This window comes from Klebsiella sp. GL120222-02 (genome assembly GCF_003097195.1).
Classification (GTDB): Bacteria; Pseudomonadota; Gammaproteobacteria; order Enterobacterales; family Enterobacteriaceae; genus Klebsiella; species Klebsiella variicola.
In genome coordinates, this window is the sequence record NZ_QEQO01000005.1 from 1 (window position 1) to 91,189 (window position 91,189).

Sequence of the window (91,189 nt, forward strand, 5' to 3'; positions counted from 1 at the left end):
GGTATGTCTCCCCGGTGGCGCTGCGCTTACCGGGGCTACGGATTCGCACCCGCCCTGCACGACCTGTAGCCCGGACAAGGTGCGCAGCACCGCCTCCGGGGAAACATCCGGCCCGACCGCCTGGTTCGTTAACATCAGCAATACCTATCACATTAATAGGTTATCCTGGAATTGTCCTTATTAATTATATGGATTATCTTCCCTGCGTGATGAATCAACGCATCATCTCTCCCAAGGGAGAAAAATAGAAAGCAACTCGCTTATTTCTCATCCTGTTAACTGGTTATAAAGTCAATGAAAAAACCGCTAATTGGGATTCTGGCTTTCGCTTATGGACTAAGCTTACCTCTGTTTGCTGCTGATACCGCCACATTAACGCTCTCCGGGCGGGTGGTTTCAGAAACCTGCAGTACCGATATCGTCAATAAACAACCTCAGCAGCGTTGCGGAAAGAATACCTATCTTATTGCTTCGCAAAATAGCATGACGAATGCTCGCGGCGTGATCACGCGGACGGTGAATTTACCGGATGATGCAAGTCGGAAAATAATTATTAGTAGTTACGATTAATATGATCTCTCTATTTCAGCGCCATTTTATTGTGCCTCGGTAAAATAATGGCGCTGCCTCTTCCTCCCGCAAAATAACGCACTTACGATTCAGAAAAAATATTTCCGTGACTGAATACTTCGCTCCCGGATGTATTGTGCCAAACAGTATGCTTCTTCCCTGTTTTTGTCTTAATGAGCTACATCATTAACACTTTGTTAACTTGATCTGGTTTATATGGCGGAAAATTTGTTATACAAAGAGGGATGATTGCCTGTATGGATGCTGCCCGAAATACCTTGCGAGACATATGCAGGTTATCGGCTGGCAATATGAGAATAGAAATGAAAATCCTGCTTAACTGGTCGCCACTGCGCCAGCTCTTCACTTACATTCAGGAGCGCTTTACCTTTCTGGTGCTGCTCTGCTGGCCAGCGATTATCTGGCTGTTCTGCCGGGTCGGCGTATGGCTTATGGATAACGTTTATGAACTGCTGGGGAAATCACCCGCCCAGTCCTTCACCGTTTATCTGCAGCCGTTTATGACCCCCGGCACGCTGCTGCGCATCTCCATCAGCTGGATTGTCTTATTGTTTATCCTGTTTAGTATGGCGATGGCCTTCACCTGGGGTTTACGTCGCTTTATGAACCGCCACAAATAAATCCCTGGGCCGCCGTAAGTCGACGGCCCTTCTTAAGCCCTTACGCCATCTCGCCAATAGTCTTACGAAAACGCAGCAACGCGATAGTAAAGAACACCCCGCCGATAGCCAGCAAGGTTAAGAACTGCGGCCAGACGATGGCAAAGCTGGCGCCACGGTACAGTATCGCCTGCGCCAGACTGACGAAGTGGGTGGTCGGCATGGTCAACATAATATCCTGTACCAGCTGCGGCATACTTTCCCGCGGCGTGGATCCGCCGGAAAGCATCTGTAGCGGCAGCAGCACCAGAATCATCAGCAGCCCCAGCTGCGGCATCGAGCGGGCGAGGGTGCCCATAAAAATGCCGATTGAGGTCGTGGCGAACAGGCTGAGCGCCACCCCCAGCATAAACAGTGGGATCGACCCCTCAATGGGCACCTGCAAAATCCCCTGCACCATCAGTATCAGCGACAACCCGGAGACCACCAGCACCACCAGGCCCATCGACCAGATCTTGGCCATCATGATTTCAAACGGCGTTACTGGCATCACCAACAAGTGCTCTATGGTGCCATGTTCCCGCTCGCGGATCAGCGCCGAACCGGTGAGGACGATCGCCAGCATGGTGATGTTATTGATGATCGCCATCACCGCGCCAAAGCGCTCCTGCTCAAGGTTAGGGTTAAAACGCATCCTTACCGCCAGCTCTACCGGCAGTACGCTGTTATCCCGATAGCGGGCGACAAAACTGTTGACTTCGCCACTGATAATATTCTGGATATAGCCGTTGCCGGTAAAGGCCTGGCTCATGCGCGTGGCGTCGACATTGACCTGGATTTCCGGCTGCCGACCGGCCAGCACATCGCGCTGGAAGTTAGGCGGGATGTTGATGGCGAAAGTGTAGCGCCCGGCATCCAGCCCGGCGTCCATCTCATCAGCGGTGATCAGCTCCGGCTCGAGAAACCAGGGACGGTAGAAAGCGTTAATAATGCGTGAAGAGAGCTGGGATTTATCCATATCAGCAACCGCGATCGGCGCCAGGTGCAGCGAACCAGGCATCACCGTGGCCGAGGAGTACACCGACACGGTAAAAGCAAACACGATCAGCGCCAGCATGGCTTTATCGCCGAGCAGGCTGCGCAGCTCTTTGACGCCAAGATTATAAATATTGCGTAATCCGCGCATCATCCCTCCTGTTTCTTCAGCAGCAGCACGCTCAGCCCGAGCACCAGCGGCACCGCAAGCAATAGCGGAATGAACGAGCCCCACAAATCGCTGAGATTCAGCGCCTTGGAGAAGGTGCCGCGAGCGATAGTCAGGAAGTGGCTGGTCGGATAAATTTGCCCGATCCAGCGCCCGGGCCCTTCCAGCGACGCCACCGGATCGATCATTCCGGAGAACTGGGTTGCCGGGATCAGCGTAATGATCGCGGTACCGAAGATGGCGGCGATTTGGCTCTTCATAAAGGTTGAGATCAGCAGCCCCAGACCGGTGGCGATGGTGACATACAGCAGCGCCGCCAGGGTCAGCGTCAGGAAGCTGCCCTTATGCGCGACGCCAAAGACAAAGACCGACAGCGCGCACAGCAGGAAGAAGTTAAACATCCCCAGTACGATGTAAGGCAACTGCTTGCCGAGCAGGAATTCGCTGCGGGTGGTTGGCGTCACGTACAAGTTGATAATCGATCCGAGCTCTTTCTCACGGACTACGCTCAGGGCGCTGAGCATCGCCGGGATCATCATCAACAGCAGCGGGATCACCGCCGGGACGATGGCCGGCAGGCTCTTCACGTCCGGATTATAGCGATAGCGGGTCTCGATGGAGATGAGCGAGGTATCGCGCTGTGGGCTGCTCTGGCGGCCGGCCATCTCCTGCAGCCAGGCGAGATGCATCGCCTGCACGTAACCGCGCACGGTTTCCGCGCGGTTGGGCATCGCGCCGTCCACCCAGACGCCGATTTGCACCGGTGTGCCGCGGGCGATATCGCGACCAAAGTTCGGCGGGATCTCTATTGCCACCGCCAGTTCGCCGTCACGCATCCGGCGGTCCAGTTCGTCATAGCTGTGCAGTGGCGCCTGCTCGATAAAGTAGCGTGAACCGGCTATGTTCTGCGACCAGCCCTGGCTGCTGAGGGTTTGGTCGCGGTCGAGGACGGCAAAGCGCAGATCCTCAACGTCCATGCTGATCCCATAACCCATGATAAACATCAGGATCACCGTCCCCAGCAGCGCCAGCGTCGATCGCACCGGATCGCGGCGCAGCTCCAGCGCCTCGCGGCGGCTGTAGCTAAACAGGCGGCGTAGACTGAAGGCCTGCCGTGGGGCCGTGTGTTCCGAATGCGATGTGACAGCAGACGTGGGTTCATCTGGTAGTGGAGAGGATGGTTGGGCCTCTTTAAGCCAGGCGATAAACGCCGCTTCGAGGCTGGCGGCTCCGCGCTGCTCGACCAGCGCCTGTGGCGTATCGCTGGCCAGCACCTTGCCGGCGTGCATGAGCGAGATGCGATCGCAGCGTTCCGCCTCATTCATAAAGTGGGTGGAGATGAAGATGGTGACCCGATCCTGTCGCGCGAGGTCAACCATTAGCTGCCAGAACATATCGCGCGCCACCGGGTCGACGCCGGAGGTCGGCTCATCGAGGATCAGCATCTCCGGGCGGTGGATGACCGCCACCGCTAACGACAGGCGCTGACGGATCCCCAGCGGCAGATCGGCGGGAAGCGCGTCTTCAACCTCGGTCAGCATAAAGCGCTCGCTCATCTCAGCGACCCGGTGGGCTATTTCGTCGTCCGGGATATGAAACAGGCGGGCGTGCAGCTCGAGGTTTTGCCGAACGCTCAGTTCGCTGTAAAGCGAGAAGGCCTGTGACATATAGCCCACCCGCTGTCGGGTGGCGATATTCTTCGGGTCGACCGGCTGGCCGAACAGCCAGGCTTCACCTTCGCTGGCGGGCAGCAGGCCGGTGAGCATCTTCATGGTGGTGGATTTGCCGCAGCCGTTAGATCCAAGGAAGCCAAAGATTTCGCCGCGGGCGATGCGAAAGTTAACGTGGTCGACGGCAACAAAGTTGCCGAAGCGCATGGTCAGGCCGCGTGCTTCGATGGCGATCTCTTCCTCGCGGCTGTCGCGCGGCGGGATAACTACCGTCTTATGCGCTTGACGTTGTGCTTCAGGTAGCAGGGCGATAAACGCCTGCTCCAGGGTCTGGCTGCCGGTCTGGGCTTTGAGCTCCGCGGCGCTGCCAGTCGCCAGCACCTCGCCGGCATTCATCGCCACCAGCCAGTCAAAGCGCTCGGCCTCTTCCATGTAGGCGGTAGCGACCAGCACGCTCATCTCCGGCTGGCGCTGGCGAATACTGTCGATAAGCTCCCAGAACTGCGCCCGGGAAAGCGGGTCGACGCCGGTGGTCGGTTCATCAAGGATCAGCAACTGCGGGTCGTGGATCAGCGCGCAGCACAGGCCGAGCTTTTGCTTCATCCCACCGGAGAGTTTACCGGCGGGGCGATCGCGAAACGGCGCCAGCCCGGTGCTCTGCAGCAGCTCGTTGATGCGCAGTTCGCGCTCGGCTTTATCGTGGCCGAACAGGCGGGCGAAGAAGTCGACGTTTTCATACACCGAGAGGGTGTGATAGAGGTTTTTCCCCAGTCCCTGTGGCATCCACGCGATTTTCGGGCACACGTCGCGGCGGTGATGCACATCACGCATATCGCCGCCAAGCACCATCACGTTACCCTGTTCAATGGCCCGCGCCCCGGCGATCAGCGAGAGCAGGCTCGATTTGCCGACGCCGTCCGGGCCAATCAGACCAACCATACGCCGTGCCGGGATCGCCAGGCTGATATCCCGCAGCGCGATGGTGGCGCCATACTGCTGGCCAACGTTTTCCAGCAGGGCGACGGGGGGCGAGGTATCCTGCGGCGTCAGTTTCATTGCGGCAACCTCACCGTTAGCGCCTCAGGCCAGGGTTGTTGTTTATCCACCCGCACGTAAGCCATGCCGGGCAGGCCGGTTTTGACATATTCCAGATGCTGCGCCAGCAGCTCCGGCGGGATGCGCGCTTTGACGCGGAACATCAGCTTAAGGCGCTCGTCGCTGGTTTCTACCGTTTTCGGCGTGAACTGGGCGACGCTGGCGACAAAGCTGATGTTGGCCGGGATCACCAGATCCGGCGCGGCATCAAGGATCAAGCGCGCTTCGCTGCCGAGCGCCAGCAGGCCAGCCTGTTCGGTTGGCAGAAAGAAGGTCATATAGACATCGGCGAGATCGACCATATTCAGCACCCGGCCACCGGCGGCCAGGACTTCGCCTGGCTCAGCGACGCGATACTGAATGCGGCCATCACGGGGTGCTTTCAGCTCGCTATCGTCAATATCGGCAAGGATCCGCCGTTCGGTCGCCTGGGCGGCTTCGACGCGGGTTTGCGCCTGAATAATGCTGGTGCGGGCAGCTTCGATGGCGGCGCGGGCGGCAGAGACCTGGGCTTTTGCCGATTCCAGCGCCGCGCGGGCGCTCTCTGCTGCCGCGCGGTCGTCATCCAGCTGCTGGGCGGAGACGGCGCCGCGCTGCGACAGGGCATTCGAGCGGACATGGCGTTTCGCCGAGGAATCCAGCTCCGCCTGGCGCTGCTTCACCACTGCTTCGCTGGCGCGCATTTCACTCTGCCGCTGATCGAGCAAGGCTCTGGCGGCGAGCACCGCGCTTTCCGCCTCCTTGATTTGTGCGGCGGCTTCAAGACGCTGCTCGTTTAGTACGCGGGTATCCATCCTCGCGAGGACTTCTCCCTGACGCACAAACTGGCCCTCTTTGACCAAAATCGTGTCGATACGCCCGGCGATTTTACTGGCAATATCGACTTCGGTGGCTTCGATTCGGCCGTTGCTACTGGCAAAACCGTCCGGGAGACCTGGCGGGCGCAGCAGCCACCATGCGGCGGCGGCGAGCACCACCAGTAAGCCGACAAGATACCCTGCCCAACGTTTCTTTATTTTGTCCATACGCGACTCGCTTGATTCCCTTTGCTGAGTGGTGCGCGTGTTTCCTCCGCCGAGCGGAGCGTCCTCCTTGCGAGGGACGAAAAGGTGGGGGTAAAGGCCGCTGACGCCGCGCTCTGCCGCGTCGATGCGCAGCCGATCGCTGTGCTACTTATGTGGTCATCATCAGCGATCCTGGCCTTAATGAAACACGCATAGTGAGAGCTACCGTCATCGCGATAGTAACATTCGTGGCGATGTTGTCCATACGAAGTGCATGGTCTTGTCGGTGCGTTAACAGAAATACCCACCGTCAGGATAAAACCGCGAAAACAGGGCGCCTGTTTTGTTATCTGGTTGCCCCCCGGTAACTACGATATGATTCCGCTCCTGGCATTGAGAAACATCCGACGAGTGCTTTAATTTCATGAATGAAGAAAGCCAAAAATATATCGCCGTGATTTTTAAGGAATGGCTACCGCTGTATGACAGCCTGACGCCGGACGTCCGTGCATTACTTAAAAAAATGGCCGATGAGCGATCGTCGATGTTAGCGACCCGCTTTTACGATTTTATTTTTCAGGATCCGGATATCGCCAGGCACCTCTCTTATGAGCTGGTTGAGGAACGTCTGAGCCGCTCTCTGGCGGGATGGGTACAGCAGATCCTGACCTGTGAAAAAGAGGATCTTCAGGCTCTTGCGGAGCGCCAGTATCAGATCGGCAGCATTCATTCGCGGATTGGCATCCCGGCAGAGGCGGTGCTGCGCGGCGCGCGGCAGATAAAATCCGGGCTGGTGGAGGCGATTCGTGACAGCCAGGTCGCGCGGGACACAGGGATAGCGGCTATCCATTACGCGATCATGGCGATGAATATGGCGGTGGAGATGATGTGTCACGCCTATACGCTGTCGCATTATCGGGCTACCAAAAATGAAGAAGCTTTTCGTCTGTACAGCCTGATGGATAACGTCCCGATGGAGTATGGCAAGCAGCAGGCATCGCTTTCGGGTTGGGAAAATAGTGCGATTTTTAATATCGTCAGTGAGAACAGGACGGACCTTAACGCAACGTTATTATCTGAATCCGAATTTGGTTTGTGGTTTCGCCATAAATGCGTTCGCTATTTTAACCACAATCCGCAGATGGGGGAGATTACTGAGTTGATCGGTCAGGTGGATGCGTTGATTACCGAATGGCGTACCGCGGAACAGGATGCTGGTTATAAAAATACTCAGAGCCTGCTGCAAAAGATCCATATCCATTGCCAGCACATCAGCAGCCAGCTGGGAGTGTTATTCAGTAGTCTGTCGCAGATGCAAAATGGCAAAGACGCACTGACCAACCTGCTTAACCGTCGCTATCTGCCGGTGGTGCTCAAGCATGAAGTCACCCTGGCGATTGAGTATGACCTGCCGCTGACGGTAGCGATTATCGATATTGATTTCTTTAAAGAGATCAATGACAAATGGGGCCATATGGTCGGCGACCGCGCCATTAAGCACGTAGCCGATCTGCTCAGCGATAATATTCGCTCCAGCGACTATCTCTTCCGCTACGGCGGCGAGGAGTTTCTGCTGGTGCTGGTGGAGACCCGTGCGGCAGAGGCTTCCCCTCTCCTTGAACGTCTGCGCAAAAAGATTGGCCAGCTGGCGTTTAACGTTGGCGGCGACACGCAGATCCCCATCACCGCCAGCATTGGCTTTGCCGCCCACACCGGTCACCCCGATTACAACCTGCTGCTGCGCGACGCCGATAACGCGCTGTATGCCGCCAAGCGCGAGGGGCGCAACTGCGTGAAGATGCACAAAGGCGGGGGATAAAACCGTAGCCCCGGTAAGCGTAGCGCGACCGGGGAAGGGCTCTGAAACTCAGAACAGCACCGGCAGCCCCAGCCCGCGCTTCACTTCATGCAGCGTCTGCTGCGTGAGCTGGTGGGCGCGTTCGCTGCCCTGGCGCAGCAGCTCAAGCAGCATCCCTTTATCCTGAATATAGGTAGCCCGGCGTTCGCGGATCGGCGCCAGTAGCGCCTGCAGGCAGGTTTCCAGTTCATTCTTACACTGGCGATCGCCCAGCCCGCCGCGCTGATAGTGGGCTTTCATCTCTGCCACCAGCGCCTTATCGCTATGGAAAGCGTCGAGATAGGTGAACACCACGTTGCCGTCGACATGTCCCGGATCGCTGACTCTCAGGTGCGTCGGGTCGGTATACATCGCGCTGACCGCGCGGTGGATCTCCTCTTCACTGGCCGATAACGTCAGCGTATTGCCCAGCGATTTCGACATTTTGGCATTACCGTCGACGCCCGGCAGGCGGCTCACTTCGCTGAGTAGCGCCTTGCAGTGGCGCAGCACCGGCTCGCCGGTGAGGCTATTCATCTTGTGGACGATCTCGTTGGTCTGCTCAATCATCGGTAGCTGATCGTCACCCACCGGCACCAGCTCGGCCTTGAAGGCGGTGATATCGGCCGCCTGGCTAATCGGATAGGCAAGAAAGCCCACTGGCAGCGAACGGGCGAATCCCTTTTGGGCAATCTCATTTTTGACCGTCGGATTACGTTCCACGCGGGCGACGGTGACGATATTCATATACAGCGCGCTGAGCTCCGCCAGCGCGGGAAGAGCGGACTGCAGGCAAATAGTGGTGAGCCTGGGGTCGATGCCGACGGCCAGATAATCGGCCATGACTTCGAGGATATGGTGGCTGATTTTTTGCGGGTTGCTGCCGTTATCGGTGAGCCCTTGCAGGTCGGCGATCAGGATAAACTGCTGGTGGTCGTGCTGCAGCGCGACGCGCTGGCGTAGCGAGCCGACGTAGTGGCCAAGGTGCAGCTGGCCGGTCGGGCGGTCGCCGGTGAGGATGGTTTGTGGATGGTTCATCAGGGACTCCTTATCAGACTGTTCAGCCGAAAGACGTCCTGAAAACACCAAAGCCGCCTTCCGGCGGCTTTGAAAATGGAAACGTGTATCGTGCCGCCTGTTATGCAGGCAGCCACCAACGACGGGGATAGGTAACGATAACGTTTCTGTTCATAGGGAGTATCCTGCCACGGAAGGGGCTGGAGGCGCAATCAAAAATCACATACTTTTCCTGATGTTATTTATGTGTTTGTTTTTCGGTAAATGACGAAGCGGGAAAAATATATTTTCTCTGCGACCCGATCATTATTCTGGAACAACAAACTATGTTGCATGTTTTTTGTGAAAAAGCTCACGTCACAGGATTATAGTATTATTATCCATATTTATAGCTGGATATTACCTGTCTGCTGTTACGGCTTGTGTTTATTCTCTTCTAAATTATTAACATTATTACAATTTATATCTCTTTTCCGCTTTGCGTCATACCCCTGTCTGACTACAACGTATTGAGGCTAATTATTATGCATAAACGTCTGGTCGTTAATATTTTTTCATCATTGCTGTTGGGGGCTGCGCTTATTTCCGCGCCGGTATATGCGGCGGAAAAAACCGTAGTCAATATTTCAAAAGTGGATGGCATGCCATGGTTTAACCGGATGGGTGAAGGGGTCGTCCAGGCCGGGAAAGAGTTTAACCTCAACGCCTCCCAGGTAGGGCCGTCCAGCACCGATGCGCCGCAGCAGGTGAAAATTATTGAGGACCTGATTGCACGTAAAGTGGATGCCATCACTATCGTGCCTAACGATGCCAACGTGCTGGAGCCGGTATTCAAAAAAGCCCGTGACGCCGGCATCGTCGTGCTGACCAACGAATCGCCCGGGCAGCCGAGCGCCAACTGGGATGTGGAGATCATCGATAACGAGAAGTTCGCCGCTGAATACGTGGAGCATATGGCCAAGCGGATGGGTGGCAAAGGCGGCTACGTTATCTATGTGGGTAGCCTTACGGTACCGCAGCACAACCTGTGGGCAGATCTGCTGGTGAAATACCAAAAAGAACATTACCCGGACATGCATGAAGTCACCCGCCGAATGCCGGTGGCGGAAAGTGTTGATGATTCCCGCCGTACCACGCTTGATCTAATGAAAACTTACCCGGATCTGAAAGCGGTGGTCTCTTTTGGTTCGAATGGCCCAATTGGCGCGGGGCGCGCGGTGAAAGAGAAGCGTGCGAAAAACAAAGTCGCGGTCTACGGGATGATGATCCCATCGCAGGCGGCTTCTCTTATTAAGAGCGGCGATATTACTGAAGGGATCACCTACGATCCGGCGACAGCCGGCTATGCCCTCGCGGCGGTCGCCAGCACCCTGCTGAACGGCAAAACCATTGAGCCGGGCTTCGAACTGAAAGAACTCGGTAAAGCGGATGTCGATAGCGACAAGCATATTATCCGCTTCCATAAAGTGCTGTTGGTGAATAAAGACAATATTGATTCGCTCTACTAATCCACCTTCCGGGGCGCCTGCCGCCCCGGCTTAACCAGCCAGGGGATGCTATGGAACCTTTCCTTTCCCTTCGTCACGTCAGCAAAACCTTCCACGCCAACCGCGCGCTCAATGATATCAGCCTCGACTTTATGCCCGGGGAAGTGCACTGCCTGGCCGGGCAGAACGGTTGCGGGAAGTCGACGTTGATCAAAATTATCTCTGGCGTCTATCGCCCGGATGAGGGCGCAGCGATGACGCTAGGCGGCAAGACGTGGCCCAAACTAACGCCAGCGGCCTCTGTCGCCCATGGGATCCAGGTGATTTATCAGGATCTGTCGCTGTTTCCCAATCTCAGCGTGTGGGAGAACATTGCCATTAACCACTATCATCGCGGCGTGCTGGTGAGGCGCAGCGAGCTGCGGCGCAGTGCGGAGCAGGCGATGCGCAGTATTAACGTCTCGCTGCCGCTGGATGCCGCTGTGGAGTCGCTCTCCATCGCCCGCTGTCAGCTGGTGGCTATCTGCCGCGCGCTGGCGCAGGATGCCCGGCTTATCATTATGGATGAACCCACGGCCTCATTGACCCATCAGGAAGTGGAAGGACTACTGCATGTGGTGCGCCAACTGCGTGAGAGGGGGATCTGCGTCGTCTTCGTTAGCCACCGTCTGGAAGAGGTCATGGCCGTATCGGACCGCATCAGCGTGCTGAAGGATGGCAATCTGGTTGGTACCTTGCCGGCGGCTGAGGTGACCACCCGACGGCTCGGTTTTCTGATGACGGGCCAGGAGTTTGACTATCAGGTGCGCGATCTGTGGCAGGGGAAGGGCAGCACGCCGGTGCTGGAGGTGCGCAATCTCTGTCGCAAAGGGGAATATCACAACGTCTCCCTGAAGGTCGAAGCCGGAGAAGTGGTGTCGATAGTCGGCCTGTTGGGCGCCGGGCGAACAGAGCTGTGCCTGAGCCTTTTTGGCATGACCCGCCCCGACAGCGGCGAGATCCTGATAAATGGCCAGCCGGTGCGGTTGCGCAGCAACCAGGATGCTATCCGCCACGGTATTGGCTATGTCTCTGAGGACCGTATGTCGCGCGGCCTGGTGATGAGCCAGTCGATTGAAAACAACATCATCAGCACGGTGTTTCATAAAGTGAAAGGCGCTTGTGGGCTATTGAGTGACAGTAAAGCTCAGCAACTGGTCGCAAGAATGGTCAACGCGTTGACCATCAAGGCGCCGGATACGCATCTGCCGGTGAATACCCTCTCCGGCGGCAATGCCCAGCGCGTCTCTATCGCCAAATGGCTGGCGATCTCGCCTAAGCTGCTGATCCTCGATAGCCCAACCGTGGGGGTGGATATCGCAAACAAAGCCGGGATCTATCATATCATCAGCGATTTGGCTGCCCATGGTATCGCTGTGCTGATGATTTGCGACGAGATCGAAGAGGCGTGGTACCAGAGTCATCGCATCCTGGTGATGAAGCAGGGCGAGCTAACCCATAACTTCCCGCCGGACAGCAGTACCCAGCAGCAGATAGCGGAGGTGGTCAATGGCTAATCTGTTGAAACAACATGAATTCTGGTTAGGTATGTTTATTATTGCGTTGTGCCTGCTGCTGGGCTGGCGCAGTGAGGAATTTTTCACTTTCGGCAATCTTTACGACCTCGCTAATAACTACGCGATGCTGACCATTCTCGCCTGTGGTCTGTTCGTGGTGCTGATCGCCGGCGGGATTGATATCTCCTTCCCGGCTATGACCATTATCGCCCAGTACGGCATGGTGGTGATGCTGCAAAAAGTAAGCGGCAACTTCGCGGTGGCTTTTGTGCTTGCCGGCGGCATCGGCGTGCTGCTGGGGCTGGTGAACGCGCTGTTGGTTAATCGTCTGCGGGTCCCCTCGATCATTATCACCATTTCTACGCTCAATATTTTCTACGGTTTGCTGCTGTGGTTAAGCAAAGGTGTCTGGCTCTACGACTTCCCCCCGTGGTTTGAAAAGGGGGTCATGCTGTTCAAATATACCGATGCCGATGGTTACGATTACGGCCTGGGGCTGCCGCTGCTGACGATGATCGCCGTGGTGCTGTTGACCGCGTTTATCATGAATTTCACCACCGTTGGCCGCAAGATCTATGCCATGGGGGGCAACCGGGAATCCGCCAGCCGCGTCGGCTTCAGCGTGCTCCGCCTGCAGCTGTTCGTTTATGGCTATATGGGGCTAATGTCGGGGGCCGCAGGTGTCGTGCAGGCGTGGACAGTGATGACCGTTGCGCCGGATTCACTGCTGGGCTATGAGCTGACGGTGCTGGCGGCGGTGGTGCTGGGCGGCACCAGCCTGATTGGCGGGCGCGGAACTCTCACCGGTACGCTGCTGGGGGTGATTTTACTGGCGGTGATGCAGAACGGCCTGAACCTGCTGGGGGTCTCCTCCTACTGGCAGACCCTGATCACCGGGGCGATCATCGTCGTCAGCATCAGCGTAACGGCATGGAGCCAGCATCAGAACCGGAGCTTGTTATGAAAAAATCGTGGCGCAACAACGTTGAGTTTTACCTGATCGGCCTGCTGCTGCTGACGGTTATCGCCTTTAGCATCGCCATGCCAAACATCTTCTGGTCTGTCAGCAATTTCCAGTCGATTGCCTCGCAAATGCCGGTGTTGGGGATCCTGGCGCTGGCGATGGCCATGACCATGCTTTGCGGCGGCATTAATCTGTCCATTATCGCGACGGCCAACGCCTGTTCGCTGGTGATGGCTTGGGTAGCGACGAGCTATCCGCCGGGTGGCGCCACCGCGCTGGCGACGCTGTTGGCCGGCGGAGGGGCGGCGATGATCATTGGTCTGTGCAACGGGATACTGATTGCCGGGATCCGCGTTTCGCCGATCCTGGCTACCCTTGGCATGATGACCCTGCTTAAGGGGATCAATATTCTGATCACCGGCGGCAGCGCTATCGCTAACTATCCGCAGTGGGTGCTGTGGCTGAATCACGCTCAGTGGTTCGGTATTCCGCTGCCAATGTGGCTTTTTGCGGTGGTGGCGTTTGGGCTGTGGGTGCTGCTGGAGAAAAGCCCGCTGGGTCGGGCGATCATGTTGATCGGATCCAACGAGCGGGCGACCCATTATTCCGGGATCAATACCCGACGGGTATTAATGTGGGTATATGTCATCTCGGCCCTGCTCTGCGCGGTGGCGGCGTTTCTGATGATGTCGAAGCTGAACTCAGCCAAAGCGTCTTATGGAGAATCGTATCTGCTGGTGTCGATCCTCGCGGCGGTGCTCGGCGGCGTGAATCCGGATGGCGGCAGCGGGCGCATCGTCGGGATGGTGCTCGCGCTGTTCCTGCTGCAGATCATTGAGAGTGGGTTCAATATCCTCGGGATCAGCCCCTATCTGACGATGGCGCTGTGGGGCGTATTGCTGCTGTGCTTTATCCAGGCGCGAGGCATGCTGGGACTGGAGAGAGCTGGGTAAATGACCCGTCCTCGGGGGGCGAAGACGGGGTAGTCAGTTATTCGCTACGCAGATGCACCGCCAGGCCGCTTTGCCCCGGCGCCAGCTCCGGGCGCAGCGTCAGCGACGGGATCAGATAATCGCCATGATTCTGCCGGCGGAATGGAATGGGCTCGGTTTGCCACAGCGTGTCCAGCCGCTCGGCCAGCGTGGCGCACTGGTCGGCGAATTGCCCGGCATCGGTTTTATCCGTGCGGTAGAACACCAGCGGCGGAAGCACCTCAAAGCCGGGATAGAACAGCATACCGTGCTGAATGGGGAACAGGATGTCGTCGATGGGGCCATTGATCCCGCGCGGTGAATAGTGTTCCGCCCAGCCGCCGGCGGTGACGATCAGCATCGCCCGCTTGCCGACGAAGGTGCCTTCCCCATAGCGATCGCCCCAGTGGCGGTCGCTGTGCTCGCCGACGCCATAGGCAAAGCCCCAGGCGTACACCCGGTCGATCCAGCCCTTCATGATGGCGGGCATTGAGAACCACCACAGCGGGAACTGGAAAATCACCGTATCGGCCCACAGCAGCTTTTCCTGCTCGGCTGCGATATCCGCACTTTGGGTGCCCTGGGCAAAGGCCTGTTTGGAATCGAGGGTCGGCCGCCAGAACTCGCCGACCGGCGGGGCGCCGCTGTCATCGGCGTCATACCCGGCCTTCCAGCGCATGGCGTAGAGATCGGAGACTTGCACTTCATGCCCGGCCTGCTGCAGATGGCGGACGGCAAAATTTTTCAGCGCGCCATTAAGCGAGCGCGGTTCCGGATGGGCGTAAATCAGCAGTACTTTCATAACATCACCTCTGGCGTATGGAGAGCTGCAGAGTAGGAAAGCTGACGCTATAGTAGAAATTAATTACTTAAATTCCAGGTATAGCTGTGATTAATTTACATCGTCTGGATCTTAATCTGCTGCGCACGCTTGATGTGCTGCTCAGTGAAAATAATGTCACCCGGGCGGCGCAGCGGCTGAATCTGTCGCAGCCCTCGGTGAGCATTCAGCTCGCCAGGCTGCGGGAGATTTTCGCCGACCCGCTGCTGATGCCGGGTCCGCGCGGCATGCAGCCCACCGCCCGCGCCGATGAACTTCGCCAGCCGCTGCGCGCAGCGCTAGCCGCACTGGAGCAGGCGGTGGCGCCGGTGGCGCCTTTTGATCCGGCGACGGCGGCGGAGACCTGGCGGGTGGCAGCGACGGACTATATGGCCTCGGCGATCCTCCTGCCGATGCTGGGCAGGCTACGGCTGGCCTCTCCCGGCAGTCGGCTGGCGGTGTTCGAGCTACAGCCGGCGCGGCTGGAGCAGCAGGCGGCCAGCGATACAGTAGATCTCTTCTTTCATACCCGCGAGGGCGCGCCGCCGGGGCTACATCAGCGCCTGCTGTTTCGCGAACGCTATGTGCTGGCAGGCCGGGCGGAGCATCCGGCGCTGCGGCCTGGGCTTAGCCTGGAAACGTTCTGTCAGCTGGAGCACGTGATCGTCTCCCCGGACGGGGGCGGCTTCAGCGCGGCGACCGATACCGCGCTGGCGAATCTTGGCCTGGCGCGGCGGGTTGTCCTTTCCGTGCCACATTTCCTGTTTATGCTGGAGACCCTGCGCAATAGCGATCTGGTGGCGGTCCTGCCGGAGCGGCTGGTGCGTGGGCAGAGCGGGCTGGAAGTCGTCGAGCCGCCACTGGCGGTCGCCGGCTTTGAGATGCTGATGCTGTGGCACGAGCGCTGGCACCGCGACCCGGCGCATCAATGGCTGCGTCAGTTCATTGTGAATTCACTGGAGGAACAGACATGCTGAGTGGACTGAATCATCTGACCCTGGCAGTCAGCCAACTGGCGCCGAGCGTGGCGTTTTATCAGCAACTGCTGGGCATGACGCTGCACGCCCGCTGGGACAGTGGCGCCTATCTCTCCTGCGGCGATCTGTGGCTGTGCCTGTCGCTGGATCCGCAGCGGCGCATCACCCCGCCGGAAGAGAGCGACTACACCCATTATGCGTTTAGCATTAGCGAGGCGGATTTCGCCAGCTTCGCCGCCCGCCTGGAGGTTGCCGGCGTGGCGGTCTGGAAGCTAAACCGCAGCGAAGGCGCCTCGCACTATTTCCTCGATCCCGATGGCCACAAGCTGGAGCTGCACGTCGGCAGTCTCGCCCAGCGGCTGGCCGCCTGCCGTGAGCAGCCGTATAAGGGAATGGTGTTTTTTGACCAGTGAAGCTGATTTGCGGACGCGGGGTAACCCGTAGCCCCGGTAAGCGCAGCGCCACCGGGGAGAACAGATTAAACTTCACTCCATCGCCACCTTCACCGCTTCTCCCAGCTTCACCATCACTGCTTTATGTTTCTCGGTCGGCGGCAGGGCGCAGTTGATCCTGACGCAGTTGCGATACTTGCCCGCTGCCGAAAACAGCGAGCCCGGCGCGACCTGGATCTTCAGCCGGCACAGCTGTTTGGCGACGCAGACCATATCCACCTGCTCCGGGAGCTCCACCCACAGCATAAAACCACCTTTTGGCCGGGTGACGCAGATCCCGCAGGGGAAAAATTCCCGCAGCCAGCAGGTGTAGATCTCCATATTACGCTGATAGATCTGCCGCATCCGCCGCACGTGACGGTGGTAGTGGCCTTCGCGAATAAAATTGCAAGCCGCCAGTTGGGTTGAAGGGACGTTAGTGCCGCTGGCGGCGTACTTCATCTGTAGCAGCTTGTCGTAGTAGCGCCCGGGCGCTATCCAACCGATGCGCAGGCCGGGGGCGATGGTTTTGGTAAAGGAGCTGCAGAGCATCACCCGGCCGTCGATATCCCAGGAGTGAATGGTGCGCGGGCGCGGGTACTCGGTGGCCAGCTCGCCGTAAATATCATCCTCGAAAATCACGATATCGTGGCGCTGGGCCAGGTTCAGCACCGCGCGCTTGCGAGCGTCCGGCATGATAAAGCCCAGCGGGTTATTGCAGTTTGGCACGAGGATCACCCCTTTGATCGGCCACTGATCCAGCGCCAGCTCCAGAGCCTCAATGCTGATCCCGGTTTCCGGATCGGTAGGGATCTCAATGGTCTTTAATCCCAGTCCGCGCAGCATCTGCATCGTGCCGTAGTAGCAGGGAGATTCCACCGCCACGATATCGCCAGGCTGGCATACCGACAGCAAGGCCAGAGACAGCGCGCTATGGCAGCCGCTGGTGAGCACCAGATCGTCAGCCGTCACTACCGAGCCGCCGTCAAGCATCAGACGGGCGATCTGCTCCCTCAGCTCGCGGCGCCCGGCCAGCTCGTCATAGTTCAGCACTTCGCTGAGGTTATGCTGGATCGCCCGGCTCAGTTCGCGCCAGATAGGCTTCAGGCTTGGCTGTGTGACATCCGGCGAGCCGCCGCCGAAGGGGATAATCGATTTATCGTAGCGGGCGTCGAGCATGGTCAGCACCTGATCCCACTGGGTGATCTCCACCGGGCGCTGTACCGGACGCGACATCGGCGGCACCGGCGGCTGGGCCTTGCGCGGGGCAACGAAATAGCCCGATCGCGGCTGCGGCACAATCATCTGCTGCTGCTCAAGCAACTGATAGGCCTGCTGGACGGTGCTGATGCTGACGCCGTGCTCCTGGCTCAGGCTGCGCACCGACGGCAGTTTTTCGCCGTGGCGATACAGGCCCTGTTCGATGCGTTCGGCCAGCAGCGTAGCGAGATGTTGGTAGCGGGTCATGCTGTATCCTTAATTGCAGCCATACAGATGGAATAACCAGTACAGATTGGCGTAAAAATTGGGCTCTGGTGTACGTTTTAGCTAATCTGTATGTTAAAGAAAAGCATTTTGTGAATCTGTATTCCTTGGCCCCAAATCCGTGAAGATAAAGCCTCTGGCAAGGTGAGGAGGTAGAGGATGGAATTTCACGAGAACAGGGCAAGACAGCCATTTATCGGTTTCGTACTGCTGGTGCGGTTTATCAAAAAATGGTGGCTTCAGGAGCAAACGCGCAGAGCTTTGCAGCGAATGAGCGACGAACAGCTGAAAGACATCGGCCTGCGTCGGGATCAGATCAATTAAAAAGTGCGGTTTTTTTCAGGCATCATTCCTTCTTTGCCCCGGTAAGCGCTAGCGACGCCGGGGAATACATTCACGAAATTTATCAATTGATGCGGCGCGATCGTCCGTTTCTTGATACTTACCCTGATAAGTATTATTTTCTTCTCAACGATGAGAGGAAAACCTGTGACCGAAGACGACCTGTTTGCCCGCCGCCCGTTGGGGATGAGAATGGCCATGGTGGTGCGCCAGTGGCGCGCCATTATTGACTCCGCTATCACCGATACCGGACTCACCCAGTCCAGCTGGACGGTGTTGATGCAACTGCATCAGCTGGGAGACAACGTCTCGGTCAGCGAACTGGCGGAGGTGCAGGGAATTGAACTGCCGCCGCTGATGCGCACCCTCTCGTTACTGGAAAAGCAGGGCTATCTGGTGCGTTCTACATCGCCATATGACAAACGCATTCGCCTGCTGACGCTGACCGCCGAGGGGCGGGCGATTCTGGAAAAACTGAGCTGCGTGATCGAGACCTATCAGGAACGCGTGACTCAGACCATCCCGGAGGCCGACCTCGCCACCTTCAGCGCCACATTAAATCAAATCGCCTGCCGTTTGCGGAATATCCGCGAAGAAGATAACAAGATCTAACGCACTATGATGACGCCTGAACAAAAATTTGCCCGCTGGGTACGGGTGAGTATTGCCGCTTTTCTGGGAATATTCGCCTGGTTTATCGTTGCCGATATCTGGATCCCGCTGACGCCGGACTCCACCGTCATGCGCGTGGTGACCCCGGTTTCGTCGCGGGTCTCCGGCTATGTCTCGCACGTTTACGTGCACAACAACAGCCAGGTGAAAAAGGGCGACCTGCTGTATGAGCTCGACCCAACGCCATTCATTAATAAAGTTGAAGCGGCGCAGATCGCCCTCGAGCAGGCGAAACTGAGCAACCAGCAACTGGATGCACAAATCGCCGCCGCCCGCGCCAACCTGCGCACCGCACAGTACACCGCCCGTAACGATAAGGTCACGCTCGATCGCTACCAGCGCCTGAGTACGATGCAGAACGTCTCGCAGTCCGACCTCGATAAGGTGCGGACCACCTGGCAGACCAGCGAGCAGTCGGTCTCGGCGCTGAACGCGCAGATCCAGAACCTGCTGATCCAGCGCGGCGAGCGCGACGATAAGCGCAACGTCACTCTGCAGAAATACCGTAATGCGCTGGAGGAGGCGCAGCTGAACCTGGCCTGGACCCAGGTGCGTGCCGAAACTGATGGTATGGTCAGCAACCTGCAGCTTAACCCGGGGATCTACGCCACCGCGGCGACGGCTGTGCTGGCGCTGGTCAACAACAACACTGACATCGTCGCCGACTTCCGTGAAAAGAGCCTGCGCCACACGGCGGTGAATACCGATGCAGCGGTGGTCTTTGATGCCCTGCCGGGGCAAGTCTTCCCGGCGCACGTCACCAGCAGCGATGCCGGGATTCTGGCGGGGCAGGAGGCGGTGAACGGCCAGCTGTCGCAGCCGGAGCAGTCCACCCGCTGGGTGCGCGACGCACAGCGCATGCGCATTCACGTCGCGCTGGATCAGCCGCTGGCGAAACCGCTGCCGACCGGCGCCCGCGCCACGGTGCAGCTGTACAATAGCGAGGGACCTTTCGCCCGCACCTTCGCCGGCCTGCAGATCCACCTGGTGAGCTGGTTGCACTATGTCTATTAATACCCTGGCGCACGTCTTTACGCCGCACGGCAATATCGTCTACACGGCGAATGATTTTCGCCAGACGGTGCGTATCGCCGTGGCCGGGACGATTGCGCTCAGTATCTCCACCTTCTACGACGTGCAGTACGGTGTGTTTTTCGTGGTTTATCCGCTGATGCTGATGTCGCTGGTGCCGGTGTTCAACCGCCATGTCGCCCGCCAGTTTGTGTTCAGCGCGGCGGTGAACTGCGTCGAAATGGTATTGATTGTCGGCTATCTGTCACAGTGGCCGGTGATCATGACCTTGGTAGTGTTTGCCCTGTACGTGATGCGTTTCCGCTTTATGAGCCAGGGGCCGCTGTTTCTGCTGGGGTCGATGGGGGTGGTGTGTCAGAGCACGATGCTCAACTTTATGAGCTATCCCACCAGCAACTGGCACACCCTGATGTTCTCCAATATGGAAGCCTGCGTGCTGGCGGTGGCGCTGAGCGCGCTGCTGCATTACCTGATCCCGGACGTCGAACCGCGCAAGCCGCCGCCGCGCATTGAAAAAGACGCCGCCCGCATTCGCCACGAGTCGCTGCTCTCCGGTACGGTCGCGACGATCATCTTTGTGGTGTTCCAGATCTGCGATCTCAGTGACTCGCTGTCGGCGCTGATGGCCGGGATCCTGATCCTGTTTCCGATGCACTATCGCGGGGCGGTGATCAGCTCGATCTGGCGCGTCGTCGGGGTGGTGCTGGCCTGTCTCTATATTCTGGTGGTGCAACTGATCATCTATGATTTCAGCAACCACATGATCCTGATGATGCCGCTGATTGGTCTCGGGCTGGCCTTCAGCGCCCGCCTGCACGTGATGGAGAAAGTGGGCGCCGGGGTGGGCTTCGCCAGCATCACCACCATCGGCATTATGTTCGGCCAGAATCTGCATCCCTATCAGGATCTGGTATTCAGCGACCTGTACCGCATCACCTCGGTGACGGTCTCGCTGGTGGTGACGCTGACTCTGGTCTTTCTCATGCACCGTCTTCTGAACTGCTTTGCGGCGACGCGCTTTGTGGTGAGCGAATAGGGTCACACCGTCATCGCCCGCTGCGCATCGCGAAAGGCGTTATGGAGTAAGCGCCACATATGGTGCGCGGCGGGGGGAAAGCGGCGGTTCGAGTTGCGTAATAAGTGGCATTGGGCGCTGCTGGCGATCGGATGGTCGATGGGGACCGCCTTTAGTATGCCGTGAGCGATTGCTTCCCGGGCGGCGAATTCGGTCATGAAAGAGATCCCCAGACCGGCCTGGCTCAGGCTCATGGCGGTGGAAAAGAGGTTGCAGCGATAGGCCGGATGAAACTGCCGCCCGGCGGTTTTAAACATGGCGTTCATATGGCGCTGTAGGCCAAAGCTTTCTGTCAGGGCGATCAGGCGATATTGCGTTAGCTCATCGATGGTCACCATTGACTGTCGCGCGATGGGATGCTGCGGAGAGACCACCGCGCAGATGGGCCCCCACTGGAAGCTGTGGCGTTTAAGCTCCGGATTGCCGATGGGGCCGAAGGCGACCGCCATATCCGCTTCACCGCTGGCGATATCGTTGAGCATCTCCTGCATATTGCCGACGCTAATATCAACGAATACGTTCGGCCACGACTGCGAAAACGTGCTCATCACCGACTCGATAAAGGTCGTCACCAACCCCCCGCCAATTCTCACAGAGATGGTGCCGCCACGCATATGGCGTAAATCCTTTAGATGACTCTCCAGCTTTTCCCGCCGCTGGCGGCTTTCGTGGTAATCCTCGGCCAGCAAACGTCCGGCTTCAGTGAGCGCCACATTGCGCCCCTGTCGCTCCAGCAGAGGGAGTTCCAGCGTTCGCTCCAGCTGCGCTATCTGGCGACTGATAACCGACGGATTAATCCCCAGAATATCAGCGGCCCGCCGAATGCCCCCCTGGATCCCCACTTCGTACAGATAGCTCATGGGACGTTCGTGTAACATCCTGTCTCCCTCCTTTGTTGACTTCAGGTCAACAATAACATCCTTTACCAGACATTTATCATCCCGGCTAGTTATAGATAATCGTGATTCAGGTACATAACAGACAAGGGGAGTCACGGAACGGATTAACTGCCATGGCAATAAACCAGTACCACCGGTGGTTGCCAATAATAAGATATCGATATGCCAGTAAAAAGATAAATAAGTGAGGTATATGCCTGTTGCCGGCTTTTCGGGAAAAGAGAGGCACCTTATTTATTGATGGGTGTTTTACGTCAAAATAATCAATGCCAAAACCAATACATTGAAAAGCGTCCAAATGGCAAAAGACCAATAAGATATTTCATAATGTGAGGACAGGGTATGAGTGAAAATAAAACGTTGGAACGTTCCTCCGACGACGCGACAAATGAGTGGCGGGTAGGACCTGGGGCATGGATCTCGCTGGTGGTGGTGTTATTAGTCTTCTCCGGGCTGCTGTTTAAAGTGGAAGGGATGGCCTGGCTGGGGGCTTTCGACTTTACCACCCTCGGCGGCGCATTTGGTACGATGAAGACCCCGGAAACTAACACTTTTATCGGCAGCGGCGGCATCAGCGCCAAGGCCGGTTTCTTGTTTGCGCTGTCGCTGGTCCCTACGGTGATGCTGGCGCTGGGGTTGCTGGAAATCTTTACCCATTATGGCGCGATACGTGCAGCGCATAAGCTGCTGACGCCGTTGTTACGCCCGTTACTGGGGATCCCGGGTTATACCGGTCTGGCGTTAATTACCGACCTCCAAAGCACCGATGCCGGGGCCGCGTTGACCAAAGAGCTGTATGACAGCAAAAAAATTAGTCGGAAAGATGTGGTGATTATGGGGGCATGGCAATATTCCGGCGCCGGTCTGATCAATAACTATTTCTCCATTGGCTCAGCGCTTTTCGCGTCGTTAACCATCCCTATTATTATTCCGCTGCTGTTAATGTTTGTGCTGAAATTCGTTGGCGCGGCAATCACCCGTCTGGTTTTGAATACGGCCTATAAAGGGGATTTTGATAATGAGTAATTCGGCAAAAGTGGCCAGTAATCCGTTTGATATTTTTGTTATCGGTGCACGTAAAGGATTTAATATCGCCATCAACAATCTGATGCCGAATGTATTAATGGCATATGTGATCGCCGAAATGCTTAATTTGCTCGGGGTGATGCAGTTGATAGGCCAGGTCTGCGCGCCGCTGATGGGCCTGTTTGGCTTACCGGGCGAAGCGATTACCGTGCTGCTCACCTCCTGGCTTTCCGCCTCGGCGGGGACGGGAGTGGCGGTGAGCCTGTTGAGTAAAGGCACCCTCAACGTGGCGGACGTCACCATCCTGATCCCGGCCATCTTCCTGATGGGTTCGCAACTACAGTATATGGGGCGGCTGCTTGGGGTGGCGGATGTACCGAAAAAATACTGGCCGCTGCTGATGGCGGTGAGCATTATCAACGCCGTCATCGCCATGCTGGTCATGCGCGTGATGGCATAATGAAAGGCAAGGAGTCAGTTGTGTCGCGAACGTTAGAGCATTTCAATTATCTGCACCAAATACCTGAGCTGGGCTTTGAGGAGTACAAAACCTCGGCTTACATCGGCGACGCCCTGGCGGCGGCAGGGTTCCGGGTTCACCGCAACGTTGGCGGGACTACCGGGATTGTCGCCGAAATCGATAGCGGGGAACCGGGGCCAGTGGTGGCGCTCCGGGCAGATATGGATGCGCTGGGCCATATTATCGATGGCCGCTTAGAGGCCCGTCATACCTGCGGTCATGATGGCCACTCTTCGGTGGTATTAACCGCCGCCGAAGAGATCCTCGCCGAGGGGCTGGTAAAGCGTGGGAAGTTAAAAGTGCTTTTTCAGCCTGCTGAAGAGCTGGGGACGGGCGCGATCGCTTTAACGGAGGCCGGGGTACTGGATGACGTAGAGATGCTGTTCGGCTTCCATCTCCGGCCGCTGGAAGAGTGTCCGATGGGCCAGGCGGTACCGGCAATGTACTATTCCGCTTCGGCGACGGTGATGGTGGATTTTCACGGCAAAGCCGCTCACGCCGCTCGTCCGCATCTGGGCATTAACGCGCTGGATGCCGCCTCGCATGCAGTACAGGCGGTGAACGGTATCCATCTGGCGCCGTCGCTCACCTGGAGCGCGAAAGCGACGCGCTTTCTTTGCGATGCGGGCGTCACCAATTCGGTGCCGGCGAAAGCGCACGTCTGTTGGGATCTGCGCTGCGAGGAAAATGACGGCATGGCGACACTAAAAGAACGCGTGGTCAGGGCTATCGAGAGTAGCTCAGCAGCATATGGCGCCAGCGTCGACATCCGGGTAGTCAAAGAGATGCCGGCGGCGATTATCGACGCAGAAGCCACGGCTATCATAAGCCAGGCAATATGCGAAACCTTTGGCGAGGCGGGCTTAACGGCCGCGAAGAGTACGCCGGGCAGCGAAGATTTTTTCCACTATTTGCGTCTGCGCCCGGCGGTGAAAGGTGGCTTCTGGGGACTGGGCTGCAACCTGCTGCCGGGCCTGCATCATCCGGAAATGCATTTCGATCGCACCGCGCTGGCGGATGGCGTGCGGGTATTCAAATCCTGCGTTCGCCAGCTGTTGGGCTGAGGCTAAGCTGCCAGCCCCCGGGTAGCGGCTTACGCCTTACCCGGGCTACGGTTGGGCATTTTGTCGGTAGCCCCGGTAAGCGTAAGCGCTACCGGGGAAGCGTCCCGGATGTCGGCTAACGCCTCATCCGGGCTACCGCGGTGCGCATAGGCAGCCGGGGAATAACGGCAAGATCGCATCGGATGGTAAACTCACGCCGGTCGCGGAAAGTTCGCCAACAGGTGATAGTCAGTTCCGGCGACGCGAAACAGGGCTGCCGTTTCGCCGGGTATAACCCATCGTTGCTCATCGCCAGGCATGCAGCTCAGGTAAATGCACAGCCCGCAGCCGCTGCGCAGCTGGCGCGGAATATCCTTCACCTCGAAGGTCATTCCCGCCGCCTGCAGGGCTTTGCGCATCCGCACCACCCCCACCGTGGAATGAAATAAAAACAGGAAGGTTGTCATCCGCGCCTCCGCTGGCGCTGGCCGATCAGCGCCGCGCCGATCGCCCCGGCAAACTGGGCGTCGGGATGGGTTGTCACCGCCATGCCGACATGGCTTTCCAGCATCCGGGCAAAGGTGGCGCAGTGGCTGACGCCGCCGGTAAACAGCAGTGGCCCCTGCGCCGATAAGCGGCCAATAAAGTTCGCGCTGCGCCGGGCCATGGCGTTAATCACCCCGGCCAGAATCGCCTCCGGCGCGACGCCGGCCGACCGCAGGCTAATGACCTCCGATTCGGCAAACACCGTGCACATGCTGGTAATCGCATGCGGCTCGACGTCTGCAGTGATGCTGTCGAGTTGTTCGACGCTGGCGCCAAGCGTCCGTGAAATGACGTCCAGAAAGCGGCCGGTGCCGGCGGCGCATTTATCATTCATCAGGAAGTCGCTGAGATTGCCCTCGGCGTCCAGCTGGATGACTTTGCTGTCCTGGCCGCCGATGTCAATCACCGTGCGGGTGTCCGGCGCCAGCAGGCGAGCGCCGAGGCCGTGACAAGAGATCTCCGTCACCTGCTTATCGGCAAAATCCACCAGCTGGCGACCATAGCCGGTGAGGGTTAAAAAAGGCGTCTCCGTGAGGCCAGCGCGTAGCGTTTCCCAGGCCTTATGGATGGCGTCGGCGGGGCGAAAGGGAGTGGGGCAGAGGAAGCGGCGTACAATGACGCCGTCCGCCAGCAGGATGCCTTTTGTGGCGGTGGAGCCGGAATCAATGCCAACCGTATAGTTCACGCGAGCTCCTTACAACATTTCGATAAAGGCGGCGACGCGGGTGCTGAGCTGGCCGAGGTCCGCCGTCGAATAGTCGGTTTCTATCGCCATATAAGGAAGGTCGTGCTGCTTGCGCAGATGGCGTTTAATCGCCAGCGATTCCACGGCATAGGTATGGCAGGCCTGCAAAATGACGTCGATCACCCCGTCGGCCTGATACTCCTCCACCATCTGGCTCAGCAGCTGCAGACGCTGGTCGTTGGGGGAGATACAGGAGCAGCCGATGGCGAGATATTTATCGGTTAAGGCGTCGTAGACGTCGCCCTCTTCCGCCACGCAGCGCTCGGTGGCTTTCGCGCCGGTGCAGTTTTCATAGCCGACCACCCAGCCGCCGTTTTCCTCGATGGCGCGGACCACTTTTTCCGCCGCGCCGCCGATCGGGCAGCCAGTGATCAGGATCCGCGGACGAGGTTCCAGCCGTTTACCCTGCCGCCACTCCTGATGGATGCGGTCCGCCATGGCATGTAATTCATCAATCAGGGCGGTTTTGTCGAAACGGAAGGTGGCGCCATACACCACTTTCAGGATGTCGCCGCCGCTGAGCGCCGGCGGATTGAGTTGCCCGAGACGATAAAAGTGGGCCAGCGCCCGGCGCTCGCGATTTTTCAACACGATGGCTTCGCGTAGCGCCGCCTCGCTAATCGGCGTGCCAAACCGGGTCTCAATCACCTGCTGCAGGCGCAGGATCTCCGTTTTCCACAGCGTGCGGGAAGCGGCGTCGCTGGCGCTGTTCGGCAACTGCATGACGTGGACCGCCTTGAACTCGGCCATGTACTCGTACATCTTCTTTTTACCGTCGCAGGTGGTTTCCCCAACCACCAGGTCAGAGAAATAGAAGTACGGGCATTTATCGGTTTTGCCGAAGCCATAGCTGCTTTTGATAAGCGGGCAGAGGTTGCGCGGCAGATCTTTTTCCGCTTCCTCGATGGTTTCATCGGAGGTGGAGCACAGTGAAACGACAATGGCGCCCGCCGCCATGGCGATCTCCTGAGGCATAAAGGTGCAGTAGGTGCCCACCAGCGGCACGTTCTGCTCTTTAAGATCCATGACGGTGAGAAAGCCCTTCTGGCGAGCTTCTGAGAACTGGTCAAAAATGGCGGGTAGATCGGTGATAAGCGACATGATTTTCCTTCCCCGTACACGGGAGATGCTGAAAGAGTCGCCATTATAGCCCTGTTGTTTGTGAGCTTTTATTGATCTCCTGCGTCTGCGCGCGGCGTTAATAGACCTTCTTCAAATCCATCTCTTCCTGGATCCGCTCGCTCCACGCCAGATGGGTGCGGATGGCCTCTTCGATACCGGCGTTGTAAAACAGCGGCCCCAGCTCTTTGGCGATAAAGTCGACAAAAAACTCGGCATCAAACTGCTCCAGCTCGAGGTTGAAGGTCTCTTCGCAGTACTTGCTGAGCTTATCGCGCAGCAGGTCGCGCTGTGCCGGGCTGAGTTCAATGTCGTTCATGATGGAGCTTTCTCCGTAAAAGGGCTCACGACTGCCGGGCTTCGATCACCGCTTGCCCACACTGGCGCTGATGGCGTAACAGTCCGGCCAGGCAGCAGGCGGCGACGATCCCGGCGGCCACCGCCAACAGGTGGAAGGGGAGTCTGCCGCCATGGAACCACAGCCAGCGCGCGCCTTCAATCGATAACGCGCTGACGCTGAGGATCACGATATTCAGCGAGGCGGAGACCGTGCCTTTCGGCAGGTCGTTGGAAAAGAGGGTAAAGCGAAACAGCGTCGGGAAAATCAGCCCGATGCCGAAGGCGTAGAAGCAGGTGCCGAGCACTGACCACAGCCAGACGTGCGGCCATATCAGATTCCCAACGATCAGGATGGCCAGGCCGAGCATCTGTATGGGGACCGCGCTGAGCACAAAGCGCGGGCGGGTGGGATCTTTTACCCAGCGCGCCACCGACAGATTAGCGATGATGACGGCGCTAAAGACTGGTACCTGGCTCCAGGCGAACTCGCTGGTGGTCAGCCCGCCGGCGTCCATTAAAATCACTGGCGATACCGCCACCCAGCTCATCAGCGGAATATAGCTCAGCGACAGCGTGGCGGCGCCGAGTAAAAAGATGCGGTTACGAAAGACGGCGCGGAAATCGCGCAGCACGCCGGGCAGGCTGAATGGCACATCGCCGCGGCGCACCGTCTCCGGCATGGTCAACAGCAGGCCGAGCCAGGCCACCAGCCCCATGGCGGCGATGATGCCGAACAGCGCTTTCCAGTGGATGAAATGCATCAGCGCCGCGCCGGAGAGCGGGCCGACGATCGGCGCCACCAGCACGACGGAGGTGATCACCGCCATCAGCCTGATCGATCTTTTTTCCTCAAAGGCCTCCTGTACGGTGACGTAGCCGACGGTGGCGATAAAGCAGATGCTGGTGCCCTGCACGAAGCGGGCAATCAGGAACTGGGTCATGGAGGTGGTGAACAGCGTCGCCAGGCACGCGAGGGTGAAAATCAACGCGCCGGTGAGCAGTACCGGACGCCGTCCGATCCGGTCAGAGAGCGGCCCCAACAGCCATTGCAGCGCCATGCCGCCGGCCATATACAGGCTCACCGAGGCAGGAGCCAGCGCCACATCGGCATTGAAATCCCGCACCACGTGGAGGATCCCCGGCTGGATCAGGTCGGTAGTAAGATAGGCTGAAAAATCATACAGAATGAGCGCCGCCGGGAAGAACAGCGCGGCGGCGTGGCGGGTCAGCCAGTGGGAAATCCGGTGCATCATTTCTCCCTCCCTGTGGAATATTTATCAGCGCTATTGTTCGGATAGTATCATTGCTAACCAATATGCAGATGCAGCAGCGAGGGGATCTGCGAGAACAGCCACAACATCAGGCCGATGGTCCCCCCCACCAGGGTGCCGTTGATGCGGATAAACTGCAGATCTTTACCGATATTGAGCTCGATCTGCCGCGACATATCGCGGGCGTCCCAGCTCTTCACCGTGTCGCTGATATGGCGGGTGAGGAAGGCGGCGAACTCCGGCGCCACCCGGTGCGCCGCCTGTTCCAGGTGTTCGTTAAGCGATTCGCGCAGGGCGTCGTCGCGGAGTAAGGTTTCACCGAACCACTGGCCAGCCTCGGCGATGCGCTGCTTAATACGTGAGTCATCGCTGCTGATATCGTTTTTTACCCAGCTGCGCAGGTCGCCCCACACTTCACCGAGATAGCGGTTAAAGGTCTCATCATTTTTCAGATATGCTTTGATGTTCTCGGCCTTCTGCGCCATGAGCGGGTCGGATTTCAGGTTGTCGATAAGCTTCTGCACCGCGTGGTCGAAGGCCTGGCGGATCTGGTGGGTACGGTCATGGCTCACCTCGTCCAGCAGGGTATTCACCGCATCGGTGACCATCTCGGCGCTGTGCTCGCCGAGCCACTCGGTGGGTAACAGTTTGGCCTTCAGCGGGTGCTCGGTCTCCAGCCAGCGCACGATGCCGCGGGCGATAAAGGCGCGGGAGTTGTCCCGCTGCAGCAGGGCGATAAGCTGGCTTATCAGCGAATCCAGCAGCTTCTGGTGGCGATTGTCGCGGGTCATTCCCTCCAGCATCATGGCGCTGGTCTGCGTCAGGTCGACTTTATCGATCGCCTTATGTACCGCGCGGCGCAGCAGGCGCTGAATGCGCGCGTCGTCGGTCAGTTCAAGAAAACCGCTCATCACCTGCAGCAGATGCTGGCCGACCCGCCGGGCATTCTCCGGCTGGCTGAACCAGTTGCCGAGCATCAGGGCTGGCTCATAGCGGCGGATCAACGCGACCAGCGACGGGGTATCGAGGAACTTCTCCTCGACAAAGCGGCCAAGATTATCGGCGATGCGGTCTTTGTTACGCGGGATAATCGCGGTATGTCGGGCGACAAAGGGCAGCGGAATACGACGAAACAACGCGACCACCGCAAACCAGTCGGCCAGCGCCCCGACCATCGCCGCTTCGGAAATGGCCTTTAGCGCGCTGACCCACGGCGTCGGCGGCAGCAGCAGGGTGGTGATAAATAGCGCGGCGGCGATCAGCAGCAGCGACAGCGCCAGCAGTTTGGCGCGTTTGAGTTCAGCGAGTTTTTCCATAAACTTAAGCATATAACCTGACGGCGAGGTCGTGCAAAAATCGCCAGATAATCCACAGACCGAAGATCATCAGGACCGCCCCTGCCGCCCGCTCGACTCGCCAGACGATGGCGCCCAGGCGGCGCTGTACCTGCGGCAGCGCAATCGCACTCACCAGCAGTAAATCCCAGAAGAACACCACGCTGACCATCCACAACCCGCTCACCGTTTGCTGCAGCAGGGTGACCGCCGGCCCGAGCAGGGAAGTCATCAGCGCCAGATAAAACAGAGCGTTTTTGGGGTTGAGCAGCGATGACCCCAGCCCGAGCAGCAGCTGCCTGCCGAACCCCGGACGCGATGCGCGAATGCTCTCCACCGCCAGCGTCGCGGGACGGCTGCGTATCAGCAGGCTGCCAACCCACAGTAAATAGCCCGCCCCCAACAGCTCAATGAGCAAAAACAGCAGCGGCGCCTGGCGCAGAAGCCCCCAGCCGACGATGGCGAGAACAATATACAGCGCATTGCCGGCGGCGATGCCGAGACACAATCCGATGCTGCCGCGGATCCGGTAGCGCACGGCGTAGCCGACCAGCAGAAAAAAATCAGGGCCCGGGCTGAGCAGAGCGACAAAGTGAGACAGGGCTAGCGCCGGGAAGGCGGCGGGAAAGAGCGTCGATAAGGTATGCATAGTGGCCTCGATAATGGTACTGAGGCCACCCTAAGCGAAGTGCCGTATTACTTATTGTCGGATATTGATCTGCTGTGCGCATATTGCCGCGGCGTGGCGGCGGTATAGCTGACAAAGGTTTTATGGAAATGGCTCTGATCGGCAAAGCCAGCCTGATAGCCGACATCGGCAATAGGGTCCCCGGCGCGTAAACGCGTTTTCGCATATTCGATGCGCGCCATGTTGATCAAACTGGCGGGTGTCAGGCCGGTATCCTGTTTCACGGCGCGGATAACGGTCTCTTTACGAAGCGCGCTGTCGTGGGCCAGCTTATCCAGCGACGGCGGCGCTGGCAGTTCTGTCGCCAGGCGCTGAAACAGCAGGGCGCTGGCGTGATGTGGCGCCTGCGGCGCGGCGGCGCACAGCGGCAGCGCGTGCAGGAGTTGCGCCAGCCGGGCGGGCAGTTGTTCAAGGCTCCCGCGGCTCATCAGGGCGACAACCTGCTGGAAACAGGCAAAGAGAGGGCTGTCGCGCAACAGTGGCTGCGGCGAGGCGATACTGGCGCCAGGGGGAATATCCGGGCGCTGCGCGTGGCACCATGCCGCCTCCAGGTACAGCATATGATAGCTGCGCGGCCTGTCATGCAGCGGATTACAGCTATGCGGCGCGTGCGGGGGGATCACGATCAGATCCCCGGGCTGCAGGAGATATTCCTCACCATTGCACAGGCAGCGCGTTTCCCCCTCGATAATCGCCCCCACCGAGAGCTGCGGGTGGCTGTGGCGTTTGTAGGCCTGGCGGCTGCGCCAGGTGCTGCGCAGCTCCAGCCACGGTAGACGATCGTCTCGCCAGAAGGTTTGGGGGATATCTCGGGTATGGTTCACCGCATCGACCTTTGCTGAGGAGGGAGAGGTCGTTTATAGCATGCTGCGCGGAGGCTGTCGCCCGCCTGGATTTGCGTACCGCCTCGAAAAAGGATGTCGCGCTTGCAGTCCGGAGAAATCTATTTTCGTGGCGGTGCGTAAAGGTTGTATTGCCCGGGTGTCAGAGACATTCCGAGCGCGTAGAGTCCCTGCAGGATAAGCAGGCAGGGATGAGCCGATGGCAAAGGGCACCACCTCGACGCCGCATGATGCGGTGTTTAAACAGTTTCTCACTCAGGCCGACACCGCGCGTGATTTCCTGGCGATCCACTTACCGCCTGCGCTGCGTCAGCGCTGCGACCTCGATACCTTACAGCTGGAATCGGCAAGCTTTATCGAGGAGAGCCTGCGGGCCTGGTACTCCGATGTGCTGTGGTCACTCAAAACCGCGTCTGGCGAGGGCTACATTTATGTGGTTATCGAACATCAGAGCTCGCCGGATGCGCAGATGGCCTTCCGCCTGATGCGCTACGCCATCGCCGCGATGCAGCGCCATCTTGATAGTGGTCATACCAGACTGCCGCTGGTGGTGCCGATGCTGTTCTACCACGGGGCGACCACGCCATACCCGTGGTCGCTCAACTGGCTGGACTGCTTTACCGATCCGCAACTGGCGAGGGAGCTTTATATCTCGCCCTTTCCGCTGGTGGATATCACGGTGATCCCCGACGATGAAATCGTTAGCCATCGGCGCGTGGCGCTACTTGAGCTGATACAGAAGCATATTCGCCAGCGCGATTTAATGAACATCGTTGGGCAACTGACGACGATTTTACTTAGCGGGGACGCTAATGACAGACAGCTAAAAACGCTGTTTAATTATCTGCTGCAGACTGGCAACGCGCGCCGCTTTGGCCGGTTTATCCACGAAGTGGCGCAACGGGTTCCTCAGCACAGGGAGAGATTGATGACCATCGCCGAAAGATTACAGGAAGTGGGCCGCAGAAAAGGCAAACGGGAAGGCCGGCAAGAAGGATGGCAACAAGGCAGACAAGAAGGACAGCATGCCGAGGCGCTGCGCATTGCACAGAGGATGCTGGACGACGGTATTGCCCGCGAGACGGTAGTGAAAATCACTGGCCTGGCCGCCGACGAGATCGCCACGCTGGAACATTGATAACGCCGGGGCGGCCTGAAGGTAGCCCCGGTTAGCCTCTTTATGGAATATTCCGGATATACCTAACTTTACCCGCATCGCCAGCCATCTCGACTACCCTTAATATCCTTGGCGGCATTTTTGACTGCCTTAATAGCGATAACAAGGAGACATGCGATATGGCCTATCAGACGGTGAATCCTGCGAATAATCAGCTTATTAAAACGTACCCGGCGCACAGCGACGCGGACGTGGAGGCGGCGCTGCAGCAGGCGGATGCGCTCTACCATTCAGCCTGGGCAAAAGGCGATATTGAACCGCGGCTGGCGGTACTGCATAAGCTGGCTGATCTGATCGACAGCCGGGCGGAGGAACTGGCAAAAATCGCCAGCCAGGAGATGGGGAAACTCATTAAGCAGAGCCGCGGCGAAGTGAAACTTTGCGCGCAGATCGCCCGCTATTATGCCGATAACGCCAAATCGTTGCTGGCGCCCGTGAAATATCCCTCCGAACTCGGCGACGCCTGGGTTGAGCATCATCCCATCGGCGTCTTAATGGCGGTGGAGCCGTGGAACTTCCCCTATTACCAGCTGATGCGCGTCCTGGCGCCAAACCTGGCGGCCGGCAACCCGGTTATCGCCAAACACGCCAGCATTGTGCCGCACTGCGCGGAGACCTTTGCCCATCTGGTGCGTGAGGCCGGCGCACCGGAGGGGGCGTGGACCAACCTGTTTATTTCCCAGGATCAGGTGGCGAAGATTATCGCCGACGATCGCGTGCAGGGCGCGGCGCTCACCGGGTCGGAGAAAGCCGGCAGCGTGGTGGCGGCGCAGGCGGCGAAGCATATTAAGAAATCGACGCTGGAACTGGGCGGTAACGATGTATTTGTGGTACTGGACGATGCCGACCTGGAACGCGCGGTGAAAATCGGCGTCCAGGCGCGGCTGAATAACGCCGGCCAGGTGTGTACCGCCGCCAAGCGCTTTATCCTGCACGAAAATATCGCTGAGTCGTTTCTGGCGAAATTTAGTGAGGCGTTTCGCCAGGTGAAAATCGGCGATCCGCTGGATGAAAGCACCACGCTGGGGCCGCTCTCTTCCAAAGATGCGCTGGACACCCTAAGCAAACAGGTGGACGAGGCGGTGAAAAATGGCGCTACGCTGCATCTGGGCGGCAAAGCGGTGGCACGAGAAGGCAATTTCTTTGAACCCACCATTTTGACCGGTATCACCCGTGACAACCCGGCGTACTTCGAAGAGTTCTTTGGCCCGGTGGCGCAGATCTACGTGGTGAAAAATGACGAGGAGGCAATCCAGCTGGCCAATGATTCCCACTATGGTCTGGGCGGCGCGGTCTTCAGTCAGGATATCGAACGCGCCAAACGGATGGCCTCCGCCATTGAAACCGGGATGGTTTATATCAACTGGCTTACCGATACCGCGCCGGAGCTGCCGTTTGGCGGCGTGAAGCGTTCCGGTTACGGACGGGAGCTCTCCGATCTCGGCATCAAAGAGTTTGTGAACCAGAAGCTGGTGGTGGTGCGCCGCTAAGCCCGGCCATAAAAAACCTGCCATTCGGCAGGTTTTTTTATAATAGATTCATTGCACTTCGACTTTATCCCAGCCGCTTTTGAACATACAGCTGTCGACTAAGGTCTCCCGCTGATATTCATTCGCGTCTTCTACCGTATAGCTTGTTTCAACATCCTGTTTCTTATGTTTTTTGTCCGTTTTTTCTGAACTGGACCCGGTCACCACGTTATCCGGAGGGAGATCGACCAGGGCCTGCGCTTCACATTCGGTGAGCTTTTTATGCATTTCGGCATCGCTTAAACCCGGCTTCACCCAGGTATACTGAGTGCAGCCGGTCAGCAGCAACGCCAGGCTCAGCGCAGAGAGCGCGGCGAGACGTGGTTTCATCAGAAGGTGACTCCGCCGCCCACGTAGGCGCCATCAATCAGGGTGTGGTTCGGGCGACCCTCTTTACCGTCAACGCTCACATGGCGGTAACCCACTTTCAACGTCACTGGACCAATCGGAGACCAGCTCACGCCGCCGTTCGCTTCGACATAGTTTTTTACGCTGTTGTTCAGGCCGTCCGGCGCGACATACCCTTCGCCAAACACGTGGATGCTGTCGGTCAGGGCCACGTTCACCCCGCCGCCGACCGGAAACGCGACGCCGTTATCGCCTTTTTTCGGCCCGAGGTAGATAGCTTTCGCGCCAGCGTTGAGCATAACCGGACCTACTTCCAGATTGTAACCCGCGCCAACGCCGCCGGTCTGGCTACCATCATCGGTATTCTTCAGCCAGTGGCTTTCGGCGTACAGGCCAGAAGAGGATTTACCCATTTCCATATTCAGATTGGTGAAGTTTTTACCTTGTTCAACGGTAAATCCCATCGCCATGGCGGAACCAGAGACCGCGGTCAGGGCAGCAACAATCAGGATGTTAAGCTTTTTCATGGTTTGCTCCTCGTCATTAAATTTGTCTGAGCGCACCTTAACAATCGATGTTTACCTCTGCAAATGTGACTTACGTCAATTTTTTATGCTGGGTTTGTCAGGGCGGTGTTTTGAAAATGTTGTAATGACGTTGGGTTACGGCGAGGTCAATCAGCAAATTTGGTCTGTTTAGCCGCGGTTTAATGGGTGGGCTAAACAGAAACTGAACAGGGCGGGCATTAATTATTAAGGATCCTATTCATTTAGTTTCTTATTATTTCCAAAAGTGTTTCTGCTGTTACTTATTAAAACGTTGCTTTACATTTTTCGACGCGCTGCCGACGTTTGGTCCCTGTTTTTGGCGAGGTGTCAGAGAGAGGATGGTGCCTGCGCCTTGGGGCGCAGGCGGGCAGGTTAGCGTCGTAACCCGGCAAATGCGGCGCGAATTTCCTCTTCCGGCAGCTGAATGCCGATAAATACCAGCGTGCTGTGCGGCGTTTCATCGCCCCACGGGCGATCCCAGTCGGCGCTGTAGAGGCGCTGCACGCCCTGAAACAGCAGGCGATTTGGCTCGCCGTCGATCCACAGCATGCCTTTATAGCGCATCAGTTGCTCGGCGAAGGAGAGCAACAGGTTTTCCATTACCCGTGAAACTTCACTGATATCCACCGGATAGTCGAGCTCGACCACAATCGACGAGACGTCGTTCTGCTTTTCTGCAACAAAATGAAAACGCGGTGTGGCGCTGACAACCTTTTCTTCCAGCATAAAGCCGCTGGTGTTAAACAGCTGGCTTAGATCGATATCGCCGTGAATGACGGTATAAACCGGCGCCCGCGCATTGATGCGCGCCAGCCGTTCGCGCAGCTTCTCGGTGTCGCCGGCAACATCGGTTTTGGTTAGCAAAATGCGGTCCGCATAGCCGACCTGCGACTGGGCGATGGTGAACTGATCCATCTGCTGGTCGGCATGGACGGCATCCACCAGGGCGATCACGCCGTCCAGCAGATAGCGCTCGCAGAGCACCTCATGGGAGAAAAAGGTCTGGATAATCGGCCCCGGGTCGGCCATGCCGGTGCACTCAATCACCAGCCGGTCAAACTCGATTTCGCCGCGATCGCGACTGTCGAGGAGATCGAGCAGGGCGTCTTCCAGTTCGTTGGAGCGCGTACAGCAGATACAGCCGTTGGTCAGGGTTTTGATCTGCGTGGCGCGGTCGCCGATCAGCTGATCGTCAACGGAGACTTCGCCAAATTCATTTTCAATCACGGCGATTTTGAAACCGTGCTGCTCATTCAGGATATGGCGCAGGAGGGTGGTTTTTCCTGCGCCGAGAAAACCGGTGAGTAGGGTGACTGCAATCGGTGCCATTATTGCCTCCATTAACAGCAGCGTACGCCGCCTTTGCCGTCTCCGCCGTAGCGGGCCTGCTGGCGTTCGCGGAAGAATTCTTCATAAGTCATGTACGGCTGATCCGGATGGTTGGTTTGCATATGCGTGACGTAGTTGTCGTAATCCGGAATGCCAATCAGCATTTTTGCCGCCTGACCGAGATATTTTTTTGCCTGACCTAAGTTACCAAACATTGTAAGTTCCAGATAACGAATAAAGCCGGATGGCGGCTAGCGCCTTATCCGGCCTACGTTGATGCACTTTTCTGTAGGCCGGATACGCGTAGCACTATCCGGCATCAGGGTTAATGATGTGACGAGGTCTTCACGCCGCCTTCCGGTACCGGCACGTACGGGGTCTCTTTGTCGGTACGCACCTTATTGTTGCGCACGTTGAGCCAGGTTTTGATGCCGTAGAAGATGATGCTGTACACCACCACCAGGAACAGGATACTCAGCCCGGCGTTGGTGTAGTTGTTGACCACGATATGATTCATGTTGGCAATCTGCTGCGCGGTCAGCTCGCCGCCGGCGGCAATCTTCTCTTTATACTGCTGAGCCATAAAGAAGAAGCCTTCCATCTGCGGATTGCTGCTGAACAGCTTCAGACCCAGCGCCCAGGTGGTGCACAGCAGCAGCCACGCTGCCGGGATAACGGTGACCCAGATATATTTGGTGCGCTGCATTTTGACCAGCACCACGGTGCCAAGCACCAGCGCCACGGCGGCCAGCATCTGGTTAGAGATACCGAACAGCGGCCACAGGCTCTTCACACCGCCCAGCGGGTCGACCACGCCCTGATACAGCAGGTAGCCCCACAGGCCGACGCAGCCCGCGGTACCGATAATCCCGGCGACCAGTGAGTCGGTTTTTTTCAGGAACGGCACGAAGTTACCCAGCAGATCCTGCAGCATAAAGCGGCCTGCGCGGGTACCGGCATCCAGCGCGGTGAGGATAAACAGCGCTTCAAACAGGATACCAAAGTGGTACCAGAAGCCCATATCCGCCATCGGGATGATTTTATGGAACACATGGGCGATACCGACGGCCAGCGTCGGCGCGCCGCCGGCGCGGTTCAGTACCGAAGGTTCGCCGATATCTTTCGCCGTCTGCAGGATCTGCTCAGGGGAGATCACGAAGCCCCAGGAGCTGACGGTCGCCGCCGCATGGACGGTCACTTCTTTCAGCTGCGCGGCGATCATCGCCGCGTTTTCACCGCCCATTTCATGCAGGTTCGGCATGACGATGCCAAGGCCCGCTGGCGGGGTGTTCATCGCGAAGTAGAGACCCGGTTCGATAATCGAGGCGGCGACCAGCGCCATGATGGCCACGAACGACTCCATCAGCATCGCACCGTAGCCGATAAAGCGGGCATCGGTTTCGTTGGCCAGCAGCTTCGGCGTGGTGCCGGAGGCGATCAGCGCGTGGAAGCCGGAGACCGCGCCGCAGGCGATGGTGATAAACAGGAACGGGAACAGCGCGCCTTTCCACAGCGGGCCGGTACCATCAATGTACTGGGTCACCGCCGGCATTTTCAGGTCCGGGTTGAGGATAACGATCCCCAGCGCCAGGCCGACGATCACGCCGATTTTCAGGAAGGTGGCCAGATAGTCACGCGGCGCCAGAATCAGCCATACCGGCAGCAGCGCGGAGATAAACGCGTAGCCAATCAGGGTAAAAGTGATGGTGGTGTCTTTAAAGGTCAGCGCCGGGCCCCAGTACGGGTCGTGGGCAATGATGCCGCCAAACCAGATGGACGCCACCAGCAGCACGATACCGATAACCGACACTTCACCGACGCGGCCTGGGCGCAGGAAGCGCATGTAGATCCCCATAAACAGGGCAATAGGTACCGTCGAGCAGACGGTAAAGACGCCCCACGGGCTTTCCGCCAGCGCTTTCACCACGATGAGCGCCAGCACCGCGAGGATGATGATCATAATCAGGAAGCAGCCGAACAGCGCGATAGAGCCCGGAACCGGCCCCATTTCCTGCTTGATCATCTCGCCCAGCGAGGCGCCGTTACGCCGTGAGGAGATAAACAGCACCATGAAGTCCTGTACCGCGCCCGCCAGCACCACGCCGGCCAGCAGCCACAGGGTGCCCGGCAGATAGCCCATCTGCGCGGCCAGTACCGGGCCAACCAGCGGGCCGGCGCCGGCAATGGCGGCGAAGTGGTGGCCAAACAGCACGTAGCGGTTGGTTGGCACGTAGTTCAGGCCATCGTTATTAATGACCGCCGGCGTCGAGCGCGTTGGGTCAAGCTTCATCACCTTCTGCGCGATGTACAGGCTGTAATAACGGTAGGCGACGAGGTACACAGAAACCGAGGCGACGACGATCCACAGGGCACTGACGTGCTCACCGCGGCGCAACGCGACGACTGAGAGGCAAAATGCCCCGATGATTCCGAGAATCACCCAGGGTATGTGCTTGAATAGTTTTTTGGTATCCATAGTAAAACCTGGCGTTAATTAGATGAATAATTGGCCGAAGCCGTCTGGTTTTAAGTAAGGGTTGATGGAGGTATTGATTAGCTAGGCTGCCTTCGATCTTGCCAGAACAGCGCGCGCGTAAAGTTGGGTAAATGGGTGAGTGGTTGTATAGGGGGTTAAGCGGTTACTGGAAGGGGTAAGCGGTTAGATATGAGTACGAGAGCGCGTAAATGTGTGATTAAGTTCACAATATTATTCTGCGCATCTCAAAGATATGCTTTCAAACTGAGGATAACGGTTTTTATCACCCGCAGATTACTATCTTTATTTCAAATAGAGGTATTTTGATATTATGCTGGCTTTGTCATGTCGTATGGATAGCGTTTAGCAAAGGGAATTCGTGTTATGAAATTTGTAAAGATAATGATCGTCGCCAGTGCTTTTTATTTAACATTTGCTCATGCAAGAGAGATACATCAGGCTGTTGATGAGCCGGCAGCCCCTTATAATTTGCGCTGGGGGATGAGTTACGATGAAGCCAGAAACACGCCTTTATATTCTCTTGAGGTATCAGATATCAATTATGCCGGAAAAGACCCGGATCTGATTATCTCAACGCTGACTCCCCAGGAAGTGGGGGCATTGAAATATCAGGAGATGAAGCTTTATTTCGATAAGAATAAAGGGCTGAAAAGTGTTTTTGTTAGTGCTGATGTTGATTCCAGTCAGCAGGCCTATAAAGTTGATGATGGCCGGGAAGCACTCGCCTTATATAATGAGGAAGTTAAGGTCCTTGATCGAGAATATGGGCCAGCGACAATCAAAGAAGAGTTCATTGCAGACAAAGGGAAATTCTATCAAAGTCTTTCCGCCTGCATTGCAAAACAGCAGGAGTGGTATAGTAAAAGATTAGATCTGAATAAAATAACAAATTGTTCTACCTGGCAACGTACTTATAAAAAAGGTCGGGTAACCGTTTTGCTATACATCGAACCGAGACAAGTTTCCAAACATTATATTTATAAATAAATTAAAGGACTTCACGGTGAGAATATATAAGATTTTTTTTAGAATTATTGCCATGGTCATTATGGTTATGCTCCTTTCTGATTGTCGTCAGTCGTATTATATTGCCAGAAATACGGGGCGCAATATAATGACCTTATCCGACCATCAGCGCGCTAAATCGGCGTTAAACGCTAACGATTTAAACGCAGCTCAGGGCTACCTGACGGGAGAAAAATACAATAATCGCTACAGGCCTGTTAGCGGTGAGGAATCCTGGGGAAGTTTACAATATCGGGCGGCGAAAATCGTCGCCAACGCCGCGGCGAACGGTCAAAAAGTGCGTGATGATGCGCTCTATCTCGCTTATATCTCTTTGTTTGAAGCAGAAGAGGGAGTGCCCGAACGTCCCGATATTATGTTGGGTTACATGCATAAAGCCATGGCGCTACTGTTAGCGAATTCGCAATTACTCGATAAAATCGATTCTAAAAATGTCAGTACTTTACCCAGCCAGTTTACCCTTGAGCGCTATGCTGTATGGCAATATTTATACGATGGCGGCGAGATTGACTGGACCAAAAAAGCGCCTGAAGGTGAAGGTTATACAATTGCTGGCGAAAGCTATCAGACCTGGAATATCAAGTTAAAAAAAGCTATCTGGAATCGGGGAGATGCCTTTTTAACAAATATAGGTAAACAACAATTTATTCATGACGCTATAGATTATTCTCAATTTCCGGTTATTGCCTGTACCGCCAGGCGAAAAGGCTGGCACTTAACATTACCTGCTGACTACCGGGAACAAAATTTCCGCGGCGGTGGACGTTTTGATTGGGCTTCATGTCGCGCTGTTGAATAAGGCTGGCGGGTGAGATGACGCATATTAAGCGCCAGGTTTACGCATCGGGCGATAAGTAAACCTGGGCGCGGATTTTAGACTGCCACTTCCATTTCCATCATCACCGGGTGGAAACGGCGTTTAAAGTAAATCAGGCCGTGCCCTTGCGGGCTCAGGGTAATATTGCGGATCTCCACCAGATACACCAGGTGGGTACCAATGGTTTGCACCTGGCTAATCTCGCCTTCGAGACTGGCCAGCGAACCCTTCAGTACCGGCTGCCCGAGCGCGCCCTGCTGCCAGCCGCTGAGGGCAAACCGCTCTTCCATCGTCACCCCGGTCATCCCGGCGAAATGACGGGCCATGATTTCCTGTTCGTGGTTCAGCACGTTGATGCACAACTTGCCGTTACCCTGAAACACCGGGTTCATCGCGCTGTTGGCGTTGATACAAACCATCACCGATGGCGGCGTATCCGTCACCGAGCACACCGCCGTGGCGGTAATGCCGCAGCGACCGGCTTCGCCTTCGGTGGTGACAACGTTAACCGCCGCCGACAGGCTGGCCATGGCATCGCGAAAACGCAGGCGTTGTTCATCTAATTGCATTATGACCTCCCGCTGTGAATTACTTCAGCAGCTTATCCAACATGTTGATATCAGCGTTATTGTGCAGATGCGGCACTGTCCAGCCGTTCTGGTCGTACTCGGACAGGCAGCGGTCGACCATCGCCATCATTTTGTCCATATTGCCGGAGCTCTGCGCCTGGCGCAGACACTGCAGGCGAATTTCATCCTGGCTACCGGAGTAGTTGATCTCATACAGTTCATGGCGGCCGCCGAATTCGCTGCCGATGGCGTCCCACATCAGTTTGAGGATCTTGATACGTTCAACGTGATCCATACCGTTGGAGCCGCGCACGTACTTCGCCAGATACTGGTCGATCTGCGGGTTGTTCAGATCGCGGGCGCTGGACGGCAGATAAATCAGGCCGCTGGTGACGTTACGCTCGATGATGTTCTTGATCTTGGCGTAGGCCATCGGCGCCATCACGCGATAGGTCTGCAGCGCGGCGTGATCCGGCAGCCATGCGCCGTTGACCCACGGCGTCGCTTCCGAGCACATGGAATCGCTTAACGCCCAGAACATGTTGCGCCACGCCACCACTTCGCCAAGGTCGGCCTGTACGCCGCGGAATTCGAGGGTGCCGGTACATTCCAGAGAGCGTTTCAGCAGGGCGGTGATAAAGTCCAGTTTTACCGCCAGGCGTACGCAGGCCTGCAGGGGATACATGCGGGCGAAACCGCCCTCCATGGTCCAGCGGCGGCAGCGGTCAAAGTCGCGGTAAATCAGCACGTTCTCCCAGGGGATCAGCACTTTATCCATTACCAGAATCGCGTCGTTCTCGTCGAAACGGCTGGAAAGCGGATAGTCGTACGGGGAGCCGGTCGCACCGGCGACCATCTCATAGGAGGCGCGGGAGATAAGCTTGACGCCTTCGGCATCCATCGGCGCGACGAACATCAGCGCGAAGTCCGGGTTCTCGCCCATCACCTGTGCGGAGCCGAAGCCGATCATGTTGTAGTGGGTCAGCGCTGAGTTGGTGGCGACCACTTTCGCGCCGCTGACGATGATCCCGGCATCGGTCTCTTTTTCCAGCTTGATGTAGACATCCTTCACTTCATCAGCCGGCTTGTGGCGGTCGATCGGCGGGTTGACGATCGCGTGGTTAAAGTACAGGCCGGTTTCCTGAATGCGGGTGTACCAGTTGCGGGCGTTCTGCTCGAACTGGCCGTAAAACGCCGGGTTGGCGCCCAGCGCGCAGCCGAAGGCGGCTTTGTAGTCCGGGGTGCGGCCCATCCAGCCGTAGCTTAAGCGCGACCACTCGGCGATGGCGTCGCGCTGCTGGCGCAGGTCGTCGGCGCTTTTCGCCACGCGGAAGAATTTATGGGTGTAGCCGCCGCTGCCGGTATCGGTGCCCCAGCACAGGGAATCCTGCATCTCCGGTTTGTGCAGCGCATCGTACAGCTGAGCGACAGAAGCCGCGGCGTTACGGAAGGCCGGGTGGGTGGTGACATCCTTCACGCGCTCGCCGTAGATATAAATTTCGCGGCCATCCTGCAGGCTTTTTAAATACTCTTCGCCAGTTAACGGGCGTTTCGCGTCGGCGCGGAAATCTTCAGGTTTCATAGGGGCCTCTTCAGTATTTATCGGAAAAATAATGTTAAATATATGTTTTGTTTTTGTTGTTTAATTGAAGCGGTTATTGCGCTTGCCGTGAAGGGACGTTTGCGACAACGGCGGGTACTTTTCAGGCGGGATTAAATTTTGTGATCTCGGCAGCTTTTGGCGGGTGGCGCGGCGCTGACCCGCCCTGTGGTCTGTAGCCCAGGCAAGCGCAGCGCCGCCGGGGTATTACGACACAGGTACTTTTTGCGCCCGGTAGCTGCTGGGCGAGCAGCCGACCTGGCGGCTAAAAAAGCGCGCAAAATAGGCAGGGTCTTTAAACCCCAGCTGCCAGGCAATCTCATTGACCGCGCTATCGGAAAACAGCAGCAGCCGCTTCGCCTCGCGCAGCTGGCGGTCGAATATCAGCCGCTTCGGCGAACGGTTGGCGAAGCGGCGGCAGATATCGGTCAGCCGCGATTCGGTCAGATGCAGCTCCCTGGCGTAATCCGGTACCGTCCAGTGCTGATGGTAGTGGCTGTCGATCATCTGGTTAAAGCGCTGGAATAGCTTCAGCTCGCCGCGCATCCCGCTGGCGGCATGATCGTCGAGCCTGGCGTTGCGCAGCAGCAGGGTAAATACCGCCTGCGCCAGCAGCGCCAGGGTGTGTTCCCGCCCGGGCAACTGGGCGGTAGATTCCCGACGAATCAGCTGCCAGTAGTGGGCCAGCGCCGCCAGCTCGTCGGGTTTATCTGCCAGCGACAGACAGATCCCCGGCAGGCCGAAGGTCTCCCGCGTGCCGGGATAAAGCACCTCCAGCAGCGGCCAGATGAGTTCTTCGTGCACCGTCAACACGTGACCATCGCTATCGGACTCGGTAATAAACGCGTGCGGCACCGAGGGCGGCGTTAACACAAACAGCGGCGCCTGCACCGAATAGCGATGGTCATCAAGCTGCAGCTCAATCTGCCCGGTATCAAGGTAGTGCATCTGGAAATAACGGTCGTGACGATGCGCCTGCATGTCGCGGCCAAAAAAGGCCGCCATGCGGGAAAACGACTGGTAGTGCACCTCTTCGGTGCCCAGGCTCTCGTCGTACTCTTTATTGATATCGATGTTGGCGATTGGGCTTTGGCACATAGCGGCTCCTTACGGTGTCGCGCGAGGGCGCGAGCCCTTCATCGGAATCGCCCAGATGATCACCGCGCCAATCACCAGCAGTGCGGCGACGAACCACAGCCCGCTGCTGAAGCTGCCGGTAATATCCTTCAGCCAGCCGATCATAAAGGGACTGAGCGCCGATCCGATATTGCCGGTGGCGTTGATCACCGCAATGCCGATTGCGCGGGCACGCAGACTGATGGACTGATCCGGCGTGGTCCAGAAGATGGCCATAGCGCTAAACGATCCGGTGGAGGCCATCACGATCCCGAGCAGCTGGATCAGGTTATGATCGGTGGCTGACGCCAGCAGCCAGCCCGCAGCGGCGAACAGGAACGGCAGGGCAGTGTGATGCTTCCGCTCCTGGTATTTATCGGAGTGGCGGCTCCAGTAGATCATCCCGAGAATGGTACAAATTTGCGGGATTGCCGCCAGCAGACCGATGGTGATATTGCTGCTGCTTTCGTTAAAGCTTTTGAGGATCTGCGGCGTCCAGATGCTGATCGCGCTGAGCGTATTGGTCAGGCAGAAGTAGGCGAGGGTATACATCAACACGATCGGGGTGAACACTTCCCGCCACAGGCTGCGCTGCTGCATGGCGTGATGGCTGATGGCCCCTTCCGGCTGCACCAGAGTCAGGCGATCGTTATCCATCATCTCCTGCAGACATTTTTTGTCCTCCGCCGTCAGCCACCTGGCCTTCGACGGCGAATCATCGAGCCAGAACCAGACCATAATGCCGAGCAGCACCGACGGGAAGCCTTCCAGCAGGAACAGCCACTGCCAGCCGTGCAGGTTCAGCAGACCGTCGAGGGACAAGATATAGCCGGAGACGATCGACCCCAGCGCGGTGGTCACCGGCATCGCAATCATAAACAACGCGTTAGCGCGGGCGCGGAAAAATGCCGGGAACCAGTAGGTCAGGTACAGCAGGATACCCGGCAGGAAACCGGCCTCGGTGATCCCCACCAGCATGCGCAGAACATAGAGACTTTTTGGTCCGGTGGCGAACATGGTGGCGGTAGAGGCGATGCCCCACAGCACCATGATGGTAGCGATCCAGCGTCGTGCGCCGACGATGCTGAGCATCACGTTGCTGGGAATGCCAAAAATGACGTAAGTGGCGTAAAACAGGGTGGTGGCCAGGCCAAACATGGTGGCGTTGAGGCCCAGATCCTGCCCCATGGTTAATCCAGCAAAGCCGATATTGATCCGGTCTAAAAACGAAAAGATAAACAGGACGAATAAAAACACGATCAGACGGCGGAAGAGCTTGTTGATAACCGACTGCTGCTGCGCCGTCAGCTGTTTGTGCTGATTCGCCGGATCGAACTTTTCCGGGATGGCAGGTGATGTATCGCTCATTATTATTTTCCTCTAATGGGAATTTTGTCGGGTACTGCGGGTTGCCCGGTAGTGCTGCGCTTACCGGACCTGCGATTCGCTGCTGCTCCGGGCCGGATGAGCGTAGCGCCACCCGGCGTTAGTAGACGCCTGACGAACCCAGGTCGGTTTTTTCCGCGCCAAACCGCGCCGCCAGCGCTTCTGCGCCGCGGGCCAGCAGGGTGGTATCGACGCCGACGGCGACGAACAGCGCGCCCAGTTCGAGATAGCGTTTCGCCAGCTGTTCATTGGCCATCAGGATCCCCGGCGCCTTTCCGGCCTGGCGGATTTGCTGGATGGCATCTTCAATGGCGGCCTGCACTTCCGGGTGTTGTGGGTTGCCGCCGTGGCCCATATCGGCGCTGAGATCCGCCGGGCCGATAAACACGCCGTCCACCCCGTCGACATCGAGGATCTGCGGCAAATTTTTCAGCGCTTCGCGGGTCTCAATCTGTACCAGTACGCACATGGCGTCATTGGCCCGGTGGATATAATCCGGAATGCGATTCCAGCGTGAGGCGCGGGCCAGCGCGCTGCCGACGCCGCGGATGCCGGCAGGCGGGTAGCGGGTGGCGCTTACCGCCAGCCGCGCTTCTTCGGCATTCTGCACCATCGGCACCAGCAGAGTTTGCGCGCCGACGTCCAGCAGCTGTTTGATCTGCACCGGATCGTTCCACGACGGACGCACTACCGGCTGGCTGGGGTAGGGCGCAATGGCCTGCAACTGGGTCAGCACCGTTTGTACGTTGTTGGGCGCGTGTTCGCCGTCGATCAGCAGCCAGTCGAAGCCCGCGCCGGCTAGCAGTTCGGCGCTGTAGCTGCTGCACAGCCCAAGCCACAGGCCGATTTGCGGACGGCCGGCCTTGAGCGCCTCTTTAAATGCGTTGTTCATGTTGCTCTCCTCAAACAAAGCGGCAGCTGATGGCGCCCATGTTGCCGTAGTCGACGTGGAAGGTATCGCCCTTGCACGCCGGGACCGGGCGGGTGAAGGAGCCGCCGAGGATAATTTGCCCGGCTTCGAGCTGGACATCGTACGGCGCCAGTTTGTTGGCCAGCCAGGCCACGCCGTTGGCCGGATGATTGAGTACGCCCGCGGCGACGCCGGTCTCTTCAATCACGCCGTTGCGATACAGCAGGGCGGAGATCCAGCGCAGGTCGAGCTCATCCGGTTTAATCGGCCGGCCGCCGAGGATCACCCCGGCGTTGGCGGCGTTATCGGAGATGGTGTCGAACACTTTGCGCGGACGCTGGGTTTCCGGGTCGATGTTGTGGCAACGCGCGTCGATAAGCTCCAGCGCCGGGATAACGTAGTCGGTGGCGTTGTAGACATCAAACAGCGTACAGTTCGGGCCGCGCAGCGGTTTGGCCAGCACGAAGGCCAGCTCGACTTCAATACGCGGAACGATAAAGCGGTCGGTGGGAATATCGCTGCCGTCGTGGAAGAACATATCGTCGAGCAGCGCGCCGTAGTCCGGCTCGCTGATCTGCGAGCTGGCCTGCATCGCTTTAGAGGTCAGGCCGATCTTGTGGCCTTTGAGCACGCGGCCTTCGGCGATCTTCATCTCGACCCACTCGCGCTGGACGGCGTAGGCGTCCTCAATGGTGATCGACGGATAATCCAGCGAGATCGCGCGGATCTGTTCACGCTGTTTTTCGGCCTGGTTCAGCCGCTGGGCAATCAGGGTGCGGGTCTGTTTATCGAGCATAGTGATTCCTGTGGCATTGTATTGCCGGATGGCGCTTCGCTTATCCGGCCTACAAATTCATGGCCGTTGTAGGCCCGGTAAGCGCAGCGCCACCGGGCAATTTGCACGTTATTTAAATAACGCGTGCACGTTGTTCTGTTTGTAGTTCAGCGTCGGGTCGAGTTCTTCCATGGCGAACGACAGCGCCAGATAGCGGCTCTCCATTAGCGCGGCAAAATGGGCTTTGATCAGTGCGAACAGCATATCTCCCACGTCCTGACGGCTCTCCAGACTGCGCCCGGCGCCGATCTTCAGGGTCATATGCACGAAGGCGTAATCCTGCTTGCCGTCGGCCATCTGCCAGGTATCCAGCCAGTGGGCGCGGCTGCGAATACCGCCGATCGGGAAGATACCGGTGGCGGCCAGCGCCTCGTTGACTTTGGCGAACAGCCCTGGCAGATCGGCCTGCTCGCGGATGTTGTCGGTACATTCGGCGATAAAATGCGGCATGGGGCCCCCTTACGCCTGCGCCGGCAGCGGGAACACGGCGTTAACCTGGCCGGTACCGGAGCTGGCGAATAGCTCGGTGATAAACTCCACCTTGCCGTCGTATTTATCCCAACCCAGCAGACCGAGCAGCATCACCGTGTCGTGCATGTTGCCTTCGCCGTAGCAGTAGTCGGCGTACTCCGGCAGCATGGTGCAGAACTCTTTGAATTTGCCCTCCCGCCACAGTTTCACCACGCGCTCATCCATCTGATGATCAAACTCGCGGGTGTAGCTGTTCATGCCCTCTTCGGCGCGCTGGTCATCGATAAAGCGGTGCGACAGCGAACCGCTGGCCAGCACCGCTACGGTGCCGTCATATTTCTCAATGGCTTTGAGGATCGCTTCGCCCAGCCTGCGGCTGTCGGCAAAATCGTGAACAGTACAGAAGGCGGAAATGGACACCACTTTGAAATGCTTATCGCTGTTCATGTAGCGCATCGGCACCAGGGTGCCGTACTCCAGCTTCAGGCTCGGAATATTGTGTGCTTTGGCGCGTACGCCAAGTTTGACGGCCTCGTCGGCAATCAGGTGACCCAGTTCCGGGTTGCCGTCGTAGTCGTAGGTCATGTCGCGAATAAAATGCGGCAGTTCGTTACTGGTGTAGACGCCCTGAAAATGGTCGGCACAGTTGATGTGGTAGGCGCTGTTGACCAGCCAGTGGGTATCAAACACGATAATGGTATCGACGCCCATTTCACGACAGCGCTTGCCAATTTCTTTATGCCCGTCGATAGCGCCCTGGCGGCAACCGTGGTTTTTCCCCGGTAGCTCAGACAGATACATCGACGGCACGTGAGTGATTTTTGCTGCTAACGCTAACTTACCCATATCAGACTCCCCATTTCGGGATCGGATGGTCGCCCATCGAGATGCAGACGTTTTTCATTTCGGCGAACACTTCAAAGCTGTACTCGCCGCCTTCGCGGCCGGTGCCGGAGGCCTTCACGCCGCCGAACGGCTGACGCAGGTCGCGCACGTTCTGGGTGTTGACGAACACCATCCCGGCTTCAATACCGCGCGCCAGACGCAGCACTTTGCTGACGTCCTGGGTCCAGATGTACGACGCCAGGCCGTATTCCACATCGTTGGCCAGGCGCAGCCCTTCCGCTTCGTCTTTGAACGGCAGCAGGCAGGCGACCGGGCCAAAAATCTCTTCCTGGGCGACGCGCATGCGGTTGTCGACATCCGCCAGTACCGTCGGGCGCAGGAAGTTGCCGGCTTTCAGATGCGCCGGCAGGTCGGACGGTTTATCCGCGCCGCCGGCCAGCAGGGTGGCGCCCTCTTCGATGCCGAGGCGAATGTAGCCGGACACTTTCTCCCAGTGCTGCTTGCTAATCAGCGCGCCGACCTGGGTATTCGGATCGGTCGGATCGCCCACGCGCAGGCGGTTGGCGCGCTCGGCGAAGCGCTTGACGAACTCCGGATAAATACTCTGCTGAATGAAAATGCGCGAACCGGCGGTGCAGCGTTCGCCGTTGATCGAGAAGATGGTGAACAGCGCGGCGTCGAGCGCGCGCTCAATATCGGCGTCTTCAAAAATCAGCACCGGCGATTTTCCGCCGAGCTCCATAGAGTACTTTTTCAGACCGGCGTTCTTCATGATGTTGCGGCCGGTGGCGGTGCCGCCGGTGAAGGAGACGGCGCGCACATCATGATGGCGCACCAGCGCGTCGCCGGCGGTGGCGCCATAGCCCTGCACCACGTTGAGCACGCCAGCCGGGATCCCGGCTTCCAGCGCCAGCTCGCCCAGACGATCGGCGGTCAGCGGCGACAGCTCGGACATTTTCAGCACCGCGGTATTCCCCAGCGCCAGGCACGGCGCCACCTTCCAGGTGGCGGTCATAAACGGTACGTTCCACGGCGACACCAGCGCGCACACACCAACCGGCTGCACGAGGGTATAGTTAAGCATCTTGTCGTCGACCGGATAGGTCTTGCCGTTCATCTGCTGGCACACTTCGGCGAAAAATTCGAAGTTATGCGACGCCCGCGGGATCAGCACGTTTTTGGTCTGGTGGATAGGCAGGCCGGTATCGGCGGTTTCCATCGCCGCGATCTCCGGGACGTTCTGATCGATCAGATCCCCCAGGCGGCGCATCAGGCGCGCGCGCTCTTTCATCGGCAGGTTAGCCCACTTCGGGAAGGCCTCTTTCGCCGCCGCTACCGCCTGGTTGATTTCGGCTTCGCCGCCGGAGGCGACTTCAGCCAGTACCTCGCCGGTGGCCGGGTTGGTGGTATGAAAATAGTCTGCGCCGGCAACGTTTTTACCGTTGATCCAATGGTTAATCTTTTTCATGACAGTGTCTCCTCATACGCTTGCTGGCTGATGATATGGTTGACCAGGCGGCCCACGCCCTCGACTTCAACGATCACCTCGTCGCCCGGCACCACATCGGATAGCCCTTTCGGCGTGCCGGTGGCGATCATGTCGCCCGGTTGCAGGGTCATAAATTCGCTTAAATAAGCGATGAGGAACGGGATGCTGAAGATCAGATCGGCGGTGGTGCCCTGCTGGCGCAGTTCGCCGTTGACCCAGGTGCGCAGGGCCAGATTATGCGGATCCGGGATCGCCTCTTTGGCGACGATCCACGGGCCAATCGGCGTCAGGGTATCGCGGCTTTTGACCCGCAGGTTCGGGCGGTAGTAGTTTTCCAGGTAGTCGCGGATCGCGTAGTCGTTGCACACGGTATAGCCAGCGACATAGTCCATGGCCTCGGCTTCGCTGACGCGGCGCGCGGTTTTCCCGATCACCACCACCAGTTCGGCTTCGTAGTGCATGTATTCGACGTTATCCGGGCGTACCGACTGCTGCTGGTGGCCAATAAAGGTGTTCGGCGCTTTGATGAACACCAAAGGCTCGGTTGGCGGCTTAAATTCCAGCTCGCTGGCGTGGTCGGCGTAGTTCAGCCCCAGCGCGAACAGCGTGCCGTCGGCGGGCGGCAACCAGCGGAATTCGCCTTCTTTCAATACCGTGCCATCGTTCAGGCGCACCTGGTCGCGTTCATCGACCAGCACGTCGCGTACCTGTCCCTGCCATTCAATGCGTGCCTGTTTCATGCCAGCTCTCCTTCTGCGACAACCGGGTTTTCCAGCGCCGGGAATCCGTCGGCGAGAATACGTACGCGGTCGCCGGGGCGCAGCGTGACGCGAGAGTGGGGCGTGCCGATAAGGATCGCGTCGCCGGGATTGAGGGTGGCGAACTCGCTTAAGGCGCTCAGCAGCTGCGCGGCGTTACGCTGCAGATCGCCGGTATGCCAGCTATCCGCCTCGCGGCCGTTGATTTCGGTGATGATGGTCAGGTTATCGACGTTACGCACCGCCGACAGCGCGCCGACGGGGCAGAAGCCATCGCGGCATTTCGCCTTGATCGCCGGGCGATAAAAACTCTCTTCCGGCAGACTCACATCGTTAGCCAGCGCGTAGCCGGCGATATAGTTCGCTGCCTCTGCCGCCGCCACTTTACGCGCGGTTTTGCCGACAATCAGCGCCACCGTCGCGCCGCTTTGTACGGTCTCGCCCTGCGGATAGGGGATCGCCTCGCCGTCGCCAATCACGGTATTGCGCGGCTTGATAAACCAGACCGCGGTTTTCGGCGGCGTCTTGTAGGGGGCCTGTTGAAACGCTTCGCGCCAGGCGTCGAGCTGGCTGCGATGATTGAGCGCAACGGCGAAGATGGTACCTTTCATTCACCACTCCTCTGGTACTGATTTCGGATTTAAATGCATTTCATTAATATGTTAATGATCATCTTTTATGCTTTGCGGCCAGGTTTAGCAACTGGAAGTGAATGTTTTGTGATCGGATTAACACAATATTTACACATCAATAACTTATTGGTTTTTAATCAATGAGTTGACTTTTTTTCAGGAAGAGGCTGGTACTTTTCAGGTGCAGAAACCGGTTGTACATGGCAGGATTAAAGCTAATTATTAAGTTGTTAATAAGTTTTGGATGAGGCTGTAGAGGGGATACTATGCATGATTCATTAACCATTGCCTTGTTGCAGGCGCGTGAGGCGGCGATGGCCTACTTTCGGCCGATCGTCAAACGGCACAATCTCACCGAACAGCAGTGGCGGATCGTGCGAATTCTCGCCGAACGTCCGTCGATGGATTTTCACGATCTGGCCTTTCGCGCCTGCATCCTGCGCCCCAGCCTGACCGGGATTTTGACGCGCATGGAGCGGGATGGGCTGGTGCTGCGCTTAAAGCCGGTTAACGATCAGCGCAAGCTGTACGTCTCGCTGACGCCTGCCGGAACCGCGCTGTATGAAAGCGCTCAGGCCGAGGTGGAAGAAACCTATCGTCTGCTGGAGGCCCAGTTCACCACGGAAAAGCTGCAGCAACTGACCTCGCTGCTGGAGGAGTTTATTGCGCTTGGCGTCCCTGCCGGGCGCGGTGATGAAGAAGAGTAGCGGTTACGGCTCGGCGCTCGGCCGGGCGAGGGCAATAAGCGTTTCCGCGCGGGCGGGGGCCAGCGGTTCTCTTGGCTGCGGCAGCGGCCAGCCGTACAACCAGCGGGCGCTGGCGGCGCAGGTACGCCCCTGACAGGCGCCCATTCCGCAGCGCTGGGTCAGTTTGGCCTGCAGCCAGCCTCCGGCGGCCGCCACATCGCCGCAGCGTACATCCTCGCAGCGGCACAGCAGGCTCTCCGGCGTTGCGGCGTCTTTCAAGGATTCCGTCAGCCGGAAGGTACGGTTGATTGCTTCGGCGAAACGCTGCCAGCGGGCGCGGCGGGTAAATAACGCCTGCGCTTGCTGGCTGGCCCCGGCGGCGGCATACCCGGCGATTTCGCCCTCCGCCAGCGCCAGCTCGCTACCGCCGAAACCGGTGCACTCGCCGGCGGCATAGATATCCGTGACGCTGGTCTGCTGCCAGCGGTTAACCTGGATCGCCTCCTGTGCCGTGGCGCAGCCAAACAGCAGCCCCGTCTCGATATTGGGTATCAGCCCGTAGCCGATAGCCAGCCGATCGCAGGCGATAGTTCGCTCGACGCCGCGCTGGCGAAGCGTAACGGCTTCCAGCCGCGTTGTGCCGTGAGCGCGGATCGCCTGCGCGCCGCTCAGATAGCCTTTCGGGGCCAGCGTCGCTAACTGGCGCAGCTTCTGCGGCCAGCGCCACAGCCCGCTGGCGAAGCGCAGTAGCGCCGGGAGCGGCGCTTGCTCAATGATATTCGTCACGTCGCCTCCGGCCTTGTTCACCGTATCCGCCACCGCCAGCAGTAGCGGACCGCTGCCGGCAATCACCACCTTTTCTCCTTTCAGCGACAGGCCCTGTTTGATTTGCGCCTGCAGGCCGCCCGCGCCGGTTACGCCGGGTAAGGTCCAGCCGGGAAAGGGCAGCGACAGCTCGCGCGCGCCGCAGCAGAGGATCAGTTTCTGCCAGCAAACCACGCCGCCGCCGTCGGCGGTTTCAAACAGCACGCTGTACGCGGAGGGGCGGGCAATCAGCCGCGCGCCGTTCACTAACCGGATGGCGGCAGACGCGGCGATGGCGTCGCGGTAGCGCCGGGCCAGGGCGGGTTGCGTCGCCTGCGGACCGGCCCGCCAGATTTGCCCGCCAGGGGCGGGATTATCGTCGAGAATAATCACCTGTTTATCGCAGGCGGCGGCGGAGAGCGCGGCCGCCATGCCGGCGGGGCCGGCGCCGAGGATTAAAATGTCACAGCGCAGCGTGTTCATCGCGGCTCCTTTCTATTTGCATATCGGACCGGCACAAGGTCTGGCAGGCCAGTACCCGTAGGCCATCGACGGTGACCCGGCACTCCTGGCAGACGCCCATGCCGCAAAACGGCGCGCGGAGATCGCCGTTAACCGCCTGGCGGGTGGTGGGGTCGCCGGTCAACGCCAGCGCCGCCGCCACGCTAATGCCTTCCGGCACCGTCAGCGCTTCGCCATCAATGGTGATAGTGAGCGTGGCCTTCATGCAATCGCCTCCTGTTGACACAAACGGGCCGGGAGCCAGGCGTCGGGCGCCACTGGGCAGCGTTCATCGAGGATCTGCGCCGCCAGCAGTTCAGCTGTGGCCGGAGCGGTGGTGACGCCCAGCCCTTCATGGCCCAGCGCCAGCCATAAACCACGGCGGGTGGGGTGCGGGCCGATCAGCGGGTTGCCATCCTGCGAGGCGGCGCGCAGGCCGCTCCAGCAGCGGATGATATTCAACGTCGCCAGCGCCGGCACGAAATGGCGGGCGCGATCGAGCATCTGCGCCAGCAAGGGCAGATCCAACTCGCGCTCACGGTTATCAAACTGACGCGAAGAGCCAATCAGCAGCTGGCCGGTTGGCCGCGGCTGAAGGTTAAACGCCACCGAGGTGCCGCCGCCATGGGCGCTGGCGCCGTAACCCAGCTCAACCAGCTGGTGCTGCACCCGCGTCCGGTAGCGATCGGTAATCGCCAGTTGGCCTTTTTTCGGTCGCAGCCAGTTTTCCGCTAACAGCGCGTTGGCTTCAAGTCCGCAGGCCACCACGATGGCCCGCGCCTGTAGCCGTTTGCCGCTGGCGAGCAGCACCTGCGGTTCGGTAATCGCCTGCGCGCTGTCGTGCAGGCAGGTGAGATGGTCTCCGGCATCGGCCATCAGCCAGCGGGCGACGTTTGGCGCGTAGACGATACCATCGCCTGGCACCCACAGGCCGCCCGCCAGCCCGCCGCGCAGCAGCGGCTCGCGCCCGGCGATCTGCTGCGGGGTCTGGCGTTCGCTGGGCACCTGATAGCTGGCCAGCCGCCGCTGTTTGTCGCCAGCCACGGCCATCTCTTCTTCGCTTTCCGCCAGCCACAGCGTGCCGCAGCCGCGCCAGGCGCAATGGTCGGGCATCCGTGGCGTGATAGCGCGCCAGCGTTCCAGCGACCATGCCGACAAGGCAAGCTCGGCGGGGTCGTCATCCATGCACACCAGATGGCCCATACCGGCCGCCGTCGCGCCGGGCTGACCGTCATCGATAAGCGTCACGCTCTGCCCCCGCTTCGCCAGCTGCCACGCGCAGGCGGCGCCGATGATCCCGGCGCCGATCACGATGACGTCGCACTGCTTCACGGCGCGATCCCCCAGCAGAAGGGATCGTCAGGGTTGAGGATCAACTGGTTGTCTCCACACACCCAGGCTTCGCCGCGGATCGTTGGGATGATGCCTTCCGCGGTGCGCTGGTAGCTGGCGGTAAACTGGCTGCCGATGATGCTGGCCTGACGCCAGATTTCCCCCGGCTGCAGCTTGCCATCCTGCGCCAGGCAGGCCAGCTTGGCGCTGGTGCCGGTACCGCACGGCGAGCGATCCCAGGCCTTTCCCGGACAGAGTACGAAGTTGCGGCTGTCGGCGGTATCGTCATCGGCGAAGAGTTCGATATGGTCGATAACGCCGCCGTCGTCGCCGCGGATCCCCGCGGCTTCCAGCCCCTCGCGCACTGCCCAGGCGTAGGCGGTGAGCTGTGGAATATGTTCGGGGGTAATGGCGAACGGGTGGTCGTTAATCAGGAAAAACCAGTTGCCGCCCCAGGCAATATCGCCGATGACGGGACCATGCGCGGTCTCAACGCGGATCTGTTTTTTCCAGCGGCGGGCCGGGACGTTTTGCACCGATACGCTGCCATCGTCGTGCAACGTAGCGCTTACGTCGCCGACCGGTGTTTCAATCAGATGTACGCCGGGCTGGATACGCCCAAGCCAGGCCAGCGAGGCGATAAGCCCGATTGTGCCGTGGCCGCACATATTCAGAAAACCGGCATTGTTGAAGAAAATCACGCCAGCGGTAGCCGCCGCCGAGACCGGTTTGCACAGCAGCGCGCCGACCAGTACGTCATTACCGCGCGGTTCGAGAATGGCCGCCTGACGCCAATGGTCAAAGTCGCGGGCGAAGCGGTCGCGGCGCTTCGCCATGCTGCCGCCGCCGAGATCGGGGAATCCGTCAACGATCAGGCGGGTCGGTTCGCCGCCGGTATGTGAATCAATAGCTCTCAACGTAACAGGGGGGCGTGGCGCGGTCATCAGGCTCTCCGGAAGTTAACAACATGTTTCATCATACTGGCGCAACCTTTCCCGACCTGCTTGAGCGCTTTCGTCAGAGAAAATGACGAAATCTGCACAGTCATGAGCGCGGTATATTTCTATTTCACATAGTTATTTCTTATTAATCATTTGCTTAATGCTGTGGTAAACCGAAAGTGACCATTGCGCCAGTGGCTAAATCAGGGGAAGGCGTAAAGCGGATCCAGGATCGCAAAACCGAGGGATGCTGCTTGAGGTGTTAACGGAAAGTGAATAAATATCCTTCAGTCACTTACCATGAGGAGGCCTTATGATCGGTGTTTCTGATGCGGCGCCGCCGCGCGCGGTTAACCAACCTGAGCTGGCCGTCGATGAGCTGAGCCAGATCTGCGAAGGGCTGGCGCGCCAGCGGCCGGAAAATATGCCAGCGCTGCTGAATGCGCTGGCGCTGATTGCGCCCCTGCTCAATGCCATTCCTAATGTGGTCTTTTTTATCAAAGATCGTCAGGCGCGCTATCTGCTGGCGAACCTGACGCTGGCCCGCCGCTGTGGTTTCAAAAGCGTCTCCTCGCTGCTGGGCAAAACCTCCGCCGATGTCTTTCCTTCCGCGCTGGGTCAGGGTTATACCGAACAGGATCTGCGGGTGTTGCGCGAAGGTGTGACCCTGCGCGATCAGCTGGAAATGCATCTCTACAATGGCCGCGAGCGCGGCTGGTGCCTGACGCAGAAACTGGCGCTGCGCGATGTCCGCGGGCAGGTGATCGGCATGGCCGGGATCTCGCACGATCTGCAGGAGGCTCATGCCCGCCATCCGGCGTGGCAGCGGCTGGCGATCGTCGACGATCATATCCGCCGCCATTATCACCGGCCGATCGCCATGGAAGAGTTAACCGCCTTAAGCGGGATGTCGATTGCGCAGATCGAACGCTACTGCAAACGGATCTTTCATCTCACTCCGCGGCAGATGATCCACAAAGTGCGGCTGGAAAAAGCGACCGAACTGCTGGCTGGCGATACGCCGATTACCGATATCGCCCTGCAGTGCGGGTATACCGATCACAGCGCCTTTAGCCGCCAGTTCAAGGCGATGACCGGCTCGACGCCGCGCGATTTTCGCCTCACGCTGCTCGGATAAACGCTGGCTCACACTTTTGCCGACTGTGCTAATTTCGTCATTGTATTGAGGGAAAACCGACAAGCCGCCGGTTCCGCGACACGTCAATCTGTCAGTGAATATTCACCATTCATTCACTTCGACTTAACAAAATGACGACAAGGAACCGAGCATGAGCAAAAAAGCGATACACTGGAGCGGCGTATTCCCGGCGGTCAGCACGCAGTTTCGTAGCGATTACTCCCTCGATTTAGATGCCACTCACGCGGTGATGAAAAACCTGGTGAAAGATGGCGTTTCCGGGCTGGTGGTATGCGGCAGCGTGGGTGAAAACACCTCGCTGAGCACCGATGAAAAACTACAGATTATCGAGGTGGCGAAGGATGCCGCCGGCGGCAAAATTCCGGTCATCGCCGGGGTGGCCGAGTTCACCACCGCCTTCGCCCAGAAAATGGCGAAAGAGGCGGAGCGCGTCGGCGTCGACGGGATCATGGTGATGCCGGCGCTGGTCTACTCCTCAAAACCGCATGAAACCGCGGCCCACTTCCGCAGCGTGGCGAGCGCTACCGACCTGCCGATTATGGTCTACAACAACCCGCCGATTTACAAAAACGACGTGACGCCGGACATTCTCGCCACCCTGACTGACTGCGACAACATCGTCTGCTTTAAAGACTCCTCCGGCGATACCCGCCGCTTTATCGACCTGCGTAACACCGTTGGCGACCGCTTCGTGCTGTTTGCCGGGCTGGATGACGTGGTGGTGGAAAGCATCGCCGTCGGCGCGGAAGGCTGGATCTCCGGAATGTCCAACGCCTTCCCGCGCGAAGGGGAAACGTTATTCCGTCTCGCCCGCCAGCAGCGTTACGAAGAGGCGATGGCGCTGTACCGCTGGTTCATGCCGCTGCTGCATCTCGATGCGCGTCCGGATCTGGTGCAGTGCATCAAGCTGTGTGAAGAGTTGCTGGGCCGCGGCAGCGCCATTACCCGTCCGCCGCGTCTGGCGCTGGAAGGCGAAACGCGCCAGCAGGTGGTGGCGATCGTTGAACAGGCGCTGGCCACTCGTCCGACGCTGCCGGATGTCGGCCTCTGAGCACAGGAGTCACTATGAATGCATCTCAGACCATGGCGGGACGGCAGTTTATCGCTGGACGCCGTATTGCCAGCGGTGAGGCGACGCTATTGAGCCTGCGGGCGGTGGACGGCGAAGCCACCGGCCACCGCTTTTATCCGGCTTCCTGTGAGGAAGCCGCTCAGGCCGCAGAAGCCGCGCAGGAGGCCTTTGCCGTCTATTCACAAACCACGCCGCAGCAGCGGGCGCGCTTTCTCAACGCCATTGCTGATGAACTCGATGCGCTGGGCGAGCCGTTTTTTGCTATCGCCGGGCAGGAGACCGCGCTGCCGCTGGCGCGGCTACAGGGAGAACGGGCGCGCACCAGCGGCCAGTTGCGGATGTTTGCTGGCGTGATCCTGCGCGGCGATACCTTCGCCGCCCGTATTGATACCGCCTTAGCCGACCGTCAGCCGCTGCCGCGCCCGGATCTGCGCCAGTATCAGCAGGCGTTAGGGCCGGTGGCGGTGTTTGGCGCCAGCAACTTTCCGTTGGCCTTTTCCACCGCCGGCGGCGATACCGCCTCGGCGCTGGCGGCTGGCTGTCCGGTGGTGGTGAAGGCCCATCCGGGCCATATGGCCACCGCCGAGCTGACCGCCGAGGCGATCGTCAGGGCGGTGGTACGGTGCGGTTTACCCGGCGGCGTATTCAATATGATTTTCGGGACCGATATCGGCGCCGAATTGGTCCGTCATCCGGCGATTCAGGCCGTTGGCTTTACCGGTTCGTTAGCCGGCGGTAAGGCGCTGTATCAGCTGGCGCAGCAGCGCCCGCAGCCAATTCCACTGTTTGCTGAAATGTCGGCGATTAACCCATTGATTATTCTGCCGCAGGCGCTGCAGACGCGGGCCGAAGCGCTGGCAAACGAGCTGGTGGCGTCATTCACCCTCGGCGGCGGCCAGTTCTGTACCCGTCCGGGGCTGATTCTGGCGCTGCGCGGCGCTGGGCTGGAACGCTTTAAGTCGGCGCTGTGCGCGGCGGTAGCGGGCTCCACGCCGCAGGTGTTGCTCAATGCGCCGACCCTTCAGCACTACCGTCAGGGCGTGGCGGCACTGGCGGCGCACCCGCGTATTGAGAGGCTGGCGAGCGGCCTCGTCGCCGGCGTCGGGCAGGCGCAGACCCAGTTGTGGCAGGCTCAGGTCGAGGATCTGCTGGCTCAGGATACGCTGCTGCAGAGCGAAGTTTTCGGCCCGCTGTCGCTGCTGGTGGAAGTGGACGATGAGGCCCAGCTGCAGGCGGTGGTGAAAGCGCTGCAGGGGCAGCTCACCGCGACGGTGCATGCTGAGGCGGATGATGGCCCGCTGGCGGCGAGCCTGCTACCGCTGCTGTGTGAGAAGGCCGGACGGGTGCTGTTTAACGGGTATCCCACCGGCGTGGAAGTGTGCGATGCGATGGTCCACGGCGGCCCGTGGCCGGCTACCACCGACGCACGCGGGACATCGGTCGGCAGCCGGGCGATTGAGCGTTTTCTGCGCCCGGTCTGTCTGCAGAACGCGCCGGCTGCCCTGTTACCGCCGGCGCTGCAGGATGCGAACCCTTTGAACCTGCTGCGCCTGGTCAACGGCCAGTGGACCCGGGAAGCGATTTCCTCCTCTCATTGACGCAAGGGCATCACCATGACCATTCACACTACGCATAACAGTCAAACCCGCGTTGCTGAGTCGGGTAAGTTTAAAAAACAGCTGACCCTGACCGATCTCACCTTTATCGGCCTGGGGGCGATATTCGGCTCCGGATGGTTATTCGCCGCCAGCCACGTGGCCTCCATCGCCGGTCCGGCCGGGATCGCCTCGTGGGTGATCGGCGGCTTTGCAGTATTGCTGCTGGGGATTGTCTACTGCGAGCTGGGGGCGGCGCTGCCGCGCGCCGGCGGCATTATTCGCTACCCGGTCTTTTCCCACGGTGAGCTGATGGGCTATCTGCTGGGGTTCATCACCCTGATCGCTTTCTCCAGCCTGATCTCGATTGAAATTGTCGCCGCCCGGCAATATGCCGCCGCCTGGTTTCCGGCGCTGACCCAGCCGGGTTCCAGTTCGCCGACGCTGCTGGGGTGGGTGGTGCAGTTCCTGCTGCTCTGTTTCTTCTTTGCGCTTAACTACTACAGCGTTAAGACCTTCGCCCGATCGAACAACTTCATCAGCGTGCTCAAGTTTTTGGTGCCGCTGCTGGTGGTGGTGACGCTGTTCGCCTTCTTTAAACCGGAGAACCTGCACGCGCAGGGGATTGCGCCATTCGGCATGTCCGGGGTGGAAGCGGCGATCAGCGCGGGCGGAATTATCTTCGCTTATCTGGGACTGACGCCGATTATCTCGGTGGCCAGCGAAGTACAAAAGCCGCAGCGGACTATCCCTATTGCGTTGATTTTATCAGTGGTGCTGTCGACGATTATCTACGTGCTGCTGCAACTGGCGTTCCTTGGCAGTATCCCCACCGAAATGCTGAACGGCGGTTGGGCCGAGGTGAGCAAACAGTTCTCGCTGCCGTATCGCGATATTGCCATTACCCTCGGCATGGGCTGGCTGGCCTTTATGGTGATAAGCGATGCGATCATCTCCCCGAGCGGCACCGGCAATATCTATATGAACGCGACGCCGCGGGTGATCTACGGCTGGGCGAAGGCGGGTACTTTCTTTAAAGCCTTTACCCATATCGATAAAGCGTCCGGGATTCCGCGTCCGGCGCTGTGGCTGACCTTCGGGCTTTCAATCTTCTGGACGCTGCCGTTCCCCTCCTGGGAACAGCTGATTAGCGTGGTGTCGGCGGCCCTGGTGCTGAGCTACGCCATCGCCCCGGTAACCGCCGCCGGGCTGCGCCGCAACGCGCCGGATCTGCCGCGGCCGTTCCGCGTGCGCGCCTTCGGCATCATCGGCCCGGTATCGTTTATGATCTCGGCGCTGATTGTCTACTGGTCCGGCTGGAATACGCTCTCGTGGCTGTTGGGGCTGCAAATCGTGATGTTTGTCGTCTACGTGATGTGCAAAGGTAAGGTGCCGGAACATACCGTGAGCCTGGCGCAGCAGGTGAAGTCTTCGCTGTGGCTGATCGTGTTTTATGCGTTGATTATCCTCTTTTCCTGGCTGGGCAGCTTCGGCGGGCTTAATGTTATCGGTCACCCCTGGGATACGGTGCTGGTGGCGGCGATGTCGTTGGGGATTTACTACTGGGGCGCGCGCAGCTGCCTGCCGCAGGCTAACTTTAGCGGAGACGAAGAAGAGTAAAGGAGAACAGTATGGAGTCGGTAACTCTATCGTTACCTGAAGCTTATGACCTGGCGCTGGAGGTACTCAGCGCCAATGGATTTAGCGCCGACCACGCGGCGGCGATTGCCCGCAATGTGACCGCCGGGGAACGCGATGGCTGCGCTTCCCACGGCCTGTGGCGGCTGTTGGGCATTGTCGATACCCTGCGCAAAGGTAAGGTATCGCCCGATGCCGAGCCGCAGATCCATGACCAGGCGCCGGCGATTGCGCGGGCGGACGCCGGGGGCGCTTTTTCACTGCTGGCCTACGAGCGCGCGCTGCCGCTGCTGCTGGAGAAGGCGCGGCAAAACGGCATTGCGGCGCTGGCGATTAACCGCTGCGTCCATTTTTCCGCGCTGTTTGCCGATATTGAGCCGTTGACCGAGGCAGGGCTGGTGGGGCTGGCCTGCACGCCAAGCCACGCCTGGGTCGCCCCGGCGGGCGGCACGCGTCCGCTGTTCGGCACCAACCCTATCGCCTTTGGCTGGCCGCGGCGGGACAAACCGCCGTTTATTGTTGATATGGCGACCAGCGCCGCGGCGCGCGGCGAGATCCAGCTGCATCAGCGTGCCGGCAAAGCGCTACCGGAAGGCTGGGGAATCGACAGTCAGGGACAGCCAACGACCGATGCCGCGGAGGTGCTGAACGGCGCGATGTTAACCTTTGGCGGCCATAAGGGCTCGGCGCTGGCGGCAATGGTTGAGCTGCTGGCCGGGCCGCTTATCGGCGATATGACCAGCGCCGAATCGCTGGCGTGGGATAACGGCGCGGGTGGGCTCCCCTACGGCGGCGAGCTTATCCTGGCGCTGGATCCGCAGCGCTTTCTCGGCGCGCAGGCACAAGAGCAGCTGGCGCGCGCCGAAACGCTGTTCAATGCGATGCAGGATCAGGGGGCGCGGCTGCCGGGCGAGCGGCGTTTCGCCTGCCGTCAGCAGAGTGAGCAGCAGGGGGTTACCATCAGCCGTTCATTGCATGATGAGATTTGCGCCTTGCGGCCATAGTAAAGCGCGGAGCGCGGCGGGCCGACCATCAGAGCGACAGGCGCATGGCGCAGCGCGACTCGGGCGGCAGGCCGTGCCGGGTCTCCTGTTCCCTTTTTGCCGCCAGTCCGGCAGGCAGGGTCAGCTCATCGAGCATGGTGAATCCCAGACGGGTATAAAACGGCGCATTCCACGGCACCTCGCGGAAGGTGGTGAGGGTTACCGCCGGATAGCCCATCTGCTGTGCGCCCTCAATAACCTGCTTCAGCAGCATCCGGCCGATGCCCTGATGCTGCCAGTTCTGATGGACGGCGACTTCGACGATAAATAATGCATCGTCGAGCGGTTCGGTCAGAATAAAGCCAATCGGCTGCCCGGCGGCTTCCGCCAGCAGGCTATGCTCGGTTTCCAGATAATCATGATGACGCGCAACGCTAATCACCTCGCTGTCCGCCAGCCAGGCGAGAGAGGGGATCTGGCGAAATGCCTGGGCGGCAGAACGTTCAATGGCGGGCAGAAGGGCGATATCGCTCTCCTGAGTCAGGCGTAATACGGCACCGGCAGTTATAGTGTTAGTTTTCATCACCTCAGCATAGCAGCCTTCGGGAGAAAAGTATGGAGCTGACCGCCGTTCCCGCCACGCAGTTCAGCAGCGTGCAGTTAACGGATATTCTCAACGCCTGTTTTGAAGCCTATCTGGTGCCTGTTACCCAGTCGGTGGCGGGATTTGTACAGCGTTTCAGCGCCGAGGGGATGAGCCTGATCGATTCCCGCGTCTGGCTGGCCGGAGATGAACCGGCGGCGATCGCGATTGTCGCCCGCCGGGGAAGTGCCGCTCGCCTGGCGGCCTTTGCCCTGCGCCCGGCCTGGCGCGGCAAAGGCCTGGGCCGGGAACTGATGCAAGATCTGCTAATGCTCCTGCAACAACAGGGGGTTGAGACGGTATCTCTGGAGGTGATCCGCGATAACCATGCGGCCGTCGCGCTATATCAGACGCTGGGCTTTACGCGACGCTATGGGCTCTGCGGCTACCTGAGCAATGAACCTCTGGCTCCGGTAGCGGGCGTATTACAGCTTTATCCCACCCTGGCCCTGCTACGGCGCGTCATTGACGAGAGTAACAGTCAGCTCCCCTGGCTGCTGGATCCGCTCACCTTCGCCACCCTGCCATGTCAGGTCGTGACGCTGGAACAGCGCGCCTTCGCGGTTCTAACAACGGCGGGCTCACGGCCTGTACTGCAATTTTTGTGGGTGGAGCCCGCCGCCCGCCGTCAGGGGCTGGCGCGTGAGCTGCTGGTGACGCTGGCGCAGCAGTTCCCGGGTGTGGGGACTTCGGTGACGGTCCCGGAAACGTTTACACCGCTGTTTGCCGCGGCGGGATATGCGCCGCTATCGCTGCAGCAGTATGAAATGAGCGCAACGATGAATGCCCTGCGGTCAGCAGGGCGTTAAGATTCAGTCGTTACGCGGGTCACTAATCGGCTGGCGAACCAGGAAAATGTAGGCCAGTGCGCCGAGAGCGGTCACACAGCCGCATATAACCAGTGCCAGCTGGAAGGAATGGGTGGTATCGACAATAAATCCGGTCACCACCGGTGCGAATGAAGCGCAGATAAAGCTGGCGAAATTCTGAATACTGCCGACGGAAGCCGTCATTCTTGATGCTACGGCGACGTGGATCAATCCCCAGCAGGACGTTCCGGCAAAATGAATACAGAACAACGCCATACCGATTAACAGCACCGCCGCGATTGAGGTGGTGGCATGCGGCACGATCAGCGTAAACGCCGCGGAGCAGAACATCCCGGCAATAATGCAGATCTTGCGGCTTTTGATCGGGGCCATGCCGCCTTTGACCAGCCAGTCGGTGACGTAGCCATTGATCAGCATACCGGCGGCACCAAACAGGAAAGGAATGGCGGCCATAAACCCGGTACTTTTCAGATCGAGGTTATACGCCGTTTGCAGGTAACCCGGCAGCCATGCCAGATATAGCCAGGCGGTATAGTTGATGCCGCTGAAGCCGAACATCATTCCCCACATGGTTTTGTTTTTAAACAGACTGCGCCATTCGGCAAAGCTCAGCGGGTCGCGGCGCACGTTGACGCTTCCGGCATTTAGGTAGGCCTGCTCCTCGGCGGTGAGGGGGATATCCTCCCGGTTGCGATAAAGCATATACCAGCCGATAGCGACAAAGATCCCCAGTACGCCGATGGTAATAAACATCCAGCGCCAGCCCATCATCAGCATCATCGCGGCAAGGATCGGCGGGCTGATCGCCACGCCAATCGTCGAGGCGGCGTTAAAGAAGCCCATTGGGCGGCCGCGCTCTTTAATATTAAACCAGTCGTTGATCACCTTGACGCCGCACGGGTTCATCGGCGCTTCGCCGATCCCCATGCCGATACGCACCAGGACAAACTGGGTAAAGCTGTGCACCATCCCGGAGACCGCCTGAAATAGCGACCAGAAAAACATGCCCAGCCCCAGCATGATGCGTGGACCTTTGCGATCCAGCAACGGCCCGCAGGGCAGTTGCGCAATGCCATAGGCCAGAGAGAAAACCGATAACAGCGCCCCGATTTCAGTGGCGGTAAGCCCTAACTCCTCGCGAATCGTTAAGTTCGCAACGGACAATGAACTTCGGTCGAGGTAGTTAATCACCGCCGCCAGAAATAACAGAATCATTGCCGTTGTTTGAATCTTTTTAATACGAGAACTACGTTGTAGTGTATTTTCTAAGGGAACTGAAAGGTTTTCCGCTTCCCCCTTTTTAAAGTCGGTCTGCGGGTCTATGGTTATATTTTCTGATTCCACGCCTGACTCCTGATTATTATTTTTGAATACCAAGTGACAACGAAGGGGGTAAACATCACCCACCTGTTTCACAGTAAAGTAAGTCGACTTGTTTTCAGCATAAATAACCTTTTTGAGGGCGCCGGATTACGTTTTTGGATTTGTGCTGTTGCTAATCATTTTCTGTTTTTAATCGGTACTTAATGTGCCAGCGATTCACTTTGCTTGAGAGAGTTAATCATGGATTGCTTCGCGGAGTTCAGGTGGTTACGTAGCGCCAGGTTGGCATCCAGATCGCTGCGACAGATGAGTGCGCTCAGGATCGTCATATGTTCATCAATGGCGATGATATTGCGCTGTTTAAGGTCACTTTCATCCCACTGATAGTGGAAGTGAAAGATCACGGAAATAATTTCAAGTGATTGATTAAAAAATATATTATCAGCAGCGGAAAGCAGCAGCGAATGAAAATCACGATCGAGCTGGGAGAACATACGAAAGCTGTTGCCGATGCTGTCCCGCAGGGTGCGGTGGCGCTCGAGCAGGGTTTTGGCCTGCAGCCAGCGGGCATCGCTGTCCGGCAGATTAAGAAAATGTTGAAGTGCGTGGGTTTCCAGCATTTCCCGCAATTCGAACAGTTGCTCGGCCCAGGATTGCTCAAATTTTTTCATGTTCCACTGGCCGCGCTTTTCGCTTTCAATCAGGTTGTAGCGGCTGAATTTCAGTAAAAATTCTCTGACCACGACCGGGCTGACGCCCGCGGCACGCGCCAGTTGCAGTTCGGAGAACCGCTCCCCGGCGCGTAGCTGACGCTGGTTAATCATGGTAAAAAACGCTTGTTCAAAGAGACGGTTTTGTTCGGTCAGCGAGGCGCTGGAACCATCGAAGCCGTCCTGTACTTCCGGCTGACGAAGGATCTGGTAGTCGTGATTGACCTGGCTCAAGACGCCGCGCTCGCATAAGTGGCAAAGGATATGGCGCACCGTGGTGCGGCTGATGTTATACATCTCCGCCAGTGCGCTTTGCGAGGGTAGCGGCGAGGGGATAAAGCCACGCGCCATATCGTTGATGACCTGGTTAATAACATTGTGACGTAGGTTTTGTGAGCGACTCATAACGTTTTCCTTTTTTATCCATTAAAGCCGGATTTAAAACAGTTTTGTGCGCGACATTTCACAGATTTTGCAATGAGTTTCACTCTGTTTCTATTTTTCATCGATATCTAAGCCAACAAATACGGAGGCAATTATTATGACATCGATGAATACTTTAGTGTGTCAGGAACCTAAAAAACTACACTGGGAAAAACGCCAGATTCCCATTCCCGGCGATGATGAAGTGCTCATTAAAATAAAGGCAGTGGGGATTTGTGGGACAGACATTCATGCATGGGGCGGCAATCAGCCTTTTTTTAGTTATCCGCGTGTTCTTGGACATGAAATATGCGGTGAGATAATTGGGCTGGGTAAAAATATTCTTAATTTGAAGAGCGGCCAACAGGTTGCTGTGATTCCCTATGTCGCCTGCCGCCAGTGTCCGGCCTGTCTGAACGGCCGGACAAACTGCTGCGAGAAGATTTCGGTGATCGGCGTGCATCGGGACGGCGGGTTTAGCGAGTATCTCTGCGTGCCGGTAAACAATCTGCTGGTGGTGGATGACGTTGAGCCGGAAGCCGCAGCGCTAATTGAACCCTTCGCCATCAGCGCCCACGCGGTGCGCCGCGCCGCTATCCGGGCAGGGGAGCAGGTGCTGGTGGTTGGCGCGGGCCCCATCGGCCTTGGGGCGGCGGCGATCGCTAAGGCTGACGGCGCGCAGGTGGTGGTGGCGGATACCAGCCCGGCGCGGCGCGATCATGTGGCACAGCACCTTGGTCTGACAACGCTCGACCCTTCCGACCCGCAGTTTATCGAACAGCTGTGCGCAGCCTTCGGCGGTTCTCTGGCGCAGAAAGTGATTGACGCGACGGGAAATCAGCAGGCGATGAATAACACCGTTAATTTAATCCGTCACGGCGGCAGCATCATTTTTGTTGGTCTGTTTAAGGGAGAACTGCAGTTCTCCGACCCGGAATTTCATAAGAAAGAGACGACGATGATGGGCAGCCGTAACGCGACGGAAGAGGATTTTGCCAAAGTTGGGCGGCTGATGGCCGAGGGGAAAATCACCGCCAGGATGATGCTGACCCACCGTTACGATTTCAGGTCGCTGGCGGACATTTACGAAAGCGAAGTGATTAACAATCGTCAGCTGATCAAAGGCGTTATTCATTTTTAGCAGGTAAGCTTATGAAATCGTTAAACCGACAAGATTTTCCCGGGCCGCAGTACCCGACGCGCGCGATTCAGTTTGGCGAGGGCAACTTCCTGCGGGCATTTATTGACTGGCAGCTGGATCTGCTGAATGAGCAAACCGATCTGGCGGCGGGCGTGACCATTATTCGCCCGATCAACACCGCGTTTCCGCCGTCGTTAAATACCCAGGACGGACTCTATACCACGATCATTCGTGGGTTGAATGAACGCGGCGAGGCGGTGAGCGAATCGCGGATTATTCGCTCCGTTAATAACGAGCTCAATCCCTGGCAGGATTTTGCCAGCTATCTGGCGCTGGCTCGTAATCCGGCGATCGCGTTCGTATTTTCAAATACTACCGAAGCGGGTATTAGCTATCATGCCGGAGACCGGCCTGACGATAAGCCGCCGGTTAGCTTCCCGGCGAAGCTGACCCAACTGCTGCTCGAACGTTTCCGCCATTTCAATGGCGCTGCGGATAAGGGGTGGACGATTATCCCCTGCGAGCTGATCGACTACAACGGCGAAGCGCTGAAGGCGCTGGTGCTACGCTACGCCAAAGAGTGGCAACTGCCTGCGGCTTTTCGCGACTGGGTTGAGACCGCCAATACATTTTGTTCGACGCTGGTTGACCGCATCGTCACCGGCTATCCGCGTGAGGATGCGGAAAAGCTGGAGGCGGAGCTGGGCTACCATGATGCTTTCCTTGATACCGCCGAATACTTTTGGTTATTCGTCATTCAGGGTCCGCAGGCGCTGGCGGAAACGCTGCGGCTGGATCGCTACCCGCTTAATATCCGCATCGTAGAGGATATCCGGCCCTATAAAGCGCGCAAGGTTGCCATTCTTAACGGTGCGCATACCGCGCTGGTGCCGGTAGCATGGCTGTGCGGGGTGGATACCGTTGGCGAAGCGATGCAGGACGAAGCCATTCGCCATTATGTACAGCAGACGATTGATGAAGAGATTATCCCGGCGCTCGATTTACCGGCCGAGGAGCTTCGTCAGTTTGCCGATGCGGTCACCGGGCGCTTTCTTAATCCCTATATTCGCCATCAATTGCTCGCCATCGCCCTGAACGGCATGACTAAGTTCCGCACCCGGATCCTGCCGCAGCTGCTGACGACAATCCGCCAGCACGGCGCGATCCCGCCGCGGCTAACGTTTGCCCTGGCGGCGCTTATCGCCTTCTATCGCGGCCAGCGCGACGGACAGGTGTATCCGCTGCAGGATGATGACGTCTGGTTAACCCGCTTCTCGCAAGGATGGAAGCAGGTGGCGAACGGGAGCCCGCTGCATGGACTGGTGCTGGAGGTTTTACAGGATAACGCGCACTGGGGCGAGGATCTGACGGCTATTCCCGGCCTTTCCGACCAGGTCACGCGCTATCTGGAAATGATTTTGCGCTCAGGAATGCGGGAGGCCCTGGCGCGGCTGTAACGGTTTTGTTATGCGGCGTCCGCGGATTTGGGCGCCGTTTTTTTTGTGCTCCGAACCGCAAAAAGTGAATTTAGCGCCAACGCCTGGTGGATTTCCCGCATCATAAGCCTCTGTAAGGTGAAGAGGGGGATGTCATGCGTAAAACGGAACTGTTGGCTTTTCTGCAAAATCAGACCGATTTTTTTGATCCGGATAACCTGAGCGAGGTCTTCACCGCTGGCAACCTGGCCCGGCGTTTTGCGATGCAAAGAAATACCGCCAGCCACTATCTGAATCAGTTGGTGGCCCAGGATGTGCTGGTGAAGATCAATACTCGACCAGTCTATTTCCTGCATAAAGCCGCCTTCTGCCAGCAGTTTTTCCCTCTTTCCCGCAGCGAGTACGCCAGCATGGCGGAACTGCTCGCAGAGAGCGACCGGCAGCCGGAGCAGGCGGATCATTTCTCATTGCTGACCGGCCATGACGGTAGCCTGCGCAAGCCTATCGAACAGATGAAAACCGCGCTGTTTTATCCTAACGGTGGGCTTCCGCTGCTGATCGTTGGCGACAGCGGAACTGGCAAGAGCTATATGGCGGAGCTGATGCATGAGTTTGCTATCGCCCAGGGGCTGCTGCCGCCCGATGCGCCTTTTGTCAGCTTTAACTGCGCCCAGTATGCCAGCAACCCGGAGCTGTTGGCCGCCAACCTGTTTGGTTACGTCAAAGGCGCGTTTACCGGCGCGCAGAGCGATAAAGCCGGGGCGTTTGAAGCGGCAAACGGCGGCGTGCTGTTTCTCGACGAAGTCCACCGCCTGGATGCGCAGGGGCAGGAGAAGCTGTTCACCTGGCTGGACCGTAAGGAGATCTATCGGGTGGGGGAAACGGCGCAGGGGATGCCGATTTCGCTGAGGCTGGTGTTTGCCACCACCGAAGATATTCACAGCACGTTTCTGACCACCTTTATTCGTCGTATCCCGATCCTCGTTAGCCTGCCTGATTTACAGACCCGCAGCCGCCACGAAAAAGACGCGCTCACGCTGCAGTTTTTCTGGCAGGAGGCGCGCACGTTGGCTACCCGGCTGCAGCTGACGCCCCGGCTGCTACAGGTGCTGACGCACTATGTTTATCGCGGTAACGTCGGTGAGCTGAAGAATGTGGTGAAATACGCCGTGGCGTCGGCCTGGGCCAGGTGTCCGGGCAGCGAGATGCTTACCGTGACGCTGCACGATCTGCCGGAAAATATCATGGCTGCGACGCCAGCGCTCAGTGAAGCGATGGGCCAGCAGGAGCCGCTGCTTATCGAGCCGCAGACCAGTCTGGTCTGGCTGCTTCGCGCGCGCGACCCGATTCAGGGGCTGATTTACGATACTCAGTGCTGCGTTCTCGCGCTGTATGAGGCGGTGCAGAGTAAAAAAACGCTCTGGGAAGAGGCGCAAAAAAGCATGGGCGAGGAGATTGAAACCCTCTTCGATCGGCTGATTTTCGATAATCACGATGCCAATAGTTCGCATATGCTGCTGCTGATAACGCATCAGGTGCGGGAGGAGTTTTATCGCCTTGAAAAGCGCTTCAATATCCAGTTTAACGGCAACTGTATCTACGCTTTAAGCCACTACCTGATACATCGTTCCCGGCAGGGGCCTTCCACGATGAGCAACGAGAAAAGCCGCCTGCTGGAGGATTTTCTGGCGCAGAAATATCCGCTGCTGTATCGCTTTTGCGAAGAGATCCTCGCTGCGCTGGCGCTGAAGCTGGACATTGAACCCCGGCGCATTGACCTGCTGCTGCTGGTGCTGTGGTTACATAAAAATGGCGCCATCAGCCAGCAGCAGGTGACCCGGGCAATTATCCTCGCCCACGGTTACGCCACCGCCAGCAGCATCGCCAACGTGGCGAACCGGTTGCTGAAAAGCCAGCTGTTTGAGTCATTCGATATGCCGCTCGACGTGACGCCGGAGGCTATTGCTAACCAGGTGATGGCCTATATTGAGAGCCACGCTCTGGCGTCAGGGTTGATCATTCTGGTCGATATGGGATCGCTGAACGCCATTCATCGCCATTTTAATCGTCGGCTGAGTACGCCGATGGCGATAATTAATAACGTCTCGACCGGGATGGCGATGTACGTTGGGGAGCGCATTTTGCAGGGCGTTATGCTGGAAGATATCGTCCGCGACATCGGCGATGACCTTGCGGTTGAGCACCAGCTCTATTACCCGCAAACCGATAAACCGCGGGCGATTCTTACGACCTGCGCGACCGGTCTGGGCGCGGCAGCGAATCTGTCGGCGCTGTTAAAAGCCAGCATTCCTGAAGCGCTGGGGATCGATATTGTGGCCTGTGATGTGGAAACGCTCGCCGATCCCGCGCGGCGGCAACCGATGCTCAGCCGCTATGAGGTGTTGGCGATCGTCGGTACCCTGGATCCGCAGCTTGCCGATCTGCCGTGGATCTCGCTGGATTCGCTGATTTCCGGCCAGGGCAGCCGCCCGCTGATGCGTATCTTCGGCGAGCTGACCTCCTCTGAACAAGTCAGCGAGATCAATAACCTGATCCTGAAAAATTTCTCGCTGCGCCGGGTGATCGAGTCGGTGACGATCCTCGATACCGCAAAGGTCATCAATCAGGTCGAGCAGTTTTTACTGCGCTATGAGCATCTGGCCGGCTGCGACGTGCCCAACGATCGCAAGGTGGCGCTGTATGTGCATATCAGCTGTCTGATAGAGCGCCTGATCCGCAACGCGTCGCCATCCCATTATTCCGGAAGGCAGTGTCCGCAGAGCGAGCTGGCGACGCTCCGCGAGGCTTTTAGTGTCATAGAGAGCGGGTATAGTGTCAAAATCCCCGTCGTCGAGCTCTGCTACATTCATGATATCCTGACGCGGGAAACGGAATTTATTCAGGAAGATCAAGAGTTTTAGTTCCCTCAGTCCGTTCGTCTTTGCGCTAACCAGCGCGCCACTGTTTCTGGCACGCCGGTTGCAATTAAGAAAGCAGTGGAATGCGCTTTCGAGGTAAGGATGAAACGACACTATATTTTTGCCAGCCATGGCACCTTTGCTAACGGTTTGCTGAACTCCGTGGAGCTAATCCTCGGTAAACAGCCGGATATTCATACCCTGTGCGCCTATGTAGAAGAGGAGTCCGATCTCACGCAGCAGGTGGAGGCGCTACTGGCGCGTTTCCCGGCGCAGGATGAGCTGATAGTGATTACGGATATTTTTGCCGGTAGTGTGAATAACGAGTTTGTGCGTTTTTTATCACGCCCACACTTCCATTTATTATCCGGTTTAAATCTGCCGTTAATTATTGACTTGCTGATTTCCGCAGCGGAAGAGAATACTGAAAAATTAATTACTGAAGCATTAACCAGCGCCAAAGAGAGCATTCAGTACTGCAATCAAACGATTGCCAGTGCGATGACTATGGATAAAGACTTCTGAAATGAGGAAGCATGATGATTACGTTATTAAGGGTAGACCATCGATTACTTCACGGCCAGGTGGCCTTTTCCTGGACCCAATATGTCGGCGCCGATTGCATTTTGATCGCCAACGACAGTGTCCCTGAAGATGAACTGCGGAAAACCACCATTAAGCTTGCCAAACCGCCCTCGGTAAAACTGGTGATTAAAAATATCAATGATGCTATTGAGGCGATAAAAAGTGGGGTGACCGATAAATATAATTTATTTATTGTCGTGGAATCGGTCAATGACGCCTGGCGTATTGCCTGCGCTATCGGGGAAATAAAAAGCATAAATCTCGGCGGAATTAAGGCTAAAGAGGGCAGTAAAAATATCTCTAAGGCGATTAATTTACTGCCGACAGAAATAGAGCAGCTACAACAACTGGTGGGGAAGGGCGTCGAGGTGGAGATTCGCCAGGTCCCGAACGATCGCAAACAGCTTTTTACGGAATGCGTGTAATTCCGGAGGACAGATTATGGTAGAGGCTCTCTTACTGGGTCTGGTGGCGTTTATCGCGCAATCGGAATATGCCTTAGGGACGTCGCTGATTTCCCGGCCTATCGTCACCGGGCTGCTGACCGGACTGGTGCTGGGGGATGTACAGACCGGCGTCATTATGGGCGCGACGCTGGAGCTGGCGTTTATCGGTTCTTTCTCCGTTGGTGCCTCGATCCCGCCCGACGTGGTGACGGGCGGTATTCTCGGCGTGGCGTTCGCCATCACCTCCGGTGCGGGCACGGAAACGGCGCTGTTGCTCGGCCTGCCTATCGCCACCCTGACCCTGATCCTGAAAAACGTTTATCTGGGGATGTTTATCCCGATGCTCAGCCAGAAGGCGGACGGGTATGCGGAACGGGCGGATACGCGGGGCATTGAGCGGATGCATCTGATTGCCGGCTTCGGGCTGTCGCTGATGCTGGCCACGGTGGTGACCGTTTCATTCCTGGTGGGCAGCAACGCGGTGAAATCCCTGCTCGATACCATCCCGGAATTTATCAAACACGGGCTCAGCGTCGCCACCGGCATGATCCCGGCGCTCGGCTTCGCGATGCTTGCCAGGTTGCTGATTAACAAGAAAGTTGCGCCGTACTTTTTCCTCGGCTTTGTGCTAATGGCTTATTTGAAAATCCCGGTGACCGGCATCGCCATTCTCGGCGCCATCGTGGCGGTGGTCATGGTTAACGTCACCGCGTTGAATTCACCTCGTACGACGACAGAACAAGGAGTCAGCGATGACGACGAAGACGATTTCTGAAGAGACCCTGCAACCGCAGGAGCAGGAAGAAACCCGGATTACGCCACGAGATTTACGCCGGGTGTTCTGGCGCTCCTTCCAGATGGAGTTCTCGTGGAACTATGAGCGGCAGATGAATCTCGCCTTTGTTTACGCGCTGATTCCGGTGCTGAAAAAGCTCTATCCGCGCAAAGAGGAGCTAGCCAGGGCGCTGAAACGTCATCTGGTGTTTTTCAATACCACGCCGCATATCGTCACCCTGCTGCTGGGGATCACCACGGCGATGGAGGAGAAAAACAGCCAGCAGAAAAACATGGATGCCATTGCGATTGATAACGTCAAAGCCTCGCTGATGGGGCCGCTGGCCGGGCTGGGGGACTCTTTCTTCTGGGGGACGCTGCGCCTGATCGCCACCGGGATCGGCACCAGCCTGGCGCTGAAGGGCAACATCCTCGGGCCGATCCTGTTTCTGCTGGTGTTTAACGTGCCGCACATTCTGGTGCGCTGGTGCTTTACCCGCTGGGGCTACGTGCTGGGAACCGGGGTCCTGCAGCGGATCCAGAAGAGCGGAATGATGGAGAGCCTGACCTACGGAGCGTCGATTATCGGCCTGATGGTGGTCGGGGCGATGACCGCCTCAATGATCGATATCACCATCCCTCTCTCCTTTGGTGCCGGAGAAGCCAAAACTCAGGTGCAGGACATTATCAATGACATTCTGCCCTGCATGCTGCCGCTGGTGAGTTTTGGCATCGTCTACTGGCTGCTGGGACGGAAAGTTAAACCGCTCTCAATTATTGGCGGCATGGCGCTGGTAGGCATTCTGGGTTCGTGGATCGGATTGTTTTAACGGGAGTGAGCTATGCGACCAACAATGATGACCTATATCAGTGAAGAGCCGGCCTGCCTGGCGCAGATCCTGCGTGGCTACCGGCAAAAGCTGGCGGCGATTGAGACCTTTGCCCGCCAGCACCCGGTACGCCGAATTTTGCTGCTGGCGACCGGATCGTCGCTGAATGCCGCGCTGTGCGCGCGCTATTTCTTTGAACAACGCTTCGGCGTGCTGGTTGACATTAAAGAGCCGTACAACTTTACCCATTACGAAGCGATCGACCCGCATACCGATCTGGTGGTGGCGATTTCACAGAGCGGGAAAAGCGCGTCAACGCTGGAGGCGATGCGTAAGGTACAGGCCTCAGGACTGCCGGTGTTTGCCCTGACCTCCGACCCGCAAAGCCCGATAGCCCGCGCTTGCGATGGCGTTCTGGATATCAATACCGGGATCGAGAGCGTAGGGTTTGTGACCCGCGGTTTTAGCGCGACGGTGCTGAATCTGTTGCTGATAGCGCTGATCATTGCTCGTCAGCAGGGGAAAGTCAGCGAGGTGGAGGAGCAGCACTATCTCGCTGAATTCCAGCGGCTGCTTGCGGCGATCCCGGATGTTATCGCCCGCACCTCGCGCTTTATCGACCGGTATAGCGAAACGCTGCGGAGCGGGGAGCGCTTTGTCGCCACCGGCTACGGTGCGCTGGTTGGCGTGGCGAAGGAATTTGAAACCAAATTTACTGAAACGGTGCGCGTGCCTTCCAGCGGCTTTGAGCTGGAAGCCTATATGCACGGTCCCTATCTGGAAGCCAACGCCCGCCATGTGATGCTGTTTATTGAAGATGCGCCGGATGCGCGAACCCGGGCGCTGCGGGACTATATGGCGCCGTCCATTGCCCGGGCTTTTACGCTAACGCTGAGCGATGACGAGGATGCGCAGACGCTGGCGCTAAACTGTCCGTGCGAGCATCACCTGGCGCCGCTGTTGCTGATTGTTCCCGTCCAGATGCTGGCCTGGCATACCGCCGGTCTGAAAGGCATCGATCTGGCTAAACGTATTTTTGACGATTTTGACCACGTATTAAAAAGTAAAATCTGAATATTCAGGAGAAAACTATGTTGGGTTTTAATCAGGACGAGTACCTGACCAGTGCTCGCGAGATCATCGCTGCGCGTAAACAGGCTGAAACCGTGGCCGATGATATTTATGACAGCGGCTGCAGCGCATTATTTTTTGCCTCGGTAGGCGGTTCTCTGGCACCGATGATGGCCATTAATGAGTTTGCCAAAGAATTAACCAGTGTGCCGGTATATCTTGAGCAGGCGGCCGAATTAATTCATCGCGGACATAAAAAATTAAATAAAGATGCAGTTGTCGTTACGTTATCTAAATCCGGTGATACCAAAGAGTCGGTGGCTATTGCCGAGTGGTGCAAGGCGCAGGGGATCCGCGTGGTGGCTATTACCCGTCATGCCGACTCGCCATTGGCCGCCGCCGCCAGCTGGCATATTCCGATGTGCCACAAGAACGGTGTGGAATATGAATATATGCTGCTGTACTGGTTATTCTTCCGCGTTATTTATCGTCACGGCGAGTTTGAAAATTATGCGCGATTTGCCAGCCAGCTCGAATTACTGCCGGAAAATCTCCTGCAGGCCAAGCGCCAGTTCGATCTCCAGGCGGATAGCATTGCCGCACAATACCACGACTGCGACTATATGATGTGGATTGGCGGCGCGGAAATGTGGGGCGAGGTTTACCTGTTCTCAATGTGTATTCTCGAAGAGATGCAGTGGAAGCGGACGAAATCCGTGAGCTCGGCTGAATTTTTCCACGGCACCCTGGAGCTGCTGGAAAAAGAGGTCCCGCTGTTTCTGGTGAAAGGAGAGGGGAAATGCCGGGCGCTGGACGAGCGCGTCGAACGCTTTGCCGAAAAGATAACTGACCATCTGGTGGTGATCGACCCGCGCGACTATCCGCTGAACGGCATTGATGACGCGTTCCGCTGGATTATGGCGCCGTGCGTGGTGTCCACCCTGCTGGTGGATCGGCTGGCGACCCACTTTGAACACCATACCGGCCACGACCTCAATATCCGCCGTTACTACCGTCAGTTTGATTACTAAGCTGTGTTGATGGCGGCCAGCCGGGCTGGCCGCCATGCTATTCTCCGAGGCGCTTCCCAGAAAATTATCGTCAAATCCATTCGGGTAAAAACCGGTGGTAGAGTCCGGCTTTCCTTCTCTTTCAGGCAAGCGGATGGCCATGAAAAAACGGATGACCTCGACGCCGCACGATGCGGTCTTTAAACGATTTCTTCGCCACCCGGAGACGGCGAAGACGCTGTATGGCTGTCCGTTTACGTTGATCGACGTTACGGTGATGCCAGATGATGACCTCGTGCAGCATCGGCGAGTCGCCTTGCTGGAGCTGATGCAAAAACATATTCGTCAGCGCGATCTCAGCAGCATAACGGAGTCGTTGGCGGCCGTTGTGATGCTGGGATACACTAACCGTCGGCAGTTGAGAATGCTGTTTCACTATATGCTGCAGTACGGTAATACGGCCGAGCCGGGCGTGTTTCTCCGCCGGCTGGCCCGCCGTCTGCCACAGTATGAGGAGACACTGATGTCTATCGCGCAAAAGCTTAAGCAGGAAGGTCGGCAAGAAGGTCGACTAGAAGGCCGGGAAGAAGGGCACCAGGAGGGCTTGCAGGAAGGAAGCCGGCGCGAGGCGCTGCGCATTGCCGGCAGTATGTTACAAAATGGCCTCGACAAAGAGATGGTACAGAAAATCACTGGACTGTCGGCTGATGAACTACAGCCGCTGTAGGGTTAACGCCCTGCCACGGCAACCGTTGCCCGGCGCGGAAACCCGCCGGGCAGGATGGTTTTAGCCTTCGCTTTTCACCACTTTGATCTCCACCATGCCGATCCCCAGCTGACGTGGGGAGTGACCAAGGATATTGCCCTCGTTGGTGGACTGCGGGTCCGGCGGAGTGATGGTCAGGGTGTTGCTGCGCGACGGGTTGTCGAAATGCAGCGTCGTAGTGGTCACATCATTGGCCAGCGTAAGCACTTGCTCACTTTCACCTACCCGCACCGGGATCGGCTTATTGGCGTTTGGGCCGTAAGCTTTGGCGGTGATCACCAGATCAAATTTTTCCGGTAGCGGCTCTTTATATTCAATCTTCACGTCGCTGCCCAGCTGGGCATTGGACCACCGACCCCAGGACTCGGGACGCGAAATGCCGCTGAACTGCTTGACCTCTTCCGGGGCGCCGGCGACGTTAAACACGAAGCTGTCGGCCTTGTAGCGAATATCGTTGTCGACGACTTTTAGCGTATCGACGTTCCCCTTATAGCGCTCCATATCGATAAGGGTATCCCTGAAAGCGGTTTTGCCTTGCCACTGCGGCTTATCGACGTGCTGAACCTTTTGCTCACCGCCCAGCTGCCCCTGCGAGACGCACCAGTCGGTAGAGAGCGCGAGTTCAGGCGCCCACAGCTGCCCCATTTTATAGCAGCGATCGACCCAGACGAAATTATCCCGCGGCGCGAAATCGGCCAGCTGGAAGCGCAGCGGCGCGGAGTATTCGCTCTCCGGCAGCGGTTCAACGCGCTGGTTTGATACCCTGAGCAGTAGCGGCAGACGGAAATGGCTGCCGGAGAAGGCGATCATGTTCTTCTGCGAATCGATGGTGAAGTTTTTCATCTCTTTCGGGAAGTTCCACAGGCGGATCACGTCCGGTTTCCAGGCCAGGACCTTCTCTTTCATATTCATGAAAATACCGGAGAGCGACTGGCCGGAGAGGCTGCTGCGCCCGAGGCCGATATAGTTATCGCCGCCGAGAATATCGAGCACCGTCGCGCCGTTATCCATGGTGTTGCGTTTCACCGCCAGGGTCTCCTGCTGCGGTTTATCGCCGCGCAGGACGAAGAACAGATTGCTGCGATCGTGCTTGTTGAGGTAATCCCAGGCGCTGTTTTTCATGGCCAGGTGATCGGAAGAGACCACGATGACCGTGTTTTTGAAATAGGGTGAGGCTTTAATCTTCTCTATCAGCGCGGCGATATGTTCCTGGCTGCAGCTAACGGCGCTGAAGGAGAGGTTTTTCTTACCGTCCACGTCATAGCGTTTACGCTCGCAGGTGCGCGAGATAAAGCCATCGGGGTGGTGGGTATCCACCGTCAGGGCGAACAGCGAGAAGCGTTTACCGGAGCGCGACAGCTCTTCGAATTTTTTCCACGTCTCATCGAGCACGGTGTCGTCATAGAAGCCCCAGTCGTTGCGATAGGCGGGATCCGCTACCGTAGTTTTGAGCTCTTCCGCCCCGTACAGGTGATCGAAGCCGTGGGATTTGAGAAACACGTCTTTGCCGGCAAAGCGCAGGTTGGCTCCCTGCACAAAATAGTTTTCATAGCCGGAGTTTTTCAGGATATCGCCAAGGCAGATATTCTGGGGAAAGAAGCTGGAGACCGAGGCCGAGGCGTTGCCTTCAAACGGCGCGAACAGCGGAATGCCGCACTGCGAGGCGACCATACCGGCGATGGTGTAATCCGTCCCCGGGAGCTGCATGGTATTGCTGAAATCGAGGCCCTGATCTTTTATTTTGCCGAGCTCAGGGGTGAGGTTAGGAAAGGCATCGTTATCAAAATAGGTACGCTCGAGGCTTTCGCCATAGATATAGACCAGGTTCAGCTGTGGATTGTCGATACGCTTCGACGGCTCTTTGTAGTATGCGGCAAAGTCCGGGTCACCTTCCCGTGACTGCGATTTCACCAGCTCGCTGATCTGATGGAAGGCCGGGCTGGCATCCACGGAGGCCAGCGCCAGCAGCAGCGCCGCCAGGCTGTAACCGACGTGATGAGGATGATGCCGACGGCGGCGCAGCACCCAGCCCAGCGCGCCAAAGACGGCAACCAGCGCGACGCCCACCCCGACGCCCGGCAGAATGTATTTGCCGATCCCGGCGCCAGTCAGGCTGTTGGTCAGGGTATAGAGCACCGCGTCGTTGATGCCGTCGCCGGTAAAGTAGTCGCTGGCGTAGAGGGTGATATTCAGCACCACGAACAGACCTAACACCGTGAGCGTGGCGGCAAACCACCAAGTGTTACGACCCGCTTTCCAGGCATACAGCACCACCGAAGCTAAAAATAAGGCGATGGATAACAACTCTGACACAGCTCATCCTCATTAGCGCCAGTTGTCGGCTGGCAGAATAGATTACTTTTCACGCCACACTGTAATTGCAGCGCCATCTTGCTGCAATTCTAGCGTCATGAAACTGTGCAGTTATTCAGAATTGGTTTAGATGTTGCCTTTTTTGATCGGTGTCGCATCGGGTGTGGCGGGGAAGCGGAGAGGGAAAAAGGGTAAAAAAAACGTTTCAGGCCGCGCTGCCGTCGCGAAGGCAACAAACGCGGCATGAGCAGTACGTATCAGGAGAGGAAGTTAACGCCCTGTTTTAAGACCAGATCGCAGGCTTTGGTTTTCACCTGTTTCGCCAGCGAGCTGTTGCCAAGCGTATTCAGGTCCAGCTGCTGGCCGTTATTACTGTTGAGCAAGCCCTGCAGGCCATCAAGATAGTTGGTGTCTTGTTTCTGTTTTTCCGGCGTGCTGAGTCCCAGTTTATCCAGCACCTGGTTTTTGACGTTATCGGCGCTGGTCACGGAGGCCAGTTTCTGTTGCGCGCAATATGACAGGATCCCGGCCGCATTATTCATGCTGCTGGCGGTCAGAGACTGGCTGCTGCCGCTGAGCAGGCTGGTTAGCGAGGAGACGGACATGCCGCCGCTGCCAGCCTGGGTGCTGCTGCCGCTAAGCTGGCTGGCGGCGCTGTTAAGAGAATCCTGCCAGGAGGCAGCGTGAGCGCCGGCGAGGGTAAATGCACTGGCGGCAAAAGCGGCAAGTAAGCCATTTTTAAACGATTTCATAGACGGACTCATAAGCGTGACTGAATAATCGCTTTAGTATAACGCCGTCATCGTCCGGAAATCTCTTAATACTCCTTGCCAGTGACGCGGTGCCGGTAACTTTCCCAGTTGAAGATAACCCACAGACTGTTCCCCAGCCGCATACGGTCCATTACCCGTTCGCCGAGCAGCTTGTTCATCTCTTCCATATTACTGTTGGTGAGCATCCCGGTAGGCCGTTTGGATGAAGAACGACGGTCAACTATCTGATTGATAATGACCTTCTCATAGCGAGACTCCGTCTGCATACCAATTTCATCAATCACTAACAGGTCGACTTTGCTGAGGTCGCTCAGTAACTGCTCTTCGCTCGTTTCCCGGTTGCCAAAGGTATCTTTCATCGCCGACATAATATCGGCCACGGTGATGATTAAGACCGACTTCCCGCGCAGCAGCAGCTCGTTGCAGATGGCTGCCGCCAGGTGATTTTTGCCGGTCCCCGGTTTACCGGAGAAGATAAAGCTGGCGATATTGCCATCGAACTCTTCCACATACTGACGTGCGCGGGCGAGGGCGTTCATCTGTCCTTCGCACTCGACGCGGTAGTTATCAAAGGAACAGTTCTGATGCAGCGGGCGGATCCCTGAGCGGTTGAAGGTGCGCTGCATTTTCATCGCGCGATTCTCCCGCTCCAGCGCTTCGGAACGCAGCCGGCCTTGCTCTTTTTGCCAGGCCAGCAGTTCTTCGCCGGTTTTAAACGCCGGTTCGATATGGGCCGGCATCATTTTCTGCAGACGCTTCATCAGGTCGCCCACGTTTTTCATGCTCATCCTCGGAAACCTCGCGGAATATGACTGTCGGGTTCGCTCACGCTGTTCACATCGCGCTTCGGCTGTCCGCCGTTGCTGGCGCGGCTGATTTGCACGCTACGCGCCAGCTTCTGCTGCCACTGCACGTGGTGAAACACTTTACCTTCCGCCTGCCAGTAAGCGACGAAGGCAGCCAGCTCTTCCGGCGTGACTGGCTGGCTCAGGGCAATGCCCCATAGCGCGGCCAGGCGCTGAAAATCGGCGTCAGGCTGCCAGTCGGCGTACATGGCAAATTTGCCCATTGGCACCGCAACTGGCGCCGCGGATGGCTCCTCGAAAAACTGCGGGTCAAGGGCGATGTCGCTGCCGGGGCGCGCCAGCCTGGCTTCCAGCTCCAGCAACTGCGCCAGCCGCGCTGGCGTCAGCGCATAGAATGCCGGCGCGTTATTGGCAAAAACGGCAACGGTGCCGTCAGTTGATTTCGCCAGCAGCGCCGCGTGCTGCTGGAGGAACTCTTCCAGGCCGCTAAAATGGGAGGTTAAAATTCGCGAAGACATAACTCTATCTCAACTCTGAACTGCAAAGAGTGGGGTGATCTGCACATAGTAGCACAGAGCCCGTCGCGGAAGGAGCGTCGCGGCTGTACCGCGACGCCGGGGGTCAGACGCGAGGGCGCTTACGATACAGCCACAGACCGGGTATCGACAGGCCAATAGAAAGGGCGCCCACAATAGACGATGCCTTTAAAAAATTGCTCAGCAGCAAAATCATCATCTCTTCAGAATAGCCAAAATGGCTGATCTTTACCGCGGAGATCATCGCGGTGTAGGCCGAGATGCCGGGAAACATCGGGATCACGGCGGCGACGGTAAAAATCTTCGGATGCGCCAGATACCAGCGTGACCACTGAATGCCGATGCTGCCCACCAGCAGCGCGGCGAGAAAGGTGGCCCATTCAATGTTAAAACCGGCGCTCATCATGACCATTCGCGAGCCGTGACCGATCGCCCCCAGCAGCGCGCACCAGCGCAAGGCGCGCTGGGGGACATTAAAGACCATGGCAAAACCAACGGCGGGGATTGCCGCCAGCAGCATGTCTTCCGCCAGTGCGAAAATAAACGAGATTATGCCCATCCGCGCAGCCCCCATACGGTCATCGCCATCACCACGCCAATGCAGGTGGCAAGGGTTAACAGGCTGGCGATCGCCCAGCGGGCGAGCCCCGTATTAATATGCCCTTTAAACATATCGGCGACGGCGTTGATCAAAGGAAAACCCGGAACCAGCAGCAGGACGCTGGCGGCCATGGCAATGGTCGGCGTACTGGCAAAGGCCGGGAGGCGCAGCAGCAGCCCGGAGATGGTGGTGGCGACAAAGGCGGTGATGCAGAAGTTGATCTGCGGATGCATGGACCGGTGGGTCAGCACCTGGCGAATGTACATGGCTACCGTACTGGCGCAGAAGCTGACCAGCGCGCCGTCCCAGCCGCCGTTATTCAGTTTGCAGAAACAGGCGCAGGAGAGCCCCACCATGATGACCAGCAGCCAGCGCGGATAACGCAAGGGAACGATCTGCGCAAAGCGCTTCTCGACATCGCGATAGTCGAGCAGCTTATGTTCGGCGAGGATCACAATGTGCTGCACTTCCGTTACCACATGCATATTGATGCCGCGGTCGACATTTTTACGCGTTGAGGTGAGACATTCGCCATCTTTAATGGTGGTCAGCACGATGGCATTAGACGAGATGGCGCTTTCGACGCTATCCATTCCCAGCGCCCGTCCGAGGCGGGTGGATAGCTCTTCCACCAGCGCACTTTCGGCGCCGTGCTGTAACAAAAAAAGACCACACTGGATGCACAATCGTGTGATTGCCCGCTGCTGTGACCGATCAACCTGCATAATTCCTCTGCTGTCCGCGACGTCTGGTTATCTGTCGATACTTTAACCTGAAGCGCCGTAGCGGCTGAGGGGGGCGGGATCAAATAATATGCAAAAATGTCCCGGCTGGCGGGACGGCAGAATTTGAAGCATCCCACAATTTTGCCAGTTTGGTGAAAAGTGCAATTTTTGCCGCCATTCATCCCTTCTTTTTCCCGTCTGACTTATCAAAAATGCAGGAAAGCACTTTTATTAAACAAAAAATATACAAATAATTAACCCTGCAAGAGTGAGACAACCCTATGAAAACACAGGTCGCGATTATTGGCGCAGGCCCCTCCGGGCTGCTGCTGGGGCAGTTGTTGCACAACGCCGGGATCCATACCGTGATCCTCGAGCGTCAAACGCCACAGTATGTGCTGGGGCGCATCCGCGCGGGAATTCTGGAAAGCGGCACCGTCGATCTGCTACGCGAAGCGGGCGTGGCGCAGCGGATGGATGCCGAAGGCCTGGTGCATCATGGGGTGGAGTTTCTGTTTGACGGCCAGCGGGTACCCGTCGCACTGAGCGAGCTGACTGACGGCAAGAGTGTGATGGTTTATGGCCAGACGGAAGTGACCCGCGACCTGATGGCGGCCCGGACCGCCAGCGGCGCGCCAATCGTCTATGGCGTGAGCGAGGTGGCTATTCATGACGCGAAAAGCGACCGACCGACGGTCACCTACCTCAGCGAAGGTGAAACCTGCCGCCTGGAGTGCGACTTTATCGCCGGTTGCGACGGTTTTCACGGGGTGTCACGGCAAAGCATTCCCGCTGACATTCTCAAAACCTACGAGAGCGTGTGGCCGTTTGGTTGGTTAGGCCTGCTGGCGGATACGCCGCCGGTCAATCCGGAGCTGATTTATGCACACCATCAGCGGGGGTTTGTATTGTGTAGTCAGCGCTCACTTACGCGCAGCCGCTATTATCTACAGGTTCCGCTGAGCGATAAGGTTGAAGCCTGGTCGGACGAACGTTTCTGGCAGGAGCTGAAAAGCCGCTTGCCGGAGGACCTGGCATCCAGGTTAGTGACTGGTCACTCACTTGAGAAGAGCATTGCCCCGCTGCGTAGTTTCGTGGTGGAGCCGATGCAGTATGGGCGGCTGTTTCTGGTGGGAGATGCGGCACATATCGTTCCGCCAACCGGCGCCAAAGGGTTAAACCTGGCGGCATCGGATGTTAACTACCTGTGGCGGATCCTGCGTGAATACTATCATCGTGGCCGCAGCGATCTGCTGGCGACCTACTCGCAACTGGCGCTGGATCGGGTGTGGAAAGGGGAACGCTTTAGCTGGTTTATGACTCGCCTGCTGCATGATTTCCCGGACCAGAATGCGTTTGACGCCAAAATGCAGGCCGCCGACCGCCGCTACTACCTTGGCTCCCGCGCCGGGCTGACCACCATCGCGGAAAACTACGTGGGCTTGCCCATGGAACGCGTTACCTGACTAAAGAGGAGTGATTATGCCGCCCATGCAAGTCGTCCCCGTATTTAAGCTGTATGGCGAAGAGCGCGGCTGGCCAACGCCGGACCTGCTGCACTGCGAGTCGATTTTGCAGCGTAGCAGTCTGTATGAGTGGCATATTCGCGTTCATCAGCATGCGGAAATGGTCCAGCTCCTCTACCTGCATCAGGGCCGGGCGGAGATCGAAATTGAAGGCGCCACCGCGGTGATGACAGCGTCCTGCATCCAGGTGGTTCCCGCCCTTTGTATTCATGGGTTTCATTTTTCACCCGGGACACAAGGGTATGTGCTCTCTCTGGCGCTGCCGCTGCTGAGCCGGTTTGAAAACCAGTTCGGCCGGCCGCTGGATGTGCTTAGCGTACCGCAGTGCGTGCCGGTAGGCCGTTCCCGGGGGCATATGCATACGCTATTTTCGGCGCTTCGCGAGGAATATTGCGAAGAGCATGATGCCCGGGAGATGATGTTGTACTCGTTGCTGGGGACGCTGCTGGTCTGGCTGAACCGGCAGTGCCGCCCCGCACCGCCCGCGGAAGATAAAGCGGAGCGGAAGCGCAGTATGATGCGCCACTTTTCCCGGCTTATTGAGAGCCACTACCGGCAGCATCTCCCGCTGGCGGAGTATGCGAAGCTAATTGGGTTGTCGGTCACGCACTTAAATTATTTATGCCGCGAGTTCTATGGCTGTAGCGCGCTGGGAGTATTGCATCAACGCCTGATGCTGGAAGCGCGACGCAATCTGCAGTACACCCGCATGACGGTAACACAACTCTCTGATTACTTAGGGTTTAGTGATGCTGCCTATTTTTCTCGCTTTTTCCGCCGCTATAGCGGGATGTCGCCTAAAGCATTTAGAGAAACAATCAAAGATAATGCTTTATAACTCACGTGCCTGAAATTACTTTTGCTAAATAATAGTTTTATCTTTTCTAATTTATTAGCGCAGGAGCGTCTGTGCTAATATTAATCGCAAGTATACACAGCAATAATATTTACACGGTATGACCACGGTTCGGTCGTTACGTATACCGTGTACGCAGGCCATGAATATACTTTTTATATTCATTCAGAGAATGATAAGGCGATGATGTTAAGCGCCGATTGTTTGCCGGCAGGCGAAGGAACTTCGACAGGAAGCGGAGGTGTTATGTTACCAGGACAAGGTAAGTTTGGTGTTGTTATTAGTAAAATTCCCGTCATGCAGTCAGGGTTAAAGGTTATCTTCAATGAAAATCTCCCTGATTACGAACTCAGTTTTTGTCGTTCTCATGATGAGCTCACCCTTTTGCAACTGCGGCGGGCAGTGCTGGTCGTCGCGGATATCTCCGGCGAGATTGCGCATCCCCGTGCCGTCTGCGAGCGGTATTACTCTCTGATGACGCAGTATCGTGATATTCACTGGGTTTTTATGGTCAGTGACAGCCTCTATCCATTGGCCGTTGAGCTTTTAATTCGCCCTGAAAGTTCGCTGATCTCGGAGAGTGAGCCGGTTAACCGGTTGATTGAGGTGATTTGCGCCGGCAGTCGTGCCGCTGAGCAAATTAGCCGGACGTTGTTCACCGGAGACGAGGATAGCGATTTCGCAAGCTACCACTCTGCGGCGATGCTGACCCTTTCGGAACGCAAGGTTTTGCGTCTTCTGGCAAAGGGATGGGGAATCAATCAGATCGCTGCGCTGTTGAAAAAGAGCAATAAAACCATCAGTGCGCAGAAAAATAGCGCAATGCGACGCTTATCACTGCGAAGCAATGCTGAAATGTATGCCTGGATCAACAGCGTGCAGGGAATGCAAGAGCTGAATATCAATTCAGCTTACGGGGAGCAAATGGAATGGAAAAAAATAGCACAACCCACCATGTCGCCATCGTAGAGAAATGTGTGATGACGGAAATGGCCTGGCGCTATATCTTTAGTCGTGAAGATAATAGCCGATATCATATTCATCTGTTTAAAAATGTCAGTATGCTCAGGGCGGCGGAAACATCGTTTTCCTGGTCGGCCATTATCTTTTCTCTTTCGGGAAGCCGTTCTTCACGAGCTGAGAGTCTGCTTTTTGTTCATGAAATGGCGCGGTGTCGGCCGGAAGTCCAGGCAATTATTCTGGCTAATAATGAAAGTGAAATGCATCTGATCGGCCATCTTATGCCGGCTTGTCTGCATGGCATACTGAATAAATCCGCGCCGCGACGCGGGTTACAGGAGCGTTTGTTACAGTTGCTGGATAATCATCACCTCAGCGGCAGCGAACAATTTTGCGACAGAGAGGCGTGCAACGATCCGCTAAGTCCAACGGAGCACGCCATCCTTCGGTATATGTCGTGGGGATATTCGCTTTCTGATATTGCGATACAGCTGAACCGGAACATTAAAACTATCCGCGCGCATAAATTTAACGCCATGACCAAGCTCGGGGTTCGCTCAGACATCGGTTTATTAAACGCGGCGGATATCTTGCTGCATTTACCGATGAGCGGCGCGAACAACGCCGTTAAACAGGTGGCGTAACGCGGCTATAAACACACGTCTACCCATGTCGCATCGGTGAGCTGCGCCAATCGTTCTGGTTCAATACGAACGGCGCTGTGAATGGCTCCCGCTGCGGGTAGCACCTCCTGATAGTGCCTGAGCGAGACGTCGCAATAGACGGCCAGCGGATTTTCCAGACCAAAAGGGCACACGCCGCCTACCGGATGACCGGTCCAGGTCACCACCTCATCGCTGCTTAACATTCTGGCTTTCGCACCAAAGGTCTCTTTCAGCTTTTTGTTATCCAGCCGCGCATCGCCCCTGGCGACGATCAGAACAATCTTATCCTTGATCTTGAGCGACAGCGTTTTGGCGATTTGTCCAGGCTCAACGTTGTGTGCGGCAGCGGCGAGCGCGACGGTGGCGGTACTCTGGTTTAACTCAATAATTTCGATATCGGGGGCGTGTTCGGCAAAAAACTGCCGTACAGACTGCAGACTCATTGGATTCTCCTGATTTAAGCCTGGTTAAATCTGTCACAAGCCTGGCGGAGTGTAAATAACAGCGCGGACAATCCAGATTCTTTCTATTTTGTCGATCTCCTTCACATTCACCGTAACCGGTTACTGTAACCGGTTGCGGTTGTGCGCGTAGAGATGAATACTGGAACAGTCACTTCTCACTTTATTTATAACATAAGAGCCGTGTATGAATCGTTGCGTCATGAGCAGTATAGCCGGTAATCCATCAGCGGCCTGCTGCATCAAAAAGCGGTCATCGTAACGGCAGGGTAATCGTTGTTGGGCCAGTATCAATAGCCTGTCAGGAGGGCTACTATGTCTGCTAACCATGCTGCGTTTAATTTGATATTTCGCTTTGTAGAAAATTACATAAGCCCCATAGCAGGGCGGATCTCATCGCAGCGTCACGTCATGGCTATCCGTGACGGTTTTATCTCAGCGATGCCATTTATGATCGTCGGATCGTTCCTGCTGGTGTTTGCTTATCCACCTTTCTCACCGGATACCACCTGGGGTTTTGCCCGCGCCTGGCTGGATCTGGCAAAAGAGTTTGAGGGGCGTATTCTGACCCCCTTTGATATGACGATGGGGATCATGTCGATCTACATCTGCGCGGCGATCTCCTATAACCTCGGTAAGCACTACGAGAAATCCAATCAGCTCGATCCCTTTATGTGCGCAATGCTGTCGATCATGGCCTTTTTGCTGATTGCCGCGCCGAAGACCAATGGCACGCTGCCGGTGGATAGCCTCGGGGGGACCGGGATCTTTACCGCGATTCTGGTGGCGATCTATTGCGTGGAAATGATGCGTTTTTTGAAAGCGCACAACATTGGGATCCGCTTGCCGGACCAGGTTCCGCCGATGATCAAAAACTCCTTTGATCTGTTGATCCCAGTGCTGGTGGTCGTGCTGACGCTGTATCCGCTGAGTCTGTTTATCCAGCACCATTTTGACATGCTGATCCCGCAGGCCATTATGGCCATCTTCAAACCGCTCGTTTCGGCAGCCGACTCTCTGCCGGCAATTCTGCTGGCGGTGCTTATTGGCCACCTGTTGTGGTTCGCCGGGATCCACGGTGCCGCGATTGTGTCCGGGATGCTGCAGATGTTCTGGCTGACCAACCTCGGTATGAACCAGCAGGCGCTGGCCCAGGGGGCGCCTCTGCCGCATATCTTCATGGAGGCGTTCTGGACATTCTTCATAGTGGTTGGTGGTTCCGGGGCGACCATGGGGCTGGTGTTCTGTTATCTGCGTAGCCGCTCAGCGCATTTGCGCTCCATTGGCCGTCTGAGCGTGGTGCCAAGCCTGTTTAACATTAACGAGCCGGTTATCTTTGGGACGCCTATCGTCATGAATCCGGTGTTCTTTATTCCGTTCCTGCTGGCGCCAATGGTGAACGCGGTGCTGGCCTGGGCAGCAATGAAGCTGGATCTGATTGGCCGCGTTATCTCGGTGGTACCGTGGACGGCGCCAGCACCGATTGGCGGCGCCTGGGCGCTGGGCTGGGATTTTCGGGCGGCGGTTCTGGTGATCGTTCTGGCCTGCGTGTCGGCGATTATCTACTTCCCGTTCTTTAAGGTGTATGAGAAACAGCTGCTTGCTCAGGAAGCGGAAGAGGCCGAGCGAGCGGAGCAGGAGAGTCAACAGACCGCATAAATAGCAACGGGCGGCAAGGGCCGCCCGTTAATTTTGAGGTAGGGGGCGTTATTTCAGCGTGCAGTCGCCGCACTGTTGGACATCCGGCAGGCGATAGCGCTGGCAGCAGGTGCGTCGGACTAACAGCCCTTCACGCAGCACCACCGTTCGCCACAGCGGGTTATCCTGACCATCGGCGAGCTGTTTTTCAAAGAAGCAGTGCTGACGCAGAGCGGCGACCTGCTCATCGCCCAGCAGCGTGCGCATTTCACCTAAATACCAGTTGATCAGATAGCCGGTATTACTCCAGATAAGTTTGCCATTGATCTCGCCCGTCGCTTCCAGCGCCTCAACAACCGGCTGCAGGGTACGAATCACCAGGGCATCTATCCGCGCCTGCGGTGAAAGCGCTGCTATCCTGGCATCGTTATGCACATCAATCCAGAAGCAGGCAGCCCGACCGCTCTCGTGAAATTCGACATGGAAATGTTCTGGCGCCAGGCTGAGTCCCTGCGGTTCATTAAGCAGCGCCAGCATCAGCGGCGGCACCAGCAGGCCGATATACCACTGGGCCCAGAGCGAGAGCAGGGGCTTCTGTTCACGCGGCTGCGTGGGCTGATGACGATAGATATGATCGGACCAGGTGGCCAGCAGGGAGCGTAACGCGATGGGTTGCGACCACTCGGCGAGCGTTAACGCATGCGGCGGGGCAGGCTCATCCAGACGCAGGAAATCCAGCAGATGAGGGCGCAGGGCAGTGATTTTTGCCCGAAGACTCTCCGCCAGCGCGCGTTCAGCCGTCGGGAAGGGAGCCCGCCAGATGAGTTCGTCGCTAAGAGAAAGGGAGCGCCAGGCCATTTGATTTCCAGATACAAATCTAAATGATAATGATTCCTGATATTAGTTGTTTGCAGGCGGCATGGCAAGGAGTTTGTCGGCGCCGCGATACCGCGGCGCGCGAAGGAAAAGCTAACTGGCAAGAATAATATTGCGTCCTTTATTTTTGGCCTCATACAGTGCGCCATCGGCTCGTGCCAGCGCTTGCTCAATGTTGTCATCAATGAGCGGCGTCAGGCCAATGCTGATGGTCACGTTGGTGGCGACACTTTCATTAAACATATGCGGGATCTTCAGATCATAGACCCGCTGGCGAATGCGTTCGGCAGCCTGCCAGGCGGTTTCCTCGCTGCTGTTGGTCAGCAGGACCATAAACTCTTCCCCACCAAAACGAGCGACAATATCGCGTGAGCGCACGGCGTTGCGGATCGCGGCAGAGACGCGAATCAGCGCCTGGTCGCCCATCATATGACCATAGTGGTCGTTATAGGCTTTAAAGTGATCGATATCGAGGAGCAGCACAAAGTGGTTGTCTCCGTCCAGCGCCAGCAAGGTGTCGAGGCGGTTCTGTAGCCCGCGGCGATTATACAAACCGGTCAGGGGATCCAGCATACTGAGATCGTTGAGCGTGTTGCGTTCCTGCATCAGTTTATCCATTAATCCTTGCGTGAAGGCATCGTTGCGCTTCTGGATAATATTTTGCAGGGTAATACCGGCAATAGGCAGCACAAAACAGTAGGTCATGCGCAACCATTGTTCCCCCTCTGACATTATCAGGCAGATAAGGAAAGTCGGTAAAGAGTGAAGGGTAAAGGCAGTGATATTATTGGAAAAAGCGATGGTGCCGATAAACAGAATGCTTAATAGGGCGATTACCAGATAGTTAAAATGCGGCGGTGTCAATAGCATCGCTTTTGCCACCACGTGCCATGCCCAGAGCATGCCAAATAACAACGAGATAGCCGGAATATTTATTTTCGCTTGCGGCCATTTCCAGTGCCAGAGCAGCAACAGCCCGCTGCAGGCCACGATCAGGGCGCAGGGCAGCGTAAAACGAACTACCGTAAATAGTGGGCTGACCAGCGACAGAGAGGAGGAAATGAAATTAAGCAGTAAAAAAAGCCGTAAGGAATATTGATATTTTTGTGCGTAGTGTGCTCGCCAGGTTTGTGCGGTCATATCGGAAGAATCATTATTAGTCGTTAAATTTCAAAATGATGAAAGCCAAAAATGAAGAGTCTGATAACAATGTGCAAAAAAAGGTTATTTGCAAAATAAGCAAAATATTTAATATATATCGATAATCCGCTTAATTTATCACCTTCATGAATGTATGTCATTACCGCGAACGTAAAGAAAAAGACGCAAAGCACATCGCAAATGACAAATGATAAATGTTATCATATGATATTGGTTATCATTATCGTTTTAAGAGGTGAAACCATGTTGCAGCGGGCATTAGGGAGTGGTTGGGGTGTGGTGGTTCCCGGCGTGCTGATTGCCGCTCTCGGGTATGCCGGAGTCTCGGCCGATGTGTGGCGGACGCTGGTCACGGTGGGCATGCTGATGTCCGCAGCGATGATATGGCATCGTCAACTGCGCCATTTTATCCTGCTGCCATCTTGCGTTGCATTGATTGGTGGAATAATGCTGATGATTCTGGATTTTAAACTGGGGGGATAATGCCGGAAGAGAAAAGAATATTGGTGCGAGGGGGGGGACTTGAACCCCCACGTCCGTAAGGACACTAACACCTGAAGCTAGCGCGTCTACCAATTCCGCCACCTTCGC

General features: G+C 57.5%; 91 protein-coding genes, 1 tRNA gene and 1 pseudogene. 43 read left to right on the forward strand and 50 right to left on the reverse strand.

All coding sequences use genetic code 11. The features are described from left to right. Nucleotides 1-294 precede the first annotated feature (294 nt). Nucleotides 295-570, forward strand: a complete 276-nt coding sequence (locus N438_RS15925) for a DUF2574 family protein (RefSeq protein WP_052145553.1) — start codon at nucleotides 295-297, stop codon at nucleotides 568-570. A gap of 323 nt (nucleotides 571-893) precedes the next feature. After that, entirely contained in the window at nucleotides 894-1,211 is a 318-nt protein-coding gene (locus tag N438_RS15930; RefSeq protein WP_012969041.1) for a hypothetical protein, read from the forward strand. Nucleotides 1,212-1,251: 40 nt separating this feature from the next. Here the strand turns inward: N438_RS15930 and N438_RS15935 are convergent, their stop codons facing one another. The 3 genes from N438_RS15935 to N438_RS15945 are packed head-to-tail and all read right to left on the reverse strand — an operon-like array spanning nucleotide 1,252 to nucleotide 6,184. Beyond that, nucleotides 1,252-2,376: an ABC transporter permease gene (locus N438_RS15935; RefSeq protein ID WP_012542996.1), complete on the reverse strand. Its 1,125-nt coding sequence runs from the start codon at nucleotides 2,374-2,376 to the stop codon at nucleotides 1,252-1,254. Continuing rightward, nucleotides 2,376-5,120: a ribosome-associated ATPase/putative transporter RbbA gene (gene rbbA / locus N438_RS15940; RefSeq protein ID WP_116696371.1), complete on the reverse strand. Its 2,745-nt coding sequence runs from the start codon at nucleotides 5,118-5,120 to the stop codon at nucleotides 2,376-2,378. Before rbbA ends, N438_RS15935 begins: the two co-directional genes overlap by 1 nt. Then, entirely contained in the window at nucleotides 5,117-6,184 is a 1,068-nt protein-coding gene (locus tag N438_RS15945; RefSeq protein ID WP_008807610.1) for an HlyD family efflux transporter periplasmic adaptor subunit, read from the reverse strand. The genes rbbA and N438_RS15945 overlap by 4 nt, the downstream gene beginning before the upstream one ends. A gap of 403 nt (nucleotides 6,185-6,587) precedes the next feature. Between N438_RS15945 and N438_RS15950 the strand changes: the two genes are divergently transcribed. Next, a complete protein-coding gene (locus N438_RS15950) occupies nucleotides 6,588-7,982 on the forward strand; it encodes a diguanylate cyclase (RefSeq protein ID WP_040972698.1) in 1,395 nt (464 codons plus the stop codon). A gap of 48 nt (nucleotides 7,983-8,030) precedes the next feature. Here N438_RS15950 and trpS read toward each other — a convergent pair whose 3' ends face one another. Beyond that, nucleotides 8,031-9,038, reverse strand: coding sequence for a tryptophan--tRNA ligase (trpS, locus tag N438_RS15955; protein ID WP_016160216.1), 1,008 nt, complete (start codon nucleotides 9,036-9,038; stop codon nucleotides 8,031-8,033). A 503-nt stretch (nucleotides 9,039-9,541) separates the two neighbouring features. On the opposite strand from trpS, the gene N438_RS15960 reads away from it, so the two are divergent. From N438_RS15960 to N438_RS15975, 4 genes are read left to right on the forward strand one after another with little or no spacing between them, the layout of a single operon-like run. Further along, nucleotides 9,542-10,525, forward strand: coding sequence for an autoinducer 2 ABC transporter substrate-binding protein (locus N438_RS15960; protein ID WP_008807607.1), 984 nt, complete (start codon nucleotides 9,542-9,544; stop codon nucleotides 10,523-10,525). 50 nt (nucleotides 10,526-10,575) lie between these two features. After that, a complete protein-coding gene (locus N438_RS15965) occupies nucleotides 10,576-12,060 on the forward strand; it encodes a sugar ABC transporter ATP-binding protein (RefSeq protein ID WP_008807606.1) in 1,485 nt (494 codons plus the stop codon). Then, nucleotides 12,053-13,024: an ABC transporter permease gene (locus N438_RS15970; RefSeq protein ID WP_008807605.1), complete on the forward strand. Its 972-nt coding sequence runs from the start codon at nucleotides 12,053-12,055 to the stop codon at nucleotides 13,022-13,024. The genes N438_RS15965 and N438_RS15970 overlap by 8 nt, the downstream gene beginning before the upstream one ends. Further along, nucleotides 13,021-13,977 carry an ABC transporter permease gene (locus N438_RS15975; RefSeq protein ID WP_016160217.1) on the forward strand — a complete coding sequence of 319 codons (957 nt, stop codon included), beginning with the start codon at nucleotides 13,021-13,023 and terminating at the stop codon, nucleotides 13,975-13,977. The genes N438_RS15970 and N438_RS15975 overlap by 4 nt, the downstream gene beginning before the upstream one ends. A gap of 37 nt (nucleotides 13,978-14,014) precedes the next feature. Here the strand turns inward: N438_RS15975 and N438_RS15980 are convergent, their stop codons facing one another. Then, nucleotides 14,015-14,797 carry an NAD(P)H-dependent oxidoreductase gene (locus tag N438_RS15980; RefSeq protein WP_016160218.1) on the reverse strand — a complete coding sequence of 261 codons (783 nt, stop codon included), beginning with the start codon at nucleotides 14,795-14,797 and terminating at the stop codon, nucleotides 14,015-14,017. Nucleotides 14,798-14,883: 86 nt separating this feature from the next. Here N438_RS15980 and N438_RS15985 point away from each other — a divergent pair, with 86 nt between their 5' ends. Then, a complete protein-coding gene (locus N438_RS15985; RefSeq protein ID WP_012542980.1) occupies nucleotides 14,884-15,792 on the forward strand; it encodes a LysR family transcriptional regulator in 909 nt (302 codons plus the stop codon). Further along, nucleotides 15,786-16,205: a FosA5 family fosfomycin resistance glutathione transferase gene (fosA, locus tag N438_RS15990; protein WP_008807601.1), complete on the forward strand. Its 420-nt coding sequence runs from the start codon at nucleotides 15,786-15,788 to the stop codon at nucleotides 16,203-16,205. Before N438_RS15985 ends, fosA begins: the two co-directional genes overlap by 7 nt. A gap of 72 nt (nucleotides 16,206-16,277) precedes the next feature. Here fosA and N438_RS15995 read toward each other — a convergent pair whose 3' ends face one another. Next, complete coding sequence (locus N438_RS15995; RefSeq protein WP_008807600.1) at nucleotides 16,278-17,690, reverse strand: PLP-dependent aminotransferase family protein; 1,413 nt, start codon at nucleotides 17,688-17,690, stop codon at nucleotides 16,278-16,280. A 177-nt stretch (nucleotides 17,691-17,867) separates the two neighbouring features. On the opposite strand from N438_RS15995, the gene N438_RS16000 reads away from it, so the two are divergent. The 4 genes from N438_RS16000 to N438_RS16015 all read left to right on the forward strand — a co-directional run bounded on the left by N438_RS16000 (nucleotide 17,868) and on the right by N438_RS16015 (nucleotide 20,790). After that, nucleotides 17,868-18,032 carry a DUF1127 domain-containing protein gene (locus N438_RS16000; RefSeq protein WP_008807599.1) on the forward strand — a complete coding sequence of 55 codons (165 nt, stop codon included), beginning with the start codon at nucleotides 17,868-17,870 and terminating at the stop codon, nucleotides 18,030-18,032. Between the two features lie 165 nt (nucleotides 18,033-18,197). Further along, nucleotides 18,198-18,662, forward strand: a complete 465-nt coding sequence (locus N438_RS16005) for a MarR family transcriptional regulator (RefSeq protein WP_008807598.1) — start codon at nucleotides 18,198-18,200, stop codon at nucleotides 18,660-18,662. Between the two features lie 6 nt (nucleotides 18,663-18,668). Further along, nucleotides 18,669-19,736: an HlyD family secretion protein gene (locus N438_RS16010; RefSeq protein ID WP_008807597.1), complete on the forward strand. Its 1,068-nt coding sequence runs from the start codon at nucleotides 18,669-18,671 to the stop codon at nucleotides 19,734-19,736. Next, the gene (locus N438_RS16015) at nucleotides 19,726-20,790 is read left to right on the forward strand and encodes a DUF2955 domain-containing protein (protein WP_008807596.1); all 1,065 of its coding nucleotides are present in this window, start codon (nucleotides 19,726-19,728) and stop codon (nucleotides 20,788-20,790) included. Before N438_RS16010 ends, N438_RS16015 begins: the two co-directional genes overlap by 11 nt. Nucleotides 20,791-20,792: 2 nt before the next feature. On the opposite strand, the gene N438_RS16020 is transcribed toward N438_RS16015, so the two are convergent. Further along, nucleotides 20,793-21,707 carry a LysR substrate-binding domain-containing protein gene (locus tag N438_RS16020; protein ID WP_008807595.1) on the reverse strand — a complete coding sequence of 305 codons (915 nt, stop codon included), beginning with the start codon at nucleotides 21,705-21,707 and terminating at the stop codon, nucleotides 20,793-20,795. Between the two features lie 363 nt (nucleotides 21,708-22,070). Here N438_RS16020 and N438_RS16025 point away from each other — a divergent pair, with 363 nt between their 5' ends. Genes N438_RS16025 through N438_RS16035 form a run of 3 tightly spaced genes read left to right on the forward strand, consistent with a single transcriptional unit; the run spans nucleotide 22,071 to nucleotide 24,338 of the window. Then, on the forward strand, nucleotides 22,071-22,754 hold the full coding sequence (locus N438_RS16025) for a nucleoside recognition domain-containing protein (RefSeq protein ID WP_008807594.1): 684 nt from the start codon (nucleotides 22,071-22,073) through the stop codon (nucleotides 22,752-22,754). Next, the gene (locus N438_RS16030; protein ID WP_008807593.1) at nucleotides 22,747-23,214 is read left to right on the forward strand and encodes a YjiG family protein; all 468 of its coding nucleotides are present in this window, start codon (nucleotides 22,747-22,749) and stop codon (nucleotides 23,212-23,214) included. The genes N438_RS16025 and N438_RS16030 overlap by 8 nt, the downstream gene beginning before the upstream one ends. A 20-nt stretch (nucleotides 23,215-23,234) precedes the next feature. Then, on the forward strand, nucleotides 23,235-24,338 hold the full coding sequence (locus tag N438_RS16035) for a M20 peptidase aminoacylase family protein (protein WP_039102798.1): 1,104 nt from the start codon (nucleotides 23,235-23,237) through the stop codon (nucleotides 24,336-24,338). Nucleotides 24,339-24,529: 191 nt separating this feature from the next. Here the strand turns inward: N438_RS16035 and N438_RS16040 are convergent, their stop codons facing one another. From N438_RS16040 to N438_RS16075, 8 genes are all read right to left on the reverse strand, one after another. Beyond that, entirely contained in the window at nucleotides 24,530-24,784 is a 255-nt protein-coding gene (locus N438_RS16040) for a DUF3343 domain-containing protein (protein WP_012969018.1), read from the reverse strand. After that, nucleotides 24,781-25,548 carry a putative 2-hydroxyacyl-CoA dehydratase activator YjiL gene (gene yjiL / locus N438_RS16045; protein WP_023322018.1) on the reverse strand — a complete coding sequence of 256 codons (768 nt, stop codon included), beginning with the start codon at nucleotides 25,546-25,548 and terminating at the stop codon, nucleotides 24,781-24,783. The genes N438_RS16040 and yjiL overlap by 4 nt, the downstream gene beginning before the upstream one ends. A 9-nt stretch (nucleotides 25,549-25,557) precedes the next feature. Continuing rightward, nucleotides 25,558-26,709: a double-cubane-cluster-containing anaerobic reductase gene (locus tag N438_RS16050; protein WP_072045948.1), complete on the reverse strand. Its 1,152-nt coding sequence runs from the start codon at nucleotides 26,707-26,709 to the stop codon at nucleotides 25,558-25,560. Between the two features lie 97 nt (nucleotides 26,710-26,806). Further along, a complete protein-coding gene (locus N438_RS16055; protein ID WP_008807589.1) occupies nucleotides 26,807-27,046 on the reverse strand; it encodes a DUF2164 domain-containing protein in 240 nt (79 codons plus the stop codon). Between the two features lie 25 nt (nucleotides 27,047-27,071). Further along, nucleotides 27,072-28,319 carry a multidrug efflux MFS transporter MdtM gene (gene mdtM / locus N438_RS16060; protein ID WP_012969015.1) on the reverse strand — a complete coding sequence of 416 codons (1,248 nt, stop codon included), beginning with the start codon at nucleotides 28,317-28,319 and terminating at the stop codon, nucleotides 27,072-27,074. Nucleotides 28,320-28,372: 53 nt separating this feature from the next. Next, nucleotides 28,373-29,665: a DUF445 domain-containing protein gene (locus N438_RS16065; RefSeq protein WP_008807587.1), complete on the reverse strand. Its 1,293-nt coding sequence runs from the start codon at nucleotides 29,663-29,665 to the stop codon at nucleotides 28,373-28,375. Beyond that, nucleotides 29,658-30,320, reverse strand: coding sequence for a LysE family translocator (locus N438_RS16070; RefSeq protein WP_008807586.1), 663 nt, complete (start codon nucleotides 30,318-30,320; stop codon nucleotides 29,658-29,660). The genes N438_RS16065 and N438_RS16070 overlap by 8 nt, the downstream gene beginning before the upstream one ends. A gap of 47 nt (nucleotides 30,321-30,367) precedes the next feature. After that, entirely contained in the window at nucleotides 30,368-31,183 is an 816-nt protein-coding gene (locus N438_RS16075; protein ID WP_008807585.1) for an AraC family transcriptional regulator, read from the reverse strand. A 217-nt stretch (nucleotides 31,184-31,400) separates the two neighbouring features. Between N438_RS16075 and N438_RS16080 the strand changes: the two genes are divergently transcribed. Both N438_RS16080 and N438_RS16085 read left to right on the forward strand, forming a co-directional pair. Beyond that, nucleotides 31,401-32,339, forward strand: a complete 939-nt coding sequence (locus N438_RS16080; RefSeq protein ID WP_071583378.1) for an Rpn family recombination-promoting nuclease/putative transposase — start codon at nucleotides 31,401-31,403, stop codon at nucleotides 32,337-32,339. A 158-nt stretch (nucleotides 32,340-32,497) separates the two neighbouring features. Next, nucleotides 32,498-33,868, forward strand: a complete 1,371-nt coding sequence (locus tag N438_RS16085) for an NAD-dependent succinate-semialdehyde dehydrogenase (protein WP_049010702.1) — start codon at nucleotides 32,498-32,500, stop codon at nucleotides 33,866-33,868. Nucleotides 33,869-33,916: 48 nt separating this feature from the next. On the opposite strand, the gene N438_RS16090 is transcribed toward N438_RS16085, so the two are convergent. The 5 genes from N438_RS16090 to N438_RS16110 all read right to left on the reverse strand — a co-directional run bounded on the left by N438_RS16090 (nucleotide 33,917) and on the right by N438_RS16110 (nucleotide 38,608). Beyond that, nucleotides 33,917-34,237, reverse strand: coding sequence for a hypothetical protein (locus N438_RS16090; protein ID WP_016160232.1), 321 nt, complete (start codon nucleotides 34,235-34,237; stop codon nucleotides 33,917-33,919). Beyond that, nucleotides 34,237-34,782: a YfaZ family outer membrane protein gene (locus N438_RS16095; RefSeq protein WP_008807582.1), complete on the reverse strand. Its 546-nt coding sequence runs from the start codon at nucleotides 34,780-34,782 to the stop codon at nucleotides 34,237-34,239. The genes N438_RS16090 and N438_RS16095 overlap by 1 nt, the downstream gene beginning before the upstream one ends. 393 nt (nucleotides 34,783-35,175) lie before the next feature. Next, nucleotides 35,176-36,132 carry a GTPase gene (yjiA, locus tag N438_RS16100; protein ID WP_008807581.1) on the reverse strand — a complete coding sequence of 319 codons (957 nt, stop codon included), beginning with the start codon at nucleotides 36,130-36,132 and terminating at the stop codon, nucleotides 35,176-35,178. An 11-nt stretch (nucleotides 36,133-36,143) separates the two neighbouring features. Next, nucleotides 36,144-36,347 carry a YbdD/YjiX family protein gene (locus tag N438_RS16105; protein ID WP_002887451.1) on the reverse strand — a complete coding sequence of 68 codons (204 nt, stop codon included), beginning with the start codon at nucleotides 36,345-36,347 and terminating at the stop codon, nucleotides 36,144-36,146. A gap of 110 nt (nucleotides 36,348-36,457) precedes the next feature. Continuing rightward, entirely contained in the window at nucleotides 36,458-38,608 is a 2,151-nt protein-coding gene (locus N438_RS16110) for a carbon starvation CstA family protein (protein WP_008807580.1), read from the reverse strand. Nucleotides 38,609-38,992: 384 nt separating this feature from the next. On the opposite strand from N438_RS16110, the gene N438_RS16115 reads away from it, so the two are divergent. Next, on the forward strand, nucleotides 38,993-39,616 hold the full coding sequence (locus N438_RS16115) for a hypothetical protein (protein ID WP_008807579.1): 624 nt from the start codon (nucleotides 38,993-38,995) through the stop codon (nucleotides 39,614-39,616). 127 nt (nucleotides 39,617-39,743) lie between these two features. Beyond that, entirely contained in the window at nucleotides 39,744-40,454 is a 711-nt protein-coding gene (locus tag N438_RS16120) for a transcriptional regulator (protein ID WP_074183194.1), read from the forward strand. Nucleotides 40,455-40,528: 74 nt separating this feature from the next. Here the strand turns inward: N438_RS16120 and N438_RS16125 are convergent, their stop codons facing one another. The 12 genes and pseudogenes from N438_RS16125 to N438_RS28225 all read right to left on the reverse strand — a co-directional run bounded on the left by N438_RS16125 (nucleotide 40,529) and on the right by N438_RS28225 (nucleotide 51,286). After that, nucleotides 40,529-41,041, reverse strand: a complete 513-nt coding sequence (locus N438_RS16125) for a 4-hydroxyphenylacetate 3-monooxygenase reductase subunit (RefSeq protein ID WP_012542962.1) — start codon at nucleotides 41,039-41,041, stop codon at nucleotides 40,529-40,531. A gap of 19 nt (nucleotides 41,042-41,060) precedes the next feature. Next, nucleotides 41,061-42,623: a 4-hydroxyphenylacetate 3-monooxygenase, oxygenase component gene (hpaB, locus tag N438_RS16130; RefSeq protein WP_002887473.1), complete on the reverse strand. Its 1,563-nt coding sequence runs from the start codon at nucleotides 42,621-42,623 to the stop codon at nucleotides 41,061-41,063. Between the two features lie 225 nt (nucleotides 42,624-42,848). After that, nucleotides 42,849-43,739 (reverse strand): 4-hydroxyphenylacetate catabolism regulatory protein HpaA, encoded by an 891-nt coding sequence (gene hpaA, locus N438_RS16135; protein ID WP_012542961.1) that lies wholly within the window; start codon nucleotides 43,737-43,739, stop codon nucleotides 42,849-42,851. Between the two features lie 9 nt (nucleotides 43,740-43,748). Then, nucleotides 43,749-45,125 (reverse strand): 4-hydroxyphenylacetate permease, encoded by a 1,377-nt coding sequence (gene hpaX, locus N438_RS16140; protein WP_012542960.1) that lies wholly within the window; start codon nucleotides 45,123-45,125, stop codon nucleotides 43,749-43,751. 118 nt (nucleotides 45,126-45,243) lie between these two features. Next, nucleotides 45,244-46,035, reverse strand: a complete 792-nt coding sequence (hpaI, locus tag N438_RS16145) for a 4-hydroxy-2-oxoheptanedioate aldolase (protein WP_012969004.1) — start codon at nucleotides 46,033-46,035, stop codon at nucleotides 45,244-45,246. Between the two features lie 10 nt (nucleotides 46,036-46,045). After that, nucleotides 46,046-46,849, reverse strand: coding sequence for a 2-oxo-hept-4-ene-1,7-dioate hydratase (gene hpaH / locus N438_RS16150; RefSeq protein ID WP_043875842.1), 804 nt, complete (start codon nucleotides 46,847-46,849; stop codon nucleotides 46,046-46,048). Nucleotides 46,850-46,957: 108 nt separating this feature from the next. Further along, the gene (locus tag N438_RS16155) at nucleotides 46,958-47,338 is read right to left on the reverse strand and encodes a 5-carboxymethyl-2-hydroxymuconate Delta-isomerase (protein WP_008807573.1); all 381 of its coding nucleotides are present in this window, start codon (nucleotides 47,336-47,338) and stop codon (nucleotides 46,958-46,960) included. 9 nt (nucleotides 47,339-47,347) lie between these two features. After that, nucleotides 47,348-48,205, reverse strand: coding sequence for a 3,4-dihydroxyphenylacetate 2,3-dioxygenase (gene hpaD, locus N438_RS16160; protein ID WP_040154513.1), 858 nt, complete (start codon nucleotides 48,203-48,205; stop codon nucleotides 47,348-47,350). Nucleotide 48,206: 1 nt separating this feature from the next. Further along, a complete protein-coding gene (hpaE, locus tag N438_RS16165; protein ID WP_008807572.1) occupies nucleotides 48,207-49,673 on the reverse strand; it encodes a 5-carboxymethyl-2-hydroxymuconate semialdehyde dehydrogenase in 1,467 nt (488 codons plus the stop codon). Then, nucleotides 49,670-50,434 (reverse strand): fumarylacetoacetate hydrolase family protein, encoded by a 765-nt coding sequence (locus N438_RS16170; protein WP_008807571.1) that lies wholly within the window; start codon nucleotides 50,432-50,434, stop codon nucleotides 49,670-49,672. Before N438_RS16170 ends, hpaE begins: the two co-directional genes overlap by 4 nt. Next, nucleotides 50,431-51,063, reverse strand: a complete 633-nt coding sequence (locus N438_RS16175) for a fumarylacetoacetate hydrolase family protein (RefSeq protein ID WP_012969003.1) — start codon at nucleotides 51,061-51,063, stop codon at nucleotides 50,431-50,433. The genes N438_RS16170 and N438_RS16175 overlap by 4 nt, the downstream gene beginning before the upstream one ends. A gap of 58 nt (nucleotides 51,064-51,121) precedes the next feature. Then, a pseudogene (locus tag N438_RS28225) lies at nucleotides 51,122-51,286 on the reverse strand (hypothetical protein). Nucleotides 51,287-51,350: 64 nt separating this feature from the next. Here N438_RS28225 and hpaR point away from each other — a divergent pair. After that, on the forward strand, nucleotides 51,351-51,791 hold the full coding sequence (gene hpaR / locus N438_RS16180) for a homoprotocatechuate degradation operon regulator HpaR (RefSeq protein WP_002887503.1): 441 nt from the start codon (nucleotides 51,351-51,353) through the stop codon (nucleotides 51,789-51,791). 3 nt (nucleotides 51,792-51,794) lie between these two features. Here the strand turns inward: hpaR and N438_RS16185 are convergent, their stop codons facing one another. Genes N438_RS16185 through N438_RS16200 form a run of 4 tightly spaced genes read right to left on the reverse strand, consistent with a single transcriptional unit; the run spans nucleotide 51,795 to nucleotide 55,351 of the window. Next, on the reverse strand, nucleotides 51,795-53,057 hold the full coding sequence (locus N438_RS16185) for an FAD/NAD(P)-binding oxidoreductase (RefSeq protein ID WP_012969002.1): 1,263 nt from the start codon (nucleotides 53,055-53,057) through the stop codon (nucleotides 51,795-51,797). Beyond that, entirely contained in the window at nucleotides 53,038-53,301 is a 264-nt protein-coding gene (locus N438_RS16190; protein ID WP_012542953.1) for a (2Fe-2S)-binding protein, read from the reverse strand. The genes N438_RS16185 and N438_RS16190 overlap by 20 nt, the downstream gene beginning before the upstream one ends. Continuing rightward, the gene (locus tag N438_RS16195; RefSeq protein WP_116696372.1) at nucleotides 53,298-54,407 is read right to left on the reverse strand and encodes an FAD-dependent oxidoreductase; all 1,110 of its coding nucleotides are present in this window, start codon (nucleotides 54,405-54,407) and stop codon (nucleotides 53,298-53,300) included. Before N438_RS16195 ends, N438_RS16190 begins: the two co-directional genes overlap by 4 nt. After that, nucleotides 54,404-55,351, reverse strand: coding sequence for a 4-hydroxyproline epimerase (locus N438_RS16200; RefSeq protein WP_023297019.1), 948 nt, complete (start codon nucleotides 55,349-55,351; stop codon nucleotides 54,404-54,406). Before N438_RS16200 ends, N438_RS16195 begins: the two co-directional genes overlap by 4 nt. 310 nt (nucleotides 55,352-55,661) lie before the next feature. On the opposite strand from N438_RS16200, the gene N438_RS16205 reads away from it, so the two are divergent. From N438_RS16205 to N438_RS16225, 5 genes are all read left to right on the forward strand, one after another. Next, on the forward strand, nucleotides 55,662-56,486 hold the full coding sequence (locus N438_RS16205; RefSeq protein WP_008807566.1) for a helix-turn-helix domain-containing protein: 825 nt from the start codon (nucleotides 55,662-55,664) through the stop codon (nucleotides 56,484-56,486). Between the two features lie 151 nt (nucleotides 56,487-56,637). Continuing rightward, nucleotides 56,638-57,558 carry a dihydrodipicolinate synthase family protein gene (locus N438_RS16210; RefSeq protein ID WP_008807565.1) on the forward strand — a complete coding sequence of 307 codons (921 nt, stop codon included), beginning with the start codon at nucleotides 56,638-56,640 and terminating at the stop codon, nucleotides 57,556-57,558. 14 nt (nucleotides 57,559-57,572) lie between these two features. Further along, nucleotides 57,573-59,177, forward strand: a complete 1,605-nt coding sequence (locus N438_RS16215; RefSeq protein ID WP_094285298.1) for an aldehyde dehydrogenase (NADP(+)) — start codon at nucleotides 57,573-57,575, stop codon at nucleotides 59,175-59,177. A gap of 15 nt (nucleotides 59,178-59,192) precedes the next feature. Next, a complete protein-coding gene (locus tag N438_RS16220; RefSeq protein ID WP_012542949.1) occupies nucleotides 59,193-60,794 on the forward strand; it encodes an APC family permease in 1,602 nt (533 codons plus the stop codon). Nucleotides 60,795-60,805: 11 nt separating this feature from the next. Then, on the forward strand, nucleotides 60,806-61,816 hold the full coding sequence (locus tag N438_RS16225; protein WP_048267421.1) for an Ldh family oxidoreductase: 1,011 nt from the start codon (nucleotides 60,806-60,808) through the stop codon (nucleotides 61,814-61,816). Nucleotides 61,817-61,844: 28 nt separating this feature from the next. Here the strand turns inward: N438_RS16225 and N438_RS16230 are convergent, their stop codons facing one another. Then, the gene (locus tag N438_RS16230; RefSeq protein WP_023297021.1) at nucleotides 61,845-62,378 is read right to left on the reverse strand and encodes a GNAT family N-acetyltransferase; all 534 of its coding nucleotides are present in this window, start codon (nucleotides 62,376-62,378) and stop codon (nucleotides 61,845-61,847) included. Between the two features lie 32 nt (nucleotides 62,379-62,410). On the opposite strand from N438_RS16230, the gene N438_RS16235 reads away from it, so the two are divergent. Further along, nucleotides 62,411-63,247, forward strand: coding sequence for a GNAT family N-acetyltransferase (locus N438_RS16235; protein WP_116696373.1), 837 nt, complete (start codon nucleotides 62,411-62,413; stop codon nucleotides 63,245-63,247). Between the two features lie 3 nt (nucleotides 63,248-63,250). Here the strand turns inward: N438_RS16235 and N438_RS16240 are convergent, their stop codons facing one another. Together N438_RS16240 and N438_RS16245 are read right to left on the reverse strand one after the other, a co-directional pair. After that, entirely contained in the window at nucleotides 63,251-64,612 is a 1,362-nt protein-coding gene (locus N438_RS16240) for an MFS transporter (protein WP_116696374.1), read from the reverse strand. 179 nt (nucleotides 64,613-64,791) lie between these two features. Continuing rightward, entirely contained in the window at nucleotides 64,792-65,706 is a 915-nt protein-coding gene (locus N438_RS16245) for a GntR family transcriptional regulator (protein WP_008807558.1), read from the reverse strand. 136 nt (nucleotides 65,707-65,842) lie between these two features. Here N438_RS16245 and N438_RS16250 point away from each other — a divergent pair, with 136 nt between their 5' ends. The 10 genes from N438_RS16250 (at nucleotide 65,843) to N438_RS16295 (ending at nucleotide 76,662) form a co-directional block, all read left to right on the forward strand. Beyond that, complete coding sequence (locus N438_RS16250; RefSeq protein WP_023339546.1) at nucleotides 65,843-66,865, forward strand: zinc-binding alcohol dehydrogenase family protein; 1,023 nt, start codon at nucleotides 65,843-65,845, stop codon at nucleotides 66,863-66,865. 11 nt (nucleotides 66,866-66,876) lie between these two features. Continuing rightward, the gene (locus N438_RS16255) at nucleotides 66,877-68,322 is read left to right on the forward strand and encodes a tagaturonate reductase (protein WP_046882146.1); all 1,446 of its coding nucleotides are present in this window, start codon (nucleotides 66,877-66,879) and stop codon (nucleotides 68,320-68,322) included. Between the two features lie 134 nt (nucleotides 68,323-68,456). Next, nucleotides 68,457-71,222: a sigma-54-dependent transcriptional regulator gene (locus N438_RS16260; RefSeq protein ID WP_116696375.1), complete on the forward strand. Its 2,766-nt coding sequence runs from the start codon at nucleotides 68,457-68,459 to the stop codon at nucleotides 71,220-71,222. 99 nt (nucleotides 71,223-71,321) lie between these two features. Further along, nucleotides 71,322-71,744, forward strand: a complete 423-nt coding sequence (locus tag N438_RS16265; RefSeq protein ID WP_012542942.1) for a PTS sugar transporter subunit IIA — start codon at nucleotides 71,322-71,324, stop codon at nucleotides 71,742-71,744. A gap of 14 nt (nucleotides 71,745-71,758) precedes the next feature. Next, nucleotides 71,759-72,229 (forward strand): PTS sugar transporter subunit IIB, encoded by a 471-nt coding sequence (locus N438_RS16270; protein ID WP_012542941.1) that lies wholly within the window; start codon nucleotides 71,759-71,761, stop codon nucleotides 72,227-72,229. A 16-nt stretch (nucleotides 72,230-72,245) separates the two neighbouring features. Beyond that, nucleotides 72,246-73,025, forward strand: a complete 780-nt coding sequence (locus N438_RS16275; RefSeq protein ID WP_008807552.1) for a PTS mannose/fructose/sorbose/N-acetylgalactosamine transporter subunit IIC — start codon at nucleotides 72,246-72,248, stop codon at nucleotides 73,023-73,025. Continuing rightward, entirely contained in the window at nucleotides 73,003-73,854 is an 852-nt protein-coding gene (locus tag N438_RS16280; RefSeq protein ID WP_023339548.1) for a PTS system mannose/fructose/sorbose family transporter subunit IID, read from the forward strand. Before N438_RS16275 ends, N438_RS16280 begins: the two co-directional genes overlap by 23 nt. A gap of 12 nt (nucleotides 73,855-73,866) precedes the next feature. After that, nucleotides 73,867-74,928 carry an SIS domain-containing protein gene (locus tag N438_RS16285; protein ID WP_023339549.1) on the forward strand — a complete coding sequence of 354 codons (1,062 nt, stop codon included), beginning with the start codon at nucleotides 73,867-73,869 and terminating at the stop codon, nucleotides 74,926-74,928. 17 nt (nucleotides 74,929-74,945) lie between these two features. Next, nucleotides 74,946-75,956 (forward strand): SIS domain-containing protein, encoded by a 1,011-nt coding sequence (locus tag N438_RS16290; RefSeq protein WP_023339550.1) that lies wholly within the window; start codon nucleotides 74,946-74,948, stop codon nucleotides 75,954-75,956. Nucleotides 75,957-76,089: 133 nt separating this feature from the next. Further along, nucleotides 76,090-76,662: an Rpn family recombination-promoting nuclease/putative transposase gene (locus N438_RS16295; protein WP_162493290.1), complete on the forward strand. Its 573-nt coding sequence runs from the start codon at nucleotides 76,090-76,092 to the stop codon at nucleotides 76,660-76,662. Nucleotides 76,663-76,722: 60 nt separating this feature from the next. Here N438_RS16295 and opgB read toward each other — a convergent pair whose 3' ends face one another. From opgB to N438_RS16325, 6 genes are all read right to left on the reverse strand, one after another. Next, nucleotides 76,723-79,014, reverse strand: a complete 2,292-nt coding sequence (opgB, locus tag N438_RS16300) for a phosphatidylglycerol--membrane-oligosaccharide glycerophosphotransferase (protein WP_012542938.1) — start codon at nucleotides 79,012-79,014, stop codon at nucleotides 76,723-76,725. Nucleotides 79,015-79,271: 257 nt separating this feature from the next. Further along, entirely contained in the window at nucleotides 79,272-79,766 is a 495-nt protein-coding gene (locus N438_RS16305) for a DUF2501 domain-containing protein (RefSeq protein ID WP_008807546.1), read from the reverse strand. 65 nt (nucleotides 79,767-79,831) lie between these two features. Beyond that, nucleotides 79,832-80,569: a DNA replication protein DnaC gene (gene dnaC / locus N438_RS16310; protein ID WP_008807545.1), complete on the reverse strand. Its 738-nt coding sequence runs from the start codon at nucleotides 80,567-80,569 to the stop codon at nucleotides 79,832-79,834. Nucleotides 80,570-80,571: 2 nt separating this feature from the next. Continuing rightward, complete coding sequence (gene dnaT, locus N438_RS16315; protein ID WP_008807544.1) at nucleotides 80,572-81,111, reverse strand: primosomal protein DnaT; 540 nt, start codon at nucleotides 81,109-81,111, stop codon at nucleotides 80,572-80,574. 103 nt (nucleotides 81,112-81,214) lie between these two features. Next, complete coding sequence (locus N438_RS16320) at nucleotides 81,215-81,688, reverse strand: threonine/serine exporter (RefSeq protein WP_012542936.1); 474 nt, start codon at nucleotides 81,686-81,688, stop codon at nucleotides 81,215-81,217. Beyond that, a complete protein-coding gene (locus N438_RS16325; protein WP_008807542.1) occupies nucleotides 81,679-82,455 on the reverse strand; it encodes a threonine/serine exporter ThrE family protein in 777 nt (258 codons plus the stop codon). Before N438_RS16325 ends, N438_RS16320 begins: the two co-directional genes overlap by 10 nt. 281 nt (nucleotides 82,456-82,736) lie before the next feature. Here N438_RS16325 and pobA point away from each other — a divergent pair, with 281 nt between their 5' ends. From pobA to bglJ, 4 genes are all read left to right on the forward strand, one after another. Continuing rightward, nucleotides 82,737-83,921, forward strand: coding sequence for a 4-hydroxybenzoate 3-monooxygenase (pobA, locus tag N438_RS16330; protein ID WP_008807541.1), 1,185 nt, complete (start codon nucleotides 82,737-82,739; stop codon nucleotides 83,919-83,921). 16 nt (nucleotides 83,922-83,937) lie between these two features. Beyond that, nucleotides 83,938-84,819 carry a helix-turn-helix domain-containing protein gene (locus tag N438_RS16335; RefSeq protein ID WP_023297031.1) on the forward strand — a complete coding sequence of 294 codons (882 nt, stop codon included), beginning with the start codon at nucleotides 83,938-83,940 and terminating at the stop codon, nucleotides 84,817-84,819. A gap of 264 nt (nucleotides 84,820-85,083) precedes the next feature. Next, nucleotides 85,084-85,806 (forward strand): response regulator transcription factor, encoded by a 723-nt coding sequence (locus tag N438_RS16340; protein ID WP_012542932.1) that lies wholly within the window; start codon nucleotides 85,084-85,086, stop codon nucleotides 85,804-85,806. Then, a complete protein-coding gene (bglJ, locus tag N438_RS16345; protein WP_023339553.1) occupies nucleotides 85,767-86,441 on the forward strand; it encodes a DNA-binding transcriptional activator BglJ in 675 nt (224 codons plus the stop codon). The genes N438_RS16340 and bglJ overlap by 40 nt, the downstream gene beginning before the upstream one ends. A gap of 5 nt (nucleotides 86,442-86,446) precedes the next feature. Here the strand turns inward: bglJ and N438_RS16350 are convergent, their stop codons facing one another. After that, the gene (locus tag N438_RS16350; RefSeq protein WP_008807537.1) at nucleotides 86,447-86,905 is read right to left on the reverse strand and encodes a YbaK/EbsC family protein; all 459 of its coding nucleotides are present in this window, start codon (nucleotides 86,903-86,905) and stop codon (nucleotides 86,447-86,449) included. Nucleotides 86,906-87,238: 333 nt separating this feature from the next. Between N438_RS16350 and N438_RS16355 the strand changes: the two genes are divergently transcribed. Then, complete coding sequence (locus tag N438_RS16355) at nucleotides 87,239-88,582, forward strand: PTS cellobiose transporter subunit IIC (protein WP_008807536.1); 1,344 nt, start codon at nucleotides 87,239-87,241, stop codon at nucleotides 88,580-88,582. Nucleotides 88,583-88,630: 48 nt separating this feature from the next. On the opposite strand, the gene fhuF is transcribed toward N438_RS16355, so the two are convergent. The 3 genes from fhuF to N438_RS28230 form a co-directional block, all read right to left on the reverse strand. After that, on the reverse strand, nucleotides 88,631-89,419 hold the full coding sequence (gene fhuF / locus N438_RS16360; RefSeq protein ID WP_016160257.1) for a siderophore-iron reductase FhuF: 789 nt from the start codon (nucleotides 89,417-89,419) through the stop codon (nucleotides 88,631-88,633). A 111-nt stretch (nucleotides 89,420-89,530) separates the two neighbouring features. Continuing rightward, nucleotides 89,531-90,577 carry a GGDEF domain-containing protein gene (locus N438_RS16365; protein ID WP_008807534.1) on the reverse strand — a complete coding sequence of 349 codons (1,047 nt, stop codon included), beginning with the start codon at nucleotides 90,575-90,577 and terminating at the stop codon, nucleotides 89,531-89,533. A gap of 23 nt (nucleotides 90,578-90,600) precedes the next feature. Then, on the reverse strand, nucleotides 90,601-90,771 hold the full coding sequence (locus N438_RS28230) for a hypothetical protein (RefSeq protein ID WP_012542929.1): 171 nt from the start codon (nucleotides 90,769-90,771) through the stop codon (nucleotides 90,601-90,603). A gap of 70 nt (nucleotides 90,772-90,841) precedes the next feature. On the opposite strand from N438_RS28230, the gene N438_RS16370 reads away from it, so the two are divergent. Beyond that, a complete protein-coding gene (locus N438_RS16370) occupies nucleotides 90,842-91,081 on the forward strand; it encodes a DUF1435 domain-containing protein (protein ID WP_023297035.1) in 240 nt (79 codons plus the stop codon). A gap of 21 nt (nucleotides 91,082-91,102) precedes the next feature. Here the strand turns inward: N438_RS16370 and N438_RS16375 are convergent. Beyond that, nucleotides 91,103-91,189: transfer RNA gene (locus N438_RS16375), tRNA-Leu, on the reverse strand.

Bases quoted from the DNA above. Each gene is read 5' to 3' on its own strand.
- N438_RS15925 (WP_052145553.1), top strand. From the start codon at position 295: ATGAAAAAACCGCTAATTGGGATTCTGGCTTTCGCTTATGGACTAAGC.
- N438_RS15930 (WP_012969041.1), top strand. From the start codon at position 894: ATGAAAATCCTGCTTAACTGGTCGCCACTGCGCCAGCTCTTCACTTAC.
- N438_RS15935 (WP_012542996.1), bottom strand. From the start codon at position 2,376: ATGCGCGGATTACGCAATATTTATAATCTTGGCGTCAAAGAGCTGCGC.
- rbbA (WP_116696371.1), bottom strand. From the start codon at position 5,120: ATGAAACTGACGCCGCAGGATACCTCGCCCCCCGTCGCCCTGCTGGAA.
- N438_RS15945 (WP_008807610.1), bottom strand. From the start codon at position 6,184: ATGGACAAAATAAAGAAACGTTGGGCAGGGTATCTTGTCGGCTTACTG.
- N438_RS15950 (WP_040972698.1), top strand. From the start codon at position 6,588: ATGAATGAAGAAAGCCAAAAATATATCGCCGTGATTTTTAAGGAATGG.
- trpS (WP_016160216.1), bottom strand. From the start codon at position 9,038: ATGAACCATCCACAAACCATCCTCACCGGCGACCGCCCGACCGGCCAG.
- N438_RS15960 (WP_008807607.1), top strand. From the start codon at position 9,542: ATGCATAAACGTCTGGTCGTTAATATTTTTTCATCATTGCTGTTGGGG.
- N438_RS15965 (WP_008807606.1), top strand. From the start codon at position 10,576: ATGGAACCTTTCCTTTCCCTTCGTCACGTCAGCAAAACCTTCCACGCC.
- N438_RS15970 (WP_008807605.1), top strand. From the start codon at position 12,053: ATGGCTAATCTGTTGAAACAACATGAATTCTGGTTAGGTATGTTTATT.
- N438_RS15975 (WP_016160217.1), top strand. From the start codon at position 13,021: ATGAAAAAATCGTGGCGCAACAACGTTGAGTTTTACCTGATCGGCCTG.
- N438_RS15980 (WP_016160218.1), bottom strand. From the start codon at position 14,797: ATGAAAGTACTGCTGATTTACGCCCATCCGGAACCGCGCTCGCTTAAT.
- fosA (WP_008807601.1), top strand. From the start codon at position 15,786: ATGCTGAGTGGACTGAATCATCTGACCCTGGCAGTCAGCCAACTGGCG.
- N438_RS15995 (WP_008807600.1), bottom strand. From the start codon at position 17,690: ATGACCCGCTACCAACATCTCGCTACGCTGCTGGCCGAACGCATCGAA.
- N438_RS16000 (WP_008807599.1), top strand. From the start codon at position 17,868: ATGGAATTTCACGAGAACAGGGCAAGACAGCCATTTATCGGTTTCGTA.
- N438_RS16010 (WP_008807597.1), top strand. From the start codon at position 18,669: ATGATGACGCCTGAACAAAAATTTGCCCGCTGGGTACGGGTGAGTATT.
- N438_RS16015 (WP_008807596.1), top strand. From the start codon at position 19,726: ATGTCTATTAATACCCTGGCGCACGTCTTTACGCCGCACGGCAATATC.
- N438_RS16020 (WP_008807595.1), bottom strand. From the start codon at position 21,707: ATGTTACACGAACGTCCCATGAGCTATCTGTACGAAGTGGGGATCCAG.
- N438_RS16025 (WP_008807594.1), top strand. From the start codon at position 22,071: ATGAGTGAAAATAAAACGTTGGAACGTTCCTCCGACGACGCGACAAAT.
- N438_RS16030 (WP_008807593.1), top strand. From the start codon at position 22,747: ATGAGTAATTCGGCAAAAGTGGCCAGTAATCCGTTTGATATTTTTGTT.
- N438_RS16040 (WP_012969018.1), bottom strand. From the start codon at position 24,784: ATGACAACCTTCCTGTTTTTATTTCATTCCACGGTGGGGGTGGTGCGG.
- N438_RS16050 (WP_072045948.1), bottom strand. From the start codon at position 26,709: ATGTCGCTTATCACCGATCTACCCGCCATTTTTGACCAGTTCTCAGAA.
- N438_RS16055 (WP_008807589.1), bottom strand. From the start codon at position 27,046: ATGAACGACATTGAACTCAGCCCGGCACAGCGCGACCTGCTGCGCGAT.
- mdtM (WP_012969015.1), bottom strand. From the start codon at position 28,319: ATGATGCACCGGATTTCCCACTGGCTGACCCGCCACGCCGCCGCGCTG.
- N438_RS16065 (WP_008807587.1), bottom strand. From the start codon at position 29,665: ATGCTTAAGTTTATGGAAAAACTCGCTGAACTCAAACGCGCCAAACTG.
- N438_RS16070 (WP_008807586.1), bottom strand. From the start codon at position 30,320: ATGCATACCTTATCGACGCTCTTTCCCGCCGCCTTCCCGGCGCTAGCC.
- N438_RS16080 (WP_071583378.1), top strand. From the start codon at position 31,401: ATGGCAAAGGGCACCACCTCGACGCCGCATGATGCGGTGTTTAAACAG.
- N438_RS16085 (WP_049010702.1), top strand. From the start codon at position 32,498: ATGGCCTATCAGACGGTGAATCCTGCGAATAATCAGCTTATTAAAACG.
- N438_RS16090 (WP_016160232.1), bottom strand. From the start codon at position 34,237: ATGAAACCACGTCTCGCCGCGCTCTCTGCGCTGAGCCTGGCGTTGCTG.
- N438_RS16095 (WP_008807582.1), bottom strand. From the start codon at position 34,782: ATGAAAAAGCTTAACATCCTGATTGTTGCTGCCCTGACCGCGGTCTCT.
- yjiA (WP_008807581.1), bottom strand. From the start codon at position 36,132: ATGGCACCGATTGCAGTCACCCTACTCACCGGTTTTCTCGGCGCAGGA.
- N438_RS16105 (WP_002887451.1), bottom strand. From the start codon at position 36,347: ATGTTTGGTAACTTAGGTCAGGCAAAAAAATATCTCGGTCAGGCGGCA.
- N438_RS16110 (WP_008807580.1), bottom strand. From the start codon at position 38,608: ATGGATACCAAAAAACTATTCAAGCACATACCCTGGGTGATTCTCGGA.
- N438_RS16115 (WP_008807579.1), top strand. From the start codon at position 38,993: ATGAAATTTGTAAAGATAATGATCGTCGCCAGTGCTTTTTATTTAACA.
- N438_RS16120 (WP_074183194.1), top strand. From the start codon at position 39,744: ATGACCTTATCCGACCATCAGCGCGCTAAATCGGCGTTAAACGCTAAC.
- N438_RS16125 (WP_012542962.1), bottom strand. From the start codon at position 41,041: ATGCAATTAGATGAACAACGCCTGCGTTTTCGCGATGCCATGGCCAGC.
- hpaB (WP_002887473.1), bottom strand. From the start codon at position 42,623: ATGAAACCTGAAGATTTCCGCGCCGACGCGAAACGCCCGTTAACTGGC.
- hpaA (WP_012542961.1), bottom strand. From the start codon at position 43,739: ATGTGCCAAAGCCCAATCGCCAACATCGATATCAATAAAGAGTACGAC.
- hpaX (WP_012542960.1), bottom strand. From the start codon at position 45,125: ATGAGCGATACATCACCTGCCATCCCGGAAAAGTTCGATCCGGCGAAT.
- hpaI (WP_012969004.1), bottom strand. From the start codon at position 46,035: ATGAACAACGCATTTAAAGAGGCGCTCAAGGCCGGCCGTCCGCAAATC.
- hpaH (WP_043875842.1), bottom strand. From the start codon at position 46,849: ATGCTCGATAAACAGACCCGCACCCTGATTGCCCAGCGGCTGAACCAG.
- N438_RS16155 (WP_008807573.1), bottom strand. From the start codon at position 47,338: ATGCCGCATTTTATCGCCGAATGTACCGACAACATCCGCGAGCAGGCC.
- hpaD (WP_040154513.1), bottom strand. From the start codon at position 48,205: ATGGGTAAGTTAGCGTTAGCAGCAAAAATCACTCACGTGCCGTCGATG.
- hpaE (WP_008807572.1), bottom strand. From the start codon at position 49,673: ATGAAAAAGATTAACCATTGGATCAACGGTAAAAACGTTGCCGGCGCA.
- N438_RS16170 (WP_008807571.1), bottom strand. From the start codon at position 50,434: ATGAAACAGGCACGCATTGAATGGCAGGGACAGGTACGCGACGTGCTG.
- N438_RS16175 (WP_012969003.1), bottom strand. From the start codon at position 51,063: ATGAAAGGTACCATCTTCGCCGTTGCGCTCAATCATCGCAGCCAGCTC.
- hpaR (WP_002887503.1), top strand. From the start codon at position 51,351: ATGCATGATTCATTAACCATTGCCTTGTTGCAGGCGCGTGAGGCGGCG.
- N438_RS16185 (WP_012969002.1), bottom strand. From the start codon at position 53,057: ATGAACACGCTGCGCTGTGACATTTTAATCCTCGGCGCCGGCCCCGCC.
- N438_RS16190 (WP_012542953.1), bottom strand. From the start codon at position 53,301: ATGAAGGCCACGCTCACTATCACCATTGATGGCGAAGCGCTGACGGTG.
- N438_RS16200 (WP_023297019.1), bottom strand. From the start codon at position 55,351: ATGACCGCGCCACGCCCCCCTGTTACGTTGAGAGCTATTGATTCACAT.
- N438_RS16205 (WP_008807566.1), top strand. From the start codon at position 55,662: ATGATCGGTGTTTCTGATGCGGCGCCGCCGCGCGCGGTTAACCAACCT.
- N438_RS16210 (WP_008807565.1), top strand. From the start codon at position 56,638: ATGAGCAAAAAAGCGATACACTGGAGCGGCGTATTCCCGGCGGTCAGC.
- N438_RS16215 (WP_094285298.1), top strand. From the start codon at position 57,573: ATGAATGCATCTCAGACCATGGCGGGACGGCAGTTTATCGCTGGACGC.
- N438_RS16220 (WP_012542949.1), top strand. From the start codon at position 59,193: ATGACCATTCACACTACGCATAACAGTCAAACCCGCGTTGCTGAGTCG.
- N438_RS16225 (WP_048267421.1), top strand. From the start codon at position 60,806: ATGGAGTCGGTAACTCTATCGTTACCTGAAGCTTATGACCTGGCGCTG.
- N438_RS16230 (WP_023297021.1), bottom strand. From the start codon at position 62,378: ATGAAAACTAACACTATAACTGCCGGTGCCGTATTACGCCTGACTCAG.
- N438_RS16235 (WP_116696373.1), top strand. From the start codon at position 62,411: ATGGAGCTGACCGCCGTTCCCGCCACGCAGTTCAGCAGCGTGCAGTTA.
- N438_RS16245 (WP_008807558.1), bottom strand. From the start codon at position 65,706: ATGAGTCGCTCACAAAACCTACGTCACAATGTTATTAACCAGGTCATC.
- N438_RS16250 (WP_023339546.1), top strand. From the start codon at position 65,843: ATGACATCGATGAATACTTTAGTGTGTCAGGAACCTAAAAAACTACAC.
- N438_RS16255 (WP_046882146.1), top strand. From the start codon at position 66,877: ATGAAATCGTTAAACCGACAAGATTTTCCCGGGCCGCAGTACCCGACG.
- N438_RS16260 (WP_116696375.1), top strand. From the start codon at position 68,457: ATGCGTAAAACGGAACTGTTGGCTTTTCTGCAAAATCAGACCGATTTT.
- N438_RS16265 (WP_012542942.1), top strand. From the start codon at position 71,322: ATGAAACGACACTATATTTTTGCCAGCCATGGCACCTTTGCTAACGGT.
- N438_RS16270 (WP_012542941.1), top strand. From the start codon at position 71,759: ATGATTACGTTATTAAGGGTAGACCATCGATTACTTCACGGCCAGGTG.
- N438_RS16275 (WP_008807552.1), top strand. From the start codon at position 72,246: ATGGTAGAGGCTCTCTTACTGGGTCTGGTGGCGTTTATCGCGCAATCG.
- N438_RS16280 (WP_023339548.1), top strand. From the start codon at position 73,003: ATGACGACGAAGACGATTTCTGAAGAGACCCTGCAACCGCAGGAGCAG.
- N438_RS16285 (WP_023339549.1), top strand. From the start codon at position 73,867: ATGCGACCAACAATGATGACCTATATCAGTGAAGAGCCGGCCTGCCTG.
- N438_RS16290 (WP_023339550.1), top strand. From the start codon at position 74,946: ATGTTGGGTTTTAATCAGGACGAGTACCTGACCAGTGCTCGCGAGATC.
- N438_RS16295 (WP_162493290.1), top strand. From the start codon at position 76,090: ATGGCCATGAAAAAACGGATGACCTCGACGCCGCACGATGCGGTCTTT.
- N438_RS16305 (WP_008807546.1), bottom strand. From the start codon at position 79,766: ATGAAATCGTTTAAAAATGGCTTACTTGCCGCTTTTGCCGCCAGTGCA.
- dnaC (WP_008807545.1), bottom strand. From the start codon at position 80,569: ATGAAAAACGTGGGCGACCTGATGAAGCGTCTGCAGAAAATGATGCCG.
- dnaT (WP_008807544.1), bottom strand. From the start codon at position 81,111: ATGTCTTCGCGAATTTTAACCTCCCATTTTAGCGGCCTGGAAGAGTTC.
- N438_RS16320 (WP_012542936.1), bottom strand. From the start codon at position 81,688: ATGGGCATAATCTCGTTTATTTTCGCACTGGCGGAAGACATGCTGCTG.
- N438_RS16325 (WP_008807542.1), bottom strand. From the start codon at position 82,455: ATGCAGGTTGATCGGTCACAGCAGCGGGCAATCACACGATTGTGCATC.
- pobA (WP_008807541.1), top strand. From the start codon at position 82,737: ATGAAAACACAGGTCGCGATTATTGGCGCAGGCCCCTCCGGGCTGCTG.
- N438_RS16335 (WP_023297031.1), top strand. From the start codon at position 83,938: ATGCCGCCCATGCAAGTCGTCCCCGTATTTAAGCTGTATGGCGAAGAG.
- N438_RS16340 (WP_012542932.1), top strand. From the start codon at position 85,084: ATGTTACCAGGACAAGGTAAGTTTGGTGTTGTTATTAGTAAAATTCCC.
- bglJ (WP_023339553.1), top strand. From the start codon at position 85,767: ATGGAAAAAAATAGCACAACCCACCATGTCGCCATCGTAGAGAAATGT.
- N438_RS16350 (WP_008807537.1), bottom strand. From the start codon at position 86,905: ATGAGTCTGCAGTCTGTACGGCAGTTTTTTGCCGAACACGCCCCCGAT.
- N438_RS16355 (WP_008807536.1), top strand. From the start codon at position 87,239: ATGTCTGCTAACCATGCTGCGTTTAATTTGATATTTCGCTTTGTAGAA.
- fhuF (WP_016160257.1), bottom strand. From the start codon at position 89,419: ATGGCCTGGCGCTCCCTTTCTCTTAGCGACGAACTCATCTGGCGGGCT.
- N438_RS16365 (WP_008807534.1), bottom strand. From the start codon at position 90,577: ATGACCGCACAAACCTGGCGAGCACACTACGCACAAAAATATCAATAT.
- N438_RS16370 (WP_023297035.1), top strand. From the start codon at position 90,842: ATGTTGCAGCGGGCATTAGGGAGTGGTTGGGGTGTGGTGGTTCCCGGC.